This window comes from Amycolatopsis sp. lyj-90, assembly GCF_046549035.1.
Taxonomy (GTDB): domain Bacteria; phylum Actinomycetota; class Actinomycetes; order Mycobacteriales; family Pseudonocardiaceae; genus Amycolatopsis.
In genome coordinates this window covers 170,230-279,667 of record NZ_JAJPWP010000014.1, presented here as the reverse complement: position 1 = coordinate 279,667, position 109,438 = coordinate 170,230, and the positions used below count along the sequence as shown (strand labels likewise).

The 109,438-nt window shown below is 69.0% G+C and carries 117 protein-coding genes (2 of these 117 running past the window's edge); 48 read left to right on the top strand and 69 right to left on the bottom strand.

The features are described from left to right. The 5 genes from ACLJPX_RS40555 to ACLJPX_RS40535 all read right to left on the bottom strand — a co-directional run. A protein-coding gene (locus ACLJPX_RS40555) for a LysE/ArgO family amino acid transporter (RefSeq protein WP_410605514.1) crosses the window boundary here: on the bottom strand, nt 1-51 show its 5' portion. It extends 573 nt beyond the left edge of the window; only the first 51 of its 624 coding nucleotides appear in the window; the start codon lies at nt 49-51; its stop codon lies beyond the left edge, outside the window. Nucleotides 52-687: 636 nt separating this feature from the next. Continuing rightward, nucleotides 688-1,026 (bottom strand): thioredoxin, encoded by a 339-nt coding sequence (gene trxA, locus ACLJPX_RS40550; protein ID WP_410605513.1) that lies wholly within the window; start codon nt 1,024-1,026, stop codon nt 688-690. Further along, nucleotides 1,027-1,422: a MerR family transcriptional regulator gene (locus tag ACLJPX_RS40545; protein ID WP_101612396.1), complete on the bottom strand. Its 396-nt coding sequence runs from the start codon at nt 1,420-1,422 to the stop codon at nt 1,027-1,029. A gap of 45 nt (nt 1,423-1,467) precedes the next feature. After that, complete coding sequence (locus tag ACLJPX_RS40540) at nt 1,468-1,863, bottom strand: nitroreductase/quinone reductase family protein (protein WP_410605512.1); 396 nt, start codon at nt 1,861-1,863, stop codon at nt 1,468-1,470. A gap of 27 nt (nt 1,864-1,890) precedes the next feature. Then, a complete protein-coding gene (locus ACLJPX_RS40535; protein ID WP_410605511.1) occupies nt 1,891-2,541 on the bottom strand; it encodes a class I SAM-dependent methyltransferase in 651 nt (216 codons plus the stop codon). 50 nt (nt 2,542-2,591) lie between these two features. On the opposite strand from ACLJPX_RS40535, the gene ACLJPX_RS40530 reads away from it, so the two are divergent. Next, nucleotides 2,592-3,422: an alpha/beta fold hydrolase gene (locus tag ACLJPX_RS40530; protein ID WP_410605510.1), complete on the top strand. Its 831-nt coding sequence runs from the start codon at nt 2,592-2,594 to the stop codon at nt 3,420-3,422. Nucleotides 3,423-3,480: 58 nt separating this feature from the next. Here ACLJPX_RS40530 and ACLJPX_RS40525 read toward each other — a convergent pair whose 3' ends face one another. Then, on the bottom strand, nt 3,481-4,602 hold the full coding sequence (locus tag ACLJPX_RS40525) for a C40 family peptidase (RefSeq protein WP_410605509.1): 1,122 nt from the start codon (nt 4,600-4,602) through the stop codon (nt 3,481-3,483). An 80-nt stretch (nt 4,603-4,682) separates the two neighbouring features. Between ACLJPX_RS40525 and ACLJPX_RS40520 the strand changes: the two genes are divergently transcribed. From ACLJPX_RS40520 to ACLJPX_RS40500, 5 genes are all read left to right on the top strand, one after another. Continuing rightward, a complete protein-coding gene (locus ACLJPX_RS40520; RefSeq protein ID WP_410605508.1) occupies nt 4,683-5,507 on the top strand; it encodes a biotin--[acetyl-CoA-carboxylase] ligase in 825 nt (274 codons plus the stop codon). A gap of 98 nt (nt 5,508-5,605) precedes the next feature. Continuing rightward, on the top strand, nt 5,606-6,190 hold the full coding sequence (locus ACLJPX_RS40515; protein WP_101612401.1) for a PH domain-containing protein: 585 nt from the start codon (nt 5,606-5,608) through the stop codon (nt 6,188-6,190). Then, nucleotides 6,190-7,122 (top strand): hydroxymethylglutaryl-CoA lyase, encoded by a 933-nt coding sequence (locus ACLJPX_RS40510; protein ID WP_410605507.1) that lies wholly within the window; start codon nt 6,190-6,192, stop codon nt 7,120-7,122. Before ACLJPX_RS40515 ends, ACLJPX_RS40510 begins: the two co-directional genes overlap by 1 nt. Nucleotides 7,123-7,237: 115 nt before the next feature. Continuing rightward, complete coding sequence (locus ACLJPX_RS40505) at nt 7,238-8,068, top strand: TNT domain-containing protein (RefSeq protein ID WP_410605506.1); 831 nt, start codon at nt 7,238-7,240, stop codon at nt 8,066-8,068. After that, nucleotides 8,065-8,340 (top strand): hypothetical protein, encoded by a 276-nt coding sequence (locus ACLJPX_RS40500; RefSeq protein WP_410605505.1) that lies wholly within the window; start codon nt 8,065-8,067, stop codon nt 8,338-8,340. Before ACLJPX_RS40505 ends, ACLJPX_RS40500 begins: the two co-directional genes overlap by 4 nt. Nucleotides 8,341-8,343: 3 nt before the next feature. Here the strand turns inward: ACLJPX_RS40500 and hisN are convergent, their stop codons facing one another. Further along, nucleotides 8,344-9,129, bottom strand: coding sequence for a histidinol-phosphatase (gene hisN, locus ACLJPX_RS40495; protein WP_410605504.1), 786 nt, complete (start codon nt 9,127-9,129; stop codon nt 8,344-8,346). A 42-nt stretch (nt 9,130-9,171) separates the two neighbouring features. Between hisN and ACLJPX_RS40490 the strand changes: the two genes are divergently transcribed. The 3 genes from ACLJPX_RS40490 to ACLJPX_RS40480 all read left to right on the top strand — a co-directional run bounded on the left by ACLJPX_RS40490 (nt 9,172) and on the right by ACLJPX_RS40480 (nt 11,737). After that, on the top strand, nt 9,172-9,876 hold the full coding sequence (locus ACLJPX_RS40490) for a response regulator transcription factor (RefSeq protein WP_101612406.1): 705 nt from the start codon (nt 9,172-9,174) through the stop codon (nt 9,874-9,876). 1 nt (nt 9,877) lies between these two features. After that, nucleotides 9,878-11,161: an ATP-binding protein gene (locus ACLJPX_RS40485; protein WP_101612407.1), complete on the top strand. Its 1,284-nt coding sequence runs from the start codon at nt 9,878-9,880 to the stop codon at nt 11,159-11,161. A gap of 63 nt (nt 11,162-11,224) precedes the next feature. Then, entirely contained in the window at nt 11,225-11,737 is a 513-nt protein-coding gene (locus ACLJPX_RS40480) for a hypothetical protein (RefSeq protein ID WP_410605503.1), read from the top strand. Here the strand turns inward: ACLJPX_RS40480 and ACLJPX_RS40475 are convergent. From ACLJPX_RS40475 to ACLJPX_RS40440, 8 genes are all read right to left on the bottom strand, one after another. Beyond that, nucleotides 11,715-12,128, bottom strand: a complete 414-nt coding sequence (locus ACLJPX_RS40475) for a hypothetical protein (protein WP_410605502.1) — start codon at nt 12,126-12,128, stop codon at nt 11,715-11,717. The genes ACLJPX_RS40480 and ACLJPX_RS40475 overlap by 23 nt on opposite strands. Before the next feature lie 4 nt (nt 12,129-12,132). Further along, nucleotides 12,133-12,765, bottom strand: a complete 633-nt coding sequence (locus ACLJPX_RS40470; RefSeq protein WP_101612410.1) for a helix-turn-helix transcriptional regulator — start codon at nt 12,763-12,765, stop codon at nt 12,133-12,135. Between the two features lie 130 nt (nt 12,766-12,895). Beyond that, complete coding sequence (locus tag ACLJPX_RS40465; RefSeq protein WP_101612411.1) at nt 12,896-13,543, bottom strand: response regulator; 648 nt, start codon at nt 13,541-13,543, stop codon at nt 12,896-12,898. A gap of 362 nt (nt 13,544-13,905) precedes the next feature. Next, complete coding sequence (locus ACLJPX_RS40460) at nt 13,906-14,742, bottom strand: NAD(P)H-binding protein (protein WP_410605501.1); 837 nt, start codon at nt 14,740-14,742, stop codon at nt 13,906-13,908. A 12-nt stretch (nt 14,743-14,754) separates the two neighbouring features. Beyond that, nucleotides 14,755-16,113, bottom strand: a complete 1,359-nt coding sequence (locus tag ACLJPX_RS40455; RefSeq protein ID WP_410605500.1) for an MDR family MFS transporter — start codon at nt 16,111-16,113, stop codon at nt 14,755-14,757. Nucleotides 16,114-16,348: 235 nt separating this feature from the next. Continuing rightward, a complete protein-coding gene (locus ACLJPX_RS40450; RefSeq protein WP_101612414.1) occupies nt 16,349-16,888 on the bottom strand; it encodes a GtrA family protein in 540 nt (179 codons plus the stop codon). A 161-nt stretch (nt 16,889-17,049) separates the two neighbouring features. Continuing rightward, complete coding sequence (locus tag ACLJPX_RS40445; RefSeq protein WP_410605499.1) at nt 17,050-17,550, bottom strand: GtrA family protein; 501 nt, start codon at nt 17,548-17,550, stop codon at nt 17,050-17,052. A gap of 10 nt (nt 17,551-17,560) precedes the next feature. Next, on the bottom strand, nt 17,561-19,876 hold the full coding sequence (locus tag ACLJPX_RS40440) for a sigma-70 family RNA polymerase sigma factor (RefSeq protein ID WP_410605498.1): 2,316 nt from the start codon (nt 19,874-19,876) through the stop codon (nt 17,561-17,563). 256 nt (nt 19,877-20,132) lie between these two features. Here ACLJPX_RS40440 and ACLJPX_RS40435 point away from each other — a divergent pair, with 256 nt between their 5' ends. From ACLJPX_RS40435 to purE, 5 genes are all read left to right on the top strand, one after another. Then, nucleotides 20,133-21,005, top strand: a complete 873-nt coding sequence (locus ACLJPX_RS40435; RefSeq protein WP_101612417.1) for a GGDEF domain-containing protein — start codon at nt 20,133-20,135, stop codon at nt 21,003-21,005. Nucleotides 21,006-21,086: 81 nt separating this feature from the next. After that, complete coding sequence (locus ACLJPX_RS40430; RefSeq protein WP_410605497.1) at nt 21,087-22,469, top strand: glycosyltransferase 87 family protein; 1,383 nt, start codon at nt 21,087-21,089, stop codon at nt 22,467-22,469. Beyond that, complete coding sequence (locus ACLJPX_RS40425) at nt 22,444-23,649, top strand: glycosyltransferase 87 family protein (RefSeq protein WP_410605532.1); 1,206 nt, start codon at nt 22,444-22,446, stop codon at nt 23,647-23,649. Before ACLJPX_RS40430 ends, ACLJPX_RS40425 begins: the two co-directional genes overlap by 26 nt. Nucleotides 23,650-23,662: 13 nt before the next feature. Then, nucleotides 23,663-24,847 (top strand): 5-(carboxyamino)imidazole ribonucleotide synthase, encoded by a 1,185-nt coding sequence (locus ACLJPX_RS40420; RefSeq protein ID WP_410605496.1) that lies wholly within the window; start codon nt 23,663-23,665, stop codon nt 24,845-24,847. Between the two features lie 11 nt (nt 24,848-24,858). Beyond that, nucleotides 24,859-25,356 carry a 5-(carboxyamino)imidazole ribonucleotide mutase gene (gene purE, locus ACLJPX_RS40415; protein WP_020633596.1) on the top strand — a complete coding sequence of 166 codons (498 nt, stop codon included), beginning with the start codon at nt 24,859-24,861 and terminating at the stop codon, nt 25,354-25,356. A gap of 70 nt (nt 25,357-25,426) precedes the next feature. On the opposite strand, the gene ACLJPX_RS40410 is transcribed toward purE, so the two are convergent. Further along, nucleotides 25,427-27,076 carry a class I adenylate-forming enzyme family protein gene (locus ACLJPX_RS40410; protein ID WP_410605495.1) on the bottom strand — a complete coding sequence of 550 codons (1,650 nt, stop codon included), beginning with the start codon at nt 27,074-27,076 and terminating at the stop codon, nt 25,427-25,429. Between the two features lie 104 nt (nt 27,077-27,180). On the opposite strand from ACLJPX_RS40410, the gene ACLJPX_RS40405 reads away from it, so the two are divergent. Next, nucleotides 27,181-28,353, top strand: coding sequence for an acyl-CoA dehydrogenase family protein (locus ACLJPX_RS40405; protein ID WP_020633598.1), 1,173 nt, complete (start codon nt 27,181-27,183; stop codon nt 28,351-28,353). Nucleotides 28,354-28,397: 44 nt separating this feature from the next. Here ACLJPX_RS40405 and ACLJPX_RS40400 read toward each other — a convergent pair whose 3' ends face one another. The 12 genes from ACLJPX_RS40400 to ACLJPX_RS40345 all read right to left on the bottom strand — a co-directional run bounded on the left by ACLJPX_RS40400 (nt 28,398) and on the right by ACLJPX_RS40345 (nt 38,992). Then, complete coding sequence (locus ACLJPX_RS40400) at nt 28,398-29,648, bottom strand: tyrosine-type recombinase/integrase (protein WP_410605494.1); 1,251 nt, start codon at nt 29,646-29,648, stop codon at nt 28,398-28,400. Next, nucleotides 29,648-29,839 carry a helix-turn-helix transcriptional regulator gene (locus ACLJPX_RS40395; protein ID WP_044854561.1) on the bottom strand — a complete coding sequence of 64 codons (192 nt, stop codon included), beginning with the start codon at nt 29,837-29,839 and terminating at the stop codon, nt 29,648-29,650. Before ACLJPX_RS40395 ends, ACLJPX_RS40400 begins: the two co-directional genes overlap by 1 nt. A gap of 10 nt (nt 29,840-29,849) precedes the next feature. Beyond that, the gene (locus tag ACLJPX_RS40390; RefSeq protein WP_410605493.1) at nt 29,850-31,460 is read right to left on the bottom strand and encodes a replication initiator; all 1,611 of its coding nucleotides are present in this window, start codon (nt 31,458-31,460) and stop codon (nt 29,850-29,852) included. Continuing rightward, complete coding sequence (locus ACLJPX_RS40385; RefSeq protein ID WP_410605492.1) at nt 31,460-31,846, bottom strand: hypothetical protein; 387 nt, start codon at nt 31,844-31,846, stop codon at nt 31,460-31,462. The genes ACLJPX_RS40390 and ACLJPX_RS40385 overlap by 1 nt, the downstream gene beginning before the upstream one ends. Beyond that, complete coding sequence (locus tag ACLJPX_RS40380) at nt 31,843-33,411, bottom strand: FtsK/SpoIIIE domain-containing protein (protein WP_410605491.1); 1,569 nt, start codon at nt 33,409-33,411, stop codon at nt 31,843-31,845. The genes ACLJPX_RS40385 and ACLJPX_RS40380 overlap by 4 nt, the downstream gene beginning before the upstream one ends. A 308-nt stretch (nt 33,412-33,719) precedes the next feature. Continuing rightward, nucleotides 33,720-33,974 (bottom strand): AMED_5909 family protein, encoded by a 255-nt coding sequence (locus ACLJPX_RS40375; RefSeq protein ID WP_410605490.1) that lies wholly within the window; start codon nt 33,972-33,974, stop codon nt 33,720-33,722. Further along, nucleotides 33,952-34,200, bottom strand: coding sequence for a hypothetical protein (locus ACLJPX_RS40370; protein ID WP_410605489.1), 249 nt, complete (start codon nt 34,198-34,200; stop codon nt 33,952-33,954). The genes ACLJPX_RS40375 and ACLJPX_RS40370 overlap by 23 nt, the downstream gene beginning before the upstream one ends. 303 nt (nt 34,201-34,503) lie before the next feature. Continuing rightward, a complete protein-coding gene (locus ACLJPX_RS40365) occupies nt 34,504-34,965 on the bottom strand; it encodes a hypothetical protein (RefSeq protein WP_410605488.1) in 462 nt (153 codons plus the stop codon). 21 nt (nt 34,966-34,986) lie between these two features. After that, nucleotides 34,987-35,283: a hypothetical protein gene (locus tag ACLJPX_RS40360; protein ID WP_410605487.1), complete on the bottom strand. Its 297-nt coding sequence runs from the start codon at nt 35,281-35,283 to the stop codon at nt 34,987-34,989. 105 nt (nt 35,284-35,388) lie between these two features. Further along, the gene (locus ACLJPX_RS40355; protein WP_410605486.1) at nt 35,389-35,949 is read right to left on the bottom strand and encodes a flavoprotein; all 561 of its coding nucleotides are present in this window, start codon (nt 35,947-35,949) and stop codon (nt 35,389-35,391) included. Between the two features lie 5 nt (nt 35,950-35,954). Then, nucleotides 35,955-37,193 (bottom strand): helix-turn-helix domain-containing protein, encoded by a 1,239-nt coding sequence (locus ACLJPX_RS40350; RefSeq protein WP_037319070.1) that lies wholly within the window; start codon nt 37,191-37,193, stop codon nt 35,955-35,957. Nucleotides 37,194-37,297: 104 nt separating this feature from the next. After that, a complete protein-coding gene (locus tag ACLJPX_RS40345) occupies nt 37,298-38,992 on the bottom strand; it encodes a hypothetical protein (RefSeq protein WP_410605485.1) in 1,695 nt (564 codons plus the stop codon). Nucleotides 38,993-39,767: 775 nt separating this feature from the next. On the opposite strand from ACLJPX_RS40345, the gene ACLJPX_RS40340 reads away from it, so the two are divergent. After that, on the top strand, nt 39,768-40,196 hold the full coding sequence (locus ACLJPX_RS40340; protein WP_101612421.1) for a hypothetical protein: 429 nt from the start codon (nt 39,768-39,770) through the stop codon (nt 40,194-40,196). Here ACLJPX_RS40340 and ACLJPX_RS40335 read toward each other — a convergent pair. Then, nucleotides 40,144-40,599: a hypothetical protein gene (locus ACLJPX_RS40335; protein WP_410605531.1), complete on the bottom strand. Its 456-nt coding sequence runs from the start codon at nt 40,597-40,599 to the stop codon at nt 40,144-40,146. The two genes, ACLJPX_RS40340 and ACLJPX_RS40335, sit on opposite strands and share 53 nt — an antisense overlap. A gap of 212 nt (nt 40,600-40,811) precedes the next feature. Between ACLJPX_RS40335 and ACLJPX_RS40330 the strand changes: the two genes are divergently transcribed. Further along, nucleotides 40,812-41,237, top strand: a complete 426-nt coding sequence (locus tag ACLJPX_RS40330; protein WP_101612423.1) for a DoxX family protein — start codon at nt 40,812-40,814, stop codon at nt 41,235-41,237. A gap of 65 nt (nt 41,238-41,302) precedes the next feature. On the opposite strand, the gene ACLJPX_RS40325 is transcribed toward ACLJPX_RS40330, so the two are convergent. From ACLJPX_RS40325 to ACLJPX_RS40315, 3 genes are all read right to left on the bottom strand, one after another. Then, a complete protein-coding gene (locus ACLJPX_RS40325) occupies nt 41,303-42,010 on the bottom strand; it encodes a TIGR03089 family protein (RefSeq protein WP_410605484.1) in 708 nt (235 codons plus the stop codon). 9 nt (nt 42,011-42,019) lie between these two features. Next, complete coding sequence (locus ACLJPX_RS40320; protein ID WP_410605483.1) at nt 42,020-43,330, bottom strand: LCP family protein; 1,311 nt, start codon at nt 43,328-43,330, stop codon at nt 42,020-42,022. An 89-nt stretch (nt 43,331-43,419) separates the two neighbouring features. After that, on the bottom strand, nt 43,420-44,964 hold the full coding sequence (locus ACLJPX_RS40315; protein WP_410605482.1) for an LCP family protein: 1,545 nt from the start codon (nt 44,962-44,964) through the stop codon (nt 43,420-43,422). Between the two features lie 151 nt (nt 44,965-45,115). On the opposite strand from ACLJPX_RS40315, the gene rfbB reads away from it, so the two are divergent. Together rfbB and rfbD are read left to right on the top strand one after the other, a co-directional pair. Further along, the gene (rfbB, locus tag ACLJPX_RS40310) at nt 45,116-46,099 is read left to right on the top strand and encodes a dTDP-glucose 4,6-dehydratase (RefSeq protein ID WP_410605481.1); all 984 of its coding nucleotides are present in this window, start codon (nt 45,116-45,118) and stop codon (nt 46,097-46,099) included. A gap of 3 nt (nt 46,100-46,102) precedes the next feature. Then, nucleotides 46,103-46,975, top strand: a complete 873-nt coding sequence (rfbD, locus tag ACLJPX_RS40305) for a dTDP-4-dehydrorhamnose reductase (protein ID WP_410605480.1) — start codon at nt 46,103-46,105, stop codon at nt 46,973-46,975. Nucleotides 46,976-47,054: 79 nt separating this feature from the next. Here the strand turns inward: rfbD and ACLJPX_RS40300 are convergent, their stop codons facing one another. From ACLJPX_RS40300 to ACLJPX_RS40290, 3 genes are read right to left on the bottom strand one after another with little or no spacing between them, the layout of a single operon-like run. Further along, the gene (locus ACLJPX_RS40300) at nt 47,055-48,143 is read right to left on the bottom strand and encodes a glycosyltransferase family 4 protein (protein WP_410605479.1); all 1,089 of its coding nucleotides are present in this window, start codon (nt 48,141-48,143) and stop codon (nt 47,055-47,057) included. Further along, nucleotides 48,136-50,649, bottom strand: coding sequence for a glycosyltransferase (locus tag ACLJPX_RS40295; RefSeq protein ID WP_410605478.1), 2,514 nt, complete (start codon nt 50,647-50,649; stop codon nt 48,136-48,138). The genes ACLJPX_RS40300 and ACLJPX_RS40295 overlap by 8 nt, the downstream gene beginning before the upstream one ends. 33 nt (nt 50,650-50,682) lie before the next feature. Beyond that, on the bottom strand, nt 50,683-51,594 hold the full coding sequence (locus ACLJPX_RS40290; RefSeq protein WP_410605477.1) for a glycosyltransferase family 2 protein: 912 nt from the start codon (nt 51,592-51,594) through the stop codon (nt 50,683-50,685). Nucleotides 51,595-51,613: 19 nt separating this feature from the next. On the opposite strand from ACLJPX_RS40290, the gene ACLJPX_RS40285 reads away from it, so the two are divergent. From ACLJPX_RS40285 to ACLJPX_RS40270, 4 genes are all read left to right on the top strand, one after another. Beyond that, nucleotides 51,614-52,672 (top strand): glycosyltransferase family 4 protein, encoded by a 1,059-nt coding sequence (locus ACLJPX_RS40285; RefSeq protein ID WP_410605530.1) that lies wholly within the window; start codon nt 51,614-51,616, stop codon nt 52,670-52,672. Between the two features lie 67 nt (nt 52,673-52,739). Then, nucleotides 52,740-53,876: a glycosyltransferase family 4 protein gene (locus ACLJPX_RS40280; RefSeq protein ID WP_101612432.1), complete on the top strand. Its 1,137-nt coding sequence runs from the start codon at nt 52,740-52,742 to the stop codon at nt 53,874-53,876. A gap of 135 nt (nt 53,877-54,011) precedes the next feature. After that, complete coding sequence (locus ACLJPX_RS40275; RefSeq protein WP_174720511.1) at nt 54,012-54,875, top strand: glycosyltransferase family 2 protein; 864 nt, start codon at nt 54,012-54,014, stop codon at nt 54,873-54,875. 58 nt (nt 54,876-54,933) lie between these two features. Continuing rightward, nucleotides 54,934-55,974, top strand: a complete 1,041-nt coding sequence (locus ACLJPX_RS40270) for a serine hydrolase domain-containing protein (protein ID WP_410605476.1) — start codon at nt 54,934-54,936, stop codon at nt 55,972-55,974. 83 nt (nt 55,975-56,057) lie between these two features. On the opposite strand, the gene ACLJPX_RS40265 is transcribed toward ACLJPX_RS40270, so the two are convergent. Then, complete coding sequence (locus tag ACLJPX_RS40265) at nt 56,058-56,555, bottom strand: hypothetical protein (protein WP_410605475.1); 498 nt, start codon at nt 56,553-56,555, stop codon at nt 56,058-56,060. 149 nt (nt 56,556-56,704) lie between these two features. Then, complete coding sequence (locus tag ACLJPX_RS40260; protein WP_020633630.1) at nt 56,705-57,157, bottom strand: adenylyltransferase/cytidyltransferase family protein; 453 nt, start codon at nt 57,155-57,157, stop codon at nt 56,705-56,707. 74 nt (nt 57,158-57,231) lie between these two features. Here ACLJPX_RS40260 and ACLJPX_RS40255 point away from each other — a divergent pair, with 74 nt between their 5' ends. After that, nucleotides 57,232-58,128, top strand: a complete 897-nt coding sequence (locus tag ACLJPX_RS40255) for a DNA-3-methyladenine glycosylase family protein (RefSeq protein WP_410605474.1) — start codon at nt 57,232-57,234, stop codon at nt 58,126-58,128. 1 nt (nt 58,129) lies between these two features. Here ACLJPX_RS40255 and ACLJPX_RS40250 read toward each other — a convergent pair whose 3' ends face one another. From ACLJPX_RS40250 to ACLJPX_RS40220, 7 genes are read right to left on the bottom strand one after another with little or no spacing between them, the layout of a single operon-like run. Beyond that, nucleotides 58,130-58,372 (bottom strand): hypothetical protein, encoded by a 243-nt coding sequence (locus ACLJPX_RS40250; protein ID WP_410605473.1) that lies wholly within the window; start codon nt 58,370-58,372, stop codon nt 58,130-58,132. A gap of 36 nt (nt 58,373-58,408) precedes the next feature. Then, nucleotides 58,409-58,759, bottom strand: a complete 351-nt coding sequence (locus tag ACLJPX_RS40245; protein WP_101612436.1) for a GntR family transcriptional regulator — start codon at nt 58,757-58,759, stop codon at nt 58,409-58,411. 22 nt (nt 58,760-58,781) lie between these two features. Next, a complete protein-coding gene (locus ACLJPX_RS40240) occupies nt 58,782-59,453 on the bottom strand; it encodes a hypothetical protein (protein ID WP_410605472.1) in 672 nt (223 codons plus the stop codon). Nucleotides 59,454-59,483: 30 nt separating this feature from the next. Next, nucleotides 59,484-60,029 carry an NUDIX hydrolase gene (locus tag ACLJPX_RS40235; RefSeq protein ID WP_410605471.1) on the bottom strand — a complete coding sequence of 182 codons (546 nt, stop codon included), beginning with the start codon at nt 60,027-60,029 and terminating at the stop codon, nt 59,484-59,486. Next, nucleotides 60,026-61,363: a coenzyme F420-0:L-glutamate ligase gene (locus ACLJPX_RS40230; protein WP_410605470.1), complete on the bottom strand. Its 1,338-nt coding sequence runs from the start codon at nt 61,361-61,363 to the stop codon at nt 60,026-60,028. Before ACLJPX_RS40230 ends, ACLJPX_RS40235 begins: the two co-directional genes overlap by 4 nt. After that, nucleotides 61,356-62,354 carry a 2-phospho-L-lactate transferase gene (gene cofD / locus ACLJPX_RS40225; RefSeq protein ID WP_410605469.1) on the bottom strand — a complete coding sequence of 333 codons (999 nt, stop codon included), beginning with the start codon at nt 62,352-62,354 and terminating at the stop codon, nt 61,356-61,358. Before cofD ends, ACLJPX_RS40230 begins: the two co-directional genes overlap by 8 nt. Beyond that, complete coding sequence (locus ACLJPX_RS40220) at nt 62,351-63,085, bottom strand: GNAT family N-acetyltransferase (RefSeq protein WP_410605529.1); 735 nt, start codon at nt 63,083-63,085, stop codon at nt 62,351-62,353. Before ACLJPX_RS40220 ends, cofD begins: the two co-directional genes overlap by 4 nt. Nucleotides 63,086-63,138: 53 nt before the next feature. Here ACLJPX_RS40220 and ACLJPX_RS40215 point away from each other — a divergent pair, with 53 nt between their 5' ends. From ACLJPX_RS40215 to dapC, 3 genes are all read left to right on the top strand, one after another. Beyond that, nucleotides 63,139-63,333: a hypothetical protein gene (locus ACLJPX_RS40215; protein WP_101612442.1), complete on the top strand. Its 195-nt coding sequence runs from the start codon at nt 63,139-63,141 to the stop codon at nt 63,331-63,333. A 110-nt stretch (nt 63,334-63,443) separates the two neighbouring features. After that, a complete protein-coding gene (fdxA, locus tag ACLJPX_RS40210) occupies nt 63,444-63,764 on the top strand; it encodes a ferredoxin (protein WP_016331413.1) in 321 nt (106 codons plus the stop codon). Next, the gene (gene dapC / locus ACLJPX_RS40205; protein ID WP_410605468.1) at nt 63,761-64,852 is read left to right on the top strand and encodes a succinyldiaminopimelate transaminase; all 1,092 of its coding nucleotides are present in this window, start codon (nt 63,761-63,763) and stop codon (nt 64,850-64,852) included. Before fdxA ends, dapC begins: the two co-directional genes overlap by 4 nt. A 100-nt stretch (nt 64,853-64,952) precedes the next feature. Here dapC and ACLJPX_RS40200 read toward each other — a convergent pair whose 3' ends face one another. Next, entirely contained in the window at nt 64,953-65,561 is a 609-nt protein-coding gene (locus tag ACLJPX_RS40200) for a TetR/AcrR family transcriptional regulator (RefSeq protein WP_410605467.1), read from the bottom strand. A gap of 80 nt (nt 65,562-65,641) precedes the next feature. Here ACLJPX_RS40200 and ACLJPX_RS40195 point away from each other — a divergent pair, with 80 nt between their 5' ends. Continuing rightward, nucleotides 65,642-67,045 carry an FAD-dependent monooxygenase gene (locus ACLJPX_RS40195; protein WP_410605466.1) on the top strand — a complete coding sequence of 468 codons (1,404 nt, stop codon included), beginning with the start codon at nt 65,642-65,644 and terminating at the stop codon, nt 67,043-67,045. On the opposite strand, the gene ACLJPX_RS40190 is transcribed toward ACLJPX_RS40195, so the two are convergent. The 3 genes from ACLJPX_RS40190 to ACLJPX_RS40180 form a co-directional block, all read right to left on the bottom strand. Continuing rightward, entirely contained in the window at nt 67,021-67,992 is a 972-nt protein-coding gene (locus ACLJPX_RS40190; RefSeq protein ID WP_101612446.1) for a CHAD domain-containing protein, read from the bottom strand. The genes ACLJPX_RS40195 and ACLJPX_RS40190 overlap by 25 nt on opposite strands. Before the next feature lie 125 nt (nt 67,993-68,117). Continuing rightward, entirely contained in the window at nt 68,118-69,104 is a 987-nt protein-coding gene (dapD, locus tag ACLJPX_RS40185) for a 2,3,4,5-tetrahydropyridine-2,6-dicarboxylate N-succinyltransferase (protein WP_410605465.1), read from the bottom strand. A 28-nt stretch (nt 69,105-69,132) separates the two neighbouring features. After that, on the bottom strand, nt 69,133-69,522 hold the full coding sequence (locus ACLJPX_RS40180) for a hypothetical protein (RefSeq protein WP_233223099.1): 390 nt from the start codon (nt 69,520-69,522) through the stop codon (nt 69,133-69,135). Between the two features lie 49 nt (nt 69,523-69,571). On the opposite strand from ACLJPX_RS40180, the gene dapE reads away from it, so the two are divergent. Further along, entirely contained in the window at nt 69,572-70,645 is a 1,074-nt protein-coding gene (gene dapE, locus ACLJPX_RS40175; protein ID WP_410605464.1) for a succinyl-diaminopimelate desuccinylase, read from the top strand. Here the strand turns inward: dapE and ACLJPX_RS40170 are convergent. Next, nucleotides 70,638-71,528 (bottom strand): aminoglycoside phosphotransferase family protein, encoded by an 891-nt coding sequence (locus ACLJPX_RS40170; protein WP_410605463.1) that lies wholly within the window; start codon nt 71,526-71,528, stop codon nt 70,638-70,640. The two genes, dapE and ACLJPX_RS40170, sit on opposite strands and share 8 nt — an antisense overlap. Beyond that, nucleotides 71,525-72,778 carry a helix-turn-helix domain-containing protein gene (locus tag ACLJPX_RS40165; RefSeq protein ID WP_410605462.1) on the bottom strand — a complete coding sequence of 418 codons (1,254 nt, stop codon included), beginning with the start codon at nt 72,776-72,778 and terminating at the stop codon, nt 71,525-71,527. The genes ACLJPX_RS40170 and ACLJPX_RS40165 overlap by 4 nt, the downstream gene beginning before the upstream one ends. Nucleotides 72,779-72,889: 111 nt before the next feature. Here ACLJPX_RS40165 and ACLJPX_RS40160 point away from each other — a divergent pair, with 111 nt between their 5' ends. Beyond that, nucleotides 72,890-73,654, top strand: a complete 765-nt coding sequence (locus ACLJPX_RS40160; RefSeq protein ID WP_410605461.1) for a DUF3152 domain-containing protein — start codon at nt 72,890-72,892, stop codon at nt 73,652-73,654. A gap of 61 nt (nt 73,655-73,715) precedes the next feature. On the opposite strand, the gene ACLJPX_RS40155 is transcribed toward ACLJPX_RS40160, so the two are convergent. The 5 genes from ACLJPX_RS40155 to ACLJPX_RS40135 all read right to left on the bottom strand — a co-directional run bounded on the left by ACLJPX_RS40155 (nt 73,716) and on the right by ACLJPX_RS40135 (nt 80,769). Then, nucleotides 73,716-74,771: a chitinase gene (locus ACLJPX_RS40155; RefSeq protein ID WP_410605460.1), complete on the bottom strand. Its 1,056-nt coding sequence runs from the start codon at nt 74,769-74,771 to the stop codon at nt 73,716-73,718. Between the two features lie 203 nt (nt 74,772-74,974). Then, a complete protein-coding gene (locus ACLJPX_RS40150) occupies nt 74,975-76,573 on the bottom strand; it encodes a M20/M25/M40 family metallo-hydrolase (RefSeq protein WP_410605459.1) in 1,599 nt (532 codons plus the stop codon). Between the two features lie 88 nt (nt 76,574-76,661). Then, nucleotides 76,662-78,926, bottom strand: a complete 2,265-nt coding sequence (locus ACLJPX_RS40145; RefSeq protein WP_410605458.1) for a M4 family metallopeptidase — start codon at nt 78,924-78,926, stop codon at nt 76,662-76,664. Nucleotides 78,927-79,204: 278 nt separating this feature from the next. Further along, complete coding sequence (locus ACLJPX_RS40140; protein WP_410605457.1) at nt 79,205-80,527, bottom strand: helix-turn-helix domain-containing protein; 1,323 nt, start codon at nt 80,525-80,527, stop codon at nt 79,205-79,207. A 38-nt stretch (nt 80,528-80,565) separates the two neighbouring features. Next, nucleotides 80,566-80,769, bottom strand: coding sequence for a DUF397 domain-containing protein (locus ACLJPX_RS40135; protein ID WP_410605456.1), 204 nt, complete (start codon nt 80,767-80,769; stop codon nt 80,566-80,568). Between the two features lie 142 nt (nt 80,770-80,911). Between ACLJPX_RS40135 and ACLJPX_RS40130 the strand changes: the two genes are divergently transcribed. The 3 genes from ACLJPX_RS40130 (at nt 80,912) to ACLJPX_RS40120 (ending at nt 84,250) form a co-directional block, all read left to right on the top strand. After that, complete coding sequence (locus tag ACLJPX_RS40130; RefSeq protein ID WP_410605455.1) at nt 80,912-82,774, top strand: glycoside hydrolase family 9 protein; 1,863 nt, start codon at nt 80,912-80,914, stop codon at nt 82,772-82,774. Nucleotides 82,775-82,886: 112 nt separating this feature from the next. Continuing rightward, nucleotides 82,887-83,672, top strand: coding sequence for a TIGR00730 family Rossman fold protein (locus ACLJPX_RS40125; protein WP_101612458.1), 786 nt, complete (start codon nt 82,887-82,889; stop codon nt 83,670-83,672). Next, entirely contained in the window at nt 83,672-84,250 is a 579-nt protein-coding gene (locus tag ACLJPX_RS40120) for a TIGR00730 family Rossman fold protein (RefSeq protein ID WP_410605454.1), read from the top strand. Before ACLJPX_RS40125 ends, ACLJPX_RS40120 begins: the two co-directional genes overlap by 1 nt. A 350-nt stretch (nt 84,251-84,600) precedes the next feature. Here the strand turns inward: ACLJPX_RS40120 and ACLJPX_RS40115 are convergent, their stop codons facing one another. After that, nucleotides 84,601-85,275, bottom strand: a complete 675-nt coding sequence (locus tag ACLJPX_RS40115; protein WP_101612460.1) for a lysophospholipid acyltransferase family protein — start codon at nt 85,273-85,275, stop codon at nt 84,601-84,603. 51 nt (nt 85,276-85,326) lie between these two features. Here ACLJPX_RS40115 and ACLJPX_RS40110 point away from each other — a divergent pair, with 51 nt between their 5' ends. After that, entirely contained in the window at nt 85,327-86,232 is a 906-nt protein-coding gene (locus ACLJPX_RS40110; protein ID WP_410605453.1) for a glucosyl-3-phosphoglycerate synthase, read from the top strand. On the opposite strand, the gene cydC is transcribed toward ACLJPX_RS40110, so the two are convergent. From cydC to ACLJPX_RS40090, 4 genes are read right to left on the bottom strand one after another with little or no spacing between them, the layout of a single operon-like run. Beyond that, complete coding sequence (gene cydC, locus ACLJPX_RS40105; RefSeq protein ID WP_410605452.1) at nt 86,218-87,756, bottom strand: thiol reductant ABC exporter subunit CydC; 1,539 nt, start codon at nt 87,754-87,756, stop codon at nt 86,218-86,220. The two genes, ACLJPX_RS40110 and cydC, sit on opposite strands and share 15 nt — an antisense overlap. A gap of 11 nt (nt 87,757-87,767) precedes the next feature. Further along, nucleotides 87,768-89,327 (bottom strand): thiol reductant ABC exporter subunit CydD, encoded by a 1,560-nt coding sequence (cydD, locus tag ACLJPX_RS40100; RefSeq protein WP_410605451.1) that lies wholly within the window; start codon nt 89,325-89,327, stop codon nt 87,768-87,770. A 9-nt stretch (nt 89,328-89,336) separates the two neighbouring features. Next, nucleotides 89,337-90,329 (bottom strand): cytochrome d ubiquinol oxidase subunit II, encoded by a 993-nt coding sequence (locus ACLJPX_RS40095; RefSeq protein ID WP_410605450.1) that lies wholly within the window; start codon nt 90,327-90,329, stop codon nt 89,337-89,339. A gap of 3 nt (nt 90,330-90,332) precedes the next feature. Further along, nucleotides 90,333-91,511: a cytochrome ubiquinol oxidase subunit I gene (locus ACLJPX_RS40090; RefSeq protein WP_410605449.1), complete on the bottom strand. Its 1,179-nt coding sequence runs from the start codon at nt 91,509-91,511 to the stop codon at nt 90,333-90,335. Nucleotides 91,512-91,651: 140 nt separating this feature from the next. On the opposite strand from ACLJPX_RS40090, the gene ACLJPX_RS40085 reads away from it, so the two are divergent. From ACLJPX_RS40085 to ACLJPX_RS40055, 7 genes are read left to right on the top strand one after another with little or no spacing between them, the layout of a single operon-like run. Beyond that, nucleotides 91,652-91,978: a helix-turn-helix transcriptional regulator gene (locus ACLJPX_RS40085; RefSeq protein ID WP_005155407.1), complete on the top strand. Its 327-nt coding sequence runs from the start codon at nt 91,652-91,654 to the stop codon at nt 91,976-91,978. Continuing rightward, nucleotides 91,975-92,640, top strand: coding sequence for a permease prefix domain 1-containing protein (locus tag ACLJPX_RS40080; protein WP_410605448.1), 666 nt, complete (start codon nt 91,975-91,977; stop codon nt 92,638-92,640). The genes ACLJPX_RS40085 and ACLJPX_RS40080 overlap by 4 nt, the downstream gene beginning before the upstream one ends. After that, on the top strand, nt 92,637-93,293 hold the full coding sequence (locus ACLJPX_RS40075; RefSeq protein ID WP_410605447.1) for a permease prefix domain 1-containing protein: 657 nt from the start codon (nt 92,637-92,639) through the stop codon (nt 93,291-93,293). Before ACLJPX_RS40080 ends, ACLJPX_RS40075 begins: the two co-directional genes overlap by 4 nt. Then, nucleotides 93,290-93,964, top strand: coding sequence for a permease prefix domain 1-containing protein (locus ACLJPX_RS40070; RefSeq protein ID WP_410605446.1), 675 nt, complete (start codon nt 93,290-93,292; stop codon nt 93,962-93,964). The genes ACLJPX_RS40075 and ACLJPX_RS40070 overlap by 4 nt, the downstream gene beginning before the upstream one ends. Beyond that, nucleotides 93,961-94,263: a DivIVA domain-containing protein gene (locus ACLJPX_RS40065; protein WP_101612468.1), complete on the top strand. Its 303-nt coding sequence runs from the start codon at nt 93,961-93,963 to the stop codon at nt 94,261-94,263. Before ACLJPX_RS40070 ends, ACLJPX_RS40065 begins: the two co-directional genes overlap by 4 nt. Further along, on the top strand, nt 94,260-94,709 hold the full coding sequence (locus tag ACLJPX_RS40060; protein WP_101612469.1) for an SRPBCC family protein: 450 nt from the start codon (nt 94,260-94,262) through the stop codon (nt 94,707-94,709). Before ACLJPX_RS40065 ends, ACLJPX_RS40060 begins: the two co-directional genes overlap by 4 nt. Then, the gene (locus ACLJPX_RS40055; protein ID WP_410605445.1) at nt 94,702-95,271 is read left to right on the top strand and encodes a DNA-3-methyladenine glycosylase I; all 570 of its coding nucleotides are present in this window, start codon (nt 94,702-94,704) and stop codon (nt 95,269-95,271) included. Before ACLJPX_RS40060 ends, ACLJPX_RS40055 begins: the two co-directional genes overlap by 8 nt. Here ACLJPX_RS40055 and ACLJPX_RS40050 read toward each other — a convergent pair. Together ACLJPX_RS40050 and ACLJPX_RS40045 are read right to left on the bottom strand one after the other, a co-directional pair. After that, a complete protein-coding gene (locus ACLJPX_RS40050) occupies nt 95,268-95,756 on the bottom strand; it encodes a hypothetical protein (protein ID WP_410605444.1) in 489 nt (162 codons plus the stop codon). The two genes, ACLJPX_RS40055 and ACLJPX_RS40050, sit on opposite strands and share 4 nt — an antisense overlap. Before the next feature lie 121 nt (nt 95,757-95,877). Then, nucleotides 95,878-96,672 carry an enoyl-CoA hydratase/isomerase family protein gene (locus ACLJPX_RS40045; RefSeq protein WP_101612472.1) on the bottom strand — a complete coding sequence of 265 codons (795 nt, stop codon included), beginning with the start codon at nt 96,670-96,672 and terminating at the stop codon, nt 95,878-95,880. A 196-nt stretch (nt 96,673-96,868) separates the two neighbouring features. Here ACLJPX_RS40045 and ACLJPX_RS40040 point away from each other — a divergent pair, with 196 nt between their 5' ends. Together ACLJPX_RS40040 and ACLJPX_RS40035 are read left to right on the top strand one after the other, a co-directional pair. Continuing rightward, nucleotides 96,869-97,036, top strand: a complete 168-nt coding sequence (locus ACLJPX_RS40040; RefSeq protein WP_005155393.1) for a DUF3117 domain-containing protein — start codon at nt 96,869-96,871, stop codon at nt 97,034-97,036. Nucleotides 97,037-97,127: 91 nt separating this feature from the next. After that, the gene (locus ACLJPX_RS40035; protein WP_410605443.1) at nt 97,128-98,603 is read left to right on the top strand and encodes a leucyl aminopeptidase family protein; all 1,476 of its coding nucleotides are present in this window, start codon (nt 97,128-97,130) and stop codon (nt 98,601-98,603) included. A gap of 8 nt (nt 98,604-98,611) precedes the next feature. Here the strand turns inward: ACLJPX_RS40035 and ACLJPX_RS40030 are convergent, their stop codons facing one another. Both ACLJPX_RS40030 and ACLJPX_RS40025 read right to left on the bottom strand, forming a co-directional pair. Continuing rightward, nucleotides 98,612-99,223: a phosphatase PAP2 family protein gene (locus tag ACLJPX_RS40030; RefSeq protein WP_410605442.1), complete on the bottom strand. Its 612-nt coding sequence runs from the start codon at nt 99,221-99,223 to the stop codon at nt 98,612-98,614. A 70-nt stretch (nt 99,224-99,293) separates the two neighbouring features. Further along, entirely contained in the window at nt 99,294-100,178 is an 885-nt protein-coding gene (locus ACLJPX_RS40025; protein ID WP_410605441.1) for a LysR family transcriptional regulator, read from the bottom strand. A gap of 105 nt (nt 100,179-100,283) precedes the next feature. On the opposite strand from ACLJPX_RS40025, the gene ACLJPX_RS40020 reads away from it, so the two are divergent. Beyond that, nucleotides 100,284-101,519, top strand: coding sequence for an MFS transporter (locus tag ACLJPX_RS40020; RefSeq protein ID WP_410605528.1), 1,236 nt, complete (start codon nt 100,284-100,286; stop codon nt 101,517-101,519). A 16-nt stretch (nt 101,520-101,535) separates the two neighbouring features. Here ACLJPX_RS40020 and ACLJPX_RS40015 read toward each other — a convergent pair whose 3' ends face one another. Further along, complete coding sequence (locus tag ACLJPX_RS40015) at nt 101,536-102,186, bottom strand: O-methyltransferase (protein ID WP_076163290.1); 651 nt, start codon at nt 102,184-102,186, stop codon at nt 101,536-101,538. A gap of 178 nt (nt 102,187-102,364) precedes the next feature. On the opposite strand from ACLJPX_RS40015, the gene sigE reads away from it, so the two are divergent. Together sigE and ACLJPX_RS40005 are read left to right on the top strand one after the other, a co-directional pair. Then, entirely contained in the window at nt 102,365-102,985 is a 621-nt protein-coding gene (gene sigE, locus ACLJPX_RS40010) for an RNA polymerase sigma factor SigE (protein ID WP_410605440.1), read from the top strand. Continuing rightward, a complete protein-coding gene (locus ACLJPX_RS40005; RefSeq protein ID WP_101612478.1) occupies nt 102,982-103,659 on the top strand; it encodes an anti-sigma factor family protein in 678 nt (225 codons plus the stop codon). Before sigE ends, ACLJPX_RS40005 begins: the two co-directional genes overlap by 4 nt. 9 nt (nt 103,660-103,668) lie before the next feature. Here ACLJPX_RS40005 and ACLJPX_RS40000 read toward each other — a convergent pair whose 3' ends face one another. Further along, nucleotides 103,669-104,316 (bottom strand): hypothetical protein, encoded by a 648-nt coding sequence (locus ACLJPX_RS40000; RefSeq protein WP_410605439.1) that lies wholly within the window; start codon nt 104,314-104,316, stop codon nt 103,669-103,671. Nucleotides 104,317-104,476: 160 nt separating this feature from the next. On the opposite strand from ACLJPX_RS40000, the gene ACLJPX_RS39995 reads away from it, so the two are divergent. Both ACLJPX_RS39995 and tatB read left to right on the top strand, forming a co-directional pair. Beyond that, nucleotides 104,477-106,018 (top strand): S1C family serine protease, encoded by a 1,542-nt coding sequence (locus tag ACLJPX_RS39995; protein WP_410605438.1) that lies wholly within the window; start codon nt 104,477-104,479, stop codon nt 106,016-106,018. A gap of 55 nt (nt 106,019-106,073) precedes the next feature. Continuing rightward, nucleotides 106,074-106,502, top strand: coding sequence for a Sec-independent protein translocase protein TatB (tatB, locus tag ACLJPX_RS39990; protein ID WP_410605437.1), 429 nt, complete (start codon nt 106,074-106,076; stop codon nt 106,500-106,502). Nucleotides 106,503-106,614: 112 nt separating this feature from the next. Here tatB and ACLJPX_RS39985 read toward each other — a convergent pair whose 3' ends face one another. The 3 genes in view from ACLJPX_RS39985 to ACLJPX_RS39975 are tightly spaced (at most 9 nt apart) and all read right to left on the bottom strand, a layout consistent with a single transcriptional unit that may run on beyond the window. Then, nucleotides 106,615-107,760 (bottom strand): Mrp/NBP35 family ATP-binding protein, encoded by a 1,146-nt coding sequence (locus ACLJPX_RS39985; protein WP_410605436.1) that lies wholly within the window; start codon nt 107,758-107,760, stop codon nt 106,615-106,617. A gap of 9 nt (nt 107,761-107,769) precedes the next feature. After that, a complete protein-coding gene (locus tag ACLJPX_RS39980) occupies nt 107,770-108,279 on the bottom strand; it encodes a DUF1003 domain-containing protein (protein WP_101612482.1) in 510 nt (169 codons plus the stop codon). Further along, a protein-coding gene (locus tag ACLJPX_RS39975) for a magnesium transporter MgtE N-terminal domain-containing protein (protein ID WP_101612483.1) crosses the window boundary here: on the bottom strand, nt 108,272-109,438 show its 3' portion. Its footprint extends 141 nt past the window's final position; the window shows 1,167 of its 1,308 coding nt (coding positions 142-1,308); the start codon falls outside the window, past its right edge; its stop codon occupies nt 108,272-108,274. Before ACLJPX_RS39975 ends, ACLJPX_RS39980 begins: the two co-directional genes overlap by 8 nt.

Genomic DNA, 109,438 nt, shown 5'->3' with positions numbered 1-109,438 from the left:
AATGGCGATGCCATAGCCGGCGAGCAGGCCCGCGACGAGCGCGGCGCTCACGGTCGGACTGGTGTCGGCCTCCGCCCGGTCCCGGCCTGCTGCTGGACCCGCACCCGTCGGAGGACGGAGGGCGTCGGCAGGAAGGCGAGGGTCGAAGTCATGTGCAGAAGGATGCGAACGGACGGCCGCGCGCGCAACACAATTAACGGGACCGAGGCCGGGTGGGTCGTGAGTGGCGATTCGGGTTATTGAGGGGTAAGGCAAACGTGTCGTGTTCGCGGGTGGGTCGTGCCGGACTGAAAGCCCCTTCGCCGCGTCCGGTGCCGAGCGGCCGTGTCGCGAAAGCCACTTTCGGGACGTCTGATGTCCCGAAAGTGGCTTTCGCGACGTCCCGGGAGGCTGGCGTGGCCTTCATAGTGGCGTTGTGGCTGAACCCAAGGTGAGCGAAGGCGTGACTCGCGTGATCGGAGCCGGATCTCGCGTGATCAGACCCCGAACTGCGTGATCGTCTCCCGATCACGTGAGATCCGGCTCCAATCACACGTGATCCGTCTCTGATCACACGGCCGGCACTTCCAGCCCTGGCCCCACCCCACGACCGACGCCAAAAACGGCACGAGCACGCCACGTTTGCCCTTCTCCTCAATAGAACCCGAAACGCCACTCACGACCCACCCGGCCCACCGAGGCCCGCGCTCAGACGGCGGTCGTCTGCAGAACGGCGTCCAGGTCCGCCAGCAGCCGGGCTTTCGGCTTGGCGCCGACGGTCGTCCACACCGGACTCCCGTCACGGAAGAGAATCAGTGTCGGCAAGGACATGACCTGATAATTCCTTGCCGTCAAAGGGTTTTCGTCGGAGTTCAGCTTGCGGATGATCAGCGCGTCGGCGCGTTCTTCGGCGATCTCGGCGAGCACCGGCGCGATCATGTGGCAAGGCGGGCACCACTGCGCCCAGAAGTCCACCAGGACGGGCTTGTCCTGCTCCAGGACGAGTTCTCGGAAGGTCTCATCGGTGACGACGGAAAGGGATGACATTCAGGTCTCCTCGGTTTCCCGGCTGACGACACACGGACCCGGCGGCGTTTTCAACGCGCCCGCCAGCTTGGCCAGCAGGCTGTCCCGCGCTTCGTTCAACCTGGCCAGACAGGCGTCCACCTCGGCGAGTTTGCGTTGGTAGACCTCGATCGAATCGGCGCACGAATCACCGGTCTCGTGGCCCGCGCGCAAGCACTCGACGAACGGCCTGGTGTCTTCGAGGCTGAGCCCGACCGCTTGCAGGGTCAGGATCTCGTTGACCAGACGGTAATCGTCCTCGTCGTACTCCCGGTATCCGTTCGACGCGCGCCGTGCGTCGAGAAGCCCTTGTGACTCATAGAAACGCAGCGCGCGCGTGGTGGTCCCGGTCCGCGCGGCGAGTTCGCCGATCCGCATGGTTCCGAGCGTAAACCTTGACCTTGGCGTCAAGGCAAAATCCGCTCAGCCGTCGAGATCGACCCGGATGGTGAGGAGGTCCGTGCCGATCGCCTGCACGGCGGCGCTGTTGAACCTGGGCAGGGCCTTCAGCCGGGCGCGGGGGTCGTCGTCCGGGAGCAGCCGCGCGGTACCGGTGTGCCACTGGCCCTTGAGCCGGACGCGGACGCGCGGATCGGCCTGGATGTTGCGGACGTACTGCGACTTCTCGCCGAACTCCGAGACGATCCAGAACTCGAGGCCCACCCGGCGGCCACCGATCGGTGTCTGCCGGGAGACCCCGGACTTGCGTCCGGTGGTCTCGAGGATCGGCTGATTCGGCAGCCGGACGAGGAGTGGGTTGCCGACGTGTCGCTGGAAGGTCGTGGCCACCCGGTGCTTGATTTCGTGAAAGCGCGACATGTGGCTCCTGAAGCTCGAAGAGGAGGTCTAGGTCGAGGTTGCCCGACGCACCAGCAGCGTGCACCTCTGGCTGGGGTGCTCGAAGCCGGGGTGCGGTCCGCGATCGAGGCGGGCGACGAGGTCGAAACCCGCGGCGCGCGACGCCGAGACCTCGGCGTCCGGGTCGAGGAACCGGAAATCCAAGTCGACGTCGCGACCCCACCAGGTGCCGAGGGTCTTCACCCCGCCGTCGGGGAAGTCGGGATCACTGACATGAAAGGAGAGCAAGGCGTACGCGCCGGGCCGCAGGACCCGGGCGAATTCGCGGTAGGCCGCCGCCCGCTGGCCGTCGTCGAGATGGATGGTTGCGTAAAGGCAGACAAGCCCGTCCAGCGCCGCTGCTCGCAGGGGCAACGCCGTCATGTCCGCGGCACACGCCGGTAGCGAGGTGCGGCGTCGGACGGCCGCGCACATCGCGGTCGAGAGATCCAGGCCGATGACTCGCGAGCCTCGGGAGGCCAGATGAGCGGCGACCTGTCCCGGGCCGCAGCCGATGTCCGCGACCGTTCCTTCGTGAACGAGTTCGGCGAAGGCGCCGAGCAGCGCGCGATCCAGGGGTTTGTGCCGGAGTTCGTCACCGAGTTCCTCTGCGTACCGGTCGGCCACCAGGTCGTAGCTCCGGCGCGTCCGGTCGGTCATGGTCGCCGACGGTACTCCGGACCAGCCGTTCGCGTCAGTACGCTCGGCGCATGGTGAACGAGTCCGACGTGGACCCGGGGGACGGGACCACGCTGCACACGTACGACACGGGTGGGACCGGTCCGGTGGTCTTCTGGCATCACGGGACCCCGAACATCGGTGCTCCGCCGTCACCGCTGTTCCCCGCCGCCGAACGACTCGGCCTGAGGTGGGTGTCGTACGACCGGCCCGGCTATGGCGGCTCGACGCCCCGGCGGGGAAGGAATGTCGCGTCGGCGGCGTCGGACGTCGCGAGGATCGCCGACGCCTTGAACATCGAGCGGTTCGGGGTCTTCGGTCATTCCGGTGGCGGCCCGCACGCGCTCGCCTGCGCGGCCCTGCTGCCGGAACGCGTTTCGGCGGTGGTCGGTGTCGCGAGCATGGCTCCGTACGGCGGCGACGGTCTGGACTGGTTCGCGGGAATGAGCTCGGCGGGAGTCGGGTCTCTGACGGCGGCCTTGGCCGGGCGAGCGGAGAAGGAGAACTACGAGGCAACGGCCGAGTACGACGCCGAGATGTTCACCGCGTCGGATCACGCGGCCTTGTCAGGCGACTGGAAGTGGCTCCTCGACGTCGTCGGCCCCGCGGTCGAGGGTGGGCCGGGCGGGCTGATCGACGACGACCTCGCGTACGTCGCGCCGTGGGGGTTCCGGCCGTCCGACGTCGAGGCCCCGGTGCTGCTGCTGCACGGTGGCGAGGACCGGATCGCGCCTCTCGGGCACGGGGAGTGGCTCACCCGGCAGATCGCCACGGCCGAGGCACGCACGTTTCCCGAGGACGGGCACATCTCGGTCCTCCGTCACGGGGAAGCCGCGCTCGAGTGGCTGGCCGAGCGCTTGTGACCTGCGGGTCTCGTGAGTGGTAAAGACGGTTCTAACCGTCCTTGCCACTCACGAGGCGTTAGGCCGAGGGCCGTCCGGCGCCGGTGTAGTCGTCGCCCTTCGAGTGGTACGTGTGGATCTGGATCGCCTGGCCCTCGGTGGGCGCGTTGATCATCAGCCCGTTCCCGAGATAGAGCCCGACATGATGGATCCTCGTCGCCGGGTTCCCGTAGAACACGAGATCGCCGAGCTTCGGTTCCTGACCACCGGGGACCTGCGGCAGTGCCCGGAACTGGCTGTCCGCGGTCCGCGGCAGCCCGACACCGGCTTCGTCGTAGGACGCCTTCGTCAGCCCGGAGCAGTCGAAGCCCGCCGCGCCCGCTTCCGGGCCGTTGCCGCCCCACACATACGGGAGGCCTAACTGGCCGAGGGCGAACCGGGTCGCCTTCACCGCGGGGCTGGAGCCTCGCGCCGGGTCGAGGGACAGGGTCGCGTAGAGCTGGGCGTTGCCGAGAACGCGCTGGCGGAACAGTTCGGCCTCGTTGCCCTTGCCGCCCTGGTAGCCGGCGATCGCCTTCCACCAGCCGTTGCCGCCGCCGAGGTCGGCTCCGGAGGCGCACAGCGCGCGGCCGGCGGCGACCGAGGCGGAGTCGGGGTCGGCGAGCGCGGGCTTCGCGATGCCGGGGATCGACGAGCCGTGCTTCTTCCACTGCTGTGCCGACAGGCCGAGGGGGTTGTCACCGCCGCGTCCGTGGTTCGAGCTCGCGGCGCCGACCCCGGCCAGGGTGACCCAGGAGAGGTGACAGTTCGGCTGCTCGCCGCGCAGCGCCAGCTCGCCGTTCGCGTAGCCGATCAGCGATTTCGCCGGGATGTCGAGCGGTCCCGCGAGTTTGGCGGCCCACTCTTCGAGCGGCCGGGCGCCCTTCGGCGTCTCCTGGGCCTTGACCGGCGCGCTGACTTCGAGGACCGACGGACCCGCACCGCCGCCGACGGTGGCCGGGTCCCGGTTGGCGGCGGGGACGGGGACCTGCCCGATCCCGTCGGCGGGCGCCGGATCGTTGCCGCCCGCGAGCAGCCAGCCCGCCGTCGCGAGTCCCGCGACCAGCGGGAGGGCGACCAGGCTTCGCATCGCCACACCCCGCGCCCAGGACTTCTTCGGGCTGGCGGGGGACACGCTCGGGGCGGACTCGGGCTCGGTCACGCCGTCCAGGTTATTGGAGACCACCTCTGCGTAACGAGCGAACGCCTTGCACGTTAGGGGGACTCTCATATTCTGGACGAATGAGTGAGACGGGAGCGCTCGACGCCGAGCGTCTGAGTGCCGCGCTGTCCGGCCGGTACGCCGCGATCCAGGTCGTGGCGAGCACCGGGTCCACCAACGCCGACCTGCGGGAAGCCGCCGCGAAGGGGGCTGAAGACCGCACCGTGCTGATCGCCGAAGAGCAGACGGCCGGTGTCGGCCGCCGCGCCCGGCAGTGGTCTTCGCCGAAGGGATCAGGCCTCTACGTCAGCGTGCTGCTGCGTCCGCGCGACGTTCCGTTCGCCAATTTGGGTTCACTTTCCGTGGTCGCGGGCCTCGCAGTCCGGGAGGTCGCCGCGAGCCTCGGCGTCGACGCCGTCCTCAAGTGGCCGAACGACGTCCTGGCCGGGCCGGACCGCGCCAAATGCGCGGGCATCCTGGCGGAGGCCGCCGCCGGTGAAGAGACCAGCGTCGTCCTCGGCATCGGCCTGAACGTGCTGCCGCTCGGCGAGAACGTCCCGGCCGGGCCAGGCGGCCTGCCTGCGACTTCCCTGGCCGAGCAGGGGGCGGACGAGACCGATCGCGCCGAGATCGCCGCGCGGCTGCTCACCGGTTTCGACGAACTCGAACGCCGCTGGCGGCTCGCCGGCGGGTCGCTGGCCGAGGCGGGACTGCTCGGGGACTACCGGCGGCACTGCGCCACGCTGGGACAGGACGTCGAGGTCCAGTTGCCCGACGGTTCGGCGCTGACCGGCCGCGCCGCCGACATCGATCCCGCCGGCCAGCTCCAGGTCGACGTTCCCGGTGGTGAGCGGTACACGGTGTTCGCCGGAGACGTCGTCCACGTGCGGCCCGCCGCGTCCTGATCGGGTGTGCCGCGAATTGCGGCGTCTCCTCTTCCGCCGGGACCGTTCGCCGGTACGGTGAGCTCACCAGCGCCGAACACACTTTGGGAGCGTCCGTCGTGGCCTATCCGGACGATTTGCTCAGCGAAAACGAGCACGTCGTGGTGCACAGTCACCCGCATTTCAAGATGCTGATCTTCCCCTTCCTCGCGCTGATCGTCACCCTCGGCGTGGGCATCTGGCTGGGCATCCTGGCGAAGGACGCCACGGCCCCGTGGGACCTGATCTCGCTGATCGCGGTCGCCGCGATCGGTCTCGGGCTCGTCGTCTGGCTCTTCCTGGCGCCGTTCGTCCGCTGGCGCACGACGCATTTCATCGTGACCACGGACAGGCTGATCGCCCGTGAGGGCGTGCTCAAGCGGACCGGGATCGACATCCCGCTGTCGCGGATCAACAGCGTGCAGTTCGAACACGGGCTGCTGGACCGCGTGTTCGGCTGCGGCACGCTGGTGATCGAGTCCGCTTCGGACGAACCGCTGAAGTTCGACGACATCCCCAAGGTCGAGCGCGTGCACACGGTCATCTACCGCGAAGTCAACGACAACCCGTACGACGACTTCGCGCCGCCCGCCGCGGGCGGACCGCAGCAGACCGAACCCCTGCCGCCGCAGGGACCCCCGCCGCGCGGAAACCGGCGCCGTTGATGGGCACGCGAGAGCTGGGGCTGCCCGATCGCGTCCCGTCCGCCGCCGCGTTGCCGGAGCGCGTCACGATCTGGGAGGTCGGCCCCCGGGACGGCCTGCAGAACGAGAAGTCGATCGTTCCGGTCGGGGTGAAGCTCGAGTTCCTGGACAGGCTCGCCGATGCCGGGCTGACCACCCTCGAAGCGACCAGTTTCGTGAGCCCGAAATGGGTTCCGCAGCTGGCCGACGCCGAGCAGCTCCTCGCCGGGCTCGACAAGCGCGAAGGCGTCCGGTACCCGGTGCTCGTCCCGAACGAGCGCGGACTGGACAGGGCCCTGGAGGCCGGGGTTTCGCATATCGCGATCTTCGCCAGTGCCACCGAGACCTTCGCCAAGAAGAACCTCAATTCGACGGTGGACGACCAGTTCGCGATGTTCGAGCCGGTCGTCACCCGGGCACGGGCCGAAGGTCTCGACGTCCGCGGATACGTGTCGATGTGCTTCGGCGACCCTTGGGAGGGCGCCGTTCCGGCCTCGCAGGTCGCCGGGGTCGGCAAGCGGCTGCTGGACCTGGGCTGTTCGCAGCTCTCGCTCGGCGACACCATCGGCGTCGCCACCGCGGGGCAGGTCGAGGCGCTGATCAGGCAGTTCTCCGACGTCGCCACCCTGGCCGTCCATTTCCATGACACGTACGGCCAGGCGCTCGCGAACACGCTGGCCGCGCTCCGCTGCGGTGTGTCCACTGTGGACTCTTCCGCCGGTGGGCTGGGTGGCTGCCCGTACGCCGAATCGGCCACCGGGAACCTCGCGACCGAGGATCTGGTCTGGATGCTCGACGGTCTCGGCGTCGAAACCGGTGTCGATCTGGACGCACTGGTCTCGACGAGCAAGTGGATGGCCGGGAAGCTCGGCAGGCCGAGTCCGTCCCGGGTGGTCAACGCGCTCGCGGGCTGAGAGCCGCGCTTTCGGGTATCCGCCGACGAGAACGCCGGTCGGCGCTAAGGTCTTAGCGCGTCCTGTCCGCTGCCTCCCCCTTCACCGGTGGGAACGATTCCTTGGGGGAGGTGCGGTGACCGATCCGAGCGAGGCCGGGACGGGCCCGATCCGGCTGCCCGTCCACTACGGCGCGGCCGACGCACCGACGCCTCCTCACGGCGCTCGCGCTCCGTACGCGCCTTCGCCGTGGCCGCCCGCGGTGGCACCGTTGCGCGTCCCCTTCCCGCCGCAGCCCGTCGCTCCGCCGCCCATGGGCGCCCTGCGGACCGAGCGGGAGAGCGTGATCGCGCTGTTCCTCGTGCACATGTTCCCCATCGGGCATCTCCCGGTCGCGATGGGGAAACCGGCGCGCCAGTTGCCGCTTCCCGTCGGCGGTTCCGGGCCGCACGATCACCCCGAGGCTGGCGTGCTGGACGATCAGGACGCGTTGTCGCACGTCAGCAGCGGTTTCCGGCGATCGCCGACGACCCCGTCCGTGGTTCCCCCGCCGGAACTGACCCGGGGACACGACCCTTGGGGCGGAGAGTCCCCAGAGGACTGGCGAGAGCGCTTCGTGGGCGAAACGAGCTATTTGTGGCCGCCCGGCCAACTCTTTCCCGAGGGCGGGATCGACCCGGCGACACCGGTGATGCTCGAAGTGGGCACCCATCTCGACCGTTTCGGGGATCCGCACGGCCGGGTGTTCGCCGAGGACGCGACCCTGTACTCGATGCGCTCGTTGCCGCCGGACCAGGCCGCCGCGTACCGGCGTTACCGGGTCGTCCGGTCGTTGCCGGTCTGGCGCTCGGTGACCGCCGAATGGTTCGGCCAGCCCGGTGGCGGAGTACGTTTCCGCGCGGTGCTGGGCGCCGATGAACTCGTCACGCTGGGCTTCCTGGCGGACGTCACGGGGGAGGTTCGGTGAACACGGGGACGATCCTGCGGTGGCTGGCGGCGCTGGGCGTGCCGCCCGAGGTGATCTCGGTCGGCGCGGAGACGGACAACGCCTGGTGCCTCATGCGCACCGAGGAGGAAGACGCCGAGCCCGCCTGGGAAGTGTTCTGGCGTGAGCAGGGCAACCGGTACGACTGGGCGCGGTTCACCAGCGAACAGGTCGCCTGCCACTACCTCTTCGGACGGCTCGCCTGGTCGCAGGTCGCCCGCGGCGCTGTCGGTCTCCTCCCCGGCGCGCAGTGAGTTTCAGCGCTTCAGGATGGCCAAGGTTTCGTCGTGGAGCAGGCCGTTCGTCGACAGGGCCGAGCCGTTGTCGTAGCGCGCTTCCCCGTTCAGGTCGCTGAAGCGGCCACCGGCTTCGGTGATCAGCACCTGGGCGGCGGCGACGTCCCACGGGTTCACGATGCATTCCGCGACGATGTCGAGCGCACCCTCGGCCACCAGGCAGTGCTGCCAGAAATCGCCGAAGGCGCGGCTTTCCCAGCACGCGTCGACGAGGTCGATGTACTTCTCCCGCGAGTGGTACTTCACCCACGAGTTCAGGTCCGTTGTGGACAGATACGCGTCTTCGAGCGAAGCGACCTTCGACACCGAAAGGCGGCGTTCGCCCGCCGAGTCGCTCATCCAGGCGCCGTCCCCGGTGGCCGCCCACCAGCGGCGGCCGAGCAGCGGCGCGCTGATCAGGCCCACCACGGGGGTGCCGTCTTCGACCAGCGCGATCAGCGTCGCCCAGACCGGGACACCGCGCAGGAAGTTCTTGGTCCCGTCGATCGGGTCGAGCACCCAGGCCCGGCCGGTCGCGGCCGAACCGCCGCGCTCCTCGCCGAGTACCTCGTCGTCCGGGCGTTCTGTGGCGAGGATCGCACGGATCGCGTCTTCGACGGCGGTGTCGGCGTCGGTGACCGGAGTCCGGTCCGGTTTGCGTTCCACGGCCAGGTCCAGCGCGCGGAACCGGGAGGTGGTGATGGCGTCGGCGGCGTCGGCCAGCCGGGTGGCGAGTTCCAGATCATTCTCGTAGCCAGGCACGGTCACGATGCTTTCACGCCCGGCAGTCGTAGAGTTGGCCAGGTGAGCATGGTGCTACTCGCCGAGGACGACCCGGCCATCGCCGATCCCCTTTCGCGCGCGCTTCAGCGGGAGGGGTACGAGGTGCGTGTCGTCGGTGACGGCCCGGCCGCGCTCGACGCGACCGAAAGCGATCGCGTCGATCTCCTGGTCCTCGATCTCGGGCTGCCCGGGATGGACGGCCTCGAGGTGTGCCGCCGCCTGCGCGCCAGCGGTACCGAGGTGCCGGTGCTGATGCTGACCGCGCGCACGGACGAGGTCGACTTCGTGGTCGGGCTCGACGCCGGCGCCGACGACTACGTCGCCAAACCGTTCCGGCTCGCCGAACTGCTGGCCCGGATCCGGGCGCTGCTGCGACGGCGGGCGCCCGAGGTGCTCGAAGCCGGGGGAGTGCGGATGGACCTCGGCGCCCGGATGGTCACCGTGGACCTGCACGAGGTGCAGCTGGCGAACAAGGAGTTCGAGCTCCTGCGGGTGCTGATGAACCGCGCGGGCCAGGTGGTCAGCCGCGACGAAATCCTCGCCGAGGTGTGGAACGACCTCGAATCGAAGACTTCGAAGACCCTCGACATGCACATGTCGTGGCTGCGCCGGAAGCTCGCGATCGCCGCCGACGAAGCGGCGGGGCGGGCGGGCAAACCCGGTGGGAACGGCGACGGGGAACGGCGCATCGCGACGGTCCGCGGCGTCGGCTTCCGCTTCAACTCGGAATAGCATGCGCCGTCGCATCCTCCTGGCGATCCTGCTCGCCGTCGCGGTCACCGCGGCGGTGCTGGGCATCCCGCTCGGGATCACCGCCTGGCAGCTGGTCGAGAACCTCAACCGCGAGAACCTGGCTTCTTCGGCACGCGGGATCGCGGCGACGCTGGACAACGAGATCGCCGTCGGCCAGCCGATCAACCTCGACCTGCTCCGGGTGGGCGTGCCGCAGGGCGGGCTGCTGACCGTCCGCGCGCAGGGGCAGATCGAGAAGCGGTACGGCTCGGACCCCGGTCCCGACGTGGTGTCCGAACGGGCGCCGATCGCGTTGCACGGCGAGGTCGAGCTGTCCATCCCCGCCGGGCCGATGCGCACCCGCCAGACCCAGGTGACGCTGCTCGTGGTGCTGCTGGTCGTGCTGTCGGTGGGCACCGGCACGGTGGTCGCGACGGTGACCGCGCGACGGCTCGCGAAACCGCTGAGACACGTCGCCGACCGTGCGGTCAAACTCGGCGGCGGCGATTTCCGGCCGGATCCGAAGCGCTACGGCGTCGGCGAACTCGACATGGTCGCCGAGGCGCTCGACGCGTCCGGCTCGGCGCTGGCGCAACTCGTCCAGCGAGAACGTCAGCTGGTGGGCGACGTCTCCCACCAGCTGCGGAGCCGGTTGACCGCGTTGCAGCTGAGGCTCGAACCGCTCACCGTCCATCCCGATCAGGACGTCGTCGACGAGGCGAAGGCCGCGCAGGAACAGGCGGACCGGCTGGCGGAGGCACTCGACGAGCTGCTGGCCGCCGCGCGGGCCGCGCGCGAGGTCGGCGCGGAACCGGTCAACCTGCCGGAAGTGCTTCCCGCGGTTTCCGAGGAATGGCGACAGCTGCTTCGCGCCGAAGGAAGGCATCTGCGGCTTCGCGTCACTGACGGGCTGAGGGTGCGGGCGACGCCGGGCCGCCTGCGCGAGGTCGTCAACGTCCTGCTCGACAACGCCCTGCGCCACGGCGCCGGAACGGTCACGCTGGCCGCCCGGCGCGGTGACACGGACGGCACCGTGGTCATCGAGGTCGCCGACACCGGGTCGGGGGTGCCCGACGAGCTGGCGCCGCACATCTTCGAACGCGGGTTCTCCGGCGGCGGGTCGACCGGTGTCGGGCTCGCCCTCGCCCGTGCGCTCATCGAGGCCGATGGCGGACGGCTGGAGTTGTCGAGCAAGCAGCCCGCGGTGTTCAGCCTCTTCCTGAAGGTCCCTCGCCCGGGCGATGTGGCCGAAGTGCGCTGGCCCGCCGAACGGGTCCCTCGCTAAGACCTCCCCAAGGACCACCCGTTCGGGCAGTGCCGCGGAAGCGCGCCGACTTACCGTCGGAGGGTGCATGCGACGGCGTTCCGGTACCGCCCACCGGTGAGTCCGGTCGCCGCGGCGACCGTGGAGATCGGCAAGGTGGCGATTTCCCTGCGGTTGTCCTTCGACGGCGACCTGTTCGCGTGCCGCCGTCCGCCCGGGGTGGTGGAGCGGATGGAGGCCGAGGCCCTGGACCTGCTTTCGAAGGGCCTGTTCGTCAGCGGGATCGACACCCCGGTCGCGGCCGTTTCCGGCGCTGCGGGGCACCGGTTCGTCCAGGACTCCGTCGTGTTCCAGCCCCCGGACCGCTGGGTCTACCGGGGCAGGTGCGTGGTCGGCGCGGGCAAGAACGGGCTGACCTTGACCGGCGTGCTCGGCTACCGCCTCGAAGTCTGTGCCGGGTGGGCCCGGCGGGCCGGTGACTGCGGGCCGCCGGCGACGGCGTCCGAATGGTGCGAGTTCTTCGGCGGGCAGCTGGCCTCCATCGGAGGAGTGGTCCTGCGGCGGGCCTCGGTGCTCAGTCTCGGTACTCCGCCGTGACCGTGACGACGAACGCCGCCCGCGCGGGCAGGCCGAGGCTGACCCACAGCCCGGTCGGATCGGTCTTCCCGAGCGCCAGCGGAAAGGGCTGCTCGTCGACCATCAGGTACTCGGTCCGGACCAAGGCGCGCAGCGACCGGTCGAGCAGGGTGTGCTCGTCGCGGACCTTGTCCGCCCGCGCGGTGACCAGATACGACAGCTCGCACCGCTTCGCCCGCACGGCACCGGTTCCCGGGCCGGTGCCGTGCAGGGCGAAAAGGAACAGATCGACGCTCGACACCTGCGTTTCCGTCTGCCAGGTGGGTTTCGGCGGATCCAACCGGACCACCGTCCCCTCCGGCAGATGAGGTGCGATGAGCAGGCACAAGGCTTCGTCGACCTGGGTGATCACGGTGTCAGATCAATCCCTCACGCAGTGCGTAAGCTACCGCGTGCGACCGGTTCCGGAGCTGGAACCGGTTCGTCACGTCGTGCAGGATGCTTTTCACCGTGCGCTGCGAGTAGCAGAGCTGATCGGCGATCTCCTGCGTCGAAAACCCCGAGGCGACCAGCTTGAGCACCTCGGTTTCCCGGCTGCTCATGCCACCGAACTGCAGGCCACGCGGCTGCAGGACCTGACGCTGCAACCGGGAGACCCGGTGCAGGAGCCTGCCGAGCAGATCGGGCGGAAGCGCACCCTCCCCGGCTGCGGCCGCCTTGATCAGCCGGACCAGGACGTCGGCGCCCGCCTCCGAGCGGCGGGCGACCGCGCAGACGCCGTGCTCGATGGCGCTCAGGATCTCGTTGTCGTCGACTTCACCCGCGATGAGCACGATGCGGGTGAACCCCTGGTGGTGCAGCGCGGACAGCAGCTGCGTCATCGCCTCGTCGAGGCGGTCGGTGACCAGGAGGGCCACCATCGTCGGGTCGGCCGCCTCCCCGTCCACCAGCCAGACGTCGTCACGGGAGCGGAGCGTCATGCAGACGCCGTTGTGCAGGATCGGATCGGTGGCACGGACTACCACCGGTGTCCTGTTCGGTTCGAACATGTGATTCCCATTCCCCTCGAACGGTGCGAGGGCCCCACCCCCCGCACTGCTCACCCTGCCGGGTGAGGTGTCCCGGGCGCATGGGACTCCGGTCCCGACATTGCCCGAAAAGCCGCCCTAATTGAGGTTTTCAACGGCCGAGGCCCGCTTCACGGGCCAGGACGATCGCTTCGGCGCGGTCCGCGACGTGAAGTTTGCTGAAGACGTTGGAAATATGATTCCGCACGGTTTTCGGGCTGAGACACAGAGTGCTGGCGATGGCGGTGTTGCTGTGGCCACCGGCGATGAGTGAAAGGACCTCTCGTTCGCGGACGGTCAGTTCCGGGAAAACCGTGTCCGGACTCGGCTGGGAGTGGTTGAAGAAGCCGAGAACGCGCGTCGCGATATCGGGCCCGAAGATCGCTTCGCGCCTTGCGACCGCGTGAACGGCACGGATGATTTCGTCGGGTTCCGCGTCTTTGAGCAGATATCCGCGGGCTCCGGCACGCATCGCGGAGAAAACCGATTCGCTTTCGTCCGCCATCGTCAGCATGAGCACGCCGACACCGGGTCGTTCGGCGACGATGTGCCGGGTCGCTTCGGCGCCGCTGACGTCGGGCAAATGCAGATCCATGACCACGACGTCGGGCCCGAGGGCACTCGCCGCGCTGATCGCGTGCGCGCCGCTCGCGGCCTCGCCGACGACGTCGATCTCCGGTTCGTTGGAGAGAAGTGTGCACACCCCGAACCGGAACAATGGATGGTCGTCGACCACGAGCACGCGAAGGCGTTCGTTCATACGGGCTCCCCCTGTCTCCCCGCGCGGCACGTTAGCGAGAGGGCCGGTCGCGGACAACGCGTGGTCCGGACAGCGGACCGGCGAGAATTAAACGCCCGATGAGTGTCGCGTATCGCGGGGATCCGCCCAAGTCATTAACCCTTTCGGCCCAGCCGGGGGAGCAAGGGACCTTTGCTCCCGTTCGTTAGCACGCTAACCAACGTGAGCAAAGGTCCCTTGCTATCACTTCTCTTAACATTGAGAGAGGCGCAAGTCCGTGAAGGACTCCTTGAGGGACCCAGAGTCCCTCAAGGAGTCCCTCACGGACCGCGGATCACCCCGACCCAGGCGTGAGCAAAGGTCCCTTGCTCTCTTTCCGCAGGTCAGGCGAACGCGGCGGCGTGCTCGCGAGCCCAGTCGGCGAACGTCAGCGGCGCCCGGCCGAGGAGTTCGCGGACCGTGCCGAACACGATCTCCTCGTTCCCGGCGGACTGCTGCTTGAGTTCGAAGAGCCCGTCGACCGCCGAAGCGGGCCAGCCGTACCCGAGCATTCGGGCACGAGAGTCTGCTTCGGACTCTTCGGCGTAGGTCAGCTGTCGGCCGAGGGCATCGCCCAGGATCTCGACCTGCCGCCGCGTCGTGAGGGCTTCGCCGCCGGTGATCGGATACGTCCTGCCCGCGTGCCCGTCGGTGGTCAGCACAGTCGCCGCGACCTCGGCGATGTCGCGGACGTGCACCAGCGCGGACGCCGGATCGCCTTCGGTGACGCGGATGACGCCGTCCCCGCGCACGGCGTGCAGCCAGGCGAACCGGTTGTCCATGAACGTGCCGGGGCGCAGGATCGTCCAGTCCGGCCCGGCCTCGCGCACGGCCTGTTCGGCCGCGGTGTGCACGAGGGAGATCGGATCGGTCTGTCCGAAGTGGACTCCGGTGGTGGAGAGCTTGACGACGTGCGCGACATCGGTGGCCGCCTCGAGTACCGCTCGTTCCTGTGCGAGCGGGTCCGAGCCGTGCCCGGAGGTCAGGACGAAGACGCGATCGACACCGTCGAGCAGCGCGGGATCGAAAGTGTCGAGATCGCCGGTGACGACTTCGGCACGCGGATCGATCCGGGCGCGGGCGGGGTCGCGCGTCAGGGCACGCACGCGAGCGCCCTTGTCCAGCAGCGAGGGAACGAGTTCGCGGCCGATTTTACCGGTGGAACCGAGAACGAGGATCATCGAAGAACTCCTTTAGTGGTTGCGGCGCAAGGGAACGCGCGGCAGGAAGAGGGAGGCGGCGAGGCCGATCACGAGGGCGGGGATCATCGTCCAGAACACCCCGTTGAGCGCGGAGGCGTAGCCACCGGGACTGTCGGTGGCGAACGAACTCGTGAACACCGCGCCGAAAACGGTCAGCCCGGCCGTGGTGCCGAGGGAACGCAGGAAGCCGACGGTCGCCGAAACGGCGCCGAGATCGGTCCGGGCCACGTTTTGCTGGGCCGCCATGGAAAGCACCTGCATGTTGAGCCCGGCCGCCGCGCCGAACACGACGAGATAGGCGACGACGAGTGGCAAGGGTGTCGTTTCGTCCATTGTGGACATCGCGAGGGCGGCGGCGAGACCGAGTGTCATGCTGAGGATCGGTGCCCAGCGGTAGGCGCCGGTCTTGGCGATGATCCGGCCCGCGACCATTGACGACGCGGCGACGGCGAGCGTCATCGGCAGCAGGAGGAGACCGGCTTCCGAAGGCCCGGCGCCGCCCGCGGTCTGCAGGAAGAGCGCCAGGTAGTTGACCGAACCCAGGAAGACGAACCCGGCCGCGGCACTGGCCAGCACACTCAGGCTGAACATCCTGGCGCGGAACAGCCGGAGCGGGATGACCGGTTCGGCCGCCCGGCGTTCGATGACCAGGAAGGCGACGAGCAGCACCGCGCCGATCGACGCGGAAAGCGGCGTCGCCAGGGTCAGGCCGACGATCGCGCCGGACAGGACGACGATGCCCGCGAAGTCGAACGGCGCGGCCGTCCGGCGGCGTTCGAGCCGCAGGAAGCGGGCGACGACGACGAGCGCGACCAGTCCGATCGGCACGTTGACCAGGAAGATCGATCGCCAGCCCGCGAGGTCGGTCAGCACGCCGCCGACGACAGGGCCCGCCAGCGAAGACCCGGCGAAGCAGATCGAGAACCAGGCGAAGTAGCGCGCGCCTTCGCGGCCAGGGAACAGTTCGCCGATGATCGCGGCGACCGCGACGAACAGTCCGCCGGAGCCGATGCCCTGCAGGACACGGGCGGCGATCAACAGCGGCATCGACGGCGCGAGCGCGCAGGCGAGGGAGCCGAGGACGAACAGCGCGATCGCGACGAGCACGACGCGCTTGCGGCCGAAGAGGTCACCGAGTTTTCCGTAGACGGGCGCGCTGACGCTGCCTGCCAGCAGGTACGCGGTGGTGACCCAGGCGAACGACGTGGCGCCGCCGAGTTCGCCGACCATGCGCGGCAGGGCGGTCGCGACGACCTGGGCGTCGAGCATCGCCAGGAAAACGGCGGCGAAGAGCCCGACGAGGGCAAGGGTGTTTCGGGCACGCGGAGGCGCGCCGAGAGCGGTACTCAAGGAAAGGATCCATTCACTGGAAGAAACGAGGGAACGCGAAGGACGCGGAGGGCCACTCCGGTCCCCGCCAAGACGGGAAAAGGCTCAACCGTCATCCGAACCGGATGCGGTCCTCTTCGCGCTTGGCGATCACCTCGGATTCGTCCCGCTCGACCGTACGAACCCGGCCGGCGTCATCAGTGAAGGAATGTTGACATGGATGACTCTAAACAATCACATGTCTTTTGACAAGTACCTAGCGGAGGGGGACGACGTCGTCGTCCGGCTCGTCGCTGTCCCGGCGGCGTTTGCCCAGCTCGTCCGGGAAGACCCACTTCTTGAAACCCCAGAAGCGGAAGAACATCGCCAGCAGCATGCCGATGATCGACCCGCTCGTGAAGTCCGCGAACTCCTGGACGAACCGTGTCACGTGGGGCACTTCGAGGTCGAAGATGTACCGCGACGTGTAGAGCGGGATCAGGTTGACCACCACGGCGATGCCGCTGATCACGAAGAAGAGCGCCGCCTCGTGATGCCGCTCGCGCCCGCCGCGGGTCCGGAAGGACCATTCGCGGTTGAGGATGTAGGACACGATCGTCGCCACGATGATCGCGATCGCCTTCGCCGTGGTCGGCTTCGACTCCAGCACGCTGAGCTTCAGCAGGTACCAGACGCCGTTGTCGACCAGGAACGTCGTGCCACCGACAATTCCGAATTTCAACAGCTCCCGGTGCTTGATCAGCACGGATCGGAGCGGCTCGGGCGTCCGGGAAAGGACGGATTCGACCACGGTCACCAGGTCAGTCTAATTCGCGCGGGCCACCGAACGGGCTAGCAGGGGCTTGGACAGAGCGTTATAGGACCCTTTGGGCGATTCCGGGCGCAGCCATGACCTCGTGAGTGGTAAGGACGGTTAGAACCGTCCTTACCACTCACGAGGTCGTGCCTCGGCCCAGGTCAGGCGGCAGGTTCGTCGGGGATGTCCGAAGCGTCTCGCCCGTCGCCCCGCAGCAGCCGCGGCCGCGCGTCGGCCTGCGGGAAGACCCACTTCTTGAACGACCACCAGCGGAACACCGTGCCGAGCAGTGTCCCGATGATCGCGCCGCTGACGAAGTCGGCGATTTCCTGCGTCAGCAGCCCGACGTGCGGCTGTTCCAGCTGGAGCACGTACCGCGAAACCAGCTGCGGAACCGCGTTGAGGCCGAGCGCGACCGCGCTGAGCAGGAAGAAGAGTGCCGCTTCGTGAGCGCGCTCACGACCGCCACGGGTGCGAAAGGACCATTCACGGTTCGCGACATACGAGAAAACGGTCGCGACCAGCACGCCGATCATCAGCGCGGTCACCGGTTTGTCGGTCAGCACGGTGAACTTCAGCCCGTAGGTGATCGTCATCGTGATGACGAAACTGGCGCCCCCGACCACGGCGAACCGCAGCAGTTCCCGGTGCCTCCCCAGCATGCGGCCAACGCTACTGGAAGATGCGGTCGATGATCCCGTTGGGCTCGGTGGTCGGCTTCGTCTTGCCTGGCCGCGGCGGTGCGCTCGTGGTCGCGGCGGGCGGAGCGGGTTCCTTCTTCGCCGGCTCTGAAGGCGTCGCGGACGGCGAAGGCTTCTTCGACGGAGAAGGCCACCCAGGCCGCCCCGGCTTCGTCGTCTCCGAAGTGGCCGGAGGCTTCGACGTGACCGAAGGCAGCGAAGGCGTCGAGGGCATTGAGGGCACAGTGGTCGGCGGAAGCAGCGCGGAGTCGTCACACCAGTGGTGCCAGCAGCCGAAGTAGACCTCCACCGGCTTCGCCTTCGCGACACCGAGGGTGGCGTTCACCGTCACCGGCAGGTTGTCCGCCGGACGGCCCTTCAGGCGGACCCACAGGCTCACCTGACGCCCAGGAGTCAGCGAGCCGCGCGAAGTGCACGACGCGCCTTCGCCGGTCGGGTTGCACGGGATGCCGTGCACGCTCCATGAGCTGAGCACGCGGTGGTCGAGCGTGATCGTCACCGGCTTCGTCGTCTTGCCCGTGTTCTTCACACGGACCAGCACGAGCGGGTTGCGGTTCCACGGGAACGCCGACAGCCCGTCGCTCTCGGCCCGCAGGACGAGGTCGTCCGGCGGCGGCTTCACGGTCACCTTCACCACGACCGACACCTTGATCTGGGCGCCTGCCGTCACCGAACCGGTCACCATGCTGCCGGGTTCGGCCGTTTCGTCGGCACGCAGCCGGAACGTCAGCACCGCGGCCTGTCCCGGTTCGAGACCGGTGCCGGTCTTGCAGGTAACCGTTCCGGTGCCGCCGGGGCAGTTCACCGCGATCGGCGCCGGTCCGGCCTGCTGCCGGACGCCCGCCGCGCCACCGCCACCGGCGGGGACGGCCGTCACACCCTTCGGCAGGTTCAGCGAGATCGCGACGGGTTCGGACTTCGATCCACCGTCGTTGCGCACGGTGATCGGCAGGTTGGTGTCTTCACCCGGCTCGAGTTGGACACCGCCGGTCGGGGTCGACGCCGTCATCACCGGAGGTGACGGGATCACCGGCGAGGGCGGTGGCGGTTCGGAGGGCGAAGGTGCCGGAACGGAAGGCGTCGGCTGGGTCGGCGGCGGCTGCTCCTGAGCGGGAGGAACCGGCTGGGGTTGAGGCTCCGGTTGCGGCTGAGGCTGAGGCTGCGGTTGTGGCTGGGGCTGGGGTTGCGGGACACCGGGCGGCACGGGCTTGATGGGAGCGGGTGCCACGGCGGGCGGCGGGACCGCCGCGGCCGCCGGGATCTCCTGGGTGCCGCCACCGGCGGCGAGCGCCACCGCGACGGCGGCGACGATGGCCGCGCTCGATCCGGCCACCGTGGCGAACTGGCGCGGTCCGGCCGCGGCGGCGCCCGCAGCTCCGCCCGAACCCGAGCCCGAACCCGCGGTACCGGCCGCGCCCGCCGAAGCCGAAGCCGTGGTGGCGGCCGTCGCGGCCGCGGTGACCGCGCCCGCCTTGCCCGCCCCGGCCGTGGCCAGGTAACCGAGAGCCGCGCCACCGAGCACGATCGGCGCGATGATCCCGCGCAGACCGCCGTTGATGTCGGCCAGTTCCGCGGCCAGCGCGCGGCACTTTTCGCATTCGTCCAGGTGGTTCTCCACCTGGGCCCGCTCGCGTTTGGACAAGCCGTCGCGGGTCCACGCGCCGAGTTTGTCCGCGCTCGCGCGGCAGCGTTCGCCGGAGTTCTCGGCCAGGTGGACCTGGAGATACGCCTGCCGCAGGCCCTCACGGGCCCGGTACGCGAGCGCGGAGACACCGTTCGCGGTCAGTCCCAGCAACGGCGCGACCTCGGCGGGGCTCTGCCCCTCGATCTCGGTGTGCCACAGCACCGCCTGCCACCGCTCGGGCAGCCGCGTGAACGCCTTCGCGGCGAGTGTGCGCTCGAGCCCGGCGACGGCGGTGTCGGAAAAGGGGACGGTCAGCGCTTCGCCGACGGCACCGCCGACGTCGGACATGTCCTCGTTCAGGTCGACGCGCTTTTCTTTGCGCGTCTTGTCGTAGGCGGTGTGCCGCAGCGCGGTCAGCAGATAGGCGCGGAACGCCGCATCGGGGCCTTTACCGCCGCGCAGCGTGTCCAGCACTTTCGCGAAGGCTTCCGAAACGAGGTCGTCCGCTTCGGAACTGGAGCGGGCGAGCTGACGGGCGAGATTGTGCGCCGCGCCGGCGTGCCGCTCGTAAAGCGTTCCGTAAGACGCGATCTTCCCGTCACGCACCTCGGCGATCAGCTCGGCGTCACTCTTACCGGTGAGATCGGCGGGAACGGTGGACACGGGACTCCTTCATCTGCTGGTTCGGCGGGTCTACTGACTTAAACGCCCGAACACGCTCAGTGTGACGGACTGGGCGACGCACGTCACCTCGCGGCCCCGCCGATGACCCGGAGAGCCCAACACCTTCACCCGCCCTGGGTTACTGAAGAGTTCGGAAAGATCCTTGAAAAACGCCGTCACGCACGACGTGAACCGGCGTCCCCACCGTGAAGCGATCGCAAGATCGAAAAGATCGGGACGGAAGGGGCGGTGGGCAGTGGACGTACCGGCGACCGGTGCGCCGTCCGGGGGACCCGACGGGCAAGCCGCCTGGAACCGGTTCGAGCGGGATCGTTCTCTCCGTGCCCTGCGGGCTCGCTGGCGGACCGCCAGCCTGGCCGCCGGCTGGCGTTTCCCGAGTGACTGGGGCCTCCCCGAGGTCGACGCCGTCTGCGCGGCGGTGATCAAGAACGGCCGGGCCGTCACCGCCGAAGTGGCGGAAACCGCTCTCGCGGGATTGGGCAGGGCACGCGCCGCGGCGGGTGCCGGGCTGGCCGAAACGCTCGCGGACCTCGCGGCGCTGCACGCCGTGCTCGCCGACCCGGACGCGGTGGACGGTTTCATCGCACCGGACGTCGACTCGACGCCGTCCCGGCTACTCCGGGTGACGGCGCTGGCGTGGGCGGACGTCGCGACCGATCAGCTCGTGAACACCGAAGTCACCGAACCGCTCACCGGCTTGCCCACCGCCGCGTACCTGAGGACCCGGTTGAGCGAGCTGTACCGCCAGGCCCGCCGCGACGAGCGGCCGGTCGCGGAGGCGCACACGCTGCTCGTGGTCTCGATGGACTTCAGCTCGGTCGCGGGCTGGCCCCGGCTGACCGGGATGATCCTGGTCGCGGATGCGCTGAAGCAGGTGTTCGACGGCGGCGAGAGCGTCGCTTCGCTCGGACCGTCCGTCGCGGGCGTGCTGGTGCCGAAGGACGTGAGGCTCGCTTCGTCCGGAGTCGCGCTGCGAAGGGCGCTCAACGAGCGGCTTTCGGTGGACGCCCAGCTGCGGGACACCGGCCGTCCGCAGATTTCGGCGGTCCGGCTTCCGGCGACCTACGACCAGGCGTGCGATCTCCTCACCGGTCTCGCGCGGTCCTGAGCAGGGTTAGCGCAGGACCTTCTCCAGGTCACGGGCGACCCACTCGACGTGCGACGACCCGGTTCATGATTTCCTGTTTGCGTGACCCGGACTGTTCCCGCCGACGCGAACGGCGACGTTTCGGCGAAACGACCACAGCATCGTCTCTCGTTGCGCAGGTCGCTCGCCCGCTTGTCCGTCCGGCCGAGATCGATCTTGATCCTGTCGGTGATCCCGCTGGTCGCGATCGGTTTCGGCATCTGGGGATGGCAGCACGAATGGGTGCTGGGCGTGGACAGCGCGGTGTATCGCGCCGGTGCCGAGACACTGCTCAACGGTGATCCGCTGTACGACGCCAACACACTTCCGGTGGAGCCGTGGTGGGCGCTGTTGCCGTTCACCTATCCGCCGACGGCCGCTTTGCTCTTCGTCCCGCTCGCCGTGGTCCCGACGCAGGTCGCCTGGGGGCTCCTGACCGCGGTTTCGCTGCTCGCGCTGGCGCTGTGCGTCCGGATCGCCATCGGCGCGTTGCCGAAGCCCTCGACCGACGGTCCCCGCTGGTGGGCCTCGCCCGCCCGGTCGACCATCGCGTTCTTCCTGGTGTTCCTCGGCCTCGAGCCGGTGTGGCGCACGATCTTCCTCGGCCAGATCAACATCATCCTGATGGCGCTGGTGATGCTCGACATCCTGGTCATCGGGGCCAGGGGCAGCCGCTGGGGCGGGGTGCTCGTCGGCGTCGCGGCCGCGGTCAAGCTCACCCCGATCGTCTTCCTGGGGCATCTGTTCATCACCGGCCGCCGGATGGACGCCGTCCGCGGGCTCATCACGTTCATCGTGATGCAGGGCCTGATGTTCCTGATCATCCCGCACGACGCGGCCCGGTACTGGACCTACACGCTGCCCGACACCGGCCGGATCGGCCCGGTGCACTGGGCGGGCAACCAATCGCTGAACGCGCTGATGAACCGCTTCACCGAACTCGCGCCCTGGGCGTCGAAGGCGGCGATGGGGATCGGCGCGCTGCTCGCGATCCCGGCGATCTGGCTGGTGCTGCGCTTCCACCGCAAGGGCCAGGCGCTCGCGGCGATGCTGGTGACGGCGTTCTGGATCCTGCTGATCTCGCCGATCTCCTGGACCCACCACTGGGTGTGGGTGGCGCCGCTGGTCGTCCTGCTGGTCTCGCGCCTGCCGAAGACCACGCCCGCCACGGCGTGGAAACGCTGGCTCGGCACCTTCGGGGTGTTCTTCGTCTTCATCAGTTGCGTGCTGCTGATCTTGCCCAACGGCCGCAACGTCGAGCTGCACTGGAAGGTGTGGCAGAACATCCTCGGCAGCGCGTACATCTTCATGCCGCTGGTGCTGGCGCTCGCGCTGGCCGGGCGCTGGTGGTACCTGCGCCGGAAGCGGGGCGCGGGGAACGACGCCGTGGGGGATGACGCTGCGGGGGATGGCGACAAGCATGCTGAAGTCGCGTCCGGCGGCTGAGCCTCGGGTCGTCGGGGCCGCGCTGGCGGGCGCGCTCGCATTGGCGATGCTGGGGCTGGGCATCGTGGCCTGGCTCGGCGAATGGCATCTCGGCGCGGACAGCGCCGTCTACCGCGCCGGTGCCCTCACCCTGCTGAAGGGTGAACCGCTCTACACCCGCGAGGCGCTGACGACGCTGCCGCCGTGGGTGCTGCTGCCGTTCACCTACACCCCGGCCGCCGCGCCGCTGTTCCTGCCGCTCGCGATCGTCCCGGCCGGGCTGACCTGGGGCGTGGTCGGCGCGCTATCGCTGGTCTGCCTGAGCGTCGTGATCTCCGTGGTCGCCCGCGCGTGCGGCGCGCCCCTCACCCGGTGGTGGGTCCTGCCGCTGGCCACGGCCGGCGCGCTGGCGCTGGAGCCGGTCTGGAAGACGATCTTCCTCGGGCAGATCAATCTCATCCTGATGGCGTTGATCGTCCTCGACGTGCTGGTGCTTTCGGCGCGCGGTTCGCGCTGGGCCGGAGTGCTGATCGGCGTTTCGGCCGCGATCAAGCTGACGCCGCTGATCTTCGTGCCGCACCTGCTGTTCACCGGCCGCTGGAAGGACGCGTTGCGGGCGCTGGGCACGTTCGTCGTGCTCGAAGCCGTGATGTTCGCGGTGATCCCCGGTGACGCCGTCCGGTTCTGGACCGAATCGGCGACCGATCCCAGCCGGGTCGGCTCCGTGCACTGGATCTTCAACCAGTCACTCAACGGGCTGGTGAACCGCGCTTCGGAACTCGCGCCGTGGTCGCTGACGGTGGCCATCGCGATCGCCGCGGTCCTGGCCGTTCCCGCCGTCTGGCTGGTGGTGCGCCTGCACCGCCGCGGCGACCCGGTCGGCGCGCTGCTGGTGACCGCGTTCTACGGGCTGCTGCTCTCGCCGGTGTCCTGGTCACACCACTGGGTGTGGACGGTGCCGCTGCTCGTCCTGCTCGTCGTCCGCCGGGCGTGGGTTCCGGCCGCGGGCGTCGCGGTGCTGTTCGCGAGCGGCTTGATCATGTTCGTGCCCAACGGCGGGGAGACCGAGTTCGGCTGGGGGCTGGGCTGGTCGCTGCTCGGCAACGTCTACGTCCTCACGGCTGCGATCGCCATCACAGGCCTGGCCGTGCGTGAGCTGCGGCGCGGGTCCGCCCAGGTCGCGGCTGTGGCGGCCAAGTAATCTCTCCGTCGTTATGGACAAACGAACCGGTCTTCCGATCGTGGGCATGGTGGGCGGCGGACAGCTGGCCAGGATGACCCACCAGGCGGCGATCTCCCTCGGCCAGTCCCTGCGCGTGCTGGCCGCCGGGGAGAACGAATCCGCCGGCCTCGTCGCGGGCGAGGTCGTGCACGGTCACCACACCGACCTCGAAGCGCTGCGCTCGTTCGCCGCCGGGGTCGACGTGCTGACCTTCGACCACGAGCACGTTCCCGGCGAGCACCTGCTGACGCTCGCGATGGAAGGCGTCACCATCCGGCCCGATCCGGCCGCGTTGTCGATGGCGCAGAACAAGCTCATCATGCGCGAGATGATGGCCGGACTCGAGATCCCCGGCCCCGAGTTCGCCGAAGTGTCCGCTGTGGACGACGTGATCACCTTCGGGGACAAGCACTCCTGGCCGGTGGTGCTCAAGGCGGCGCAGGGCGGTTACGACGGCCGCGGCGTCTGGATGATCGACACCGCGCAGCAGGCGCGCGAGACCGTCCCCGAGCTCCTCGACGCCGGAACCCCCTTGCTGGTCGAGGAAAAGGTCGTCATGCGGCGCGAACTGTCCGCGCTGGTGGCCCGGTCCCCGTTCGGACAGGGCGCGGCGTGGCCGGTGGTGGAGACCGTGCAGTCCGGCGGGATCAACACCGAGGTGCTCGCTCCGGCGCCGGGGCTCAGCGTCGCGCGCACGCAGGAGGCGCAGGACCTCGCGCTGCGGATCGCCGCGACGCTGAACGTGACCGGGCTGCTCGCCGTCGAGTTGTTCGAGACCGACGAGGGCCTGCTGGTCAACGAACTCGCCATGCGCCCGCACAACTCGGGACACTGGACGCAGGACGGCTCGCGGACTTCGCAGTTCGAGCAGCATCTCCGCGCCGTGCTCGACTACCCGCTCGGGATGACCGACCTGGTCGCTCCGGCCTGCGTGATGGCGAACGTCCTCGGCGCCCCCGAGACGCCCGAGATGGGCCCGGACGAACGCCTGCACCACCTGTTCGCGCGGTACCCGGACATCCGCGTTCACCTGTACGGCAAGGGAGAACGTCCCGGCCGCAAACTCGGCCACGTCAACTTCGTCGGCGAACGCATGGAGGAGCTGCGCGACCGCGCGCTGCTGTCCGCGCATTGGCTTTCCCACGCCGTCTGGCTCGACGGCTACGAGATCCACTAGGAGTAATGAGTATGTCGCCGCAGGTTGGCCTGATCATGGGCAGCGACTCGGACTGGCCGACGATGGAAGCGGCCGGGCAGGCGCTGGCCGAGTTCGGCATCGAGTACGAGGTCGGCGTCTACTCGGCGCACCGCACCCCGCAGCGGATGCTCGACTACGCGACGTCGGCCGCTTCGCGCGGCGTGCGCGTGATCATCGCGGGTGCCGGGGGTGCCGCGCATCTGCCGGGCATGGTCGCGTCGGCGACGGTGCTGCCGGTGATCGGGGTGCCGGTGCCGCTGAAGTACCTCGACGGCATGGACTCGCTGCTCTCGATCGTGCAGATGCCCGCAGGGGTCCCGGTCGCGACGGTTTCCGTCGGCGGGGCACGGAACGCGGGCCTGCTCGCGGTCCGCATCCTCGCCGCGTCCGACGAGGGGCTGCAGGCGAAGATGGCGCGTTTCCAGGCGGATCTCGAGCAGCTGGTGCTCGACAAGGACGCGGCCCTGCGCAAACGCGTCGAAGGCTGACCGCGTTTCGTCCTCTAGTGGCGGCGGTTCGTCGTCGAACTACCGCAACTAGAGGACGAAACGCGTGGCGTCAGTCGGCGAGTTGCTTCCGCAGTTCCCGTTTGAGCACCTTCCCGGCGGCCGAAACCGGGATCTGGTCGACGAAGTGGATCGCCCGCAGCCGTTTGTAGGGCAGGACGCGGGCGCCGACGGCTTCCAGGAGTTGCTCTGCGGTGACGTTCTCGTCGTCGCGGACCACGAACGCGACCGGCAGCTCGCCGACCTCGGTGTCCGGCTTCCCGACGACGGCCGCCGCGGAGACACCGGGCAGGGTGATCAACAGCTCCTCCAGCTCGCGCGGGAAGACGTTGTATCCCTTGTAGAGCAGCATGTCCTTCTTGCGGTCCACAATGGACAGGTAGCCGTCCTCGTCGAGGATGCCGATGTCGCCGGTGTGCAGCCAGCCGTCGACGAGCGCGGCCTCGGTCTCCTCGGGCCGGTTGAGATAGCCGGCCATCACCTGCGGGCCACGCAGGCACACCTCGCCGCGTTCCCCGGCGGGCAAGGGATCCTCGCCGCCTTCGGCCGGGACGATCTTGATCTCGGTGTCGGGGATGGGCAGGCCGACCGAGCCGACCTTGCGGACGGCGGAGCGATACGACGGCGCGATGACGGCGCCCATGGTGACCTCGGTGAGGCCGTAGCCCTCGATGACGAGCACGCCGGGGAAGCGGTTCTGCAGGGCGCGGATCATCTCGTGGTTCATCGGCGCCGCCCCGGAACCGATGGTCAGTACCGAAGACAGGTCGGCTGTGTGAAACTCGGGGCAGGCGAGCAACGCGGCGAACAGCGCGGGCGCGCCGCCGATGGTGGTGACCCGCAGCATCTCGGCGTCGGCCACGTACGCGGCCGGGTCGAAGCGGTCGTGCAGGACGATGGTGGCGCCGTCGAGCAGCGGGACGTTGAGCGCGGCGATGGTACCCATGGCGTGGAACCACGGTGTCAGGTTGAGCGCGATGCCGGTGCCGATCCGGGACGGCCACTCCTCCGGACCGCCGAGCTGCTCGACGATCACCTCGCCCGCGTCGTCGACAGCGGGGATCGCACCCAGCCGCCAGCAGGAACTCTGCAGGCTGTTGACCACGACGTTCCGGTGCGGCAGGCGGACACCCTTCGAGCGTCCGGTGGTGCCGCCCGTGTACGCCAGATGGGCGAGATCGCGGTAGATGTCGATCTCCACGTCCGGTCGCTCGTCGGAGTGACCGGAGTGGAACTCCGAGAACTCGACCTCTCCCTGGCCCAGGGCTTCGGGCGGGTGAACGACGATGCTCAGCCGGACCGAGGTCCGGTCACGGACCGAAGCGAGCACCCGCGCGACCGGACCGACGGTGACGGCGGCGACCGCCCCGGCGTCGGCCAGCTGGAAGGCGAGATCCTCGGGCGGGAGCAGGGGGTTCGCCGGGCTGAAGGTGGCCCCCGCGAGCAGCGTCCCGTAGTACGCGACCGGGTACGCCAGGCAGTTCGGCAGGTGGAGTGCGACGACGTCGCCCCGTCCGATGCCCTCGGCACGCAGGGCGTTCGCGAACCGGCAGGCCGCGCTGTACGTCTCGGCGAAGGTGAGGCTCTGCTTTCCGTGGGCGAAGGCCGTGCGGGAGCCCCAGCGGGCAGCGGCGCCTGCCAGCACCGAGCCGACCGGGACCTCGGGATAGTCGAGCGACCGGGGGAACGGGGTGAGCTGCATCACTCGAACGTACGGACTTTGCGGTCAAAGACACAAGCGCTCGCGATGTCGCACAATGTGAACGAGCGCTAACATCGGTCGAACTCTCATTCGCGTTAGAAGAGGTGACAAAGGTGTCTGACGGCCCGGGTCTGTACCAGCTTGCCGAGGAGCACGAAGAGCTGCGGGCCGCGGTCCGTGCCTTGGCGGAAAAGGAAATCGAGCCGTACGCGGCCGAGGTCGACGAGGACGAGCGCTACCCGATCGAGGCGTACAACGCGCTGGTCAAGTCGGGTTTCAACGCCGTCCACATCGAAGAGGCCTACGATGGCCAGGGCGCGGACGCCATCGCCGCCTGCATCGTGATCGAAGAGGTCGCGCGTGTCGACGCGTCGGCGTCGCTGATCCCGGCGGTGAACAAGCTGGGCACCGTGCCGATCATCCTTTCGGCCTCGGAAGACCTCAAGAAGCTGGTGCTGCCGTCGATCGCCTCGGGCGAGACCTCGGCGTCGTACGCGCTTTCGGAGCGCGAAGCCGGCTCGGACACGGCGTCGATGCGCACCCGCGCGAAGCTCGACGGCGACCACTGGGTGCTGAACGGCACCAAGTGCTGGATCACCAACGCGGGTGAATCCTCCTGGTACACCGTGATGGCCGTGACCGACCCCAACGCCGAGAAGAAGGCCAACGGCATCTCCGCGTTCGTCGTGCACAAGGACGACCCCGGCTTCACCGTCGGCTCGAAGGAGCGGAAGCTCGGCATCAAGGGTTCGCCGACCCGCGAGATCCACTTCGAGAACTGCACCATCCCGGCCGACCGCATCATCGGCGAGCCCGGCACCGGCCTGAAGACCGCGCTGCGCACCCTCGACCACACGCGCCCGACCATCGGCGCGCAGGCGCTGGGCATCGCGCAGGGCGCTCTCGACGCGTCGATCGCGTACGTCAAGGAGCGCAAGCAGTTCGGCAAGTCGATCTCGGAGTTCCAGGGCGTCCAGTTCATGCTGGCCGACATGGGCATCAAGATCGAGGCCGCCCGGAACCTCGTCTACGCCTCCGCCGCGGCGACCGAACGTGGCGACAAGCGCGGCGGTTACATGGCCGCGGCGGCGAAGGCCTACGCGTCGGACATCGCGATGTCGGTGACGACGGACGCCGTGCAGCTCTTCGGTGGCGCGGGCTACACGCGCGACTTCCCGGTGGAGCGCATGATGCGCGACGCGAAGATCACGCAGATCTACGAAGGCACCAACCAGATCCAGCGCATGGTCATGGCGCGCGCCCTGCTCAAGGGCTGATTTGATCTTGATCCGGTAGTTCGGGCGGCGCTGGCTGCTCATGATCAGGCCGCCTCCAGGCCGTCATGGGTGCCAGGCCGTCCGAACACCGCGTCGACGGCCTGCCGAGCCCGCTCGTGGCTCGACGGGACGAGGTGCGTGTACGTCCGCAGGGTGAACCCGGCATCGGAGTGGCCGAGGTACTCGGCGAGTTCCTTGACCGACACCGCGCGAGACAGCAGCGTCGAGGCGAAGAAGTGCCGCAGCGCGTGCATGCCGTCCGCCCGGCCACGGTAGGCGATCTCAGCAGTCCTGAACGCGCCCTGCCAGACGACCTTGGTGAACAGGTCTCCGGTGTAGAGCCGCCCGTCTTCTCCCGTCATCAGGAGTCGGACCGTCACAGGTTCGCCGTCTGGCTTCCGCCAGGGAAGCGTGACCGCGACGGACGGGAACCGGTCCTCATGGTCGTCGATCTCGGCGAGCATGGCGGGGGAGAGCGGCACAGTTCGCGTCTTCCCGCCCTTGGGTGGCGCGAACATCATCACGCCCTTGACGGTCTTGATCTGCCTCTGAACGTGGACTGTCATCGCGTCCCGATCGATGTCGTCCGGGGAGTATCCGAGAATTTCCCCTTGCCGCAGACCCAGCCCAGAGCCCAGCGGGACGGCGATTCGGAACCGTTCGGCGAGCCCTTTCCGCACCTTGTGCACTCGCTCCTCCGGCCACACGACCACCGGCGGGCTTTCGCCAACAGGTCGGCGAACCGTCTTGGCATGACAGGGGTTCTCTCGAATCAGCCTGTCGTCCACCGCTGAGTCCAATACACCGGCCACGATGGTGAACAGGACGACCTGATAGTTCGTGGACAGCCCCCGCTCATCCATGTCGCCCACCCAGTCACGGATAGTGGACGGCTTGATCTGGCCGAACTTCAGATGCCCCAAGGTCGGGTAGATCTGGCTTTCCAGGCGGCTACGCAGAATCTCGCGGGTGGCCGGGTCGGGTGAGGTGGCTTTGAGCCAGTTCTCACCCTGCTTACGAAAGACCTTCAATGACGCCCGCGGATCGATGTACTTGTCTTCGCGCTTGTCCGCCTCCACGCCGATGAGGAAGTTCTCGGCGCGCTTCTTTTGCTTGTCTGGGAACGACTTCGAGCGCTCTTCGTTGTCGGGGTCGAGGTAGCGGACCTTGTACCGCATGCCGATGCCGTACAGCTCGGTCTTTTCGAGCACGGGCTTGCCCCGCCCGTTGAGGATGACCTTTCCGGTCTCCTTGTCACGGGCGGGGCGGTACCAGCGATCTTGAATGTGTCCCATCAGGCCGCCGCCTCGTCTGTGCTCCAGGCGCGGACCTTGGTCGGGTCGTATCGGAGGTGACGGCCGATCTTCCGTACCGGCGGTCCCTCACCGAGCCACTTCCACTGGTAGAGCGTCTTGACCGGTACGCCGAGGTAGGCCGAGACGTCTTCGACCGACCAGAGCCGGTCCACCTTGCTCACGTTGTCCATGTCGTCCCCCTCAGGCTGCTAGTGGAGTTGCCGAAAGATCCTGTGCGGCTACTAGCGCTCTGTCGTACTCGGCTCTCCAGGTGATGCGTTCGGAGATGGCGTGCATGACCAGGTGGTCCCGAGGTGGCACGGACGGGTCGCCGGAGTCGACCTTGCGCCACACCAGCCGAGCCGGATCAGGCGCAGGCTTCTCGATCCCGACCGCCGCCAGCGCCTCCAGGACGAACGCCTTTCGATCGGCCTTGTGGTCGACGAGCGTCTTCCCCGACCACTTGCGTGACACCAGCACTCGGCGCCCCGGCAGCCCGAGCGTGGTCCGCCGGTGAGCCCGCCCCTTGCAGTGCCCTGGTGTGGTCTTTCCGTTGGCGCCCTTGGGATTGATGCCGTACAGCAGCCACACTGCGCAGCGAGGCGAGCAGGGTGTCACTGACAGTTCCGCGTGCAGCCGGTCGTGGTGATCGCGTTGCCGCACGGTGTCGGCTTCGACCACCTCACCGGTGGATTTGGTGAGGTACTTGGTCAGGTAACCGATGTGCCGTCCGGCTTCTTCGGAGCCGCCGAGGATGCCCTTGGAGTGCACCTGGCGGCCGAAGGTGACCACGTGCGCCGGGTCCTCCACGGCTTCTACCGCGTCGTCCCAGGCGGTCAGTGGTTCGCGGGTGTCGGGGTCGACGAACACCCGGCGGTCGCCGTCCCACAGCGGCATCCGGTCCACGTAGACCACTTCGTCGTGCGCAGGCCACCAGACCTGGTGATAGGTCGCTTCGGTGACCTGTCGGATCACGTCGTGCGGCACCGATCCCCGAATAGCCGCGTGCAGGTGCGGAGCTGCCCGCCGTTGAGGCTCCACGGTCGCGAAGTACTGCGCGTCCCAGCCGACGACCCGCCGGAGGTTCTGCCACCACCTGTCCACCAGCGCGGAGAAGTGCACCGCGTCTCGAGCGGCCCGCCGGTAGTCATAGGTCGATGGGTCGACCGGGGCGCCGTCGGAGCGGACGGGGCCGTAGGTGTCGCAGGTGAGCGTGACGAACATCGACGGCCGAAACCGCCCCGCGTACTCCCGGCCCACCGTGGTCTTCGCGACCTTCCGACGAGGCAGATTCGGCGCGTCCTGCCGCCGCCTCGTCGACCGCTTCACCGCCTTCTTGGTCGGTAGGTCGATCGAGGGGAGACGCCCCCGCATCCCGAGTTGCCGAAGTTCCTCGTCGACTCGCTGGATCTCCTCCCGCAGTTCCTCCGCTTCGGCCTGGTCGCTCACTTCGCGGTAGGCCGCCACGAGGTCAGCCCGGAACGCCAGAAGCTCCGTCTGCGTCTCGGTCGGTGGTTCCGGGGTGAAGTCGGGTTCGGTGTCGATGTGCCAGCCCTCGCGGCACTGGACCTGTCGCAGCGCCTTCGCTTTCCGGGCACACGGCAGGCACACCGATTCGACCGTTGAGCCACACGGGACGGGGACGTAGCGAAGCTCTCCGGTGTCGGTGTCGCCGACCTCCATCGTGAACGGCCGGACACAAACCCCGTGCTTCTCAGCGGTCGCCTTCACCACGTCCGACGCCAGGGGTTCCCGCATCCGGGCGGCCCGAGTTTTGGCCGGCATAGTCACCGCGGATTCCTCGGTACTCATCAGGCGGCCACCTCCCCAGGGCTGTTCCACTGCCGCAGCACGAACACCGGCATCTCTTGCCGCATCCCGGCAGGCAGGTCCGGGAACGTGGCTTCGTCGAACCAGACGCCGCCGTAGACGACCACGGGGATGCCGCAGGGAGTCCGGCCGCTGAGTTCCAGGTGCACCGAGACACCGCCCACAGGACGCCACAGTGAGGCCGTCACGTCGTCGAGCGAGGCAGCCCAGGTGAGCAGCCCACGGGCGACGTCCTCCAGGCGGTCGGAGTCGAGTTGCACCGTGATCGGATCAGGACCCACCCCGACCCGAACCGACGCGGTCGGAGGGAGCGCGAACGAATCCAAGTGGTCGCGAATCGCGTCGAGGAAGACCATCAGCCGGTTCATGCCGCCCTCCCTTCGGAGAGTCCAACCACGTGAGTGCCACAGTTGGTCACGTAGGTCTCCAGGGCCTTGATCTCCTCATCGGCGACCCATCCGGCCCGGACGCGCAGGGGTTCGCGGACGCCTTCGCCCCAGACGTAGCCGACACCGGCTTCGGAATCACCGATCCGGTTCGCCCACGCGCCTCGTTCGTATGCGCCGTCGCCGAGGACCATCCCGACGTGGGTCTTGGAGGTCACCCGCAGGCACACGCGGCGCGGGAACAGTTCTCGAACCGGGACGGTGTCCTTCGTGGGTTCCTGGACGTAGCCGCGCACCGTGATGCCCAAGGCCCGCCCCTGCGTCGTGAGAAGCGCGACCTTCTCGACGATCGCGTCACGGGTCTTGCGGTCGGTGTACTTGGTCAGCGCACCGATCTCGTCGAACTCCAGAACCTCTAGCGGATGATCGACGCTGATCGGGATCATGCGCACGCGTCCGGCGAACTCATGCTTGCGGGCTTCCATCTCCTCAAGCAGGCCGTCGAGGAGTTCGAGCGCCTGCTTGCCGGTCACCGCATACCGGGCGAAGATCCCGCGCCCGTAGGCGAGTTCCATCCCCTTCGGGTCGATGCCAGACACCCGGACCACACCGGACCGAATCGCGGGTGCGGCCGACACCAGCGGGCACCACATCACTGAGTTCTTGCCCGATCCGGTCGCGCCAGCGGTCAGGCAGTGCGCGCCCGAGCCGACCAGCGGAACCCGCCAGTCCGAGCCGTACTCCGTGGTCCCGGACCACACATGCCGCAGGTCCACGCCGAGTCCATCGGGGGACACCAGGTCAGGAACCGGCAGAGAGGTCACCGCGGATTTGAGTAGGTCACGGCGCTGGAAGTCGATGGAGACCACGTTGGGCTCCAGTTCCCGCACCTGGCACCGCTTGACCTTGCGCGCCACCGCCAGCGCCCGAGCGGCCTCGTCGAAGTCCTCGGGCTTCTGCCCCGGAACGAGCTGCACCCGCACCTCATCCCACGACGGACCCGATCGGACCTTGAGCACCTTCGGCACCTGAACGGCCCGTGATGCCGAGGCGGCCTTGCGGGACAGCAAACGGCGACGGCCGACCAGGTTCACCGTGACTTCCAGGGGCAGGGTCTCGTCCCGGATGCTCAGCCCGCAGGCGTGCAACCAGGCCGGGAGCTTGCGCGCGTAGACCGCCCAGCGCATCCACCAGGACCGGAGGAACCGGCCGCAGTGGTGGTCATAGGACACCACGTCGAGCAGCCGCCACGACGCCAGCACAGCGACGACCGAGGCTGTCACGATCGCCAGGGACAACCACCCGAGGTACTGCCACCACGCCATGACCGCCACCACGGCGAGGCTGGTTCGCCAGCGCGTGATGACTTGCTTTGCCAGCCACAGCAACGATTTGAGCAGCCACCAGAGGGCGATGAACACCAGTGCGGCCGCCGCCAGGACTTCCAAGATCGTGGCGAGCGCGCGACCGATCTTGTGCAGCAGCCACACCACCACACCGAGCACCCCGCCGCCGATGAGAAGGAAACCGATCCCGTTCGCGTTCATCGGCGACCACCGCCGGTCAGGTCCAGCGGCAGCATTCCCCGGCAGGGAGCGCATTCCGTCTCGCCGGGGAGCAGCTTGGCGAACCGCTTACAGAGTGCGCAGCGCGTTTGGGTGACCCCGTCTAGCGCATGCTTGTTGCCATCGTTTAGCGTTGTCATTGTTCACTTCCAGAGGTTGTGGACAGCGCAGGAGCGGCAAGGTTGGTAGCCGGATTCCGCTTCTGCGCCTTACAGGACAAGAAAAGCGTTTGAGGACGTGTTTGTACGCCGCACGTCCTCACGTGCGTTTTTCGCTCTGTCATTCAGTTTTCAGCTGACTTGCGACTTCTCCTTCTGGATCTGCGCGGCCACCTCCCTGGCCTTCCGCTCCTCATAGCCCACCCAGTACTTGAGTTCGTGGTGGTGCCAACGGTCCACATCGGACGCCGCCTGATACGCGCGGGCGTTGGCCTGATGGAACTTCAGCCACGTCTCCAGATTCGCCTCCCGCTTCGGCCTGCGAGCCGAGACGAGCGCGTGCGCCTCCTGGAGGGTCTGCGGCTCATTCCGGCCGAGCGTCGTCATTGCGCACCGCCTTGTGCTTGTCGAGGAACACGGCCAGTTCGTCCGCGCTGTCGCGGATTTGGCGAAGGAGCCGGATGAATTCCGGCCACGCGGCCGGGTCGGACGGCGGCAGGAGCGCCAGGCTGTCCGGATCCAGATAGATCACCAGAGCCGGGTTCGCCGAACCATTGCCCTGCATTCCCGCGACCGCCTGCGGCCCCGGCTTCCACATCGCGTTGAACGCCACGGCCTTGCCCTTCCTCGCTGTAAGCGCGCATCTCCCACGACCGCGCGTTCTCTTCGAAACCTTCCGCCGCAGCCGTCACAGCCGCGAGAACCCACCACGGCAGCTGGACATGAGCGGCCAGGTCTCGCCAGGACGACGCCACCGCGACCGAGGCGACGGCCAGGTCGTGAGCCGCCAAAGCATCAGCACCGGACGCCGCCCTGGCCGTCAGCGCGCTGTAGTGGCGATAGGCCATCTCCCACGCCTGGACCAGGTGCGGGGGAACGACGGCCACACGGCGGCTCCCCGGCACCCCGCCCGGCATCACGCAGCCTTGGGCGTCGACTCAGCAGCGCCCGAGGTCCGCGACGACTTCGACGCCCCACCCGAAGCAGCGGCCTTGAAGCCGGTCGCGCGGAACATGTAGGACTGGTACTTGAACTCGCCCTGACCGGCCACCTTCGGCTCAGCCGTCAGACCCTCCAGCTCGATCGGACGCATGCCCGGCAGCACCTCCGACGTGGTCGGCACCGGCTGCACGTCGGCCAGCAGCGTGATCTCGAACGACGCGCGCTTGGCCTTGACCTCGTCCGGGTCGGTCACCGTGACCTTCCACTGACGCTTGCCCGTCACCTCGTCGACCCGCTGCCGAGCCGGACGACCCGACGACCGGTCCTCTCGCGACTGGTACTCGTTGTCCGGCGACACCTCACCGACCATGACCAAGCCCTGACCGAACGCCTCGTCGAACTCGATGGGGAACCGGAAACCCTTGTAGATAGCCATTTGTTGCTCCTAAGTGTGTGATCAGTCGTTCTTGCGCGTGACGTTTTCGTCGGCAGCGTCGGACCAGTGATCGGTGAAGGAAGAAGAATGCGAGCGCGTTCGGTGCTGGGTTTCGCACCACTCGCTGAACTCGCTGGCAGCGGCCGCGAGACTCTGCGCGAACCGTGCGGTGTCCATCAGGCCGCCGATACGGGCGGGTACCTGGACGATGAAGGAGGTTTCTTCGCTTCCGGCGACGAGCTGACGAACGCCAGGAGATGGTGAGACCACCGCCGCGCCGTAGCCGACGAGGGGCTGAATCACCACGTGAATGCCCATGTGTGCTCTCCCGGTGTCTCGGTCTCGGCGAGCCCGGTCGGGCGCGCTGGACACAGGAGACACCCAGTGAGGAGCCTCACCCCGGACAAACTGTCCGGGTAGGGACTAGCGGGGGAGAGGAACGGCCTCGTTCACCGCGGAAAGCACCGCTGACCAGGGAAGCTCACGGCCCGGAGCGCTCCGCGGTTCATGCAGCGGCCACACGTCGTCCCCGTACACGAGTCGCACACCGGCCCGCCGCAATGCGTCGATGTGGGTTTCCCAGGACGGGTGACGAGCGTGCGCGGCGTTCACGCGCGGGAAGACGACGACCGGCAGGTTGAGCGTGCCGATGGCCTCGTTGACCTGCGTCAGGGCTTGATTGTCGGCGATGCCCATCGCGAGCTTGGCGACCATGTTCGCTGAGGCGGGCGCGACCAGGTAGCAGTCCGGCGCAGGATGCGGGCTGATTTCGGCCGGCGAGCGGGGCTCGACCCGGACCGGGAAACCGGTGGCCTCCTCGATCTCAGCGCGGCCGCCGTTCTCCTCCAGCCAGCGGCCCGCCGTCGGCGTCAAGGTCACCGCGACCGTCCACCCGTCCGCTTGGAGAGGCCGGATCACACGCGGAAGAAGGTCCTCAACACCACCAGCACCCGAGCCCACCAGGCCCAGAACACGCGACGCCACCCGACCTACCTCACCGCGCCGCAGCGCTCAGCCAACGCCAACAAGGGCGAGGACTTCTTACCAGCCGTCGCCGGGGCACGGCGATACATCGACCGCACGACCTCCCGCACCGCCGTACTGTGCCGGACGATCCCCGGAGCCTTCTGCTCAGCCGTCAGCAGCGCCGACAACGCCTCGTCATCCTTCGCGACCAGGCTCAACGCCCGCGCGAAGTCGATCAGGTGCGTGACCTGGCGTTCCACTGGCAGGTGGTCGACGCTGATCCTCGGAGCCGACTCGATCACCTGCGAAATGTCGCCCAGATCCAGGGCCGCCGACAGACGATGTAGCTCGACGTTGGCCGGGCCGAACCCGGTCTGCCAGTGGTTGGCGTCGACGCCGAGCTGATCGGCCGCGCGGCCTGCGTGAGACAGCAGTTCGTTGGCCGTCGATCGGTCCTGTTGCCGCGCAGCGGCGACGGCCGTCCGCAGGTAGAGCATCCCGTAGAGGCTCAGCGCGGCCGGATCACCATCGCGCATCCTCGGGACCAGCCACTTCGCGGCCACGTCGCCCAGCTCAAGAGCGTCATCGAACCGGCCGACAGCCAGGAGCGCGTGAGTACCGGAGCGGGCAGCGGAGGCCAGGACCAGCGGGTCATCCGCTTCGTCGGCTGCCTGCATGGCGCGTTCCGCTGCGATCCAGGCGAGGTCGGCTTCACCGATCTTGCTCAGGGTGGTTGCGGCCAGGTGGTGGACGCGCGCGGACACCGCTGCACAGGCCCGCCGGTAGGCCGCGTCATCGGCCGAAGCGGACTCCATGCCCTGGCTGGTCTTGATCAGACCCGGCAGAGCGGCGACGACACGGCCGAGGTCGCCCTTCTGATAGCTGGACCAGGCACCCTCCACCAGTTGAGCCACAGGGGCCGGGTCGATGTACTCCGGCGACATAGCTGAGGAGAACAGGGTGCGGGACAGCCGTCGCGGGGCCATCAGAGCGTCTCGGATGGCCGGGACGTCGTCGTTCTTGTCCTCGTCCTCCATCAGCACCGGTTCGCCGAGCAGGTCTCCCAGCGTCACCCGCAGGCCCCGCGCAACGTCGGCCAGCACGTCCAGGCGCCGGATCTCACGTTCGCCGCGCTCGATCTTGCTCAACCAGTCCTCAGTACGGCCCACCAGGTCAGCAAGAACCGCCTGCGACAGACCACGCCGCCGCCGGTAGAAGGCAATACGCTCCCCGATACTGAGCTGATCACCCGCACCACGCATACCTCCAGGTTAACAGCATTCCTAACCCATCCGAGGTTCGTCCAGAGCTATCTCATCCCTACGCCAGCAAGCCTTGTCTCTTGGGATGTCAGAAATACCCGCGACTACTCCGCGTCAGCTACGCGCCTTAGAGTCGCCGCTGAATCCCCTGCGGGAACGTAAACCGCTACTCTGTTGCCAGCGTCGTCAACGTTCGAACTTTCGAATCTGCCGATCTTGTAGTGGATGAGCTTCTTCCCTAGGTCGTACGTCGTATCCTGAATTTTTATTTCGAGAGGGAAGATGGCCGCCAGTGTGACCGGATCTGAGTTCTCGTCGACGTTGGCTGTCTCGTTCAGGTGAACATCAAGGCGGTCCCACGTGACATCTATCGTCTCGCCACGTGCAAGAGTGGCGGCTCTATGAATCTCTGTGCGGAGATCAACCCCGATCTCAGAGAGACTTGGGATGTAAACAATTTCGTTTGTTGCACTCTGAATATCTGCCAGGTCTGAAATTAGGCCAGCAATGGCAGTCCAGTCAGACCTAGGAGGAAGCCCGGAGATGTCCTGAATGTCCTTTGAGGCGGGTCCGTATGGTCGCGACAGGCGAATATAGTGAGCATCGCCGAGTGCTCCTAAGAAGGCGTATTCAGCCCTTACTTGATCCGCAATTCTGCCATCGGGGTCATTCGCTCCGAACGAGTAGGACATCTGATCATTGTCGCGATCGAATCGAGTTTCGAGCCGAATTACCTTGTTTTCGCTCTCCAGTTTGAAGTAGTGGTTCTGGCCTGTTAGTCCGCTAGAGGCGGAAGTAATGGAGAAGAAAAGTTCTGCAATGACCCCCTTGTCGATTCGGAGCAATGCTACCCGCATTCTCCTGGGTTCCCCCTTGGGTAACACTGGGCCAATAGTGACAGTTGCAAGTCGATCCTCGGCGCCTAGTCCTCCCGGAAGGTCGGCGTCATATGAGGCCGTAAACGTGGCGCTAGTGCCGAATCGTTGAAAATCGGCGAACTCTTGCTCTTCTTCTTGGGTGGCGGGAACTGGTCGTACTGTAAACGTGCATGGTCGGAATTTCATCGCCTCTGTGAATCGAGGAATAATCGACACGGTGACGATATAATCGTTCGCGGCAGGTATTGCAATGCTTGCAATCGCACTGGAATTAATTTGCTCAAACTCTGATTCTTCGCCAACGGCAAGGCTGTAGGTATAAAAAGCGTCGAAGTCGTTGATGGTTGCTACAATATTTGAGAGGTGGTCTACGACATCGTTTGGAGACAGAGGCTCATTTCCGGCTTCGGATTCTGCGCCTAGGACACCCTTCAGTACTTGTGTAAGGTCGGACACTGCGCCGTTTAGTTGCTCCCGTCCGTTATGGGCATAGTAGTCAATTACCTCCGGATACTTGAGAAGCACCCCCATGATATGAGATAGTCCAAAGAACTTAACCGACATCGCATCATATTTCTCAGCGTGTCGTGCGAGCCACTTCTCTTCGCTTGCTGACGGGTCTATTGGGACAACGACTAGGCACCTATTTGTTTTGAAAAGTCCTGCCTTAGTGGTCTTTTCTGTCGCTCGCAAAGATTTCCGGATCTGCGCCTTCTGTGGATCTTCAAGTGGGCGATTGAAGTTCTTTATTTGATAGTTTGTTCCGGTGTTGTTACTGCCTGGATCCGGAATGAATACATCAATCCCGCCGTCTCCGCCGCTGGCCCTGATGTGTTTTCCGTTGGGGTGCTCTCTTAGTAGTGCAACGGCGATCATATCTTCGACCTGGTCGCCTGACATGAATTCCCAGGGAATGCGCAAGTCAACTCCTAAAGTTTGCCGAACTTGGCTCTATGGGATCAAGGGCGCGCCGCCGCCGGGCGGCGCGCCGGGCGCGTAGGTAGCCCCTCGCCTGGGCGGCCGCGCCGGTTCCCGACACGGCGGGCTGCCGCTCCGCTCCGCCCACCGGCCGGGCGACGCGGCCGCCAGCGGGTCACCTTGCGCAGCGCCACCCAGCGGCAGCGCGCATATCCCCATCGCCAACGTCGGCCCTCCTCAATGAGCGTCGTGACATACCGGTCGTCCGTGTATCGCCACCTGTTACGCCCAGTCGTCGATCCCCTCCATCCCGACGCCTGATCGTGACAACGGCCGGTAACACCGGGTCAAGGCTGGAAAGCGTGCCTTGACCCGATGCCACCGGCCGCGTGCTGGCTTCGTATCGGGATGAAGGGGGAGGTGTGGGCAGGGTTTCGCCAGGCCGTCTACAGGCCGTCAGACGTCGGGTAGGGCCAAGATCCACCGAGAACTGTCGAGATACGTTCCAGCAGCTCAGGGGCTGTTTTCAGGCATGATCGCCAGGAAGTCAGAAACCGGCCGAGAGATCACGCAGATCTACGAAGGCACCAACCAGATCCAGCGCATGGTCATGGCACGCGCCCTGCTCAAGGGCTGATCACCTTTAGCGTTTAGTCCTCTAGCTGCGGTAGTTGCGCGTGCAAGGACCGCAACCAGAGGACTAAACGCGGGGGTGTGGGCCGGTGAGATGCTTCACGGAAGTACGGCGATCATGGGCCGACGGTGTCACTCTCGAAGGATGTTCTGGTCCGCACCGGTGTCGTGGACACCGCACGACGAGGCCGAGCTGATCGCCGGCTGGCGGTTGTGGCTCGAGCTCGGGGATCGCACGTGGCCGTCGGCCTCGTGGGACGGGACGGCGGCCGACGTCGTCAAACCGCTGCGCGAGCTGGTCGCGGCCTGCGACGAGATCGAGACGGGCTACCGCAAGGCCGTCGAGGAGCCCTCCGACGAGTTCATCCGGATCATCCAGTTCCTCGTGTGGACCGTCAGCACGGTGATCGAGCTGTGGGCCGACGACGAGGTCCCGCTCGACGCCGAGCGGATCGCGTTGCTGCACGCGGATCTGGCCGGTTTCGCCGAGCAGGCCGAGCGGGTGCTCGCGGTGCTGGCCGTCAGCGGGGGCTGGACGGGTCTGGCCGCGGAGCATCGGCGGACGGATCGCTGAGCGATTCCGGTTTCTCGGCCCACGCGAACCGCGAGCCCGCGAGGTGGTCGTCCAGCGGACGGTCCAGCGAGAGCAGGGTCACCGGGTTGCCGAACGGGTCTTCGCCCGGCGCGATCCCGTAGCCGACCTCGACTACGGACTCTTCCTTCTCGTCGGACTCGACGTCGTGCCGGGTGACGCCGTCGTCGATCGACCACGTGCCGCCGAGGGTGCGGTGGAACTTCAAAACCAGTTTGCCGGGGGTGAACGCCGCCCACGTGTAGCGCGACACGGTGAACTCGGTGCTCCAGCTCGACCAGTAGAGCCATCCGGAGCCGTCGCCGCGGAACGCCAGTTCGGCGGACTCGACATCGCTCGGATACAGCATGCGGTCCGACCAGAGGCCGATCAGACGTTCATCCATCACCCAGGAGATTGTGCCCGCCGGGCGTTCCGGGCGACGGCGCCGTACGGGGGAATAACCTCCGCGACCTTCCACAGAGGACATGCCGCCGACCGTGTCCGGTTCCTGTCGGGTACCTGTCGATCACGCTCCGGAGGTGCCGCCGGAGGCGTTCGGTGCCCTACCGTGATCCGGGTAAGTTGAATATTCACCGACCAGAAAGCTGATACCCGATGTTCGCTCGTTTCAAGGATGTCGCCCTCCTGCTGGGCCGGATCGGTGTCGGTGTGGTCTTCCTCGCACACGGCCTGCAGAAGTGGGAAAACGGGATCGACGGCACCGCGAAGTTCTTCGAGCAGACAGGCATCCCGCTGCCGACGCTCGCGGCGATCTTCGCGATCGCGGTGGAGATCGTCGGAGCCATCTTGTTCATCGTCGGTTTCCTGACGCCGCTGGTGGGACTCGGCTTCGTCGTGGTCTCCGTCGGTGCTCTGCTCTCGGTGCACCTCGACAACGGCCTGACCGGTCAGGGCGGTTACGAACTCGTCCTCATCCTGGCGGTGGCCGGGCTCGCGCTCGGCTTCAACGCCGGAAAACTGTCGCTCGACCACGTGCTCTTCGGACGCAAGCGTGAGGCGAAGCAGCTTCAGGACGCCTGACCTCGCGCTGTAATGAACGGGGCTTTCCTTGCGAATTTCGCAAGGAAAGCCCCGTTCATTACACGTCAGGCGGGGAGATCCGCGGTCGTCCGCTCGGCTTCGCGCCGGGAAGCGAGTTTGGCCGGATCCGCGTCGGTGACCTGGACCAGGTGCGCACCGGCCGCGAGCGGCGTCAGGAAGCCCGAGAGAATCCCTTCCTCGCCCGCCCACTCCACAGTGGACAGAACGCGGTCGTCGGCCGACAGTCCCAGGCCGGAGGCGCGGGAACGGGCTTCGGCGAGCACTTCATCCACTGTGGACGAACCCAGTGCCGGAGTGTCGCCGGGAATGGGGGACAGCGGGCTGAACTGGTCACCCGAAAGCCTGGCCTCGGTCAGGTAGTCCAGGGCGCCGTCGGGCACGGAACCGGCGGGCAGCCCGAGACCCATCGGGTGCAGCGAGACGACGGCCGTCGCGGCCGCGCCGGACTCGCCGCCCGGGACGACGAACGCCACCCGCGCGCCCGCGGTCTCCGTCACCACCCTGGCGCCGCACCACCACGCGCCCAGCAGGACACCGGCGGTCTGCCAATGCGACGGCAGCACCACGGCGACCTCGTCGCCCGGTTCGACGTCGAACTCGTCGACCAGCCAGTTCGCCGTTTTGGCGGCCCAGTTCACCGTGGTCGCCACGGACAGTTCGACGCGGCTGCCCTGCTTGTCGTCGTAGTGCGTGATCAGCGGTTTCGCGGGCGACCCGAGTACGGGCCGCAGCAGCAGTTCGGTGAGGCTCACGCCTCCACGCTAGTTCACGCAGGGAACGCTCGACGCGGCGAGAGCCGCACCGGGGGCGCTGCCACCGCCGCCGCGGCCCACCAGCCCGGACACGAAGGTCCGCACGGCGGCGGGGTCGATCTCGACGATGCTCTGCCCGTCCGCGCTGCGGCCGTTGATGTTGATCACCGGGATGGTCGTGAACGTCAGGTCGCCCGACGCGATCCCCTTCGCCTGCTGCGCGAACTCCAGCAGGTCCAGTCCTTCGTCCAGGACGATCGACCGGCGTACGACGTCCATCAGGCCGCTCATCGTCGACGGGCTGGTCAGCGTGCCCGCCGAGAGCACCTGGTTCAGCGCCGAGGACAGGAAGGTCTGCTGCCGCACGATGCGGTCGAGGTCGCCGCGCGGCAGGTTCTTCCGTTGCCGCACGAAGGAAAGCGCCTCGCCGCCCGAGACGGTCTGTTCACCGCGCCGGAAGTTCGCGCCGGAGTCCTTGTCTTCGGTCGAGTGGTTCAGGCAGACCTTGACGCCGCCCAGCGCCTCGGTCAGCAGGTAGAACCCGAGCAGGTTGACCTCGGCGTAGTGGTCGATGCGGATCTGCGTCAGGTCCTGGACGGTCTGGACCAGTGCCTTGCGGCCTTCCTGGTCGGAATCGCGTTCGAGTTTCGCCTGGTCGGGCTCGCCGCGGTGCGCGTTCGCGTAGTTGGCCTTCGCGACCCCGTACGCCGAATTGACCTTGTTCGGCCCGCGGCCGGGGATGTCGGTCCACGTGTCGCGCGGAATCGAGACGCCGGACGGCTTCGCGCCGTTCTTCGGGATGCGCAGGATGATGATGGTGTCGGTGTTGACGCCCGGCTTCTCTTCGGTGCGCAGTTCCTTGAGGACCTTGAGCGGCAGCGGATTGCCCTGCGCGTCGGTACGGGCGTCGCTGCCGACCAGGAGGATGTCGTTCGCGCCGTCGTCGGCGGGTGGCGCGGCGGGGTCGTCCGGCTTGCTCAGCGCGTTCGTCGTCGGGACATTGTTCTGCAGCTGGTCCTTGGTGACGTAGGCGTAGCCCGTCGTGCCGAGGGCGAGCAGCGAGACGAGACCGACCGCGATCCGGCGGGTGACCCGGCCGGCGCGGCGCAGCGGGCGTTCGGGCACGGCGAGCACACCCGAGACCGCTTCGTCCTCGGGCGGGACGGACGGCTGGGGCAGTGGGTTCCGCGGGTATGGCGTCGGGACGAACCGGGACTTTTCGTCACTCTCGGTGTCCGAGTCGGCGTCGTCCTCCGGCTCCGATCGCTCGGTGTCCAAATGCTCAAAATGTTCATCGAGGTCCTTGTCCTCGCTGCCCATCCCTGTTCACCTCCCCTGGCGCTGCCTCTGGTCCGATCGTAGGAGAAGGCTAGGCCACCGGTAGGGCGGCCACGCTGAGTACCCGGACATTAATTGACGCAGGGCACATTGCCCGCGACGATCGGCGTCGTGGTGGGCGCCGCCGGAGCGCTGGAGGGCGGCTGAGCCGGCTGCGAGGGGGGCGACGTCTTCGACGGGGCCGTGGTCGCGCCAGTGCCGGCGGAAGCGCCCTTGAAGTCCTTGCCGAGCAGGACCCGCACCTTGCCGGGGGCGACGTCGCGATCCGCTTCGGCCTGGATCGTGGTGCCGAAGACCTGCTTGATCAGGGCCAGCGCGTCTTCGTCGCCCGGCGCGTAGCGGACGACCGTGGAGTTGCGGGTGCTGAGCTTGCTGTCGGGCGCCAGTTTGAAACCCTTGCCCTGCAAGAGGTTCCGTGTCTCGGTGGCCAGGGCGGGGGAGCCGGAACCGTCGAACAGTTCGACGGTCACCGTTTCCGCACCCGGCAGCTTGGCCGGGGTCTCGGTGGGCGCGGTCTGCCCGTCGGAGGTCAGGCGGGTGACTTCGGCCTGCACCTGCTCCGGGTCCACCCGGAGCACGGCGGCGCCGCCGATGGTCGCGTCGCCCTGGGTCGGGATCGTGTGGAACTCGACGTTGCCGCTGGTCAGCCCGCGCATCTGGGCGGCGAACTCCGGCAGGTCCCAGCCCGCCGACAGCACGACCGACTTCTTCACCGCGGCGATCAGGTCCGAGATCTTCGCCGGGTTGATCAGGACGTCGGAGGAGAGGACCTTGTTCGCCAGCCCGGACAGGAAGGCCTGCTGCCGCGCGATCCGGTCCAGGTCACCATTCTGCAGGTCGTACCGCTGACGGACGAACGCGAGCGCCTGGACGCCCTCGACGGACTGCCGTCCGGCGGGCAGGTCGACGCCGGACTTCTTCTCCTTGACCGGGCCGTTGAGGCAGACCTCGACGCCGCCGATCGCCTTGGTGATCTCGTAGAAGCTCGACAGGTTCACCTCGGCGTACCGGTCGATCATCTTCGGCTTGCCGATGAACTTCTCGAGCGTCGCGATCAGGTTCTTGCGGCCGGCGTCCTTGGCCTTGGCGTCGACGTCCTTGAGGTTCGAGTTGCCCTGCTGCTGCAGCGTCTTCGACGTGTCGTTGTAGGCGTACACGTACGCGCTGTTGAGCTTGTGCTTGCCGAAACCGCCGGTGATCTCGACCCACGAGTCGCGGGGGAAGGAGATCGCGACCGCCTTCTTACCGTTTTGGGGGATGTGCACCAGGATCATCGTGTCGGTCTGGCGCTCGCCGTCGGAGACGCCGGCGTGCAGCATGTCGAGGACCTCGCGCGGCAGCGGGTTGCCCTGCGCGTCGGTGCGGCTGTCCTGGCCGACGAGGAGGATGTCGATCGCGCCGTCCAGCGGTTTCGCGGGCGGGTGGCCGTTGTCCTCGAAGATGTTCGTGGTGGCGAAGCCCTGCGACGGGTCACCGATGAACTGCCAGCCCCACCAGGTCAGCGCCAGGATCGTGATCGAGACCAGGCTGAACACGACCTTCACCCCACGGCGGGCGAACACCACGACGCCGCCGCCACGGCGCGCCGCGATGGGTGGCCCGGGCCACTCGGTCACGTGCGGTCCTCCACGAATCTCCCCAGGGCACACTCGTGCCTCGCCGGTAACTCTACTGACCCTCGTGTTAGACGTCCGTAGGCTGGTGAAAGGTTGCCCCGGTCGTGACACACTCGGCTGGTCCGGGAAGTCGTAAAAGGAGGATCACGGGATGCGGGTGCTGGTCACCGGAGGTGCCGGTTTCATCGGTTCGCATTACGTCCGGCAGGTGCTGACGGGTGCGTATCCCAGCCTTGCCGACGCCGAAGTGGTCGTGCTCGACAAGCTGACTTACGCGGGCAACGAAGCGAACCTGGAGCCGGTGAGCAAGAGCCCGCGCTACCGCTTCGAAAAGGGTGACATCTGCGACGCCACCCTGGTCAGCGAGCTGATGCGGGGCATCGACCTGGTCGTGCACTTCGCCGCCGAGTCCCATGTGGACCGTTCGATCGCCGGGGCCGCCGACTTCGTGCTGACCAACGTGCTCGGCACGCAGACCCTGTTGCAGGCCGCGCTCGAGGCCGAGGTCGGGAAGTTCGTCCACGTCTCCACCGACGAGGTCTACGGCTCGATCGACGAGGGATCCTGGGCCGAAGACCACGCGCTGGAGCCGAATTCGCCGTATTCGGCGTCGAAGGCGTCCTCGGATCTGTTGGCACGTTCCTTCTATCGCACCCACGGACTGCCCGTCTGTGTCACGAGGTGCTCGAACAACTACGGTCCGTACCAGTTCCCGGAGAAGGTCATCCCCCTCTTCGTGACGAACCTGCTCGACGGCAAGAAGGTCCCGCTCTACGGTGACGGACTGAACGTGCGTGACTGGCTGCACGTGGACGATCACTGCCGCGGCATCCAGCTCGTCGCCGACGGCGGCAGGCCGGGCGAGGTCTACAACATCGGCGGCGGCACGGAACTGACCAACCGCGAGTTGACCGAGCTGCTGCTCTCCGCCGTCGGAGCCGGCTGGGAGAGCGTCGAGCCGGTCGAGGACCGCAAGGGGCACGATCGCCGGTACTCGGTCGACATCACCAAGATTTCGAAGGAACTCGGCTACGCACCGCAGAAGTCCTTTGAGGACGGTCTGGCCGACACTGTCGCCTGGTACAGCGGAAACCGGCCGTGGTGGGAGCCGCTGAAGAACCGTGCGGGGGCGTGACGGGTGCTGAGTGTTCTCATACCGGGCGGATCCGGCCAGCTGGGACAGGGCATCGCGGCGCTGGTGCCCGATGCTTTGACACCGTCGTCGTCCGAGCTGAACGTGCGCGACACCGGCCAGGTCATCGCCGCGGTGACCGCACTGGCGGACCGGGCACGGGCGGCCGGGACATCGCCGGTGGTGATCAACGCGGCGGCCTACACCGCGGTGGACGCGGCGGAAACCGATGAGGAGCGGGCCTTCGCGGTGAACGCCGACGGTCCCCGGGTGCTCGCCGCGGCGTGCTCGTCGCGCGGGGTGCCGCTCATCCACGTGTCGACGGACTACGTTTTCGCGGGTGACGCGACTTCGCCGTACGAGACCGGCGATCTGCTGGGGCCGCTCAACGCGTACGGCCGGACGAAGGCGGCGGGCGAGGACGCGGTGCTCGGATCGGGGGCCCGGTCCTGGATCGTGCGGACGTCCTGGGTGTACGGCAAGACCGGGTCGAACTTCGTGAAGACCATGGCGCGCCTGGAGAAAGAGCGCGAAGAACTGTCCGTTGTGGACGATCAGGCCGGTGCGCCGACCTGGTCCCGCGATCTCGCCGCCGGGCTGCTGGAACTGGCCGGTCGCGTGGCCGCCGGTGAGGGGCCGTCGCAGCGGGTGCTGCATTGCACGGGTGGCGGGTCGACGACGTGGTGCGGGTTCGCGCGGGCGATCTTCGCGGAACTCGGCGCGGATCCGGCGCGCGTGAAGCCCTGCACGACTGCGGAGTTCCCGCGCCCGGCGGCGCGTCCGGCGTACGGGGTGCTGTCGAACGCTTCATGGCGCGAAGCCGGTCTCACGCCGCTTCGGGACTGGCATGACGCGCTGAAGGCATACTTCGCTTCCTGACCCCTCACGCGTTTCGTCCTCTAGTTGCGGTCATTGTGCGTGCAACTACCGCAACTAGAGGACGAAACGCGGCGGGGAGTCAGTGCGTGGTGCTGGCCTTGCGGTAGGCGGCGACGGTGAGTTCGGCGCACGCGCGCCAGGTGAAGTTCGCGACGTGGGCGCGGCGCGCGGCGGAGGTGGCGACGGCGTGCGGGTCGCTGACGGCGATCCGCAGTGCCTCCACGAGACCGTCGACGTCCTCGTAGGGGACCAGGCTCGCGCAGTTCCCGGCGACTTCGCGCAGCGCCGGGATGTCTGTGCACACCACGGGCACATCCGACGCCATCGCTTCCAGCACCGGGAGCCCGAAACCCTCGTCGCGCGACGGCAGCACCAGCGCGCTGGCCCCGGCGACGACCCGCCGCAGGTTCACGTCCGACAGGTAGCCCACGTGCCGCGAACGGTCGCCCACGGAGAACTTGCCGGGGCCGACGAACACCAGCTCCGGCAGATCCGGCGCGGCCTCGTGGGCCTGCTGAAGCCAGTGCAGGCCCTTGCGGGGGCCGGGAGCACCGGCGAAGAGCAGGTACTTGTCCGGGAGGCCGAGTTCCTTGCGGCGTTCCTTGTCCGGCGGCCGTGCGGTGAACCACGCCGGGTTCACCCCGAGCGGGGTGACCACGATCTTGCGGCGGTCCACGTCGAGCCGTTCGGCGACCTGGTCGGCGACGGCGTTCGTGGGCGTGCAGATCACGTCGGAGAGCCGGGCGCCCCGGCGGACCAGTTGCGGGAGTTCGTGATCGCTCGGCGCGAGTTCCTCGGGAGCGTCCAAAAAGGCCAGATCGTGGATCGTCACCACACCCGCCGCGCGGAACCGGCCGGGCAGCACGAAGTTGGTGCCGTGCACGACGTCCGTCGGCCCGGCGAACAGTTCCACCGGCGGTAGCTGCGACCGCAGCCACGTCTTGCGCAGCAACCGTGCGGACACCGGCATCCCGCGGGCCCGGACGCCGTGCGGGAGCACGTGCCGCAGCCGTCGCCAGCCGCGCAAGGTGAACGCCACCGCGCGAGTGTCCACTTCGGACATCGACGCGAGCTCTTCGGACAGTGCGACCGTGTACCGGCCGATACCGGTCCTGGCGCCGAGAAGCGGGGTCCCGTCGAGCAGGACGCGCAAGGGGCGATCAGCCACGGCCGAGCCTCTGCTTGGCGACCTTGAGCACCCGGCCGCCGACGCGCCGCACGAGTTCCTTCGGGCCGCCGTCGGCGAGGTACTCGCGGATCAGGTCGGCGTCGCGGCGCAGCATTTCCTTGCCCCGCACCGGCGCGGTGACCACGAGGTCCGCCGAACCGGGCAGCCGGTCCGCGGCGGGCCGCGGGTTCCGGCAGAACTCCACCAGCGGTTTCAGCGCTTCCGGCCAGGCGTAGCGCTGGGCGACGGCGGCCATCCGCTCGACGCAGCCGGCCGCGAACTCCTCGTCGTACAACGCCTTTTCCAGCGCGTCGGCCAGCGCGTCCACGTCCTCGGCCGGGACGACGACGCCGAGCCGTTCCTCGCGGACCAGGTCGGCGAACGAGTCGCCGTCGGTGGTGACGATCGGCAGGCCCGCCCACAGGTAGTCCAGCACCCGGGTGCGGAACGCGAAGGTCGTCTCGACGTGCTCGTAATGCGTGGTGACGCCGCAGTTCGCGTCCAGCAGCCAGTTCTGGCGATCCTCGTACGGCACCCACTGCTGGTTGAAGAACACGTGCTTGCCGGTGAGCCCGAGCGTTTCGGACAGCAGCATCGTGCGTGCGCCGATGTCCATCTCGGTGACCTCGGGGTTGGGATGCTTCATCCCGAGGAACACCAGGCGGACGTCACCGCGGCGCTGCCGCAGCCGTTCGATCGCCCGGACCAGGGTGAGCGGGTCGAACCAGCTGTAGACCCCGCCCGCCCACAGCACGACGTGATCGGTTTCCCCGATGCCGTCCAAAGTGGACCGAAGGCCGGGGCCGGTGCGAACCGGCGCTTGCGGCGAGAGGCCGAACGGGACGATCGAGAGCAGCGACTGCGTGGTCGGATCGGCGTCGTACAGCCGCGGCGAGAGCCTGCCCATCGCGGCGAGGTGCCCGAGCCAGAAGTGGCGCTGCCGTTCCGACGCGCACAGGAAGAAGTCCCCGCGTTCCAGTTGCGCGTCGAGGACCTTGGTGACGCCGATGAGGTCGAGCGCGCGTTTGTCGTCGGGGACGCCCTTGCCCTGTTCGAGCAGTTCCAGGTGCATCGGGTCGTACAGGTCCGCGACCACGATCTTGTGCGCGTACTGCTTCTTGAGCGAGGGCGCGAGTTCCAGTACGTGGCCCTGCAGGACGATGATGTCGGCCCAGGCGATCGGTGCTTCCAGTTCGCGCCGGGTCGCCGCGCTGACCCGGAACGGCGCGGGCGGCGGGTCGGCGAGGGGATTCACCGTCACCAGGTGGACGTCGTGCTCGGCGGCCAGGGTCGCGGAGATGTTCCACGCGCGGATCGCCGGGCCTGCCATCCGCTCGGTGATCGCGTCGCCGGTGATCACCAGTACCTTGCGGCGCTGGCCGAAGATCGCGTCGATACCGAACGTCTCGACCAGGATTTCGTGCGCGGCGAGATAGCGCGGCAGCGGGTACGCGGGCTCCAAGGCCTTGCGCAGCAAGGGAAGCAGATCGGCGTCGGTGCGGACGCGGGCGGCCTGCTCGGCCGCGCGGGATTCGGCGAGCGACGGCAGCAACTCGACGAACTGGTCGATCGCCAGCACGCCCGCCAACGTCGTCCGCGGCACCTCGACCGGGCCGGTTTCGGCCGGGCCGACGCCCTGGGCGAGGTCGAACTGAGTGGCGTCGAGGTCTCCGCGCGCCGTCGCCCGGCGGACGGCCAGCGCCAGCGCGGCGGGCAGCGCGCGCGAGAGGGTCTCGTCGGAGAGGTTCTTGTACAGCGCGGCCAAAGCGTTGCGCTCCAGCAGGAACGTCTCGCGACCCGAATCGGGTGCGTCCACTGTGGACATCGTGGCGTGGTGCTTGTGATAGGTCAGCGACTCCGGCACGTACCGCACGCGCCAGCCGCGCAGGTTCAGCCGCCAGCCGAGGTCGACGTCCTCGTAGAACATGAAGAACCGCTCGTCGAACCCGCCGAGTTCGGCGAACACCCCGGCGCGGACGAACATCGCCGAACCGGTCGCGAACAGGACGTCCTTGGCGATCTCGTGCTCGGCGGCGGGGACGTCGGCCAGCGGGCTGCCCGCGTGGCGTTTGTAGCCCATGCCGAACCAGGTCAGGCCCGCGTCGACGAAGTCGGTGCCGGTGCCGTCCCAGTCGAGGACCTTGCTGGCCACCGCGGCGACCGTCGGCTGCGCGCGCAGTTCGGCGACGGCCGCGCCGACCCAGCCGGGCGCCGGGCGGGCGTCGTTGTTGAGGAAGGCGAGGACGGTGCCGGTGGCGTGCTCCGCGCCGAGGTTGCAGCCGCCCGCGAAACCGGAGTTCACCGGGGACTCGACGAGCTTGACGCCCGGAGCGGCGGCTTTGATCTCGGCCACGTCGGTGCCGCCCGAGGCGTTGTCGACGCAGATGACCTCGAGGTTCGGGTAATCGTGTTCAGCGAGCGCGCGCAGGCAGGTGACGGTGTCGGCGGCTCCTCGATAGTTCACCACGACCACCGAGACGACCGGTTGCGTTTCCCCCTGCGCCAAAGTCGTGCTCCCTGCTACTCGAATGGCCCAAGCTTAAAGCCCGGCCCACGCCTCCCAGACCGCGCCTCGGTCGAGCGCCGCGCGGCGCCCGACGGCCCGCCGCTCGAACAGCGTGCGCGGCAGGCGGGCGGCGACGGCACCCAGGACCCGGCATCGGAGGCTGAGACGGAAGTTCGGGGCCGCCGGTTTCCCACGGAGAGGGAGGATCGCGGTCAGCGCGGCGAACTTCACCAGCTGGCGGATCGCCACCGCGCGCGGAGCACACCGGAGGAGGGTCAACAGACGGTTGCGTTCATTCCACAGGTGGAACTGGACCGAACCCGGTTGAGTGCTCGCGCCATGCAGGTGGGTGACGTCGGCTTCGGCGCCGACGACGTCCCAGCCCGCGAGGCGGAGGCGCCACGCGGTGTCGGTGTCCTCGTAGTAGCAGAAGTAGGAGGCCGGGACGCCGCCGATGGAGCGGAGCGCCTCCACGTCGAGCACCGCCGCGCCCCCGCAGAAGCCGAAGACCTCGGCGGCGGGTTCGGGCAGGTCGGCGCCGTGCCCGTCGGCGGTCAGTCGGACGCCGGTGGACTGGACGGTGCCGTCGGCCAGCGTCAGCCGCGCGCTCACGGCCGCGGCGAGCGGGGCGTTCCCGAGGGTGTCTTCGCAGGTCGCGAGCCAGTCCGGGGTGGGCGCGGCGTCGTCGTTCAGCCACGCCATCAGCGGGGTGTCCACTTTGTCCAGCGCGGCGGCGATGGCACCCGCGTAACCGGTGTTGCACCGCAGCCGGAGCACCTCGGGTTTCGACGGGTGGGCGGCGAGCAGCGCGGCAGTCCCGTCGTCCGAGGCGTTGTCGACGACCAGGGTGCGGTGCGGACGGGACTGCGCCGCGAGGGCGTCGAGACAGTCGGTGATGTGCGCGGCGCCGCGCCAGGTGACCACGACGACGGTGGTGCTGGTCATGCCAGAGAGAATAGAGACCATGCCCGAACTGGTCGTGCTCGCCGAGCAGCTGTTGGCGCCCGTCCCCGGCGGGACCGGCCGCTACACCGGCGAGCTGCTGCGGGCGCTCGCCGAGACCGCGCCGCCCGGTTGGACGGTGTCGAGCGTGGTCGCACGGCATGCTGACGTCGAAGCCGCGGTCGTCGAAGGGGTCGAGGGGCCGCGCGTGCTGCCGATCCCGCCCCGGGCGCTGATCGCGGCCTGGCAGCTGGGCCTGCCGTGGTGGCCGGGCGGCGACGCGGTCCACGCGCCGACGCCGCTCGCGCCCGCCCGGGTGCCGAAGGGGCGGACGTTGTCGGTCGCGGTGCACGACACCGTGCCGTGGACGCATCCCGAGACGCTGACCCCGCGCGGCGTCGCGTGGCACAAGGCGGTGATCGCACGGGCCGCGGCACGGGCGACCGCGCTGACCGTGCCGACGCGAGCGATCGCGGACGAGCTCGCCGGGCTGGTGCCGGTTTCGGTGCCGCTGCGCGTGATTCCGCACGGCGTGCGGCCGCATGCCGAGTTCGCCGAGGTCACGGTGCCGGAGCGGTACGTGCTGGCGATCGGGACGATCGAGCCGCGCAAGGGCATCGACGTGCTGATCGACGCCGCGGGCCGGATCGGGGTGCCGCTGGTGCTGGCCGGGCAGCCCGGCTGGGGCGGGATCGACCCGATGGCCCTGGCGCGTGAGCACGGCGCCGACGTCCGGGTGCTGGGGAAGGTGAGCGACGCGGAACTGGCGTCCGTGTTGCGGGGGGCGTCGGTGCTGGCGATGCCGAGCCGAGCGGAGGGCTTCGGGCTGCCGTTGATCGAAGCGATGGCGGCCGGGGTGCCGGTGGTGCACTCGGACGTCCCGGCACTGGTCGAGGTGGCCGGGGGAGCGGGCGTCGTCGTCCCGGTCGGCGAGGCGCAAGCGCTTGCCGACGCGCTGAGGGGCGTACTGGACCATTCGGAGCAGTCTGTGTCGCTGCGTGACCGCGGTCTCAGCCGTTCGAGTGAGTTCACCTGGCAGCGTGCCGCTTCCGCTGTTTGGGCCCTTCACCTGCGCGGTTAGTTTGTCGGTTCCCCACCGCGGGGGAGGGGTGCCGTCGTACCCTGCGAGGGTGAGCGATGACCCTCGCGTGCTGATCGACGCGACAGCCGTCCCGGCCGACCGGGGTGGCGTCGGTCGCTACGTGGATTCGCTGGTCGCGGCGCTGGACGAGGACGGCGCGCGGATCACCGTCGTCTGCCAGCCGCGGGACGCGGTGCTGTACGACCGGCTGGCGCCCGGTGCGCGGATCGTGCCCACTTCGCCCTCGACGTCGACCAGGACGGCCCGGCTGACCTGGGAACAGGCGACCCTGCCCCGGCTGGTGCGGCGGCTCGCCGCCGACGTCGTCCACTCGCCGCACTACACGATGCCGCTGGCCAGCCCGGCCGCTTCGGTGGTGACCCTGCACGACGCGACCTTCTTCACCGACGCTGTCCTGCACTCTTCGGTGAAGGCGCGCTTCTTCCGCGCTTGGACCGCGACGGCGCTTCGCCGCGCGACCCTGTGCGTCGTGCCGAGCCTCGCGACGGCGGCCGAACTGGAGCGCGTCGGCCAGGTGCGGACGGCCGAACTGGAGATCATCCACCACGGCGTCGAACCGGATCGGTTCCATCCGCCGTCCCCCGCCGAAATCGAGGCCGCGCGCCAGGCCGTCGGACTCGGGAAGACGCCTTACGTCGCTTTCCTCGGCGCGCTGGAACCGCGCAAGAACGTCCCGGCGCTGATCCGCGGCTTCGCGCACGCCGTGATCGGCAGGCCGAACCCGCCGGCGCTGGTGCTGGCCGGACAGCCGGGCTGGGATTCGCAGGTCGAGCGCGCGCTGGACGCCGTGCCACACCGGCTGCGGGTGATCCGGGCGGGCTATCTGCCGTTCGACACCCTCGCCGGTTTTCTCGGCGGGTCCGAACTGGTCGCGTACCCGAGCCTTGGCGAGGGATTCGGGCTGCCGGTGCTGGAAGCGATGGCATGCGGCGCGAGTGTGCTCACGACCCGGCGGCTTTCGCTGCCGGAGGTCGGCGGGGACGCGGTCGCGTACTGCGGTGTCGGCGCCGGAGATGTCGCGGCGGCCATTTCGGAACTGCTCGACGCTCCCGCGCGGCGGGCAGAACTGGCCGAAGCCGCGCAGCTGCGGGCGAAGGAGTTCTCGTGGGCGACGACCGCGGAGCGCCATCGGGAGGCTTACGCGAAGGCTTGGTACCGGCATGCGCAGCGGCGGGCTGGCTGAAGGGGCCTTTGCCCGCTTTAGATGCAGGGAAAGGGCCCTTCGCCGCGTCGGATGCGGGTATGGGCCCCTTCAGCTCCTGCCGGCGTCGGGGGTGGGGGCCGGAATCGCGTTCGGTGACGGGTGGACAATGGCCGCGTGACTGAGCACCCCAGCTACGGCGACGGGATCGCCGTCGTGACCGTGACGTACTTCCCCGGCGAGACCCTCGAGAAGTTCCTCGACACGCTCGAAAAGGCGACGGACCGGGACGTCCAGGTCGTCGTCGCGGACAACGACTCGACCGACGGCGCGCCGGAGAAGGCCGCCCGCCGGGAGAACGTCAAGCTGCTCAGCATCGGCGAGAACGTCGGTTACGGCACGGCCGCCAACCGCGGCGTCGCGGAGCTCGACGACAGCTACGGCTGGGTCGTCGTGGTGAACCCGGACCTCGAATGGGAACCCGGCTCGCTCGACGCGCTGCTGGAGGTCGCCGGGCGCTGGCCGCGAGGTGGCGCGTTCGGGCCGCTCATCCACGACCTCGACGGCACCGTCTACCCGTCGGCCCGGCTGCTGCCGTCATTCGGCCGGGGGATCGGGCACGCGGCGTTCGGCAAGATCTGGCCGGGCAACCCGTGGACGCGCCAGTACCGGCAGGAGACCGGCACCCCGGTCGAGCGGACGGCGGGCTGGCTTTCCGGGTCCTGCCAGCTGTTCCGTCGCGAGGCCTTCGACTCGGTCGACGGATTCGACACGCGCTACTTCATGTACTTCGAGGACGTCGACCTCGGCGAGCGGCTGTCCCGCGCGGGCTGGCTGAACGTGTACGCGCCTTCGTCGAGCGTCATGCACATCGGCGGGCACTCGACTTCGCAGGCTTCGGAGAAGATGCTGCGCGCGCACCACGACAGCGCGTACCGCTACCTCGCGGACCGTCACCGCGGTCTCCTGTGGAAGCCGGTCATGCTCGCGGTGAAGGCCGGTCTCGCGCTGCGGCTCAAGCTGGAGACGCGCAAGAAGTAGCCGTTCCGGTCAACGGAACTCGCGCGACTCGCGAACTCGCCGTGGTTACCGTCGGTGCATGGATTTCGCCGAGTTGGACGCCTGGTTGACCGAACGTGCCGGTGAAGACCGCTTCTCCGGGGTCGTGCTGATCCGTCGCGGCGACGAGACGCTGTTCGAGCGCGGATACGGCTTGGCCAGCCGTCGCTGGTCGGTGCCGAACGCGCCGGACATCCGGTACGACACCGCGTCGATCACCAAGGTCATCACCGCGATCGCCGCCTTGCAGCTGGTCGAGCAGGGACGGCTGGACCTCGACCGTCCGATCGGCGAGATCATCGACCTCACCGGAACGGCGATCGCGACCGGGGCGACGACGCGGCAACTGCTCACGCACACTTCCGGCATCGCCGACGACGCCGACGAAGAGGCGGGCGAGAGCTACGAGGCGCTGTGGGTCGACAAGCCGGTGTACTCGGTCGTGAACACGCGTGACCACCTGCCCAATTTCGCTTACCGGGCAGCGAATTTCGCGCCCGGCGAGGGCTGCCGGTACTGCAACTCGGGGTACGTCCTCGCCGGTCTGGTGATCGAGGCGATCGTCGGCGGGCCCTATCGCGAGTATGTCCAGGAAACCGTGCTCGACCGCGCAGGAATGACCGAGTCGGGTTTCTTCGACCGGCGCGATCCGCAGCCGAGGGTCGCCGAGGGCTGGGACGAGATCTTCGACGGCGACGTGGTCACCGGGTGGAAGCAGAACATCTTCAGCTACCCGCCGATCGGTTCACCCGATGGGGGTGCCTACTGCACCGTCGGCGACCTCGTCCTGTTCCTGCGGGCGATCCGCGAAGAACGACTCCTGTCGCCGGAGCGCACGAAGGAGTTCCTCACGCCTCAGGTGCTCCACAGCAAAGGTGTCTGGTACGGCTTCGGCCTCGAATTCGTCCTGGAGCAGGACGGCTCGGTGTGGAACTACTACAAGGACGGCGGCAACGCCGGTGTCTGCTCGCTCGCGCGGCACTATCCGGGTGAGGGGCTGGATGTCGCCATGTTGTCGAACGCCACGTACGGCGGGGGCGCGGCGATACAGGAGATCGATCGGGTGATCCGGGCTGGCTGATGTGGTGGGTCCCTGAACGCTATGAAAGGCCCGTTACTTGCAAAATTTGCAAGTAACGGGCCTTTCATAGCGCGCGCGAGGGGCTAGATGCCGTCCAGCCGGCGCGAAAGGTTCGAACGCCCCGAAGGGTTCTGCTTCACCGTCGGGACCAGGCCGCCGATCTCGTTCTCGGCGGTCTCCGGCTCCGGGTGCTCGATCAGGGGGCTCTTCACCGGTGCGGCGGGCGGCCGCCGGGTGAGCGGGGTCGTCGCCTGCGGCAAGGGCCTGGTCGGCTGCATGCCGGGACGGCGCGGGTACGGCTGGGGCTGCGTCGAGCCTTCGCCCCGCGCCGGCGGCAGGTCCATCCGCGTCGTCGGCTCGGGCCCCGCCAGCGGGTGATCGTTCTCCGCGATCAGCGAGGCCGGTAGCTGGGTGGTCGTGTCCGGGTCCGATGAACGGTCGATTTCGGCGACCACCGATCGGGGGATCTGCTGGGTGTTCGCGGAGTCCATCGGCGACGTCGCGTTGTCCGGTGTCACGACGAAGGCTCCACGCGCGCTGGCGCGTGCGAGCAAGGCGTCCGCCCGAGCACGGGGGTCCATTCCCCTAGGCCTCCCGACTGACCTGGGGCCCTCTGGGTTCAGGGCCGACTGTGTTGTGTTCAGGGTAGGCCCTAGGAGCGGCCGCCGTCAGCAGACCCGCAAACGTCTTCCGACAAATGTTGGCGAGCACCTGGCGGGCCGCGGAGAGCTCAGGCTTCCATGTCCGACAGGATCCGGGTGCTGGAGTCGGCCTTGTCCGTGCCGCCGATGCCGTAGAGCAGCGCGATGTTGTTGCGGGCGCCCGCCTCGATCTCGTCGGCGGGAAGCTCGTCGACGCTGCGCCGGTCGCCGCCGTTGCAGAACTCGAGCTCCGTGTCCGGGTACGCCGCCCGGATCAGGTCGAACGATTCGTTGATGCCCGGCCCCTGCTCGACGGCGACGTACACGTCGTCGACGATGCGCAGCGCGCGGACGATCCTGGCCCGGATGTCCTCGGTCTGGATCACCCTGCCCTTTTTGAGCACTTGCTGGTGATCGTTGTTCACGATGACGATCAGGTAGCCGGACCGCGCTTGCGCGTCCTCGAACAGGTCGAGGTGGCCCTGGTGGAGCGGGTTGAAGTACCCGCTGACGATCGAGGCCTTCGCCGGTCGCTCGGTCATCGTCGGTGTCCTCCATCGGCTTACGGTTCGGGTGGCCCGGACAACCCTAGCCGAGTGCCGGGTAGTTTCATCGTGTGCTGTTCCGCCCCGGCTTCGAACTCGACCTGGACACGGTGCTGGGTCCGCTGAGCCGTGGGTCGCGCTCGCCCAACGTCGTCCGCACCGAGGGCGGGGTCACCTGGCTGGCCGCCAACACCGCGGACGGCGCGGGCACGCTCGCGCTCCTGCGGCGCGCGGACGGCGAGATCGAGGCGGAGGCCTGGGGCCCCGGCGCGGACAGGCTGCTCGACGGTGTCCCGGCGATGCTGGGCGCGCAGGACGACGACTCCGACTTCGTCGCGCACCACGATGTCATCGCGTCGGCGCGCCGCCTCAATCCGGGACTGCGGCTCGGCTCGACGGGCCGGGTGTGGGACGCGCTGGTGCTCGCCGTGCTGGAACAGAAGGTGACCAGCACGGAGGCGCTGCGGTCGTGGAGCGAACTGTGCCGCTGGTTCGGGGAACAGGCGCCCGGCCCGGGGCCGTCACGACTGCGCGTGCCGCCGACGCCCGTCGCCATCCGCTCCATTGTGGACTGGAAATGGCATCGCGCCGGGGTGGACCTGAAACGGCGGACGACGCTGATCACCGCGGCCCGCGTCGCGCCCCGGCTGGAGAAGGCCGCCGAACTCAAGGGTGCCGAAGGCCGGGCCTGGCTGCGGAAGGTGCCCGGCATCGGCGTCTGGACCGCGTCGGAGATCGCGCAGCGCGCCTGGGGAGACCCGGACGCGGTGAGCTTCGGCGACTACAACATCCCGTCGATGGTCGGGCACGCGCTCGTCGGCACGAAACTCGACGACGCCGGGATGTCCGAGGTGCTGGCGCCGTATTCGCCGCAGCGCCAGCGCGCGGTGCGCTACCTGTCGACGGCCGGATTCCGCCGTCCGAGGTTCGGGCCGAAGATCGAACTCCGCGACTACCGCGCGATGTGACTCAGTTGCCCCAGCCCTGCGGCGGGTAGGGCTGCTGCTGGCTCGGGTACTGCGGCTGCTGAGGCGGGTACGGGCCTTGAGGGCCGCCTTGCGGGTACTGAGGCGGGTACGGCGGCTGCGGCGGGGCCTGGGGCGGATAAGGCGGCGGCTTCGGCTTGTTGAGCGTCTTGATCAGGAAGTAGACCCCGACGCTCACGCCCGCGAGTACGGCCACGATGAGCACCAGTTGGATGATTCCGACCACGACGGGCCCCCTTAGTTCGTCCCAGCGGAGGGTAGATCAGCCCAGGGCCGCGTCGACGATCGCCTTCGCCTCGTCACGGTCGAGGCCCAGTTTCCTGGTCAGCGCGGCGTAGTCGGCAGCCGCCTGCCTGGCCCGCTCGCGGGTCTCGTCGCCGACTGCGCTGACGAAAGTGCCCGCCCGGCCACGGGTCTCGATCAGGCCCGCTTCTTCGAGCTCGCGATAGGCCTTCGCGACCGTGTTCGGGGCGATGCCGAGGTCCTCGGCCAGTTTCCGCACGGTCGGGAGCTTCGCCCCGACGGGCAGCGAGCCGTCGTTGATCCGCGTCGCGTAGGCGGTGCGCACCTGCTCGAAGGGCGGGACCGAGGAGTTCGGGTCGACCCTGACCATGCGCTTCTTCTCCCTGCTCGGGTTACTGGCGGGGCGGGAGGACCTGGGTCCGGTCCCCGCCGGGGACGACCTGGGTGGCGTCACCCCCGCCGCCGGGCACCACCTGCGTCCGGTCGCCGCCCGCGGGTGCGACGACCTGGGTGCGATCGGCGCCGGCGTCCGACTGCTGCTGCCGGGACACGACCTGCGTTCGGTCAGCGCTGCCGTCGACCGGCGGCCCGGCCTGCGGAGGCGGCGGAAAACCGGGCTGGGACATCGAAGGCTGCGGCATCGAAGGCTGCGGCATCGGCGGCTGCGACATACCGGGCGCGCCGAAGGGGCCGGGGGCGCCGGGCGGCGGCGCGAAGCCCATCGGAGCGGGGGCCGGGGGCGGCGGGAAGCCGGGAGCCTGGCCATAACCGGGCTGAGGCGGCGGGAAGCCGGGCTGCTGCTGCCAGTTGCCCTGCGGGGCGGGGCCACCGGCGGGCGGCGGAGGGGGCGGGAAGCCCGGAGCCGGGCCGCCACCGCCGAAGTTCGGGTTCTGCGGGAAGGTCATCGGCGGCTTCTTCGCCTGGTTGACCTTCACGATGATCACCACGACCACGATGATGATAATGATGATCGCCAAGATCAGCAGGACCCAGCCGGCGCCGTCACCGTCCCCGCTGCTGTGGACCCGGACCCGGTCCAGGTATGGCGTCAGCGTCGTCAGCATCATTCCCCCTTTTGAACGTCAGCCGACACCCTAACGGCCGGACGTTGCGGGGAGGGCCGCTTCCACCAGTTCGGCGAGATCTTCCGATCCTTTCGGCAGGGAATTCACCGGCCACCAACGAAGATCGTCCGATTCGTCGCTTTGGACCGGTTGTGCGTCCCGGGGCGCGCGCACCGCGAAACGGACGTCGAAATGCCGGGTCGGCACGCCGAGCGAGCAGGTGATCGGGTGGACGTCGAGGTGTACCGGGACCGGGTCGATCACCAGGTCGTCGATCCCGGATTCCTCGCGTGCCTCACGTAAAGCGGCCGCGGCGAGCGTGGTGTCCTCCGGCTCGCAATGCCCGCCGAGCTGAAGCCAGCGCCCGACCCGCGGGTGCAGCGTGAGGAGGACGTTCTCCGCGTCGGCGTCGAGAAGGACGGCCGACGCGGTGATGTGCCCGGCCGCGCATTCGCGGCGACAGACGTCGTCGCGGGCGGCGAGGAAGCCCAAATAGGCCTGGCGCAAGGATTCCTGCGCGGCGTCCGCCGGTCGCCAATGGGACAAAGTGGACACGGTGTCTTCGTGCAGGGTCACAGTTCGAGAAGTCCTTCACCGGGTTCGACGGGTCCGCGCGCGGGCGGCAGGGCGGCGGGGTGCCCGATCGCGACCGCGCCGAGCGGTTCCCAGCGCGCGTCCAGGCCGAGGATCTCGCGGACGAGGTCGGCGGCGAAGATGGTCGACCCGATCCAGCACGAGCCGAGGTCTTCGGCGGCGAGCGCGACCAGCAGGCCCTGCACGGCGGCGCCACCGGCGACGGTGAACATCGTGTGCTCGCAGGCGTTCCGCCGGTCGTCGCGGTAGGTGTGCGCGCCCTCGGCGACGAGGAACGGCACCATGACCTCGGGCGCGTTGTACAGGATGTCGCCGCGGCTGAGGCGTTTCGCGACCTGCTCGGGGGTGAAGTCGTCGCCTTCGAGATCGGCCTGCCAAGACGCCTTCATCGCGTCGAGAAGCTTGTGGCGCAAGCCTTCCTCGCGCAGCCACACGAACCGGACCGGCTTCGTGTGGTGCGGCGCGGGCGCCGTCAGCGCAGTCCCGACCGCGCGGCGCAGCACCTCGGGATCGACCGGCTCGTCGGTGAACGACCGGATCGAGCGGCGCGCGAGCACCGCTTCCCGGCGGCCCTGCGCGAGGGCTTCGTTGGTGCCGAGCCGGAACAGGTCCTCTTCGACCGGGCGGATCAGCTTGCGGGCGGTGGACCCGTCGTCGGTCAGGCGCAGCCCGCGGACGACGGCGGCCGGTGTGCCGCCGAGTTTGCCCTTGACCAGATCCGCCGCGGCGGCGAGTTCGTCGGCGATCGCCACCTCGGTGACCGCGAGTTCGTTGCCTTGGCTGTCGACCTCGCCCGCGTACGAATGCAGCACCCGCAGGCCGGACGAGCCGATCGCGGCGTCGGTCTGCCCGACCCGCCACGCGCGGCCCATCGTGTCGGTGACCACGACGGCGATCTCGACGCCCAGCCGTTCGCGCAGGCCGTTCCGCAGCGCGAGCGCGGAGGCGTCCGGATCGGACGGCAGCAGCGCGACCTCGCCCGAGGCCACGTTCGACGCGTCCACCCCGGACGCGGCCTGCACGATGCCGAGCCGGTTCTCGGTGATCACCGTCCGGTTGATCCGCGCGATCACGCGGACGGACTCGTCCTCGACGAGTTTGCGCCGGGCGGCGTCACGCTCTTCGGGGTCGGCCGGGACCTGGATGAGCATGCCCTCGACCTTGGAGACGATCTTGCTCGTCACGACCAGGACGTCGCCGGAGCGCAGCCACGGGGCCGCGCCGACGAAGGCCCCGGTCAGGTCGTCGCCGGGGCGGAACTCCGGGAGGCCTTCGACCGGCAGGATCTCGATCTTCGCGGAAGCGTGGTCAGTCAACGGACACTCCGGCCAGCTCGAAAGCGGCGCGCACCATCGCCTCGGTCGCGTCCACATCGGACATCAGCAGCGGGACGTCGCGGACGGCGACTCCCGGCACGTCCACGGTCTCGCCCTCGGCGACCAGCCAGCCGTCGAGAACGCCCTCCGCGGATTCCTTGCGGGAGCCGTAGTGCCGCCCGACGGCCTCGGCCGAGGTCTCCACGCCGATCGCGCTCAGGCATGCGTCGGCCATACCGCGCAACGCCTTCCCGCCGATGATCGGCGAGATGCCGACGACCTTGGCGCGCGTCTTCCGCAGTGCGTCGCGGATTCCCGGGACGCCGAGGGTCGTGCCCACCGACACCACCGGGTTGGACGGCGCGAACAGCACGAGGTCGGCGCCCGCGATCGCGTCGAGCACGCCCGGCGCCGGTTTGGCCTCGTCGGCGCCGACGGCGATGATCGAGTGCGCCTTCGGCTCGGCGCGATAGCGCACCCACCACTCCTGGAAGTGGATGGCCTTGCGCTGGTCCGGATCTTCGGGGTCGTCGATCACGACATGCGTTTCGACGCGGTCGTCCGACATCGGCAGCAGGCGCACGCCCGGCTGCCAGCGGTCGCACAGTGCCTCGGTGACCTGCGAGAGCGGATAGCCGGCGCGCAGCATCCGCGAGCGGATCAGATGCGTCGCGATGTCCTTGTCGCCCAAACCGAACCAGGTCGGCTCGGCGCCGTACTCGGCGAGCTCCTCCTTGACGGTCCAGGTCTCGCCGGAGTGGCCCCATCCGCGCTCTTTGTCGATCCCCCCGCCGAGGGTGTACATGCAGGTGTCCAGGTCCGGGCAGATGCGCAGACCGTGCATCCACACGTCGTCCCCGGTGTTCACCAGCGCGGTCACCTCGTGCGGCGATTCCGGGGCGGAACCGATCGCGGGCAGACCCAGTGCTTGCTTGACCCCCAGCAGGAAGCGGGCCCCGCCCACTCCGCCGACCAAAATGACGACCTTCACGACGGGCGATCCTCGCACGCGTCCGGACCCGGGGCCCAGTAGCGGTACCTGTGGTGCTCCGTACAGCCCAGGTCTTCGTAGAGTTTCAGCGCGCCGGAGTTCGCCACCGCGACCTGCAGCAGCATCCCGTTCGCGCCCTGACCGGCGGCCCAGGCGCCCACGGCGTTCATCAGCCCGCGTGCCAGCCCCCGCCGCCGGAACTCCTCCCGGACCTCCAGCCGGGCGACGTGCAGCCACTCGCCGACGATCGCGCCGCGCACCGCCCCGGCCGTGACGCCGTCCAGCTCCACGACCCCGAAGCCGATCTTGCCGGTGCCGAGAACGTGCCTCGGCCCGTCCGCCGGCTCCGCGCTACCGGTCGTCAGTTCCCACCATCCGGGCGTCGGCTCGTCCAAAACCACCGCTCCCGCCGAGGTCCCGCGCGAGAGCGGGCCCGTCATCAGGCGAACCTCGTGCGCGGGGCGGTGTTCCACATACTGGACCCAGCCGTTCGCGGCGATTTCGTCTTCGATGGACGTGTTCTGGATCACCTGCACGACGGGTGGGATGGCATGATCGTGCGCGAAGTCACAGACCGCCCGCAGGGCCTCTGGCAGGGGTTTTCCCGGGTCACCGATCGCCAGGGCACTGTTCGCCCGGGCGGTGAACCCGTCCGCCCAGCGCAGCCTCCAGTCGCCGATCCGGCTCTCCAGCAGGGGCGTCCAGGCCTGGCTGCAGGCGAGCTCGAGCATTTCCGCAGTGTTCACGGTTAGATTGTGACAAGGAAGGCAGTGGGAGGAACCCGATGAGCATCGCGCGCAAGGACGACCGGCACAACGAAGACCTGGTCCGCGAGATCTCCGACGGCTTCAACCGGGCTTTGGGCTCGGAGAACGCCGTCGAGAAGGCGGACGCCGAAAAGGCGAAACCCGCCGCGCCGAAGTTCGTCATCACTGGGGACAGCAGGGCCACTCCGCCGCCTCGCCGGAAAGACCGCTGAAAGCCCATACCCGGGGTACGGATAAGGGTGGCCTAAGCGGGCCGGTCGCGCCCGTGGGCGCGTAATGTCCGTTGCAGACTGGTGAAGCAGAGATAAAGCAGGAGTGCGCAGTGACCTACGTGATCGCCGAGCCCTGCGTCGACGTGCTCGACAAGGCGTGTATCGACGAGTGCCCCGTGGACTGCATCTACGAGGGTGACCGCATGCTGTACATCCACCCGGACGAATGCGTCGACTGCGGTGCCTGCGAGCCGGTTTGCCCCGTCGAGGCGATCTACTACGAGGACGACGTCCCCGACGAGTGGAACGACTACACCAAGGCCAACGTCGACTTCTTCGACGAACTCGGCTCGCCCGGTGGTGCTTCGAAGGTCGGCAAGACCAGCCACGACCCCGCCTTCATCAAGGCTCTTCCCCCGCAGGGCGAATGAGCCGGGTCGTCCTTCCTGATTTTCCCTGGGACTCCCTCGCCGAAGCCAAGACGAAGGCCCAGGCGCATCCCGGCGGCATCGTCGACCTGTCGATCGGCACGCCGGTGGACCCGGTCCCCGAGAGCATCCGCGCGGCGCTCGCGTCCGTTTCGGAGATCCCGGGGTATCCGACCACGCACGGCATCCCCGAGCTGAGGGCCGCCGCGATCGAAGCGCTTTCGCGGCGACACGGTGTCGAGGGTGTTCCTGAAGCGGCCGTGCTGCCGACGATCGGTTCCAAGGAACTGGTCGCTTCGCTGCCTCGGCAGCTGGGCTTCGGCCCGGGTGACCTCGTTGTCATCCCCGAGGTGGCGTACCCGACGTACGAGGTCGGCGTGCTGATGGCGGGTGCTTCCCTGCTTCGCGCGGACAGTACTTTCGCGCTCGGCCCGCAGCGGCCGTCGATGCTGTGGCTGAACTCGCCGTCGAACCCGACCGGGCGTGTGCTCGGTGTCGACCACCTGCGCAAGGTGGTCGAATGGGCGCGGGAACGCGACGTCGTCGTGGTCTCCGACGAGTGTTATCTGGCGCTGGGCTGGGAAAACGAGCCCGTGTCGATCCTGCACCCGTCCGTGCACGGCGGCTCGCTCGACGGCCTGCTGGCCGTCCACTCGCTGTCGAAGTCCGCGAACCTCGCCAGCTATCGCGCCGGATTCGTCACCGGCGACCCGAAACTCGTCGCCGGTCTGCTGGAGATCCGCAAGCACTCCGGGCTGATCGTGCCGCGTCCGGTGCAGGAGGCCATGGTCGCCGCGCTGAAGGACGACGAAGCCCTTGCCGTCCAACGGGAACGTTATGCGCGCCGCCGGCTGGTGCTGCGGAAGGCGTTGCTGGACAGCGGTTTCGAGATCTCGCACTCGGAGGCGGGGCTCTATCTCTGGTCGACGCGCGGGGAATCCGCGCTCGACACGGTCGACTGGCTCGCCGATCGCGGCATCCTCGCCGCGCCGGGCACGTTCTACGGGCCGACGGGTGGCGGGCACGTCCGGATCGCCTTGACTGCGACGGACGAGCGGATCGACGCTGCCGCGGAGCGGCTCACCGCCTGAGTTGGGCGCGGTTGGTGCGCCTCGCGGCGTGCTATGAAAGGCCCGTTACTTGCAAATTTTGCAAGTAACGGGCCTTTCATAGCACTGGGGGTGGGGGCACTCAGACCGCGTCGCGGCCCGTGAACCCCCGGTAGATGAACCGCGTGAGCGCCTCGATGGCTTCCTCTTCGGAGGCCGATGAGGGGTCGAGCAGCCACGTGTGCGCGAAGCCGTTGACCAGTTCGGCCATCATCGCGAGCGAAAGCCGTTCCGACGCCGGGAGCTCCATCCCCGCCGCGGTGATGTACCCGAGGTGGTCGAGGATGTCGGCCGCCTGCTCGGCACCGAACCGCGCGAAGGTGCGCGCGAAGTCGTCGCTGACCATGGCGGCTTGGCGCAGGGCGAGCATCGTCGCGGCGTTGTCCCGATGGAAGTTCCAGTACTCGCGGACGTGCCAGCGCACCGCGTCCGGGTCGGTGAAGTCGGCTTTGTGCTCCGGCAGGGACGCGTTGACGTCGCTCGCCGCCGCGAGGTCCGCGAGGAGCGCTTCGAGCAGCTCCTCTTTGCCCGCGAAGTGGTTGTAGAACGATCCCGCCGCGCGTCCGGCTTCCGCCGTGATGTCGGTGATCTTGGTGTTCAGGTACCCCTTCGCCGCGAAAACCCGCTTCGCCGCGTCCTTGAGCGCGGCCTCGGTCTCCGCCGCCTTCTCCTTGCGGCTCGTCGCCGTCATCGGCACCTCCTTGACACGGAAGGCTAGCAACGGTCATAGTGAATCAAGATTCACTGAATCACAATTCACTGGAGGGTGAGATGACGAAGGTACTGATCGCGGGGGCGGGGCCGACCGGGCTCACGCTGGCCATCGACCTCGCGCGCCGCGGTGTCGACGTGCGGATCGTGGAGAAGGCCGAGACGTTTTTCGAGGGCTCACGCGGCGACGGTCTGCAGCCGCGCACGCTGGAGGTCTTCGAAGACCTCGGCGTTCTGGACGCGGTGCTGGCCGCCGGGCAGGCGCCGGTGCCTCTGAAGATCCACCTGGGCGGAGAGGTCGTCGGCGAGCGGATGATGGCCGAGCTCACCGAGCCGACCCCGGACGTGCCCTATCCGAACAGCTACTTCCTCGGCCAGTCGCGGACCGAGGGGATCCTGCGGGACCGGCTCGCCGAGTTCGGGGTCCGGGTCGAGCTCGGTACCCCGCTGATCGGCTTCGAGCAGGACGCCGATGGCGTGACCGCGGAACTGCCGGGCGAGCGGATCCGGGTCGACTACCTCGTCGGCGCGGACGGCGGGAAGAGCTTCGTGCGCAAGGCGCTCGGCATCGCGTTCGAGGGCACCACCGACGAATCGATCCGCATGCTGCTGGGCGATGTCCAGGCCGAGGGCCTCGATCGCGCGTACGGGCACTGGTTCGCGAAGCCCGAGGACCCGATGGCGGGGATCGTGCTCACGCCGCTGCCCGGCGTCCCGCACTTCCAGTTCGGCGCGCCGCTCGGCGAGGAGGAGGTCGAGGCGTCACTGGGCACGCTGCAGGCCCACCTCGACGCGCTGTCCGGCGGCGGGGTCCGCCTGCACGATCTGACCTGGTCGACGGTGTGGCGGCCGAACATCCGCCTGGCCGAGCGTTTCCGGGAGGGCCGCGTGTTCCTCGCGGGCGACGCCGCGCACGCCCATCCGCCCACCGGCGGGCAGGGGCTCAACACCGGCGTGCAGGACGCGTACAACCTGGGCTGGAAGCTCGCCGACGGGTCGCGCGAGCTGCTCGACAGCTACGAGCCCGAGCGGCGCGGGGTCGCGGCGCGGGTACTGAAGATCAGCACCGAGATCCTCGAGAAGTACACCGAGGGCGCGGACGACGCCTTCGAGCGCGGCGAGAACACCCGCCAGCTGGACATCGGCTACCGCGGCGGCCCGCTCGCGCCCGAGGCGACCGGCCGGATCCGGCCCGGTGACCGCGCGCCGGACGCGCCGCTGAAGGACGCGAACGGCAAGCCCGTCCGGCTGTTCGAGCTGCTGCGCGGCCCGCGGGCGACGGTGCTGGTGTTCGGAGACGGTCCCGCTCCCGAAGGCGCGCGCCGGATCCTTCCCGCGGGCAGCACGCTGTCCGACGAGGACTTCGAGGACGTCGGCGGGTACGCCTTCGCCGCGTACGAAGCCGGGAACGGGCGGCAGGTGCTGATCCGCCCGGACGGCTACATCCGCGGGCTCACCGCCTGAGCGGCAGCGTCGACCTCCGCCCAGACGTCGCGCCACACGGCACGGACCTCGGCCCGGCGCAGCAACTCCTTCTCCGCGACCCGGCCCGCGATGAAGGCGACTTCGGAATCGACCGAACTCACCACGTCGCGCATGCGATCGGCCGCGATACAGGCGTCCTGGTGGTCACCGAGAACGGTCTGAAGGTCCTTCGTCGCCTTGATCAGCTGCTGGATCCTCGCCGCCTGTTTCTTCTTCGCGGCGGGCTTGGCCATCTCGGCTGCGTAGCGCAGCTTCTTGCCGTAGATGCGAAGCGCGTGAAGGTCGTCATCCGGCGGATTGGAGGGAAGCGCCTTCACGGCCTTCGCGAGCTTTCGATGCGGCTTCGCGAGACCGGCGACCAGGTCGGCCGACGTGGGTGCGGCCTCGGACGTGGGTTCCTCGGCGGCGGGCTGCCGGGCGAGACGGCCGATGTCCTGCAGCATCGAGGCGTACCGGGGGCTGGCGAGCGCGCGGGTGAGCCGCCGTTTCGCGACCCCGCGGTCGGTGACGAACTTCGAAACCAGGCGGCGCGCGGCGGGCTGGTCGCGCACCTCGAACTCGGCGACGACCTCGCGGAGATGTCCGATCAGGACGTCGAAGTCGCGGACGTCGCCGAGCGACTGGCCGAGCCAGCCGAGTTCGGCGCGGACGGGCTCGGCGTCCGGGCCGACGAGGCGGCCCGAGAGTTTGAGGACGCTCCGCATCCGGCGCAGTGCGACCCGCATCTGGTGCAGGTCTTCGGGGTCGGCGCCGGATTTGGTGCCGGGCTCGTGCGCGAGGAGCGCGCGGATCTCGACGTCGAGTTTGACCCGGACGTGGGTGGCCGCCGGATCGTCCGGCCCGGCTTTCGCGGGACGGTCGCCGAGCCCGAGCGCGGCCGGAGTGGTCGAAGGGACGTTCTTGCGCGGCAGGGTCTCGGCTGTCACAAGATGAATTCTAGGTGAACCGGCAAGGTGGTCCAGGCCGTGAGAGCGGCACCGGACGCTATGAAAGGCCCGTTACTTGCAAAATTTGCAAGTAACGGGCCTTTCATGTCACGCGCGACCGCAGATCAGTTGGCGTGCAGGGCCGCGTTCAGCTCGATGCCGACGCCGGTACGCGCGACGACCTCGACGGCGCCGGTCCCGGAGTTCCGCCGGAACACCGCGCCCGAGATGCCGGACAGCTCCAGCGCCTTCACGACCTTGCCCTCGAAGCTCACCTTCGTGCCCGCGGTGACGTACAGGCCCGCTTCGACGACCGAGTCGTCGCCGAGCGAGATGCCGACGCCGCCGTTCGCGCCGATCAGGCAGCGCTCGCCGATCGAGATGGTCTCCTTGCCACCGCCGGACAGCGTGCCCATGATCGACGCGCCGCCGCCGACGTCGGAGCCGTCACCGACGACGACGCCCGCCGAGATCCGGCCTTCGACCATCGAGGCGCCGAGCGTGCCGGCGTTGAAGTTGACGAAGCCCTCGTGCATGACCGTGGTGCCGTTGGCCAGGTGCGCGCCGAGACGCGCGCGGTCGGCGTCGCCGATGCGGACGCCGGTGGGCACGACGTAGTCCACCATCCGCGGGAACTTGTCCACGCTGTAGACGGTGACGTTGCCGCGTGCCCGCAGCCGCAGCCGGGTCGCCTCGAAGCCCTCGACGGGGCACGGCCCGTGGTTGGTCCACACGACGTTCGCCAGAAGGCCGAAGATGCCGTCCAGGCTCGCGCCGTGCGGCTGGACCAGCCGGTGCGACAGCAGGTGAAGACGCAGGTAGACGTCGTGCGTGTCGCCGGGGGCGTCGGCGAGACGGGCGATGGTCGCGCGGACCGCGACGACCTCGACACCGCGATCGGTGTCCGGGCCGAGCTGGGCGGCGGCGGCCTCGCCGAGGGCCTCGGTGGCCTCTTCGGCGGTCAGCCGGACCGTGCCGGCCTTGCCCTCGGTGCCGCTGGTCAGCTTGGGCAGCGGGAACCAGGTGTCCAGCACCGTCCCGTCGCTGGTGACGGTGGCCAGTCCGACGCCGGTGGCGCCGGTCGTTTCGGGATCAGGGGTCTGCTCGCTCACGCCCTGAACGGTAACCCAGTGACCTGCGTCAACCGCCGACGAGGCTCTGCACCGTGGTCAGCGCCGCCGACATGTCGGTGAGTGCCTGGGTGCACGGCCCGCCGGGCGCCGCCTGGTCCTGGCAGTTCGTGGTGCGGAAGACGGAGATCGGCCGGTCGAGCGCCTCGGCGTTCGGCACCAGGTCCGGCCTGCGCTTGCGGACGTTGCCCGCCGCGCCGGAGAGTTCGGTGACGTACTTCTGGCAGCCCTTGGGCGATTCGGTCCCCGGCGCCAGATAACACCGGTCCGTGGTCAGCGCCTTGAGCTTGATCGGCAGCACGTCCGGCCCGGTGCTGCGGGTGGGCTTCACGGTGACCGGGACCTCGTTCGCCCCGCAGCCGCTGACCACCAGGAGCAGGGCGACCAAGATCGTTCTCATGCGCACACCTTTCACGGTAGCCCTGCGGCTCCGCCGGTACGGTGCTGGCATGCCTTCGCTCGATCTGCACGCGGACCCCGTCGACCTCACCGCCGCGCTGGTGGACATCTTCAGCGTCTCGGAAGAGGAGAAGGTCATCGCGGACGCCGTGCAGGCCGCGCTGGAAACGCAGGCCCCGCATCTCGAGGTGATCCGCAACGGTGACGCGGTCCTCGCCCGTACGAACCTCGGCCGCCCTTCGCGGGTGCTGCTGGCCGGGCATCTCGACACCGTGCCGGTCAACGAGAACATGCCGGTGCGCCGTGAGGGGACCGGTGACGACGAGATCCTGCACGGTCTGGGCACCGTCGACATGAAGAGCGGCGACGCCGTCTTCCTGCACCTCGCCGCCGCCCTGCGCGAGCCGAAGCACGACGTCACCTTCGTGTTCTACGACTGCGAAGAGATCGAAGCGACGAAGAACGGTCTCGGCCGTATCGAGCGTGAGCTGCCCGAGTGGCTGCACGCCGATCTCGCGATCCTCGGCGAGCCGTCGAACGGCGGTATCGAGGGTGGCTGTCAGGGCACGATGCGGATCGAGATCCGCGTCGAAGGCGTGCGGGCGCACACCGCGCGCGGCTGGATGGGCGTCAACGCGATCCACGGCCTCGCCGAACCACTGCGCAGGCTGGCCGAGTACACGCCGCGCGTGGTCGACATCGACGGCCTGACCTACCGCGAAGGCCTGCAGGCCACGAAGATCGGCGGCGGTGTCGCGGGCAACGTCGTGCCGGACGAGGCCGTGCTCACGATCAACCACCGGTTCGCCCCCGACCGCAGTGCCGAGGCCGCGGAGGCGCACCTTCGCGAGGTCTTCGAGGGCTATGACGTCAAGGTTGTCGACTTGTCGCCAGGGGCGTTGCCCGGTCTGAGCGCCCCCGCGGCGGCCGAGCTGGTCGCCGCGGCAGGCGGGAAGGCGGTCGCGAAGCTGGGCTGGACCGACGTCGCGCGCTTCGCGGCTCTCGGGATTCCGGCGGTGAACTTCGGCCCCGGCGACCCGACGCTGGCGCACACGCGGCAGGAGAACGTGCGGGCGGGCGAGATCCGGCAGGTCGCCGCGGTGCTGCGCGAGTTCCTCAGCTAGCCAGGGCGAGCAGCTCGTCGATCGCCCGCTCCGGACCGCCGTAGGTGAGGAACGAGATGGCGAACATGGGCGCGACCACCCGGCTCCAGGCGTAGAGCCTGTCTCCGTCGAGACCGCACGCGTCCGCCACCACGTGACACCGGGCCTCGACCCCTTCGTGCTCGGCGCCGGACACGACGTAGTCCACGGCGTCGAAGCACGGGTCGCCCACGCAGGCCTTCGGATCGATCGCGATCAGGCCGCGCGACGGGCCGCCGTCCAGGGCGTTGCCGAGGTGCAGATCGCCGTGGAGCAGGACGACGCCTGCCTGGGTGTCCAGCAGCGCCGCACAGCGGTCGATCGCGCGTTGCCAGGTGTCCTGGCCGATCCGGGCGTTGATGGCCGGATCGGCCAGCCTCTTGCCGATCCGGGCGAAGGACTCCTCGAACCGGCCGCGCAGAGTCGACGGCCAGCCCGCGGGCGGGGCCACGGCGTGCAGCGAGGTGAGCAGATCACCCCATAGACGCGGCAACGTCGCCGCCGGCAGGTCTTCGGCCGGGGTGCCCGGCTGGATCTCCTCCAGCACCATCGCGCCGGCGTCCGCGTCGGCGGCCAGCACGGTGGGAACCCGGCCCGAGGGCGCGAACACACGCAGCATCTCGACCTGTTTGGCCAGCAGCGCCCCGTCCGGGCTGAGCTTGAGCACCGCCGGGGTCCCGTCGGACCAGCGGCAGCGCAGGACGACGGACGACGCTCCGCTTTCGAACAACTCGCCAAGCTCGAAGCCCCATCGCGAGGCCAGTCGCGCGGCGAGGACCGGAACCTCGGCGAGCCACCCTTCGGCGTCCGGGCCGAATCGGCTCGCCAACCGGGCGCCGACGTCTTCCAGGTCCACTTCGGTCATTTCGGAACGTCCTCCTCGGCACCGAGCAGGAGGAGTCCCCGCCGCAACAGATCTGCGGCCTCTTCTGAGCGCCCCTGGTCGCGAAGCAGTTCTCCCGCCTTGTCGATTGAAGCAGCCAGGACGCCGCGAGCGTCGCGGAGGGCGGCGACGTCGATGGCGCGCGCGAAGCCCGCTTCGGCCGATTCGAGGTCTCCGCGAGCCAGGGCCAGCGAGCCCTGCTGGAACGTGAGTGACGCGGAGTGCGGTGAGTCCGCCGGGATGGCTTCGGCCGCTTCGGCGAGCAGTGCGGCGGCGTCGTCGAGACGACCGAGATCGCGGCAGACGTCGGCGAGTTCCAAGGTGACGGCGTGATCGGGCACGGCCGCTCGGGACGCGCGAAGGTCCGCGAGGGCGCCTTCGGGATCGTCGGCACGCCGGGCCAGCGCCCGCGCGAACAGGCACCGGGCCAGCACCGGCCGCAGGGCGCGCTCGTGGAGCAGGTCGTGCAGGACCGACACGGCGGCGACGGCGTCGGCCACCCGTCCGTCGGCGAGATAGGTCTCGGCGAGCCGGTGCTGGTTCCCGGTCAGTTCGGTCAGGATCTCCTCGTCGCCGCGCGACAACCGCAGCGCCTCGCCCGCGTGATGCGCAGCTTGGGCGGTCTCGCCGAGGCGGAGCCTGCCGTCGGCGAGGTACGCGTGCAGGGTCAGCAGGAGCACCGAATGCGGGTGGCGGTCGAGGCTCGCGTCGAGCGCGGTCCGGAGCAGATGCATCGCGTGGTGCGGCTCGCCACGACCGAGCAGGACGTTCGCCCGCAGCGCGGCGGCCACTTCGCGGTACGGCGGGATGTCGTCGCCCAGGGCGGCTTCGGCGGCGGCCACCAGCCGCGACCGGGCGTCGCCCTCGGTGAACCGCGCGAGCCACAGCCAAGCGAGTCCGGCCTGACGGTCGCGCCCGATCTTCTCCGCCCGCCGCGCCAGCCGCCGCATCTGGGCAGCCGAGCCGTTCCCCGCGAGGAACTCCGCCGCGGCCGCCGCGATGTCCAGATCGAGCCGGACGCCGTCGCGCGGCGAGGTCACGCCGAGCAGTTCGCCGGTGTCCACCCCGAGCCGCGCGGCGAAGTGGCGCAACGCGTCGCCGGACGGTGTCCGCGCACCCGTTTCGACGGACGAGACGTACGCGGCGGTGTAGTGCGGTTCGGCGAGTTCGCGCTGGGTGAGGCCGCGTTCGGCGCGTAGCCGTCGCAGTCGTCCGCCGACCTCCTCACCCATGACCGAGAACGATACGGCCGAACGCGCCGCAAGGTTGCGCGCGTGGTCCCACAACCTCTCGCGGCTCCGGTACGTATCCCCATATGTGACCGAAGACCTCCGGGAGGGCCGATGACCGCGCGCCGGGCTCTGGCCGTCGTCGTGTGCGCCCTGGTGGTGGCCGGCTGCGAAGCTCACTCGATCGCCCCTCCCGTGGTGACCCCGGTGCCCGCCGTTCCGGCTCCGGTTCCGTCTTCGACTCCTTCGCCGAAGCCCGTGCTGGCGCCGCCGTCCGCCGCGATCGCCTTCCCGCCGGCGGGATCCGGTCAGTGGCTCTTTCCCGGCGGCGAAGGTCCGGTCGCCGGGCAGGCCGGAAGGCTGCTGCGGTACCGCGTCGCCGTCGAAGCCGACATCGCCGGCGTGAGCCCGGACGGTTTCGCCCAGGCCGTCGAGTCCACTTTGAGCGATCCACGCGGCTGGACCGGCGGCGGACGGTGGCGGCTGCAACGCGTCGGCCCGGACGGACCGTTCGACTTCACGCTCTATCTCGCGACGCCGAAGACGCGCGACGTGTTGTGCGGCAGGCCGGACGGCTACACCTCTTGCCGCAACGGGAACAGCGTCGTGCTCAACGTCGCGCGCTGGGCGAACGGCGTCCCCGGTTATGGCGCGCCGCTGACGGTCTATCGCCAGTACATGGTCACGCACGAGGTGGGGCACCGGCTCGGGCGCGGGCACGAGACCTGCCCTGTGCCGGGCGCCCTCGCGCCGGTGATGCAGCAGCAGACCCTCGGTCTGCACGGCTGCGCGCCGAATCCGTGGCCCTATCCGGACGGGACGCAGTACTCGGGCCCGTCGGGGGAGTACGACGATCCGATCCCGCGCGGAGACTCGTGAGTGGTAAGGACGGTTAGAACCGTCCTTACCACTCACGAGACCCACTACCTGCTCGCGCTGTTCAGCGGCCCTGCAGTGACCTCACGTTGTTCCCGAAGGTCCAGTTCCGCGAGCCGTCCCAGTTGATCGACCAGGTCATCAGGCCCTTCAGCGCCGGAATGCTGCGGTACGCCTGGGAAACCAGGCTCGGCGACATGTAACCGCCACCGGCACCGGCCTGCGCGGGCAGCCCCGGGGCCTGCTTGTCGTAGGGAACGCGGATCGTCGTGCCCTGGATCACCAGGCCCTTGTCGAGGCAGTTGGTCTGCGCGACGAAGCCCTGAACCGTCCCGGCCTGGTACGAATCGCCGGAGCAGCCGTACATGCTTCCGTTGTAGTACTGCATGTTCAGCCACCACAGCTTGCCGTTGTCCGCGTACTTCTTGATGATCGGCAGGTACGCGCCCCAGATCGAGCCGTAGACGACGCTGCCGCCGGTGACGTAGGCGGTCTCGGGTGCCATGGTGAGCCCGAAGTTCGGCGGCATCGCGGCGAGCACGCCGTCGATGATGCGGATGAGGTTCTTCTGCGACGCGGAAAGCGTGTTGATGTTCCCGCTACCGGTGAGACCCGTCTCGATGTCGATGTCGATCCCGTCGAAGTTGTACTTCTTCAGGATCGGCACGATGGTCGCGACGAATTTGTCCGCCACCGTCGCCGAGTTCAGGTCGATGCCCGCGGTGGCACCGCCGATGGACATCAGGATCGTCGCGCCCGCGTCCTTCGCGGCGCACATTTCGGACGGGGTCGCGACCTTCACAGTCGCGTCCATCCCATCCTCCCATTTGGCCGTTCCGTCGGACAGGATGACCGGAAAGGCAGCGTTGATCACGTTGTATCCGTTGGCCTTGATCCGTGCGTCGGTGATCGGGATCCAGCCCAGCGGCGGATGGACGCCGTTCGAAGCGCCGTCCCAGTTCTCCCAATAGCCCTGCAGGATCTTGCCCGCGGGCTTCGATTTGACCGCGCAGACTTCGGCGTCCACCGAGGCCTGCGCCGGGGTCAGGACGACGAGTGTGGTGACGGCGAGTACCGCCGCGCCGGTGATTGCGAGCAGCCGTGAGACGCGACCGAACATACCCAGCTCCCATCTCGAAAGCGGTTGTGAACGAACAGGAAGCGGCCGTTCGGCTCAACATAGGTCGCCGTGCATGAGTGGCGCTACCGACGATCGGGTGGTCTAGACCAGATATCGAAGAGTTGTCCGAAATTCTCTTCCATGCACGAAGGCCATCTCACGAGGCCGGGTGTCCTCGTGAGATGGCCTTCTCATTCAGATGGTCAGACGGTGATCGACCAGCTGTCGAGCGTGCCGGTGTCCTGCGCGTAGGCGTCGTAGAGCACGAGCGTCCAAGTGCCGGAAGCGGCTTCGTTGGTCACCGGGACCGAGTAGGTCTTGGTGCCGAGGTCGGTGCAAGGCAAGGATCCGGTCGCCTTGACCGAGTACGTGCTGCCGTCGGGGGCCTTCAGACTGATCCGGAGATCCTCGGAGCAGGTGTGGGTACCGGTGATGGTCACCTTCACCGGGGAGACGGCGTTGCCGGTCGCGGTGGAGGTGATCGGGCTGTTCACCGTGGCGTAGTCGTTCAGCGCGAAGTCGGTGCCATTGCTGAACGTGCGCACGCTGACGTTGCCGACGGTGAGCGTGTACTGAGCCGTGCGGTCCACCGCGGTCCCGTCACCGAGCACCGTGATCGTGCTGGTGCCGTTGGGAGTGCTCGCCGACGTCGCGATGGTGAGCGTCGAGGAAGCGCCGGACTGGACCGAAGCCGGGTTGAACGTCGCGGTCGCCCCGGCGGGAAGACCACTGGCGCTCAGCGAAACCGCTTGTGCCGCACCGGAAGTCGTCGCGGTGTTCACCGTGACGGTCACCGACTGTCCCGCTTGGACGGTGCCGGAAGACGGGGAAAGGGTCAGCGAGAAGTCGGGACCCGTCGAGGTGCCGACGGCGAGCTTCCAGACCGCGTAGGCGATCGCGTCGCTGTTCTTCTCCAGCGGGGTGTCCGGGATGTTGGAGAGCGTGTCGCAAGCGCGGTGGTAGCAGCTGTCGAACGGCGCACCCGCGGTGCCGCCCCACTTCGTCCGCTGCGCGGCGCTCTTCGTGTATCCGGCGCCGGTCGCGAGACCGCCGACCGGGATGCCCGCGCTCTTGAACGACGCGTGGTCGGATCGGCCGTCGCCCTCCGTGTCGCCCTCGGTCTGGATGCCGATCGAGCTGAAGTACTCGTCGAACACCGACTTGACCGAAGCGACGTCGTCGTAGACGAAGTAGCCCCAGTTGTCGGAGCCGATCATGTCGAAGTTCAAGTAGGTCTTGATCTTCGTACGCTCGGCGGCGGGCAGGTTGGCGACGTAGTGCTTGGACCCGCGCAGGCCGGACTCCTCGTCGGCCCACCAGCCGAAGCGGACCCGCTTGGCCATCGTCGGGTTCTCGCGGGCCAGGGTCAGCGCGACTTCGAGGATCGAGGCCGAGCCCGAACCGTTGTCGTTGATGCCGGGACCGGCGGCGACGCTGTCGAGGTGCGCGCCGAGCATGAGGACCTGGTTGGCGTCACCCTGCGGCCATTCCGCGATGATGTTCTGGCTCTGGCCCGCGCAACTCGTGCAGGTCTGCAGTGTGACGTTGTAACCCGCGTCGCGCAGCTTCTGCGCCACATAGGACACCGACGCCGTGTAACCCGACCGTCCCGAGGCGCGGTTGCCGCCGTTCTGGTTGGCGATCGTCTGCAGCGAACTCAGGTGCGCCTTGACATTGGCGAGGGAGATGTCCGGTGCGGCGTTGAGGTTCGCGGCCGTGACGGCCTGCGCGGGTGTCACGACGACACCCAGTACGGCGGCCATACCGACGACGGCCGCTCCTATTCGCTTTCCCCACTTCATGCCGGGGTTTTCCTTCCTGGAGGGGTTTGCGTGAAGGACTCCTTCCCCCGACTGGGCCGGGGGAAGGAGTCCTTCACGCGAGAGAGAGCTAGAGAGTGATCGACCAGCTGCTGAGCGTGCCGGTGTCCTGCGCGTAGGCGTCGTAGACCACGAGGGTCCAGGTGCCTGCCGCGACTTCGTTGGTCACCGGGACCGAGTAGTTCCGGGTACCGAGGTCGGTGCAGGGCAGGGAGCCGGTGGCCTTGACCGAGTACGTGCTGCCGTCGGGGGCCTTCAGGCTGATGCGAAGGTCCTCGGAGCAGGTGTGGGTACCGGTGACGGTCACCTTCACCGGCGAGACGGCGTTGCCGGTCGCGGAGGAGGTGATCGGGCTGTTCACCGTGGCGTAGTCGTTCAGCGGGTAGTCGGTTTCGTTGCTGAACGTCCGGATGTTGGTGCCGGTGCCGACGGTCAGCTTGTACTGCACGGTGTGCGCGCCGCTGGTCCCGGTCCCGGTCACCGTGATGGTGCTGGTGCCCTCAGGGGTGCTCGCCGAAGTCGCGATGGTGAGCGTCGAGGAGGCACCGGACTGGACCGAAGCCGGGTTGAACGTCGCGGTCGCCCCGGCGGGGAGGCCGGAGGCGGTGAGCGCCACGGTCTGCGCCGCACCGCTGACGGTCCCGGTGTTCACCGTGGTGGTGGCCGACTCGCCGGGCTTGACGGTACCGGCCGCCGGGGTGATGCCGACCGAGAAGTCGGGACCGGACGGCGTGCACGAGGTCGGCTCACCGGTGGCCGCGGTGACACTGATCGCGTCCCATGCCGCCTTGGTGGTGTTGAACTCGGTGCAGGAAGTCGGGTACAGCGCGAGCGCCGCTTCCAGGGTCGCCTTGCGGGCGGCCTTGTGGTTCCAGCCGGAGGTCTTCTTCAGCAGGCCGTTGTAGAAGATCTTCGCGGCCTTCTGGATACCGATGCCGGTGATCGAGGTGTTGTTGCAGGTCGGGCTGGCCGGCTTGCCGACGGGCGCGGTGCCCTCGGCCAGCAGGTAGAACCAGTGGTTCTGCGGACCGGCCGCCGCGTGCACCTCGGTGTTCGGGATCGACGACGAGTAGCAGTTCGGGTTGCCCGAAACACGGCTCGGCTGGTTCATGTAGCGGATCGGGCCCTGGCCGACCAGGTTCACGCCCTCGCCGACGTCGTAGTCCGGGGTGTCCTTGGCGTTGTTGGCGTAGTGCTCGGTGATGGCGCCGAAGATGTCACCGGTGGACTCGTTGAGGCCGCCGTTCTCGTTGCCGCTGCCCGCGCCGCCCGGCGTGGTCTGGAAGATGGCGTGGCCGTACTCGTGCGCGACGACGTCCATCGGGGTGGCCTGGCGCTGGTTGTCCTGCGAGTGCCCGAAGGTGGTCGAGGAACCGTCCCAGTACGCGTTGACCTGGTTGAGGCCGACGGAGGCGGGGAAGCCGCCGCCGTTGCCGTTGATGCCGTTGCGGCCCAGCCACTCGCTGAGCATCTTCCACTCGGTCTGGACGCCGAAGAGCGTGTCGACACAAGCGGTTTCGAGGTTGGTGCCGGACCCGTTGCCCCAGTTGTCGTCGGGGCCGCTGTAGATCGCGCCGCTCTGCGGCTTGCAGCTGATGTTGGGGCGCTGCGGGTCGCGCATGGAGTAGGTGCCGCCGGAGTTCGTCGTGTCGATGGTGACGTTGCCGACGTAGTAGCTGTTCCCGGCGCCCAGCGTGCTGACCTCACCCGACGTGGCCTTCGGGGCGGTCGCGAAGTTCGACATCTTGACGTCGTCACGCGTCTGGAGGATCGCGCCGGTGGCGCCGTCCACGAAGACGTGCAGGTTGCTCGGCGTCGACGCCTTGGTGCCCGTGACGACGACCTCGTAGGCGAGCTTGGGGGAGTTCCCCGCCAGCACGACGAGCTTCGGCGCGGCCGCCTTGTCTACTTTGGACAGCTGCCCACGGGCGACCTCGGCCGCCTTCGCCGCGGTGATCTTGGCCTTGGTGTCGACCGAGATCGTCGCGGTCTCCGCGGCGGTGGTGCCGCGGACGCGCCCGGCGCCGTCGGTGACCACCACCGCGTCCCCGCCGACGACCGGCAGGCCACGGTAGGTCCGTTCGTAAGCGGCGTAGAAGAGTCCGCCGCCCCCCGGGGTCAGCCCGACGCGCTGGAAGCCTTCGTCGGCACCCTTCCGCAACTGGTCTACACCAGCTGCGGCGGCCTGGTCGGCGGCGCTCGCGGCGACGGCGTCAGGGCTCGCGGGTTGGATGGTCGCGGTGGCCGCGCTTGCCGGGATCACCGGAAGTGCGGCGCTCAGGGCAAGGCCGGCGATGGCCGCCAACCCTGTTCTGAGCCCTTGCTGAACGGTCATGTGGAACCTTCCATGGGCAGGACCGTGAACCCGGACGGCCATAGGCGCGACGGGGAATTCGACCGAGTCGGGGAGCACGGCGGGGGACAGGGAGCGTGTCCATTCGGATAACTGGAGTTATCTCGACGGACACGTCCGAGTAAAGGAGCCGGTCACGGGGGCGTCAATGGGCCGGATGGCCTAGTGGGGTGGGTGAAGATCAATATGCAAGGAATAAAATCCCTGTGTAGTAAGGCTTTTGCCGTCGGCCGCGATATATGGCGACTTTCGTATGGTTTTCAGTCCGATGGCCCGGAATCGGACATAGCGGCCGCGCGTACGCCACGCTGATAAGCGTCCGCCGCTTTGTCGATTAATCCGCGGGCCCGCAACGTGTCACCCAGATGCAGTGAAGTGGCGATGAGCGCGCCGCGTAATTCCGACTTTTCCTGTGCGGTGGCGGCTTCTTCGAGCAACGCGGTCGCTTCGGGCAGATCGCCGCGGGCGCGGGCGATGAGTCCCAGTAGCCGGAGAACCTCCGCCTTGGCTTCGATGTCGGGGGATCGATCCAGAAGCGGCCGGATCCCCTCGGCGAGTTCGGCGGCTTCGTCGAGTGCGCCTTGACGGCGGCGGACGTCGGCGAGTTCGATGGTCGCACCGAGGACGCCTTCGCGCGAACCGGCCTTGGCCAGAAGGTCGCGGGCGAGCAGGAGTTCGGCGTGCGCGTCGTCGAGTTTGCCCAGTCGTCGCCACAGGAAGCCGCGGGCCCACCGGCTCCGGGCGGCGTCCCGGTCGTAGCCGATGGACGTGAACAGTCGCAGTGCCCGCGAAAGGTCCTTTTCGGCACGGTCGGCGAGGCCGATCGCCTGCCACAACTGCGCGGCCTGCCGGTGGTACCGGGCGGAGATGTCCTTGCGGCGGGCGGAAGCCAGCGCGCGCCGTCCTTCTTCGGCGGCCCGCCGCGCGCGGCGGAGCGCGCCCATTTCGATGAGCGGGTGGATCAGCGCGGTCACCAGCGCGAGTTCGGCGTCGGGGTCGACGGGGCCGGCGGCGCGGAGTCCGGCGAGCGCGGTTTCGGTCAGCGCGACCGACGCACCCAGGTCGCCCGACAGCGCGCGGCAGGCGGCGACCCGGTTGACGATCATCGCGCGCAACCTCGGTGAAGCCGCCTCGGCGAGTTCCATGGCGTGCGCGAACCCTTTGTCCGCCAGCGGGATGTCGTAGCGCTGCCAGTCGACCTCGCCGAGATAGAACCGCGCGTGGCACTGGACGTCGGGCAGCCGGTACGCGGCCGCGCGCTGTTCGATCCGCGCGAATTCGCGCTCGGCGGCTTCGAGCCCGCCTTGTTGCAATTCCCGATATGCACTTTCCAGTGCGGCGGTGAGTTCCCCGGCCGCGCCCGGCGGCCTGCCGAAGCGGAGTTCGTCCGCGGTCAGGCCGAGCCGCCGCGCGAGATGGGTCAGCACGTCGTCCGAGGGCGCGCGGGTGCCGGATTCGACCTTGGCGAGGAAGCCGCGGTCGTAGCGGGGCTCGGCGAGCTCACGCTGGGTCAGGCCGCGGGCCTGGCGCAACCGCCGGATCCGCGCGCCGAGTGGTTCGGCCTCGGTCGGCAAGGACGGCACCGGACCAACGGTAGACGATTTCCCGGTGGTTTCCGGGGTCAGCCGGACAAGTGGGTGAGTAACGCGGCGAATCCGGCCGCGGGCACCACGAGAACCGGTCTGACCTCGGGCGGGAGTTCACGCTGCTTGGTGTCGCGGATGCCGACGAGGTCACCGTCAGTGCCGACTTCGACGCAGGCGTTCTCCTCCCAGTGGGTGTAGCTGGATTTGTGCCAGCCGCTCAGGCGCTCGTTCCAGTTCATCCCGGTGGGATACCCACTGACCGGATGGCGAATCGTGTGACTTTTGCCCGGCGAATCGGACATATTGACGGCGCGGGTCCTGGCGGCTAGCGTCTTGCGCCATAAAAAGGAAACTTTCTTAACTAATTCGAGCGGGGCGCCGATGATGGTGAGTTCCTGGTCCCGGGCGGTGGCCGCGGTGTCGGCACTGGTCCTCGGGGGTTTGACGGTTCCGGTGGTTTCGGCCGCCGCGGCGGTGCGAGGCGAGGTGCGGGTCGATCAGGTCGGCTACGGCCTCACCGAGACCAAGTACGCCTATCTGCTGTCCAGCGCGCCGGGGTCGTTCTCGGTGGTCGACGAACGCGGCCGGACCGTCCATCGTGGACGGACGGGTCAGTCGCTCGGCGCGTGGAACGCGAAGTACCCGGCGGTGTACCAGCTCGACCTGTCGAAGGTCTGGCTGCCGGGCAAGTACCGGATCGAGGTCAGCGGCGAGACCAAGGCGACGTCGCCGACGTTCCGGGTGGACACGAAGGACCGGCTCTTCACGCCGCTCGTCCGCGCCACCAACGAGTTCTTCCAGGCACAGCGCGACGGCGACGACATCGTCCCCGGCCGTCTCGACCGCAAGCCGTCGCATCTGGCCGACAAGCAGGCCACGGTCTACGACTGGCCGGTGTTCGTCGGCGAGGGCGGCGACGAGATCGCCGAACCGCTCAAGCCGATCGGCGGGCCGATCGACGTCGAGGGTGGCTGGGTCGACGCGGGCGACTTCGTCAAGTTCACCTCGAACACGGCGTATTCGCTGGCAGAGCTGGGATACGTGCTCCGCGAGGGCTACGACCCGGTGCTGGCGAAGGAGGTCAAACTCGGCCTCGACTGGCTCGACAAGATGTGGGACCAGCAGAACAAGACGCTGTACGCCCAGGTCGGGATCGGGACGGGCAGCGACAAGTTCGGCTTCCTCGGCGACCACGACGTCTGGCGTAACCCGCACGACGACGACCCGCTCGACGTGAAACCCGGTGACCCCAAGTACTTCGTGAAGCACCGGCCCGTCTTCCCGGCGAACCCCGGTGGTTCGGCGCTCAGCCCGAACCTGGCGGGCCGGGTGGCCGCGGCGTTCGCGCTCGGCGCGCAGGTCGAGGCGAAGCGGAACCCGGCACTGGCGCGGAAGTACCTCGCCGAAGCGGCTTCGGTGTTCGCACAGGCCAAGACGAAGGACGTCGGCGAACTCGTCACCGCCTTCCCGCACGCGTACTACCCGGAATCGTCCTGGCGGGACGACATGGAACTCGGCGCGACGCAGCTCGCACTGGCGGGCAAGGCGTTGCGGGATCCGAGGGCGGGCGAATGGACGCGGCAGGCGGCGCACTGGGCCAAGGCGTACATCGACCTCGAGGAGAAGAGCACGCTCAACCTGTATGACACCAGCGCGCTGGCGCACGCCGAACTGGCGAAGCTCCTGCGGCACGGTGTCCCGGGTGCCGCGCTCGGCCCGAAGGAACTGATCGGCGACCTGCGGCGTCAGCTCGACGAAGGTGTCGCGAACGCGGCGAAGAGTCCTTTCCGGACGGCTGTCTCGGTCAAGGACTTCGACGCCGCCAGCAAGAGCTTCGGGTTCGCCGCGACCGAGCGGCTGTACGCGGACGTGACCGGTGACCGGAAGTACGCGGCGTTCGGTTCGCAGCAGCGGAACTTCACCCTCGGCGCGAACGCGTGGGGTGTCTCGCTGGTCGTCGGCGTCGGCACGACGTCGCCGAAGTGCCCGCACCACCAGGCGGCGAACCTCGCGGGTGAGCAGAAGGTGCTCTACGGCGCGGTCGTGAATGGACCGAACGGCGCGGAACACTTCGCGGACCTGCCGTTCCCGGCCGGGGCGAAGGCGTGCACGAAGCCGTACGACGCCTTCGACACGACCGAGTCCCGCTACACCGACGACCTCGCCTCCTGGCCGAGCAACGAGCCCGCCATCGACTTCACCTCGACGGCCATGCTCGCGTTCGCGCTGACCGGACGTTCCTGACCGCTTTCGCGGGGCCCGCTCTCCCGGCGGGCCCCGCGTTCGCGAATCCGACAACTCCTGTTCGCGGCGATGCTGCCGCTCCGGACGGTGACGACGTCGTAGTCTTGGCGGGGTGAGTGAGACAAGCGAGTTCCCCGACGGCCAGTACCCGGAACGTCCGATCGAACGCCACAAGGGCCCGGTCGTACTGCGGCGGGATCGCCGTGACCAGGGCAGCACCACCGACCAGCGCCTGCTGGACTCGCGGGGACCGAGTGACTGGGTGCACACCGACCCGTGGCGCGTGCTGCGGATCCAGGCGGAGTTCGTCGAGGGCTTCGGCGCGCTGGCCGAGGTGCCGCGCGCGGTGACCGTGTTCGGTTCGGCACGGACCAAACGGGACCACCCGGAGTACGAGCTCGGCCGCAAGATCGGCGGCGCGCTCGCGAACGCGGGCTTCGCGGTGATGACCGGCGGCGGCCCCGGCGCGATGGAAGCGGTCAACCGCGGCGCCAACGAAGCGGGCGGGTTCTCCGTCGGCCTCGGCATCGAGCTGCCGTTCGAGCAGGGCCTGAACCCGTGGGTCGACCTTGGCGTCAACTTCCGGTACTTCTTCGCCCGCAAGACGATGTTCATCAAGTACTCGCAGGCGTTCATCTGCCTGCCCGGCGGCTTCGGCACGCTCGACGAGCTGTTCGAGGCGCTCACCCTGGTGCAGACGAAGAAGGTCACGAAGTTCCCGGTCGTGCTGTTCGGCAGCGACTACTGGGGCGGCCTGTACGACTGGATCGCCAAGACGCTGCTCGCCGAGGGCAAAATCGGCGAGAAGGACCTCGACCTGCTGCACGTCACGGACGACATCGACGACGCCGTGAGCGTCGTGCAGACGTCGTACCAGGCATGGGAGGACACCCACTGATGGCGGCTCCGCGCCGGGTATGCGTCTTCTGCGGCTCCTCGATGGGCTTCGACCCGCGCTATGCCGATGAGGCACGAGCGCTGGGCACCCTGCTGGCCTCGCGCGGGATCGGGCTCGTCTACGGCGGCGCTTCGGTCGGGACCATGGGCGTCGTCGCGGACGCCGCGCTGGCCGCGGGCGGCGAGGTGATCGGCGTGATCCCGGAGGCGCTCGGTAGCGTCGAGATCGCGCACGGCGGCCTGACCGAACTGCACGTCGTCGCCGACATGCACCAGCGGAAGGCCAAGATGGCCGCGCTGTCCGACGGCTTCCTCGCGCTGCCCGGTGGGGCGGGGACGCTGGAGGAGCTGTTCGAGGTCTGGACGTGGGCGCAGCTCGGGCTGCACGAGAAGCCGATCGGGCTGGTCGACGTCGGCGGGTACTACGCGCCGCTGCTGAAGTTCGCCGACCACATGGTGTCGGAGGGCTTCCTGTCGGCGGGGTACCGGGACATGCTCGCGATCGACTCGGACGCTTCTTCGCTTCTGGACGGCTTCGCGGACTACGTCCCTCCTCCGCGACCCAAGTGGGCCAAGTAAGTACGTGAAGGACCCCTTCCTTGCGCTAGACGCAGTGAAGGGGTCCTTCACGTACTTGGGGCAGAGCGAAGGTCGAGTTTCCTCGGCTGAGCCGAGGGAAGGGGACCTTCACGGACACCGGACGAGCCCCCGCGCGTGCAATGAAAGGCCCGTTACTTGCAAATTTTGCAAGTAACGGGCCTTTCATAGCGTCGGCAGGCGGGGGTCGCGGGACCGGAGGGGGAGCAGGGGACCTTTGCTATCGCCGGGGCCCGGGTGCTGCAGCGAGTGCCTTGAAAGGGGCTTTCAGGACGAAAAATGTCCTGAAAGCCCCTTTCATGACACGAGAGAAAGACCAGCGGCAGCGAGTGTCAGGCGGCGCTTTGGTCAGGGCGTTTGTGGTACGAGTCCACGTACTCCTGCCCCGATAGCTCCAGGATCGCGTACATGATCTCGTCGGTCACCGAGCGCCGGATCGCCGGCGACGAGTCCTGTCCCTCGTACCGCGAGAAGTCCAGAGGCGTGCCGTAGGTGACCGTGATCTTCGCGCGCCGCGGGATCCGTTTTCCGGCGGGCTGCAGGTCTTCGGTGCCGGACAGGGCGACGGGGACGACCTTCGCGCCGGTCGCGAGCGCCAGGGCCGCGACACCGGTGTGGCCGCGGTGCAGCCGCCCGTCCAGCGAGCGGGTGCCCTCGGGGTAGATCGCGAACGCGCCGCCCGCGTCGAGCACCTTCCGCGCCGCTTCCAGCGCGGCGAGACCGGCCTGCGCGTTGCCGCGTTCGACCGGGACGTAGCCGAGGCCGCCCAGGAAACCGGCCATCATTTTGCCCCTGAGCCCGCGGCCGGTGAAGTACTCCGCCTTGCCGAGGAACTTGACCTGCCGCATCGCCGTGAAAGTGATCACGCCGGTGTCCAGGGCCGCCCGGTGATTGGGTGCCAGGAGCACCGGCCCCTCGGCGGGGATGTTCTCCACGCCGCGGATCTCGGGGCGGTACAGGGCCCTGACCAGCGGACCGAGTACGAAACGGACGAGTAGCGGTAGCAAGGTTCCTCCATCGACGGGGTGTCGGACTCCAGCATGGCACGATCACTACTCATGAGTTGGTTCGAGCGGCGTACGTGGCAGAACCCCGGTTGGACGCTCGACGACATCGTCGCTGCGAAGGGTGACCGGACGGTTTCGGTCGTGCTACCGGCACTCGACGAACAGGACACCGTCGCCGAGGTCGTCGGCACGGTCCGCCCGTTGCTGGGCACGATCGTCGACGAGCTGGTCGTGATGGATTCCGGGTCCACCGACGCCACCGCCGAGCTCGCCGCCCGCGCCGGCGCGCGGGTGGTGCATCGCGAGGACGTGCTCCCCGGGCTGCCGCCGGTGCCCGGCAAGGGCGAGGTGCTGTGGCGGTCGCTGGCCGCGACGACCGGTGACGTCGTCGTGTTCCTCGACTCCGACCTCGTCGACCCGGACCCGGCCTTCGTGCCGACCCTGCTCGGGCCGCTGCTCTGCGAAAACGGTGTCCACCTGGTCAAGGGGTTCTACCGGCGGCCGCTGCGGCTGGAGAGCAGCGGCGGTGGCCGGGTCACCGAGCTGCTGGCGCGGCCGGTCCTTTCGGCGCTGCGCCCGTCGCTGTCGGCGCTCATCCAGCCTCTGGGCGGCGAGTACGCCGCGACACGCGAGTTCCTCGAGTCAGTGCCCTTCGCGGCCGGGTACGGCGTCGAGATCGGGCTCATCCTCGACGCCGAAGCGCGCTACGGCCTCGAAGGGCTCGCACAGGTCAACCTCGGCGTACGCAAGCATCGCAACCGTTCGCTGCTTCAGCTGGGCGTGATGGCCCGGCAGATCCTCGGGACGGCGCTCGCGCGCTGCGGCATCAAATCGGACGACCCGGCGCTGTTGACACAGTTCGCGCAAGTAGAGGACGAGTGGCTGCCTGAGGTGGCCGAGGTGTCGATCAGCGACCGGCCGCCGATGCGGGAAGTACGCGGCCTAACCGAGTCGTAGCACCTCGTCGAAGCCCGCCACGTGCGCTTCACGGTGCGTCACGAGGACGACGGTGCCGCGTGCGGCCGCGAGCACGTCCGCCAGGACGGCGTCGCCGTGTTCCGGGTCCAGCCCCTCGACAGGCTCGTCCAGCACCAGGACCGGCGGCGCGGCCAGCACCGCCCGCGCGAGCACGAGCCGCTGGCGTTGCCCTCCTGACAGGGCGTCGCCGTCGGAACCGGCCTCGCGGTCCAGCGGCAGGTCGAAACCCGCCGTCGCGCAGGCGGCGAGCAACTCGGCGTCCGAAGAACCGGGCTTCGCGAGCAGCAGGTTCTCCCGGACCGTCGTGTGGAAGACGTGCGCGTCCGCGAGCGCGCCCGAGACCACCGATGGCAGCAGTGCGGGGTCGTAAACGTCCAGCGGCTTTCCGTTCAGCAGAGCGCGCCCGGAGGTCGGCGCCACGGAACCCAGCAGCACGTTCAGCAGCGTCGTCTTCCCGGCGCCGCTCGGCCCCAGGATCCCGACCCGTTTGCCCGGCGGCAGGTCGAGGTCGACGCCGTCCAGCGCCGCAGCCCTGCCCTCGAACCGCACGCCGACGCCTTCGAGCCGCAGGTGTCCCGGCTCGGGCACCAGCGTCCCGCGCGCGGGAGCGGCCTCGGTCAGCAGCGCGCGCACCCGGCCCGCCGACGCCCGGACCTCGACCCAGCGCTGGGCGGCGGCGGTCAGCGGGAGGACCAGCTCGAACACGGTCAGCGCACCGAGGGCCAGCGCGGCGGTCAGCGGCGGCGAAACCCCGGCGGTCAGCGCGATCGTGACGCAGGTCAGCAACTGGACGAGCATCCCGGCCGCGGTCAGCAGGCTGGTCCGGTTCGCCGTCGCCCGGTCCCGGACGGCGAGCGCGTCGACGGCGGTGTGCGCGACGTCCACAGTGGACTCGTGCACGCCGTGGGCGATCAGCTCCCGTCGCCCGGTGATGAGCTCGACCGCGCGTTCGGCGAGATCGGCCCGCGCCGGCGCGCTCTTCTCCGCCGCCGCGCGAGTGATCCGCACGCACAGCCACGGCAGCCCGATCCCCGCGACGACGAGCCCGAGCGCCAGCACCAGACCGGCCAGCGGGCTGACGATCAGGGCGAACGTGGTCGACACGATGCCCACGAAGGCGGCGACCCCGGCGGGTAGCAGGCAGCGCAGGATCGCGTCCTGCACGGCGTCCACATCGGACACCAGGCGCGTGACGAGGTCACCGCCGGAATGCCGGGAAACCCGGTGCGGCAGCAACGACGTGTACACGCGGGTCCGCAGGGCGCCGAGATAACGCAGGACGACCTCGTGCCCGGCGAGCCGTTCCGCGTAGCGCAGCCCGCCGCGCAGCAACGCCAGTGTCCGGACGGCGACGATCGCCACCGTGAGCGACGCCAGCGGCGGCTGCTCGGCCGCCTTCAGCAGCAGCCACGCGGCGGTGGCCATCAGCGCCAAACCCGCCAGTTCCGCTCCGGCCGCGATCAGCCCGGCGCGGACCAGCCGGACGACGTCCTTCGCGGACACACCCCACACGTTCACACCAGTTCCCGTTCTCTTACGGCGCCATCGCGGACTTCGAGGACGCGGGAGGCCAGCGCGGCCATCGCGGGCCGGTGCGCCACGAGTACCGCGGTCCGGCCGGTGAGCAGTTCGCGGGTCGCCGCCAGCACGGCCGCCTCGGTTTCCGCGTCGAGCCGGGCGGTCGGTTCGTCGAGCAGCACCAGGCCCGCTTCCGTGCGGGCCAGTGCCCTGGCGAGGCCGAGCCGTTGCCGCTGCCCGGCGGAAAGCGGTGCGCCCAGTTCCCCGATCCGGGTCCGGTAGCCGTCGGGCAGCCCTCGCACGACCTCGTCGAACGCCGCCGCGCGGGCCGCCGCCTGGACGTCCGGCACCTGGCCCATGGCGATGTTCTCCTCGACGGTTCCGGTGAACAGGGTCGGCCGCTGCGGCACCCACGCCGCCCCGGCGCGCCACGGCGCCGGATCCAGTTCGCGCAGGTCGGCGCCGTCGACGAGGACCCGGCCGGACGTCGGCGTGACGAAGCCCAGCAGCACCGCCAGCAGGGTGCTCTTCCCGGAACCGCTGGGACCGACGAGCGCGACGTGCTCGCCCGCCTCGATCGTCATGTCCACTTCGGACAGAACGGTCTCGCCGCCGTACGCGACGCTCACCTTCTCCAGCACGATCCGCGGCGCACCGCGGCGGGTCACCTGCGTACCCCGGACGATCTCCTCCGCGGGGACGGCCAGCGCCGCCTTCACCGTTGCGAGCCCTTCCGCGCTGGCGTGGAACTTCGCCCCGGCCGCCCGCAACGGCAGATAGGCCTCGGGCGCGAGCAGCAGGACCAGCACCGCGGTGTGCACGACCATCCCGCCTTCCAGCAGGCGGAAGCCGATCGGCACCGCCACGAGCGCCACCGACAGCGTCGCCACCAGTTCCAGCACCAGCGCGGACAGGAACGCGACCCGCAGCGTGCGCATCGTCGCGTCCGTATGCGCGTCCGCCATCGCCCGCACGGTCTTGGCCTGCGCGTCGGCGCGACCGAACACCTTGAGCGTGCCGAGCCCGCGGACGACATCGAGGAAATGCCCGCCCAGCTTGGAAAGCAGCGCCCACTGCTGGGCCGTCTTCGCCTTAGTGTGCTGGCCGACCAGGATCGCGAACACCGGGATCAGCGGCAGCGTCGCGGTGATGATCAGTGCCGACGCCAGATCCGCGGCGAACAGCCGGACGAGCACCGCGACCGGCACGATCGCCGACAGCACCACCGTCGGCAGGTAGCCGGTCAGGTAGGCATCACTCGCGTCGATCCCCTTGGTCACCAGGGTCGCGACCTCGCCGGGCTTCTTCGCTTCCGCGCCGAGAAGCCGTTTGCGCAGCCCGGCTTTGACCGTCGCCGCGAACCGGCCGCCGACGGAACCCTGGACGCCCGCGAGCAGCACCCGGACCGCGATGGCGGCCGCGAGCGTCCAGGTGACACCGCCGCCGGTCAGCAGTGTCGCGAGGCCGTCCGCCTGGACGAGGATCGCCGCGGCGGTCAGCGTTCCGAGAACGGCCAGAACGCCGAAATGGCGTCGCAGTCCGGGAAGGGGAGGCATCATCGGCTCCTAGAAGTGCAGCAGCGAGCGCTGGTCGACCCGGTCGCCGTGCCTGCGCCAGGTCACCCACTGCACGGCGGCGATCGCCACCAGCGCGGGCGGCAGGACAAAGGTGAGCAGATCGAGCATCTCGGTACTGGTGGCCGCTTCCGTCAGGCTCAAGGAGAACCCGCCGTCCACAGAGGACACGAGCGCGTCCGGAAGGCGCAGTGTCCCGACGGCCAGCACCGGCGACGCGGACAGGACCATCGTCGCGATCAGCGCCGCCTTGTGCCGACCCGCGCGCAGTGCCACGGCCGCGGCACCGAGCGCGCCGAACGCCAGCACGATCGCGGGCAGCACGGTCCACGACGCGGTGGTTTCGACGGCGCCCCAGCCGACCGCCACGACCAGGAACGCGAGCGCCGGCGCGAGCAGGGCCTTGGCGATCCGGTTCGCGCGTGCGGTGAAGTCGGCGGGGGCCCGGACGGCGAGGAAAGCCGCTCCCTGCAAGGCGAACAGCGCGACGAACCCGGCACCCCAGACCAGCGCGTACGGATCGAACACGGCGAGGACACCGCCGGTCGGCTGCCCGGCGGCGTCGAGCGGGAGCCCGAGGACGAGGTTGCCGAGGAACACGCCCCAGGACACCGCCGTCACCCAGGCGCCGACGGTGATCGCCAGCGTCCAGGCACCGCGGCCGGCGTCCGGCCGCCTGCTGCGCAACTGCACCGCCGCGGTGAACGCGACCAGCCCGAGCAACAGCGTGACGACCGGGAGATAGGCCCCGGAGAACACTTTTCCTTCCAGATGCGGGAAAGCGCCGAACAGGACGCCGACCGCGGCCACCAGCCAGACCTCGTTGGCCAGGAAGAACGGGCCGAAGGCGCCGAGGACGCGCCGTCGTCCTTCCTCGTCACGGCTGAGCCTGCCGAGCAGCATCCCGACGCCGTAGTCGTAGCCCGCCAGGGCGAAATAGCCGGAGATCAGGAAACCGAGCACACACCACCACAGGATCACCATGGGTCAGACTCCGCTCAGGACGGGAAGTTCGGCACGAGGCGGCGCCGCCTCTTCTTCGGGTTCCGGGCCGCGTTTGGCGACCCGGGACATCAGCACCCAGTCGGCGATCGCGAGTGTCGCGAACAGCACGGTGAACGCGATGAAGGAGAACAGGATCTGCCCCGCCGGGATCGACGCGACGGCGTCGGCGGTGGTCAGCTGCCCGCGGATCAGCCATGGCTGCCTGCCGATCTCCCGCACCAGCCAGCCGGAGATCGCGGCGAAGAACGGCAGTGGGATGGCCAGCACCATCAGGTACAGCAACGGCCGCACCTTGGTGATCCAGTTCCGGAACAACAGCAGCGTGCCGAGGATCGAGGCCAGGAAGGCGATGAAGCCGATCTGGATCATGAGCCCCAGCGGGGCGCCGACCAGCGGTTCCGGTGATTCGAGCTTGCCGGGGTGGTACTCCCCGAGCGGGCCGAACTGGGCGAAACCGAAGCCGATCACCATCGTGCTGCCGACCAGCGAGGTGAGCACGCCGATCCGCATGGAGGTCCGGAAGAACGCGATCTCCTTGGTGCGCTTGATGAAGTGGTACGCGCTGACGCCGACCACGAAGAAACCGCCGGTCATGAGCGCCGCGCTCAGCACGTGCGGCAGCGACATCGCCAGCGCCGGGTTGGTGAACAGCGCGCCGAAGTCGTCGAGCTTCAGCACACCGTTCTCGGCATGCGTGCCGACCGGGTTCTGCAGGAACGAATTGGCCACCATGATGAACAGCGCCGAGGCGTACGCGGTCAGCGTGACCAGCCAGATCAGGGTCAGGTGGACCCATTTGTTCAGCCGCCCCCAGCCGAAGATCCACAGCCCCAGGAAGGTCGATTCGGCGAAGAACGCCACCAGCGTCTCGATGGCCAGCGGGGCGCCGAAGACGTCGCCCGCGACCGTGGACAAGCCTGTCCAGGTCAGCCCGAACTGGAATTCCATCACGATTCCGGTGACGATTCCCAGCGCGTAATTGATCACGTAGAGCCTGCCCCAGAAGCGGGTCATCCGCATCAGTTCCGGCTTGCCGCCGAATGCGGAGCGTGTCTGCATCACCGCGACGAGTGTCACGAGCCCCAGTGTGAGCAGAACGAACAGGAAGTGGAACGAGGTCGTCGTCGCGAACTGGAGTCTCGCGATCGGGAGTGCGTCCATGCCGATGCACTGTATACGTAGACTGGCTACATGTAGGCACGAAATCTATGAATTAAGGGTCATCTCCGGGACATTCCCTGAGGCCGTCCCCGGAAAGACCCGGCTACCCTGGTAGGCGGCGATGTGTAGACTGTCTATCTATGAAGGCCGACAGCCTGCGCGGGCACCTCGACGCGCTGCTCCTCGCCGTCCTCGACGGCCGGAAGCTGCACGGGTACGCCATCATCGAGGCGCTCCAGCTCCGCAGTGACGGTGCGCTCGACCTGCCGACGGGCACCGTCTACCCGGCGCTTCGCCGGTTGGAGCGCGCCGGTTTCCTCGCCAGCGAATGGGACGTCGTGTCCGGCCGCAAACGTCGTACGTACAAGCTCACCCGCTCCGGGCAGAAGGCGCTGGCGGCGGAACGGGCCGAATGGCAGGAGTTCACCACCGTGATCGGTGGTGTCCTCGGGGGGAGCACGGCATGAGCGCCATCGAGGCCTACATCGGCGATCTGGACAGACGGTTGAGCGGATCGGCGGGGGCCAAGGCCGATCTGCTCACCGAAGCGAGGGACGGTCTTTCCGACGCGGCCGAGGCTTATCGCGAGGGCGATGCGTGCCAGGGGGACGCCGAGCGGCGCGCCGTCGCGGACTTCGGCCCCGCCGCCGTGATCGCCCGCGAGTACCAGGCCGAACTGACGTTGCGCGGCGACATCGGCGCGTTGTGGAAGGTCATCATCGGCGTGCCGCTGTTCCAGCTGAGCTGGGAGCTGGCACGGATCTGGAGCTACGGCGACTGGAGCCGGATGGGGAAGCCGACCCCGGAGTGGTACCTGTCCGTCATCGAACTCTTCGGCGTCCTGGTCATCGTTTCGCCCCTGATCGGAGCGGTCGCGCTGGTCGGCGCCCGGCGGCTGGGGCGCAGGCTCGACAGCGTGAGACTGGGGAAGGTGACGCGGTGGACCGTGGGCGCCGCGACGATCACGAACCTGCTGGCGCTGCTGCTGCTCACCGTGGGCACCTCGGTCCTCGACCCGTCCAGGATGAACATGAGCCTGCCGTGCAACGTCCTGGCGGCCGGCTGGGCGGCGTTCAGTTTCTGGCTGCTCCCGGCGGTCTTCCGGTCCCGGCCCCTGGCCGTCGCATGAGCGCCATCGAGGCCTACATCGGCGACCTGGACAGGCGGCTGAGCGGTCCGGCGGGGGCCAAGGCCGATCTCCTCACCGAAGCGAGAGACGGTCTGACCGACGCGGCCGAGGCCTACTGTGCGGGCGGCTTCGACGAGGCGGACGCGGAACGCCGTGCCGTCGCCGACTTCGGCCCCGCCGACCTGATCGCCCGTGACTACCAGGCGGAACTGGGACTACGGCGCGACATCCGCGTCCTGTGGGAACTAATCGTCGGTGTCCCGCTGCTGATCCTCGCCTGGGATCTCGCGCGCGTGCTGAGCTCCGGCGGCTGGACGCGGTTGAGTCAGCCGCCGGTCTGGTACTTCCGCGCGATCGGCCTGGCCGACGTGCTGGCCGCGTTGTCCCCGACGGTCGCGATCGGCGGGCTGATCGTCGCCCGGCTGCTCTCGCGGCGGCGGGAAGGCCCGTCCGTCGCTCGCGTGGTCTCGTGGTCGCTGGCCGGCGCGGTGGGGCTGAACCTTCTCGCGGTCACGACTTACGGCGGTGCGACAGGGTTCCTGGAGCCCGCCCGGCTGATCGTCAGCGTGCCGTGCGCGGTCCTGTCCGGCGCGTGGATCCTGTTCAGCCTGCGGCTCACGGTCGCCGCGCGGAGCCGGAGAATCACGGCATGACGGTGATCGAGGCCTACCTCGGTGAGCTGCGCACCCGGCTGGACGGCCCGGCGTCGGCGAAGCGGGATCTGCTGCGCGAGGCGCGGGACGGGCTCAACGACGCCGCCGACGCCTACCGGGAGGGCGGCTGGAGCGAGCACGACGCGCAACGGCGTGCCGTCGCCGACTTCGGGCCGGTGCACCTGATCGCGCGGGACTACCAGGCCGAACTGGGCATGAACAGCGGGACCCGCACCCTGTGGAAGCTGATCCTCGGGGTGCCGTTGATGCAGCTGGCCTGGGAGTTCGCCCGCAAGTGGACCTTCGGCGACTGGTCGCAGCTCGCGACGCCGACACCGGGTTGGTACAAGTACGTCGCCCAGTTCACCCACGGCTCGGTGTTCGTCGTGCCGCTGCTGGGGGTGTTCGCGCTCGTCTGCATGCGCTGGCTCTCCCGGCGGATGGACGGGAGACGGCTGGTCAGGACCGCGGGCGTGCTGATCGGCGAGGCCGTCGGGCTGAACCTGTTCTCGGTGGCGCTGCTGGTGTTCGCCACCGGGCTCATCGACGCGTCACGGCTGTTCCTGTCGGTGCCGTGCGGGATCCTGATGGTGCTTTGGGTGGTGGTCAGTGTGCGACTCGCGTTGCTGGCGAGACGATCGTGGCGTTCGTGTGCCACGATCGTGCCGTGACGACCGCCCTGATCTATCTCGTAGTCATGCTGCTGGTGGCCGCGGTGGTGTTCCTGCTGGCCGCCGTGGTGTTCGGCAGGGGTGAGGAACTGGCCCCGCTGCCCCCGGGCGGCTCGCCGACCAGGCTGCCCGCCGAGGACATCACCGCCGAGGACGTCTACGCCGTCCGCTACCAGATGGTGCTGCGCGGGTACAAGATGTCCGAAGTGGACTGGGTGATGCGGCGCCTCGGCGTCGAGCTCGAGGAGCTGCGGTCCAGGGTGGCCGAGCTGGAAGCCGAGCGCGAGGGCGCCAGGTGACCGATGTCGTCGTCTCCGTCGACGTCGGGGTGCCGGCCGGGACGGCTTGGCTCGCCCTGACCGACTGGGAACGCCAAGGCGAATGGATGCTCGGCACCGAGGTCAAGGTCGTCGAGGGCAACGGGCGCAGTGTCGGCTCGAAGCTGTCGGCCTTCACCGGCGTCGCCGGGATCGGGTTCACCGACACCATGGAGATCACCAGCTGGGAGCCGCCGCTGCGCTGCGTCGTGCGGCATCTCGGCAAGATCGTGCAGGGCACCGGGGTCTTCCAGGTGATCGAGAAGGGGCCGCATTCGTCGACGTTCGTCTGGGCGGAGCATCTGCGGCCGCCGTTCGGCGTCGTCGGACGGCTCGGCTGGCCGGTCGCGAAACCGGGCTTCGAACTGGGACTGCGGCTGTGCCTGCAGAAATTCGTGAAGTACGCGGAGGGGTACCGGGTTGGCTGAGGCGGGTCTGCTGGGCGCGGACGGGATCAAGCGGTGCTCATGGGGCAACTCCGCCCCGGACTACGTGGAGTACCACGACACCGAATGGGGCGTCCCGCTCCACGGTGACGAGGAGTTGTACGAACGCCTGTGCCTGGAGTCCTTCCAGTCCGGGCTCTCCTGGATCACGATCCTGCGGAAGCGGGAGTCGTTCCGGAAGGCGTTCAAGAAGTTCAAGCCGAAGAAGGTCGCCGTCTTCACCGACGACGACGTCGAACGGCTGATGCAGGACGCGTCGATCGTGCGGAACCGGGCGAAGATCCTGGCGGCGATCAACAATGCCAAGGCGATCGAGGAACTGGACGGTTCGCTGGACGACCTGCTGTGGTCGTTCGCGCCGTCACGGCACAAACGGCCTCGCACGATGGGCGACGTCCCGGCGATCACCGACGAGTCGAAGGCGATGGCGAAGGAACTCAAGAAGCGCGGCTTCGCGTTCCTGGGGCCGACGACCTGCTACGCGCTGATGCAGGCGACGGGGATGGTCGACGACCACGTGAAGGACTGCTTCCGGGCGGGTTAGGCGCCGCTCCGGCGGTGGAGGTCTTCGGCCAGTCGCTCCAGCTTCCGGTAGCTGCCGTCGAGTTCGATCACTCCGCCGTCGCGCAGTTCGATCACGCACTTCGCGACGTAGGCGACGGGAATGAAGTTCAGCCAGTGCTCGACGCTCTTGTAGCGCACTGCGCGGACTTCGGCCCAGGTGATCGCGTGCGGGACCTTGCGCCCGTGGACTTCGGCGAAGCCACCGGTGAAGACGTAGATGCCGCCGTCGAGGCGTTTCCTCGTCGAGTAGCACCAGGCGAGGAACAGCGGCGGCCACAGGAACAGCACGACGCCGAGCGCCTTCACCGGGTCTCCGCCGAGGGTGCCGATGAGGATCCCGCCCGCCAGCGGGGCGAACGCGAAGAAGGTGCCTGTCAGGCCCGGCCTCCGGCGGTAGCGGGTGACGCAGTCGCCGAGGTCGTGCTCCGCGGCTTTCGCCTGGAGGTGGGCCGGGGTCGGGGTCACGGCTGGACGTTAGCGGCCCCCGCTCGGTACCGGTCCCGATGTGCCTCCCGCGCGCTATGAAAGGCCCGTTACTTGCAAAATTTGCAAGTAACGGGCCTTTCATAGCGTCTCTTGGGGGCGCTTACTTGCCCTGGAAGGTCGGCTTGCGCTTGCCCACGAAGGCCTCGACGGCCTCGGTGTGGTCGGCGGTCGCGCCGAGCGCGGCCTGAGCGTCGTCCTCGGCGGCGAGCGCCTCGTCGAGCGAGGACTCGGCGGCCACGGACAGCACGTTCTTGATCTTCGCGTACGCGACCGTCGGGCCGGCCGCGAGCTTCGCGGCGAGCTTCTGCGCGCGGGCCGCCAGTTCTTCGTCCGGGACGACCTCACTGACCAGGCCGAGCGTCAGCGCCTCGGCCGCGTCGACCGTGCGCGCCAGCAGCATCAGTTCGGCCGCGCGGCCGAGGCCGATCAGCCGCTGCAACGTCCACGACGCGCCCGAGTCCGGCCCGAGGCCGACGTTCGCGAACGCCATCAGGAAGTTCGCCGACGTCGACGCGATGCGGAGGTCGCTCGCGTAGGCGAAGGCGGCACCGGCGCCGGCCGCCGGGCCGTTCACCGCGGCGATGACCGGCTTCGGCATCCCGACGATGGTCTTGACGATCGGGTTGTAGTGCTCCTTGACCGTGTGTAGCGGAGCCGGGTCACCCGCCTGCAGCAGCCCGACATGCTCCTTCAAATCCTGCCCGGCGCAGAACGCCTTGCCCGAACCGGTCAGCACGACCGCGCGGACACTGTCGTCGGCCGCGGCCTCGCGCAGCCCCGCCAGCAGCAGTTCCTTGAGTTCGACGGTCAGCGAGTTGTACGCCTGCGGCCGGTTCAGCGTGAAGGTGCGCACGCCATCGGCGTCGGCGGTCAGCAGAACGTCGGATGTGGTCACGGGATCTCCTAGTCGGCGAAACTGCGGTCTGAGACGAAGTCTTTCAGCCTCGCGAGCCGCATACCAGCACCGATACGGCGGCAAAAGATCGGTCCGCGTTCGCGCTCGGCCGCTGATGAGGGACAATGGACAGTAGACCCGGCTGGCTTTGACGAGCGCGACCCGGGCGCGCCGGTTGAGACGGAGGGAGCACGCTATGGCGGCCATGAAGCCCCGGACCGGAGATGGTCCCCTCGAAGTGACTAAGGAGGGGCGGGGCCTCGTGATGCGCGTACCACTCGAGGGTGGTGGGCGCCTCGTCGTCGAACTCTCCGCGGAAGAAGCGAAGGATCTCGGCGCGGCCTTGCAGGAGGTCACCGGCTGAGCCCGGACCGCACCTACGTTCAACCACCCGCACCCCGGTCTCCGTTCGGAGGCCGGGGTCGCGGTTCATCTGCGCCCGGAGGTCGCTCACTGTGCGTAACCCGCTACCCCCCGTTCCGGGGAAGCTGCTCGAAATCGAGGTCTCGGACGATCTGCGGCGCGGTACGCCGCTGGCCACGCTGATCGCGGCGCCGTCCGAAGAGGACGGTGACGCCGGACTCGCGGAGATCGGCGGTGTGCGGCCCACCGGCAAGGCCGGGGACGTGCAGACCGTGCCGACCGGCCGCACCCGTTGGCTGGCAGGCGTCGGCGACGGTGAACCACGGCAGTACCGCAAGGCCGGTGCCGCGCTGGTCCGCGCCGTCTCGGCGGCGCTGGACGAAGACGTCAAGGCGGGCGAGAAGGCGTTCCGCGGCTTTGCCGTCGAACTGCCCGAGGACGTCGGCGCCGAGCACCTCGAGGAACTGGCTTTCGGGCTGCTGCTCGGCGGCTACCGGTTCACGGTGACGGCGGAGGAGCCGAAACCGAGCCTGCGGACCGTGCGCTTGCTCACTCGCTACGAACGCGCCGTGCCCGCGTACGAGAAGGCGCTCGAGCGGATCCGCGAACTCGCCGCGGCCGCCTCGTTCGCCCGCGATCTGGCGAACGCGCCTTCGAACATCAAGACCCCCGCCTGGCTCGCCGACACCGCCGCGCGCGTCGCCGGCGGCATCCCGAACCTGACCGTTTCGGTCCGGGACGAGAAGTGGCTGGCGGAGCAGGGCTTCGGCGGCGTCCTCGCCGTCGGCGGCGGCTCGGCCGCTCCGCCACGGCTGATCGAGCTGGAGTACCGGCCGCGCGGGGCGGCGACGCATCTGCTGCTGGTCGGCAAGGGCATCACCTTCGACACCGGCGGCCTGTCGATCAAACCGGCCGACGGCATGCACCTCATGCGCACCGACATGGCGGGCGGCGCGGCGATCATCGCCGCGGTCCGCGCGATCGCCGCGCTGCGCCTGCCGGTCAAGGTGACCGGGCTGGTGCCCGCCGCCGAGAACCACGTGTCCGGTTCGTCGTACCGGCCGGGCGACATCGTCCGCCACTACGGCGGCAAGACGACCGAGGTGGGCAACACCGACGCCGAGGGCCGCATGGTCCTCGCCGACGCGCTCGTCTACGGCATCAAGAAGCACAAACCGGACGCCGTGATCGACGCGGCGACGCTGACCGGCGCCATGAAGGTCTCGCTCGGCGTCCGGACCGGCGGCGTGTTCGCCACCGACGACGCGCTCGCGGAGCGGGTCACGAAGGCCGGCGAGCGGGTCGGCGAGGCGTGGTGGCGGATGCCGCTGCTGGAAGACCTGGCCGAGACCGTGCAGGGCTCACTCGGCGACGTCCGGCAGGCGCCCGGTGGCCCCGGCGGCATCGTCGCGGCGCTGTTCCTGCGGGAGTTCGTCGGCGACGTGCCGTGGGCGCATCTCGACATCGCCGGCCCCGCGCGGGCCGACAAGACCTACGCCGACGTCGTGCCGGGAGCCACCGGTTTCGCCGCGCGGACGCTGGTCGAACTGGTCGCTTCCTACGCCTGACCTGCGGTTCATCGACGGGGCGGTAGCAAGGGACCTTTGCTGTCGCCCCGCGTGCGCACCCTCGGCATGGGCTGGGTCGGCGCGTCACCGGCATGCGCGGTGAGCCGGCGGGCGGTGCCGGTCGCGGGGCCCTTCAGGTACCGGAACACGAGCCACGCCGTCACGGAGCCGAGGACGAGACCGGCGAGGACGTCGTGCGGATAGTGCGCGCCGACGAAGACCCGGGAGAAGCCCATCAGCAGGGCGCCCGGAAGCACCCACGGCGCGAGCCGTCGCCAGGCGAGGGCGAGTCCGACGGCGGCCGCCGCCGCGACCGTGGAGTGGTTGCTCGGGAAGGACCAGTCGCCGATCGGCGGGCAGTCGACGAGCGTGACGAGGCCCCGGCACGGCCGGTCCTCGCGGATCACGCTCTTCGCCCCTTCGCTGATCAGGTACGCGATCGCGCACGCGCCGGGCACCAGCAGCGACACCGCGAGCCGGGTGGGCGAGGTGCGGGCCCGCCAGGCGACCCAGACCATCAAGGCGGCGAAGATCAGCATTCCCGCGTCGGTGAACAGGATGCCGGAGGCCTGAAGCCAGCTGGGGCTCTCGCCGGCCATCTCCACGATGTCGTCGTACATTCACCCTAAGTTAGCGAAACCGACATCGGCACCGCCTTGCACCATCGTCAAGGGCCGCCCCTGACGATCGTCACCACTGCTGAGCGCGGACTCGCTCCCGGAAGCGCATGACCGCGGGCGTCAGGACGACGTCCTTCCGCCACGCCAGCCCGATGGTCCGCCCGACCGGCGGCACCAGCGGGACTTCGGCGACGCCCGCCGGGCTGCCGGGTTCGAACCGGGGGAGCAGTGCCACGCCGAGCCCGGCCGCGACCAGTCCTCGGACGGTGTCGGACTCCTGGCCCTCGAAGGCGATCTTCGGCTCGAAGCCCGCTTCGGCGCACAGGTCGTCCGTGATGGTGCGGAGGCCGTAGCCGGTCTCGAGGAGGACGAACTCCTCGTCCTTGAGATCTTCGATGGCCGCGTTGGGCCGGTCGGCGAGGCGGTGTGACGTCGGGACGGAGAGGAAGATCTCCTGCTCGGCGAGCACGGCGGTGTCGAGCAGCGGGTCGTCGACGGGTGCGGGCGCGAGCAGCGCGAGGTCCAGTTCGCCGCTGGTCAGCCTGTCGACCATGTCCTGACGTGAGCCTTGGACCAGCGTGAAGCGCACGTGGGGATGGTCCGCGCGGTAGCCGCGGAGCAGGGTGGGGACCAGTGACCGGCCGAGCAGGTGCAGAAACCCGAGGACGATGTGCCCGGATCCGGGGTCGACCTCTTCGCGGGCTTGGCGGACTCCGGCGTCGACGGCGGCGAGGGCGCGTTCGGCGGCGTCGGCCAGCAGTTCGGCGGCCCGGGTGAGCCGGATGCCGCGGCCGTCGGGGACCGTCAGCGGGGCGCCGAGCGCCTCGCCGAGTGCCGCGATCCGGCGGCTTACCGTGGGCTGCGGGACGCCGAGCAGTTCGGCCGCGCGTGTGATGTTCGTCGTGCGGCGAAGTGCGGTGAGCAGCGCGAGCTGGGGGGCTAGCTGGGCGGTCATCCTTTCATTCAGCACGGTATCGATTGTGACAGATGAGCGTATTAGACGTATTGGTTAGCCCGGCTTAGCTTCAAGATCGTGCCTGCCACCGGAACCACCCGCCGCGTGACGATCGCCGTCGCCGCGGCCGGGATCTCCTCGTTCGCCCTGCTCTACGCGCCACAGCCGGTGCTGCCGCAGCTGGCCGAGCAGTACCACCTCGACCCCGGCGGCGCGTCGCTCGCGGTGAGCGTCGCGACCGGCGCGCTCGCGATCGCCGTCCTGCCGATCGCGGCGCTCTCCGAGGTGGTGGGACGGCGTCCGGTGATCATCGCCTCGGTGGTCGCGTCGGTCGTGTTCGGTTTCCTGCTGCCGCTGGCGCCCAGCTACCCGGCGCTGCTGGTGCTGCGGGCGCTGCAGGGGATCGCCATCGCGGGGTTCCCCGGAGTGGCCGCGGCCTACCTCGCGGAACGGCTCGGCAAGGCCGGGCTCGCGGCCGCGGTGGGCGCGATGATCGCCGGGAACACCGTCGGCGGCATGGTCGGCAGGCTCGCGGCCGGGTTCACCGCCGGTCCGTTCGGCTACCACGGCGCGCTGCTCGTCGTCGCCGGGATCGGGCTGGTCTGCGCGGTGGTCACGGTGCTGGCCCTGCCACCGGCGGAGCAAGGGACCTTTGCTATCACTTCCGACGATCGTCGCAGGTCAGAGCGGTTGCGCGAGCAGGGCCGGGCAGTGCTGGCCGGGCTCGGAGCGGCCGTCCGGAAGCCGGTCCTGCTGGTCCAGTACGCGGTCGCGCTGCTGGCGATGGGCTCGTTCGTCGCGCTGTACAACGCCGCCGGATTCCGCCTGACCGGCGAGCCGCTGGACCTCTCGCCCGCGATCGCGTCGCTCGTCTTCCTCGCCTACGCGATGGGCTCGGTCTCGTCGGCGACCGCGGGCAGGCTCGTCGGCCGGTTCGGGCGCCGCCGGGCGCTCGCGGGCGCACTGCTGCTCACGATCGCGGGCGCCGCGCTGACGCTGTCCGACTCGCTGTCGCTGGTCATCCTCGGTTTCGTGGTGCTGACCGGCGCGTTCTTCGCCGCGCACGCGGTCGCCAACGGCTGGGCCGCCGCGGAGGCTCCCGAGAACGCCCGAGGCCAGGTCGGCGGGCTTTACACGCTTTCGTACTACCTCGGCAGCAGCATCGGCGGCACTGTCGGCGCGACCGTCTACGGACACGCGGGCTGGACCTGGCTGATCGTGCTCACCGCCGCTTGGCTCGCCATCGCCGCGGTCGCCGTGCTGAAGGGGACTTTCCCCGCATCGCACGTGGTGAAAGCGCCCTTCGCCGCGTCAGATGCGGTGAAAGCGTCCTTCAGATGACTGCGCGAGTCCCTTGCTACGCGATCGCGGCGACCAGCAGCCCGCCGCCCACCGGCAGCAGCGCCGGGACCAGTCGCTCGTCCTCCCGGAAGGCCCGCGCGACCTCGCGCAGCGCGAGCGTGTCCGGATCGCGTCGTGAGGGATCCGTCACTCGGGCGCCGGAGACGTTGTGGAACGCCAGTATCCCGCCGGGCCGGAGCAGCGCGACGGCCTTCTCGTAGCAACTCGGGTACTCGATCGGCGCCGAATCGACGAACACCAGGTCGTAGCCGCCGGGGGTGAGCCGGGGGAGGACGTCGAGCGCGCGGCCCATGATCAGCCGGGTCCGTCCCGGCGGGTAACCGGCCTCCCGGAACGCGGACCTGGCCGCCCGGTGGTACTCCGGCTCGATGTCGATCGAGGTGAGGATCCCGTCGTCGACCATGCCCCTGAGCAGGCACAACCCGCTCACGCCCGCCCCGGTCCCGACCTCGACGACGGCTTTCGCGCGCAGTGTCGTGGCGAGAAAACGCAGCGTCGCGCCCGCGCCCGCGCTCAGCGGACCGCACCCCAGATCGGCCGACCGCGCCCGCGCGGTGGCCAGTACCTCGTCGTCGGGGAGGTACCCGTCGACGAGGTCGGCGTCGGCGGCCTCGGCTGGCGAGCCCGCATGCGTCCCGGAATTCACACGCGGAGGTTAGCGCTGCCTGTGGACAAAACAGCGAAGACTCCCTGGTACCGACTTCTCAGCCTCTTCTCAGTCCTGTCTCACTAGAAACATAAGCAGGCCGGACAGACTGGGTCTCGACAACGGGAACACCGTGCACATCGCCCGCGTTGGGTGGAGTAGTTGGGAGAAGACGCTGATGGAGGTGCCTACTTCCCCGATGCAGGAGACGATGCAGGACCAGCACGCGGGCCAGGTCACGCCGGTGACCGTGGACGAGACCGCATGGACGCCACCCTCGTGGGACGAGGTCGTGCGTGAACACGCCGACCGCGTCTACCGGCTGGCGTACCGACTGACCGGTAACGCCCACGACGCCGAGGACCTGACGCAGGAGACCTTCATCCGGGTCTTCCGTTCCCTCGCGTCCTACAAGCCCGGCACGTTCGAAGGCTGGCTGCACCGCATCACCACGAACCTCTTCCTCGACATGGCCCGCCGCCGCTCACGCGTGCGGATGGAAGGCCTCCCCGAGGACACCGACCGCATCGTCGGTGACGACCCGAGCCCGGAGCAGGTCTACTCGGACACCCATCTCGACCCGGACCTGCAGGCCGCGCTCGACGAGCTGCCGCCCGAGTTCCGTGCCGCGGTCGTGCTGTGTGACGTCGAAGGCCTCTCGTACGAGGAGATCGGCGCCACTCTCGGTGTCAAGCTCGGCACCGTGCGCAGCCGGATCCACCGTGGCCGCCAGGCGCTTCGCGCTTCTTTGGAGCGTCGTCGCGCCGCGGCGCAGGAGTCTGCGAAGGTGGGGGTATGACCGCACCGCGAGGCTGGGGACTCCCCGAGTCGCATCTGCTTCCGGACGCCATCGTCGCCTTCGTGGACGGCGAGCTGACCCTCGGCGCCCAGGACAGGGCATCGGCGCATATCGCCCGCTGCCCGTCGTGTGCGGCCGAGGTCACCGCGCAGCGCCAGGCCGTCACCGCCGTGAAGCAGGCGGGAGCCCCGTCGATGTCGGCGGGTTTCCTGGCCAGCCTGTGCTCCATCCCGCAGAACACCGAACTTCCCGGCGCGCCGGACAACCTGGCGATGACGGCCGACGGTCAGCTGGTGGCCATCCAGCGGCCCGACAGGGTCGCCGGCCTTCGTGACACCGGAGTGCTGGGCGGGACAGCCCCGTTGGGCTCATCGGCGCCACTGGGCCAGTCCCCGAATGTCCTCGGTGGTGGAAAGTTCGGCCTCGCACGGCGGAAGTACGCGCAGGGCGCCGGCGTCGTCGTTTCGGGTCTGGTGCTGAGCGCCCTGGCCCTGGTCGCGACCTCGGGTGAGGGCGTCGAAGACCAGCCGAGCCCCGCGTTCGTACCCCCGCAGGGCGTCAACGCCGGGCTGCTGCCCGCGCAGCTGGGCGGCGGCACCAAGCCGGAACCGTCGCACAGCCCCGCGCCGAGCCCGAGCACGTCGAGCCTGCCCGTGCCCATCTCGGCCCGCTGATCCGCTTCGTCAGGGTTTGACGAAGCAGATCGTCGCGCTCTTGAAGTTCGAAGTCCCGTAGCTGGCGTAGGAGATGACCTCCGCCGTGCCTTCGGCGCACGGACTGTTCACCACGCTCATCTGCGGGAAGACCTCGCTGATCCTCAGCCGCGCCGAGCCGCAGTCCTTCAGCGGCGGCGGGGTCTTGCTCTCGATGTCGTCGAAGCACAGCCCGACCTTGGCGTTGATCGCCAGGCACAGGGCGACGCCGTCGCCGCGACCCGGCCGGGGGACGGTGTACTGGTAAAAACCGTCCTTGCAGTTCCAGTCGCCCTTGGCGACGCCGGTGAGGCTCACCGCGTAGGGCGCTTGCGGGGAATCACACGACGTCTTGACCGCGTCCGCCTCCTTGCCGGAGCCGGTCAACACGACGCAGTCGCCCTCGGTCAGGCCCTTCGCCTGCTTCTCCGGCCCGACGGCCGCCCTCAACACGAAGATCAGGCCGATCCCGCCGCCGACCACGACGAGCGCGCCGACGAGCAACAGCACCTTCAGCTTGGTGGACAAGCCCTTCTTTTTGGGCGGTTGCTGCGGCCAACCCTGCTGCTGGGGCCACTGCTGCTGTTGCTGGGACCATTGTTGTTGAGGCGGGAACTGTCCCCCGTGATTTTCCGACATGCCGGTTAGACTGCCAGACGTGAGACATGGTTGCTTCAAGTGTCACATTTCTGGCCGATCCGGGGAATCAACGCGCACTTCACCGTGGTCACGGCAGAATCCAGGGCAGGGCCTGGCGTACTCTCGCGTCCGGCCAACCTGATCTCAGCCCCGGGGAATGATGACCGAGCAGCCGAACGCGAATCCGCAGCAGCCTGGTGACCCGGCGGGGGATCGGCTGGCACCGCGCCCGCTGGCCAGGCCCGCCGTCGATCCGGCGCAGGCGGCCACGTTCGGCAGGCCGCGTGGCGTCGATGGCGCCTTCGACAAGCTGTACCAGCCCGGGACGAACGGGCAGGCCGCGCCGGGGATGAACCTGGCGCCGCCGACGCCGGAATCGCTCGCCGAAGCCTTCCGCCGCCCGCCGGGCGCCGAAGGTGTCGTGCTGGAGCGGCCGCACGGGAGCAACGGCTCCGAAGCTTCCGCGAACGGCGCGGAAAACCCGCTCTGGACCACGACGTCGGACCCGTGGCGCGACCCCTCCTCCGGCGCGGTGCTCGCCGGGCCCGCCGTGCAGCAGGAGTCGGAAGCCGAGAAGGACGCGAAGCGCCCGCAAGGTGCGCTGCTGAGCCTGCCGGAGGTCCTCTTCGGGCGCCGCGTGCAGACGAAGGCGCTGGCGATCCTCGCCGGCGTCGCGCTGGTCATCGGTGCCGCGGGCGGGCTGATCGGCTGGTGGTTCGCCGACACCGGCACCGAGCTGACAGGGCAGGCCAGCATTTCCGAGGCCGACGCGGCCAAGGAGCGCCCGGCGGGCTCGATCGCGGACATCGCCCACCGGGTGGCGCCCGCCGTGGTCTCGCTCGAGGTGTTCAAACCCGGCGCCGACTCCGGCCAGCAGGGCTCCGGCGTCGTCATCGACACCCAGGGCTACGTGCTCACGAACGAGCACGTGATCTCCGCCGCGACGGCCGACGCGGCCACCAAGGTCACCGCCGTGTTCTTCGACGGCAGGCGCGTCGAGGCGAAGGTCGTCGGCGCCGACGCCAAAACCGACCTGGCCGTGGTCAAGGTCGACGTCAAGAACCTGACGGCACTGCAGGTCGGGAAGTCCGCGGACCTCGCCGTCGGCGATTCGGTGATCGCCGTCGGTTCGCCGCTGGCACTGCAGAACTCGGTCACCGCCGGCATCGTGAGCGCGCTCAACCGCCCGGTGACCGCGGGCGGCGACGGCGGCAGCGCCCCGGTGATCTACGAGGCCATCCAGACCGACGCCGCGATCAACCACGGCAACTCGGGCGGCGCGCTCGTCGACGCGACCGGCGCGCTGGTCGGGATCAACTCGGCGATCCGCTCGTCGAGCGCCGAGGGCGGCAGCATCGGCATCGGCTTCGCCATCCCGAGCGACTACGCGGTGAAGATCGCGAAAACCCTGATCAAGGACGGAAAAGTCGTCCACCCCGACATCGGCATCAACGCTTCGTCGACCGTCGCGGGCTCCAGCACCATGGGCGCGCAGGTGCGCAATGTCGCCCCCGGCGGCCCGGCCGCGTCGGCCGGGATCAAGGAAGGCGACGTGATCACCGAGGTCGGCGGACGGCTCGTGCGCGACTCGGCGGAGCTGCTCGTCGCGGTCCGCGCGCGCGAAGTCGGCGAGATGGTTCCTGTCCGCCTTGTCCGGGATGGGTCTTCACTTGTGGTGGACGTGAAACTGGCCTCGGACTAGCAAGTCCGGACGGGTACCCTGAACGGGGAAGACGCCGAGGCGGAGGTTCACACGGGTGTTCGAAAGTGTCGGCTGGGGCGAGATCCTCATCATCATCGTCGCGGGTCTGTTCATTCTCGGTCCGGAGCGGCTCCCTGAAGCGGCGGCGTGGATGGCGAAGAGCGTCCGCAAGGTCCGCGAGTTCGCGACCGGGGCCAAGACGCAACTGCGTGAGGAGATGGGCCCGGAGTTCGATCAGCTGCGCAAGCCGCTGGAGGACCTGCGAGGCCTGCGGAACTTCGACCCGAAGCGGGTCGTCACCCAGCACCTGTTCGACGGTGACTCGGATCCGCTGGGGCTCAAGGACGTCAACGGCACGAATGGCGCCAACGGGACCAATGGCGCCAACGGTGCGGCCAAGCCCAACGGTTACCCGGCGACCGCCGCGCAGCCCGAGCCGCTGAAGCCGGGCGAGCGCCCTCCGGTCGACCCCGACGCCACCTGATCCCTCCCGCGTTTAGTCCTCTAGTCGCGTGGCACTCCGGATGCTATGAAAGGCCCGTTACTTGCAAATTTTGCAAGTAACGGGCCTTTCATAGCGTCTGTGGGGCCCGAAGTCAGCGGCCCGCGGGAGTCACGTTCAGCATCATCCCGGCCAGCCCGCGCGCCCGGACGGTCAGCTTCTTCGCCGCCTCCTTGAGCACGAGCGACGCCGGCGCGTCCGGCTCCGCCAGCACGATCGGCGTGCCCGCGTCGCCGAGGGTGACCACACGCGGGTCCATCGGGATCTGCCCGAGCAGCGGCACGGTCGAGCCGACCGACTTCGACAGCGAGTCGGCCACGGACTGCCCGCCGCCGGAGCCGAAGATCTCCATCCGCTCGCCGTCGGGCGTTTCGAGCCACGACATGTTCTCGATGACCCCGGCGACCCGCTGCCGCGTCTGCAGCGCGATCGCGCCCGCGCGCTCGGCGACCTCGGCGGCCGCCTGCTGCGGGGTGGTGACGACGAGGATCTCCGCGTTCGGGATGAGCTGTGCCACCGAGATCGCGATGTCGCCGGTGCCCGGCGGCAGGTCCAGCAGCAGGATGTCGAGGTCGCCCCAGAACACGTCGGCGAGGAACTGCTGCAGCGCGCGGTGCAGCATCGGCCCGCGCCACACGACCGGCGTGTTGCCCGGGGTGAACATGCCGATCGAGATGACCTTCACGCCGTGCGCCTGCGGCGGCATGATCATGGTGTCGACCTTGGTCGGCTTTTCGTGCGTGCCGAGCATCCGCGGCACCGAGTGGCCGTAGATGTCCGCGTCGACCACGCCGACGGAAAGCCCGCGCTCGGCCATCGCGGCCGCGAGGTTCACCGTCACCGAGGACTTGCCGACGCCGCCCTTGCCGGACGCGACGCAGTAGACCCGCGTCAGCGAGCCCGGCTGCGCGAACGGGATCACCGGTTCCGTGGCGTCGCCGCGCAGGGATTTTCGCAGTTCCGTGCGTTGTTCGTCGTTCATCACGTCGAGCTCGACCTTGACGTCGCTGACGCCGGGGAGCTTCGCGACCGCGTCGGTGGTGTCCTTGGTCAGCGTCGCCTTCAACGGGCAACCGGCGACCGTCAGGTAGATCCCGACGGTGACCACACCGTCCGAGCCCACCTCCACGCCCTTGACCATGCCGAGGTCGGTGATCGGTTTCTTGATCTCCGGGTCGTACACGGCCTTCAGCGCGGTGCGGACATCGTCGACGCTGGGGAGTTGCTGCGTACTGGTCACGCCTCCATGTTACGTACCGGTAGCGGCACGGTCGGGTTTGCCCTTGCGCGGCTTGGCATCAAGATCCTCCCGGAGGCGGTCGAGCTCGCTCCGCAGGAAGTCGCGCGTGGCGACCTCGCCGACCGCGATCCGCAGTGACGCGAGCTCCCTGGCGAGGTATTCGGTGTCCGCCTTGGTCTGCTCGGCCCGATTCCGGTCTTCCTCCAGCGAGACGCGGTCGCGGTCGTCCTGCCGGTTCTGCGCCAGCAGGATGAGCGGTGCGGCGTACGCGGCCTGCGTCGAGAACGCCAGATTCAGCAGGATGAACGGGTACGGGTCCCACTGAAGGGAGACCGCCACCAGGTTCAGCACGATCCAGACGATGACGGTCAGGGTCTGCCAGAACAGGTACTTGCCGGTGCCGAGGAACCGCGCGACCCGTTCGGTGAGCTTGCCGAAGGTGTCCGGATCCATGTTCAGCCTGAACCGGCCTTGGCCGCGGGGCTGGTCCAGCCGCCGCCCGGACGTCAGCTCAGGCACGTTCGGCCTCCTCTGTGTCGACAGTGATATCGCCGGTGATGTCGTGCAGCCCGGTCTCGCGCCAGTCTTCCGGCAGCAGGTGGTCGAGGACGTCGTCGACGGTGACCGCGCCCAGCAGGTGGTCTTCGGCGTCCACCACCGGCCCGCAGGTGAGGTTATAGGCGGCGAAGTAGCGGGTGACCTCGGACAAGGTGGCGTTCGGCCGCAGCGCGGGCAGCTGGCTGTCGACGGCGCTCGCCACCATCTCCGCGGGCGGTTCGCGCAGCAGACGCTGGAAGTGGACGACGCCGACGAAGCGCCCGGTCGGCGTTTCCGTCGGCGGGCGGCAGACGAACACCATGCTGGCCAGCGCCACCGGGAGGTCGGCGTTGCGGATGTGCGCGAGCGCCTCCGCGACGGTGGCGTCCGGCGTCAGCACCACCGGCTCGGGCGTCATCAGCCCGCCCGCGGTGTCCGAGGAGTACTTCAGCAGCCGCTTCACCGGCGCCGACTCCTCGGGTTCCATCAGTTCCAGGAAGCGGCTCTGTTCTGCGGGCGCCAGTTCGGCCAGCAGGTCGGCGGCGTCGTCGGGGTTCATCGTCTCGAGGATGTCGGCGGCCCGTTCCTCGGCGAGGTAGGACAGCAGTTCCTTCTGGTCGTCGTCGGGGAGTTCCTCGAGGAGGTCGGCGAGGTGCTCGTCGTCCATCGCGTCGGCGACCTCGTGCCGCCGTTTCAGCGGCAGGTCCCGCACGGTGGCGGCGACGTCCGCCGCGCGCATGGTGTCGAACAGCATCAGCAGCTGCGCCGCGCCCTGGGTCTGGCCGGTCAGGTCGGTGAGCCCGAGGCCGGACACCTCCGACCACGGCAGTACCTGCATCGGCGCGCGCCGCCTGCCGAGGCCGAGCCTGCTCGACCGTTCGCGGATCGCGAGTTTCGCGAGCACCCAGTCCCGGGTGCGCGTCGGCTCCATGGCGGCGTCGACGACGGTGACCCGGGTGTCCGAGCCCGCGAGCGTGGCGTACGCGTCGAACAGCTGCCCGACCACCAGCACCTCGTTGGGCCGCTGATGGAATCGCCGCATGTTGACCGAACCGGTGGCGAGTGTGATGGCGGTCGGCTCGATCGAGGTCACGCGCAACATCGGCACGAACACCCGGCGCCTCGTCGTCAGCTCGACCAC

What these genes read in the sequence shown, in the direction of transcription:
- ACLJPX_RS40245 (WP_101612436.1), bottom strand. Translation starts at nt 58,759, where the DNA reads ATGGTCAGGGTCGACCCGAACTCCTCGGTCCCGCCCTTCGAGCAGGTG.
- ACLJPX_RS40080 (WP_410605448.1), top strand. Translation starts at nt 91,975, where the DNA reads ATGAGCGCCATCGAGGCCTACATCGGCGATCTGGACAGACGGTTGAGC.
- ACLJPX_RS40070 (WP_410605446.1), top strand. Translation starts at nt 93,290, where the DNA reads ATGACGGTGATCGAGGCCTACCTCGGTGAGCTGCGCACCCGGCTGGAC.
- ACLJPX_RS40365 (WP_410605488.1), bottom strand. Translation starts at nt 34,965, where the DNA reads ATGGCTATCTACAAGGGTTTCCGGTTCCCCATCGAGTTCGACGAGGCG.
- ACLJPX_RS40260 (WP_020633630.1), bottom strand. Translation starts at nt 57,157, where the DNA reads ATGACCGAGCGACCGGCGAAGGCCTCGATCGTCAGCGGGTACTTCAAC.
- ACLJPX_RS40110 (WP_410605453.1), top strand. Translation starts at nt 85,327, where the DNA reads ATGAGTTGGTTCGAGCGGCGTACGTGGCAGAACCCCGGTTGGACGCTC.
- ACLJPX_RS40090 (WP_410605449.1), bottom strand. Translation starts at nt 91,511, where the DNA reads ATGGACGCACTCCCGATCGCGAGACTCCAGTTCGCGACGACGACCTCG.
- ACLJPX_RS40385 (WP_410605492.1), bottom strand. Translation starts at nt 31,846, where the DNA reads ATGAACCGGCTGATGGTCTTCCTCGACGCGATTCGCGACCACTTGGAT.
- ACLJPX_RS40335 (WP_410605531.1), bottom strand. Translation starts at nt 40,599, where the DNA reads ATGGATGAACGTCTGATCGGCCTCTGGTCGGACCGCATGCTGTATCCG.
- ACLJPX_RS40485 (WP_101612407.1), top strand. Translation starts at nt 9,878, where the DNA reads ATGCGCCGTCGCATCCTCCTGGCGATCCTGCTCGCCGTCGCGGTCACC.
- ACLJPX_RS40445 (WP_410605499.1), bottom strand. Translation starts at nt 17,550, where the DNA reads ATGCTGGGGAGGCACCGGGAACTGCTGCGGTTCGCCGTGGTCGGGGGC.
- purE (WP_020633596.1), top strand. Translation starts at nt 24,859, where the DNA reads ATGTCGCCGCAGGTTGGCCTGATCATGGGCAGCGACTCGGACTGGCCG.
- ACLJPX_RS40410 (WP_410605495.1), bottom strand. Translation starts at nt 27,076, where the DNA reads ATGCAGCTCACCCCGTTCCCCCGGTCGCTCGACTATCCCGAGGTCCCG.
- ACLJPX_RS40460 (WP_410605501.1), bottom strand. Translation starts at nt 14,742, where the DNA reads ATGATCCTCGTTCTCGGTTCCACCGGTAAAATCGGCCGCGAACTCGTT.
- ACLJPX_RS40285 (WP_410605530.1), top strand. Translation starts at nt 51,614, where the DNA reads ATGCCCGAACTGGTCGTGCTCGCCGAGCAGCTGTTGGCGCCCGTCCCC.
- ACLJPX_RS40490 (WP_101612406.1), top strand. Translation starts at nt 9,172, where the DNA reads ATGGTGCTACTCGCCGAGGACGACCCGGCCATCGCCGATCCCCTTTCG.
- ACLJPX_RS40535 (WP_410605511.1), bottom strand. Translation starts at nt 2,541, where the DNA reads ATGACCGACCGGACGCGCCGGAGCTACGACCTGGTGGCCGACCGGTAC.
- sigE (WP_410605440.1), top strand. Translation starts at nt 102,365, where the DNA reads ATGGAGGTGCCTACTTCCCCGATGCAGGAGACGATGCAGGACCAGCAC.
- ACLJPX_RS40425 (WP_410605532.1), top strand. Translation starts at nt 22,444, where the DNA reads ATGCTGAAGTCGCGTCCGGCGGCTGAGCCTCGGGTCGTCGGGGCCGCG.
- ACLJPX_RS40180 (WP_233223099.1), bottom strand. Translation starts at nt 69,522, where the DNA reads ATGAGAACGATCTTGGTCGCCCTGCTCCTGGTGGTCAGCGGCTGCGGG.
- ACLJPX_RS40030 (WP_410605442.1), bottom strand. Translation starts at nt 99,223, where the DNA reads ATGTACGACGACATCGTGGAGATGGCCGGCGAGAGCCCCAGCTGGCTT.
- ACLJPX_RS40120 (WP_410605454.1), top strand. Translation starts at nt 83,672, where the DNA reads ATGGCGGCTCCGCGCCGGGTATGCGTCTTCTGCGGCTCCTCGATGGGC.
- ACLJPX_RS40240 (WP_410605472.1), bottom strand. Translation starts at nt 59,453, where the DNA reads ATGCTGACGACGCTGACGCCATACCTGGACCGGGTCCGGGTCCACAGC.
- ACLJPX_RS40170 (WP_410605463.1), bottom strand. Translation starts at nt 71,528, where the DNA reads ATGACCGAAGTGGACCTGGAAGACGTCGGCGCCCGGTTGGCGAGCCGA.
- ACLJPX_RS40465 (WP_101612411.1), bottom strand. Translation starts at nt 13,543, where the DNA reads ATGAACGAACGCCTTCGCGTGCTCGTGGTCGACGACCATCCATTGTTC.
- trxA (WP_410605513.1), bottom strand. Translation starts at nt 1,026, where the DNA reads ATGTCATCCCTTTCCGTCGTCACCGATGAGACCTTCCGAGAACTCGTC.
- ACLJPX_RS40150 (WP_410605459.1), bottom strand. Translation starts at nt 76,573, where the DNA reads ATGAAGTGGGGAAAGCGAATAGGAGCGGCCGTCGTCGGTATGGCCGCC.
- ACLJPX_RS40200 (WP_410605467.1), bottom strand. Translation starts at nt 65,561, where the DNA reads ATGACGGCGACGAGCCGCAAGGAGAAGGCGGCGGAGACCGAGGCCGCG.
- ACLJPX_RS40540 (WP_410605512.1), bottom strand. Translation starts at nt 1,863, where the DNA reads ATGTCGCGCTTTCACGAAATCAAGCACCGGGTGGCCACGACCTTCCAG.
- ACLJPX_RS40380 (WP_410605491.1), bottom strand. Translation starts at nt 33,411, where the DNA reads ATGAACGCGAACGGGATCGGTTTCCTTCTCATCGGCGGCGGGGTGCTC.
- ACLJPX_RS40330 (WP_101612423.1), top strand. Translation starts at nt 40,812, where the DNA reads ATGTTCGCTCGTTTCAAGGATGTCGCCCTCCTGCTGGGCCGGATCGGT.
- ACLJPX_RS40160 (WP_410605461.1), top strand. Translation starts at nt 72,890, where the DNA reads ATGACCGCGCGCCGGGCTCTGGCCGTCGTCGTGTGCGCCCTGGTGGTG.
- ACLJPX_RS40025 (WP_410605441.1), bottom strand. Translation starts at nt 100,178, where the DNA reads ATGACCGCCCAGCTAGCCCCCCAGCTCGCGCTGCTCACCGCACTTCGC.
- ACLJPX_RS40085 (WP_005155407.1), top strand. Translation starts at nt 91,652, where the DNA reads ATGAAGGCCGACAGCCTGCGCGGGCACCTCGACGCGCTGCTCCTCGCC.
- ACLJPX_RS40095 (WP_410605450.1), bottom strand. Translation starts at nt 90,329, where the DNA reads ATGGTGATCCTGTGGTGGTGTGTGCTCGGTTTCCTGATCTCCGGCTAT.
- ACLJPX_RS40165 (WP_410605462.1), bottom strand. Translation starts at nt 72,778, where the DNA reads ATGGGTGAGGAGGTCGGCGGACGACTGCGACGGCTACGCGCCGAACGC.
- ACLJPX_RS40075 (WP_410605447.1), top strand. Translation starts at nt 92,637, where the DNA reads ATGAGCGCCATCGAGGCCTACATCGGCGACCTGGACAGGCGGCTGAGC.
- ACLJPX_RS40350 (WP_037319070.1), bottom strand. Translation starts at nt 37,193, where the DNA reads ATGCGTGGTGCGGGTGATCAGCTCAGTATCGGGGAGCGTATTGCCTTC.
- rfbB (WP_410605481.1), top strand. Translation starts at nt 45,116, where the DNA reads ATGCGGGTGCTGGTCACCGGAGGTGCCGGTTTCATCGGTTCGCATTAC.
- ACLJPX_RS40145 (WP_410605458.1), bottom strand. Translation starts at nt 78,926, where the DNA reads ATGACCGTTCAGCAAGGGCTCAGAACAGGGTTGGCGGCCATCGCCGGC.
- ACLJPX_RS40340 (WP_101612421.1), top strand. Translation starts at nt 39,768, where the DNA reads ATGTTCTGGTCCGCACCGGTGTCGTGGACACCGCACGACGAGGCCGAG.
- ACLJPX_RS40040 (WP_005155393.1), top strand. Translation starts at nt 96,869, where the DNA reads ATGGCGGCCATGAAGCCCCGGACCGGAGATGGTCCCCTCGAAGTGACT.
- ACLJPX_RS40005 (WP_101612478.1), top strand. Translation starts at nt 102,982, where the DNA reads ATGACCGCACCGCGAGGCTGGGGACTCCCCGAGTCGCATCTGCTTCCG.
- ACLJPX_RS40265 (WP_410605475.1), bottom strand. Translation starts at nt 56,555, where the DNA reads ATGGACCCCCGTGCTCGGGCGGACGCCTTGCTCGCACGCGCCAGCGCG.
- dapC (WP_410605468.1), top strand. Translation starts at nt 63,761, where the DNA reads ATGAGCCGGGTCGTCCTTCCTGATTTTCCCTGGGACTCCCTCGCCGAA.
- ACLJPX_RS40155 (WP_410605460.1), bottom strand. Translation starts at nt 74,771, where the DNA reads ATGTTCGGTCGCGTCTCACGGCTGCTCGCAATCACCGGCGCGGCGGTA.
- ACLJPX_RS40290 (WP_410605477.1), bottom strand. Translation starts at nt 51,594, where the DNA reads ATGACCAGCACCACCGTCGTCGTGGTCACCTGGCGCGGCGCCGCGCAC.
- ACLJPX_RS40470 (WP_101612410.1), bottom strand. Translation starts at nt 12,765, where the DNA reads ATGTTCGAACCGAACAGGACACCGGTGGTAGTCCGTGCCACCGATCCG.
- ACLJPX_RS40520 (WP_410605508.1), top strand. Translation starts at nt 4,683, where the DNA reads ATGAGTGAGACGGGAGCGCTCGACGCCGAGCGTCTGAGTGCCGCGCTG.
- ACLJPX_RS40135 (WP_410605456.1), bottom strand. Translation starts at nt 80,769, where the DNA reads ATGAACTGGAACGAGCGCCTGAGCGGCTGGCACAAATCCAGCTACACC.
- ACLJPX_RS40375 (WP_410605490.1), bottom strand. Translation starts at nt 33,974, where the DNA reads ATGACGACGCTCGGCCGGAATGAGCCGCAGACCCTCCAGGAGGCGCAC.
- ACLJPX_RS40420 (WP_410605496.1), top strand. Translation starts at nt 23,663, where the DNA reads ATGGACAAACGAACCGGTCTTCCGATCGTGGGCATGGTGGGCGGCGGA.
- ACLJPX_RS40395 (WP_044854561.1), bottom strand. Translation starts at nt 29,839, where the DNA reads ATGGACAACGTGAGCAAGGTGGACCGGCTCTGGTCGGTCGAAGACGTC.
- ACLJPX_RS40545 (WP_101612396.1), bottom strand. Translation starts at nt 1,422, where the DNA reads ATGCGGATCGGCGAACTCGCCGCGCGGACCGGGACCACCACGCGCGCG.
- ACLJPX_RS40320 (WP_410605483.1), bottom strand. Translation starts at nt 43,330, where the DNA reads ATGGGCAGCGAGGACAAGGACCTCGATGAACATTTTGAGCATTTGGAC.
- ACLJPX_RS40195 (WP_410605466.1), top strand. Translation starts at nt 65,642, where the DNA reads ATGACGAAGGTACTGATCGCGGGGGCGGGGCCGACCGGGCTCACGCTG.
- ACLJPX_RS40390 (WP_410605493.1), bottom strand. Translation starts at nt 31,460, where the DNA reads ATGAGTACCGAGGAATCCGCGGTGACTATGCCGGCCAAAACTCGGGCC.
- ACLJPX_RS40400 (WP_410605494.1), bottom strand. Translation starts at nt 29,648, where the DNA reads ATGGGACACATTCAAGATCGCTGGTACCGCCCCGCCCGTGACAAGGAG.
- ACLJPX_RS40510 (WP_410605507.1), top strand. Translation starts at nt 6,190, where the DNA reads ATGGGCACGCGAGAGCTGGGGCTGCCCGATCGCGTCCCGTCCGCCGCC.
- ACLJPX_RS40000 (WP_410605439.1), bottom strand. Translation starts at nt 104,316, where the DNA reads ATGTCGGAAAATCACGGGGGACAGTTCCCGCCTCAACAACAATGGTCC.
- ACLJPX_RS40360 (WP_410605487.1), bottom strand. Translation starts at nt 35,283, where the DNA reads ATGGGCATTCACGTGGTGATTCAGCCCCTCGTCGGCTACGGCGCGGCG.
- dapE (WP_410605464.1), top strand. Translation starts at nt 69,572, where the DNA reads ATGCCTTCGCTCGATCTGCACGCGGACCCCGTCGACCTCACCGCCGCG.
- ACLJPX_RS40270 (WP_410605476.1), top strand. Translation starts at nt 54,934, where the DNA reads ATGGATTTCGCCGAGTTGGACGCCTGGTTGACCGAACGTGCCGGTGAA.
- ACLJPX_RS40130 (WP_410605455.1), top strand. Translation starts at nt 80,912, where the DNA reads ATGATGGTGAGTTCCTGGTCCCGGGCGGTGGCCGCGGTGTCGGCACTG.
- ACLJPX_RS40530 (WP_410605510.1), top strand. Translation starts at nt 2,592, where the DNA reads ATGGTGAACGAGTCCGACGTGGACCCGGGGGACGGGACCACGCTGCAC.
- ACLJPX_RS39995 (WP_410605438.1), top strand. Translation starts at nt 104,477, where the DNA reads ATGACCGAGCAGCCGAACGCGAATCCGCAGCAGCCTGGTGACCCGGCG.
- ACLJPX_RS40215 (WP_101612442.1), top strand. Translation starts at nt 63,139, where the DNA reads ATGAGCATCGCGCGCAAGGACGACCGGCACAACGAAGACCTGGTCCGC.
- cydD (WP_410605451.1), bottom strand. Translation starts at nt 89,327, where the DNA reads ATGCCTCCCCTTCCCGGACTGCGACGCCATTTCGGCGTTCTGGCCGTT.
- ACLJPX_RS40220 (WP_410605529.1), bottom strand. Translation starts at nt 63,085, where the DNA reads ATGCTCGAGCTCGCCTGCAGCCAGGCCTGGACGCCCCTGCTGGAGAGC.